At 55.8% G+C, this 115,343-nt stretch carries 108 protein-coding genes, 2 pseudogenes and 1 other annotated feature (2 of these 111 only partly in view); of the genes and pseudogenes, 46 read left to right on the forward strand and 64 right to left on the reverse strand.

Annotated features, from left to right (window positions below; genetic code table 11):
• On the reverse strand, nt 1-631 hold the 5' portion of the coding sequence (locus tag SK50_RS01135; protein ID WP_015570095.1) for an MDR family MFS transporter. Its footprint begins 869 nt before the window's first position; only the first 631 of its 1,500 coding nucleotides appear in the window; its start codon is at nt 629-631; its stop codon lies beyond the left edge, outside the window.
• 78 nt (nt 632-709) lie between these two features.
• On the opposite strand from SK50_RS01135, the gene SK50_RS01140 reads away from it, so the two are divergent.
• Nucleotides 710-1,357: a TetR/AcrR family transcriptional regulator gene (locus SK50_RS01140; RefSeq protein WP_032103773.1), complete on the forward strand. Its 648-nt coding sequence runs from the start codon at nt 710-712 to the stop codon at nt 1,355-1,357.
• On the opposite strand, the gene SK50_RS01145 is transcribed toward SK50_RS01140, so the two are convergent.
• The gene (locus tag SK50_RS01145; protein WP_017383664.1) at nt 1,354-1,773 is read right to left on the reverse strand and encodes a GNAT family N-acetyltransferase; all 420 of its coding nucleotides are present in this window, start codon (nt 1,771-1,773) and stop codon (nt 1,354-1,356) included. The genes SK50_RS01140 and SK50_RS01145 overlap by 4 nt on opposite strands.
• A gap of 185 nt (nt 1,774-1,958) precedes the next feature.
• Between SK50_RS01145 and SK50_RS01150 the strand changes: the two genes are divergently transcribed.
• From SK50_RS01150 to SK50_RS01175, 6 genes are all read left to right on the forward strand, one after another.
• A complete protein-coding gene (locus SK50_RS01150; protein ID WP_032620543.1) occupies nt 1,959-2,528 on the forward strand; it encodes a TetR/AcrR family transcriptional regulator in 570 nt (189 codons plus the stop codon).
• 147 nt (nt 2,529-2,675) lie between these two features.
• Entirely contained in the window at nt 2,676-3,797 is a 1,122-nt protein-coding gene (locus tag SK50_RS01155) for an efflux RND transporter periplasmic adaptor subunit (protein ID WP_048229013.1), read from the forward strand.
• Entirely contained in the window at nt 3,797-6,907 is a 3,111-nt protein-coding gene (locus SK50_RS01160) for an efflux RND transporter permease subunit (protein ID WP_045141766.1), read from the forward strand. Before SK50_RS01155 ends, SK50_RS01160 begins: the two co-directional genes overlap by 1 nt.
• Nucleotides 6,907-8,271 (forward strand): efflux transporter outer membrane subunit, encoded by a 1,365-nt coding sequence (locus SK50_RS01165; RefSeq protein WP_017694001.1) that lies wholly within the window; start codon nt 6,907-6,909, stop codon nt 8,269-8,271. The genes SK50_RS01160 and SK50_RS01165 overlap by 1 nt, the downstream gene beginning before the upstream one ends.
• Before the next feature lie 49 nt (nt 8,272-8,320).
• Nucleotides 8,321-9,478 carry a multidrug effflux MFS transporter gene (locus tag SK50_RS01170; protein ID WP_023302834.1) on the forward strand — a complete coding sequence of 386 codons (1,158 nt, stop codon included), beginning with the start codon at nt 8,321-8,323 and terminating at the stop codon, nt 9,476-9,478.
• Between the two features lie 82 nt (nt 9,479-9,560).
• Nucleotides 9,561-9,857, forward strand: a complete 297-nt coding sequence (locus SK50_RS01175) for a YicS family protein (protein ID WP_003861030.1) — start codon at nt 9,561-9,563, stop codon at nt 9,855-9,857.
• Between the two features lie 48 nt (nt 9,858-9,905).
• On the opposite strand, the gene SK50_RS01180 is transcribed toward SK50_RS01175, so the two are convergent.
• Nucleotides 9,906-10,856, reverse strand: coding sequence for a LacI family DNA-binding transcriptional regulator (locus SK50_RS01180; RefSeq protein ID WP_040117019.1), 951 nt, complete (start codon nt 10,854-10,856; stop codon nt 9,906-9,908).
• Between the two features lie 293 nt (nt 10,857-11,149).
• Between SK50_RS01180 and SK50_RS01185 the strand changes: the two genes are divergently transcribed.
• From SK50_RS01185 to SK50_RS01210, 6 genes are all read left to right on the forward strand, one after another.
• Nucleotides 11,150-11,464, forward strand: a complete 315-nt coding sequence (locus tag SK50_RS01185) for a PTS sugar transporter subunit IIB (protein ID WP_003861034.1) — start codon at nt 11,150-11,152, stop codon at nt 11,462-11,464.
• Between the two features lie 11 nt (nt 11,465-11,475).
• Nucleotides 11,476-12,801, forward strand: a complete 1,326-nt coding sequence (locus SK50_RS01190) for a PTS sugar transporter subunit IIC (RefSeq protein ID WP_023302832.1) — start codon at nt 11,476-11,478, stop codon at nt 12,799-12,801.
• A gap of 17 nt (nt 12,802-12,818) precedes the next feature.
• Entirely contained in the window at nt 12,819-14,195 is a 1,377-nt protein-coding gene (locus SK50_RS01195; protein WP_023302831.1) for a glycoside hydrolase family 1 protein, read from the forward strand.
• 5 nt (nt 14,196-14,200) lie between these two features.
• The gene (locus SK50_RS01200; protein WP_014168006.1) at nt 14,201-14,503 is read left to right on the forward strand and encodes a PTS lactose/cellobiose transporter subunit IIA; all 303 of its coding nucleotides are present in this window, start codon (nt 14,201-14,203) and stop codon (nt 14,501-14,503) included.
• A gap of 136 nt (nt 14,504-14,639) precedes the next feature.
• A complete protein-coding gene (locus SK50_RS01205; protein WP_040117018.1) occupies nt 14,640-16,019 on the forward strand; it encodes a carbohydrate porin in 1,380 nt (459 codons plus the stop codon).
• A gap of 134 nt (nt 16,020-16,153) precedes the next feature.
• A complete protein-coding gene (locus SK50_RS01210) occupies nt 16,154-17,059 on the forward strand; it encodes an EamA family transporter (RefSeq protein ID WP_017383673.1) in 906 nt (301 codons plus the stop codon).
• A 48-nt stretch (nt 17,060-17,107) separates the two neighbouring features.
• On the opposite strand, the gene nepI is transcribed toward SK50_RS01210, so the two are convergent.
• The 3 genes from nepI to SK50_RS01225 form a co-directional block, all read right to left on the reverse strand.
• Nucleotides 17,108-18,298, reverse strand: coding sequence for a purine ribonucleoside efflux pump NepI (gene nepI, locus SK50_RS01215; protein WP_023302830.1), 1,191 nt, complete (start codon nt 18,296-18,298; stop codon nt 17,108-17,110).
• A gap of 169 nt (nt 18,299-18,467) precedes the next feature.
• Nucleotides 18,468-18,986 (reverse strand): SRPBCC domain-containing protein, encoded by a 519-nt coding sequence (locus SK50_RS01220; protein WP_045343912.1) that lies wholly within the window; start codon nt 18,984-18,986, stop codon nt 18,468-18,470.
• 97 nt (nt 18,987-19,083) lie between these two features.
• On the reverse strand, nt 19,084-19,536 hold the full coding sequence (locus SK50_RS01225) for a DUF1198 domain-containing protein (protein WP_048229016.1): 453 nt from the start codon (nt 19,534-19,536) through the stop codon (nt 19,084-19,086).
• Between the two features lie 99 nt (nt 19,537-19,635).
• Between SK50_RS01225 and SK50_RS01230 the strand changes: the two genes are divergently transcribed.
• Nucleotides 19,636-20,538, forward strand: a complete 903-nt coding sequence (locus tag SK50_RS01230; RefSeq protein WP_048229018.1) for a LysR family transcriptional regulator — start codon at nt 19,636-19,638, stop codon at nt 20,536-20,538.
• On the opposite strand, the gene SK50_RS01235 is transcribed toward SK50_RS01230, so the two are convergent.
• From SK50_RS01235 to SK50_RS01280, 10 genes are all read right to left on the reverse strand, one after another.
• Entirely contained in the window at nt 20,526-21,530 is a 1,005-nt protein-coding gene (locus SK50_RS01235; protein ID WP_032667760.1) for an alpha/beta fold hydrolase, read from the reverse strand. The two genes, SK50_RS01230 and SK50_RS01235, sit on opposite strands and share 13 nt — an antisense overlap.
• A 170-nt stretch (nt 21,531-21,700) precedes the next feature.
• Nucleotides 21,701-23,092, reverse strand: coding sequence for a hexose-6-phosphate:phosphate antiporter (uhpT, locus tag SK50_RS01240; protein WP_006808805.1), 1,392 nt, complete (start codon nt 23,090-23,092; stop codon nt 21,701-21,703).
• A 132-nt stretch (nt 23,093-23,224) separates the two neighbouring features.
• Nucleotides 23,225-24,535 (reverse strand): MFS transporter, encoded by a 1,311-nt coding sequence (locus SK50_RS01245; protein WP_048229020.1) that lies wholly within the window; start codon nt 24,533-24,535, stop codon nt 23,225-23,227.
• The gene (gene uhpB / locus SK50_RS01250) at nt 24,528-26,033 is read right to left on the reverse strand and encodes a signal transduction histidine-protein kinase/phosphatase UhpB (RefSeq protein WP_045343917.1); all 1,506 of its coding nucleotides are present in this window, start codon (nt 26,031-26,033) and stop codon (nt 24,528-24,530) included. Before uhpB ends, SK50_RS01245 begins: the two co-directional genes overlap by 8 nt.
• Nucleotides 26,030-26,623: a transcriptional regulator UhpA gene (gene uhpA / locus SK50_RS01255; RefSeq protein ID WP_003861054.1), complete on the reverse strand. Its 594-nt coding sequence runs from the start codon at nt 26,621-26,623 to the stop codon at nt 26,030-26,032. Before uhpA ends, uhpB begins: the two co-directional genes overlap by 4 nt.
• 125 nt (nt 26,624-26,748) lie before the next feature.
• Nucleotides 26,749-27,036, reverse strand: coding sequence for an acetolactate synthase small subunit (gene ilvN / locus SK50_RS01260; protein WP_015570113.1), 288 nt, complete (start codon nt 27,034-27,036; stop codon nt 26,749-26,751).
• 3 nt (nt 27,037-27,039) lie between these two features.
• On the reverse strand, nt 27,040-28,728 hold the full coding sequence (gene ilvB, locus SK50_RS01265) for an acetolactate synthase large subunit (RefSeq protein WP_023302827.1): 1,689 nt from the start codon (nt 28,726-28,728) through the stop codon (nt 27,040-27,042).
• A gap of 106 nt (nt 28,729-28,834) precedes the next feature.
• Entirely contained in the window at nt 28,835-28,933 is a 99-nt protein-coding gene (gene ivbL / locus SK50_RS23770) for an ilvB operon leader peptide IvbL (protein WP_057979964.1), read from the reverse strand.
• Nucleotides 28,934-29,040: 107 nt separating this feature from the next.
• A complete protein-coding gene (locus SK50_RS01270; protein ID WP_032668901.1) occupies nt 29,041-29,520 on the reverse strand; it encodes an Hcp family type VI secretion system effector in 480 nt (159 codons plus the stop codon).
• 195 nt (nt 29,521-29,715) lie between these two features.
• The gene (locus SK50_RS01280; protein ID WP_045343919.1) at nt 29,716-30,429 is read right to left on the reverse strand and encodes a hypothetical protein; all 714 of its coding nucleotides are present in this window, start codon (nt 30,427-30,429) and stop codon (nt 29,716-29,718) included.
• A 726-nt stretch (nt 30,430-31,155) separates the two neighbouring features.
• Between SK50_RS01280 and tisB the strand changes: the two genes are divergently transcribed.
• The 4 genes and pseudogenes from tisB (at nt 31,156) to emrD (ending at nt 34,012) form a co-directional block, all read left to right on the forward strand.
• The gene (gene tisB / locus SK50_RS22950) at nt 31,156-31,245 is read left to right on the forward strand and encodes a type I toxin-antitoxin system toxin TisB (RefSeq protein ID WP_017383683.1); all 90 of its coding nucleotides are present in this window, start codon (nt 31,156-31,158) and stop codon (nt 31,243-31,245) included.
• A gap of 64 nt (nt 31,246-31,309) precedes the next feature.
• Nucleotides 31,310-31,756: a GNAT family N-acetyltransferase gene (locus SK50_RS01290; RefSeq protein WP_003861064.1), complete on the forward strand. Its 447-nt coding sequence runs from the start codon at nt 31,310-31,312 to the stop codon at nt 31,754-31,756.
• A 62-nt stretch (nt 31,757-31,818) separates the two neighbouring features.
• Nucleotides 31,819-32,652: pseudogene (locus tag SK50_RS01295) on the forward strand (EamA family transporter).
• 175 nt (nt 32,653-32,827) lie between these two features.
• Nucleotides 32,828-34,012 (forward strand): multidrug efflux MFS transporter EmrD, encoded by a 1,185-nt coding sequence (gene emrD, locus SK50_RS01300; RefSeq protein ID WP_015570118.1) that lies wholly within the window; start codon nt 32,828-32,830, stop codon nt 34,010-34,012.
• Here emrD and SK50_RS22955 read toward each other — a convergent pair.
• Both SK50_RS22955 and dsdC read right to left on the reverse strand, forming a co-directional pair.
• A pseudogene (locus tag SK50_RS22955) lies at nt 33,918-35,003 on the reverse strand (cellulase family glycosylhydrolase); the annotation flags it as partial. The gene emrD and the pseudogene SK50_RS22955 overlap by 95 nt on opposite strands.
• 84 nt (nt 35,004-35,087) lie before the next feature.
• Nucleotides 35,088-36,014, reverse strand: coding sequence for a DNA-binding transcriptional regulator DsdC (gene dsdC / locus SK50_RS01305; protein WP_048229941.1), 927 nt, complete (start codon nt 36,012-36,014; stop codon nt 35,088-35,090).
• A 204-nt stretch (nt 36,015-36,218) separates the two neighbouring features.
• Between dsdC and dsdX the strand changes: the two genes are divergently transcribed.
• Together dsdX and dsdA are read left to right on the forward strand one after the other, a co-directional pair.
• The gene (gene dsdX / locus SK50_RS01310) at nt 36,219-37,556 is read left to right on the forward strand and encodes a D-serine transporter DsdX (RefSeq protein WP_045343921.1); all 1,338 of its coding nucleotides are present in this window, start codon (nt 36,219-36,221) and stop codon (nt 37,554-37,556) included.
• Between the two features lie 17 nt (nt 37,557-37,573).
• Nucleotides 37,574-38,863, forward strand: coding sequence for a D-serine ammonia-lyase (gene dsdA, locus SK50_RS01315; protein WP_045343923.1), 1,290 nt, complete (start codon nt 37,574-37,576; stop codon nt 38,861-38,863).
• A gap of 3 nt (nt 38,864-38,866) precedes the next feature.
• Here the strand turns inward: dsdA and SK50_RS01320 are convergent, their stop codons facing one another.
• From SK50_RS01320 to SK50_RS01340, 5 genes are read right to left on the reverse strand one after another with little or no spacing between them, the layout of a single operon-like run.
• A complete protein-coding gene (locus tag SK50_RS01320) occupies nt 38,867-39,952 on the reverse strand; it encodes an anaerobic sulfatase maturase (RefSeq protein WP_045343924.1) in 1,086 nt (361 codons plus the stop codon).
• A gap of 17 nt (nt 39,953-39,969) precedes the next feature.
• Nucleotides 39,970-40,329, reverse strand: coding sequence for a DUF202 domain-containing protein (locus SK50_RS01325; protein ID WP_032668910.1), 360 nt, complete (start codon nt 40,327-40,329; stop codon nt 39,970-39,972).
• Nucleotides 40,319-40,666 carry a YidH family protein gene (locus SK50_RS01330; protein WP_032668912.1) on the reverse strand — a complete coding sequence of 116 codons (348 nt, stop codon included), beginning with the start codon at nt 40,664-40,666 and terminating at the stop codon, nt 40,319-40,321. Before SK50_RS01330 ends, SK50_RS01325 begins: the two co-directional genes overlap by 11 nt.
• Nucleotides 40,667-40,675: 9 nt before the next feature.
• On the reverse strand, nt 40,676-42,172 hold the full coding sequence (locus SK50_RS01335) for a sulfatase-like hydrolase/transferase (RefSeq protein WP_033487027.1): 1,497 nt from the start codon (nt 42,170-42,172) through the stop codon (nt 40,676-40,678).
• Nucleotides 42,169-43,884, reverse strand: a complete 1,716-nt coding sequence (locus SK50_RS01340) for a solute:sodium symporter family transporter (protein ID WP_033487028.1) — start codon at nt 43,882-43,884, stop codon at nt 42,169-42,171. Before SK50_RS01340 ends, SK50_RS01335 begins: the two co-directional genes overlap by 4 nt.
• Nucleotides 43,885-44,057: 173 nt before the next feature.
• Between SK50_RS01340 and SK50_RS01345 the strand changes: the two genes are divergently transcribed.
• Nucleotides 44,058-44,951, forward strand: coding sequence for a helix-turn-helix transcriptional regulator (locus tag SK50_RS01345; RefSeq protein WP_048229025.1), 894 nt, complete (start codon nt 44,058-44,060; stop codon nt 44,949-44,951).
• Here SK50_RS01345 and SK50_RS01350 read toward each other — a convergent pair.
• Together SK50_RS01350 and SK50_RS01355 are read right to left on the reverse strand one after the other, a co-directional pair.
• Nucleotides 44,948-46,270 (reverse strand): 6-phospho-alpha-glucosidase, encoded by a 1,323-nt coding sequence (locus tag SK50_RS01350; protein WP_015570123.1) that lies wholly within the window; start codon nt 46,268-46,270, stop codon nt 44,948-44,950. The genes SK50_RS01345 and SK50_RS01350 overlap by 4 nt on opposite strands.
• Nucleotides 46,267-47,889, reverse strand: a complete 1,623-nt coding sequence (locus SK50_RS01355) for an alpha-glucoside-specific PTS transporter subunit IIBC (RefSeq protein ID WP_015570124.1) — start codon at nt 47,887-47,889, stop codon at nt 46,267-46,269. Before SK50_RS01355 ends, SK50_RS01350 begins: the two co-directional genes overlap by 4 nt.
• Before the next feature lie 222 nt (nt 47,890-48,111).
• On the opposite strand from SK50_RS01355, the gene SK50_RS01360 reads away from it, so the two are divergent.
• Entirely contained in the window at nt 48,112-48,855 is a 744-nt protein-coding gene (locus tag SK50_RS01360; protein WP_048229027.1) for a GntR family transcriptional regulator, read from the forward strand.
• 34 nt (nt 48,856-48,889) lie between these two features.
• Here the strand turns inward: SK50_RS01360 and SK50_RS01365 are convergent, their stop codons facing one another.
• A complete protein-coding gene (locus SK50_RS01365; RefSeq protein ID WP_045343926.1) occupies nt 48,890-50,305 on the reverse strand; it encodes an aryl-sulfate sulfotransferase in 1,416 nt (471 codons plus the stop codon).
• A gap of 432 nt (nt 50,306-50,737) precedes the next feature.
• Here SK50_RS01365 and SK50_RS01370 point away from each other — a divergent pair, with 432 nt between their 5' ends.
• From SK50_RS01370 to SK50_RS01380, 3 genes are read left to right on the forward strand one after another with little or no spacing between them, the layout of a single operon-like run.
• Nucleotides 50,738-52,063, forward strand: coding sequence for a PTS sugar transporter subunit IIC (locus SK50_RS01370; RefSeq protein WP_033487032.1), 1,326 nt, complete (start codon nt 50,738-50,740; stop codon nt 52,061-52,063).
• 28 nt (nt 52,064-52,091) lie between these two features.
• Complete coding sequence (locus tag SK50_RS01375; RefSeq protein WP_033487033.1) at nt 52,092-52,415, forward strand: PTS sugar transporter subunit IIB; 324 nt, start codon at nt 52,092-52,094, stop codon at nt 52,413-52,415.
• Between the two features lie 9 nt (nt 52,416-52,424).
• Nucleotides 52,425-53,909, forward strand: a complete 1,485-nt coding sequence (locus tag SK50_RS01380; protein WP_047642270.1) for a sulfatase — start codon at nt 52,425-52,427, stop codon at nt 53,907-53,909.
• On the opposite strand, the gene SK50_RS01385 is transcribed toward SK50_RS01380, so the two are convergent.
• From SK50_RS01385 to ibpA, 3 genes are all read right to left on the reverse strand, one after another.
• Nucleotides 53,906-55,567, reverse strand: coding sequence for a putative transporter (locus SK50_RS01385; RefSeq protein ID WP_017694020.1), 1,662 nt, complete (start codon nt 55,565-55,567; stop codon nt 53,906-53,908). The genes SK50_RS01380 and SK50_RS01385 overlap by 4 nt on opposite strands.
• Nucleotides 55,568-55,758: 191 nt before the next feature.
• Nucleotides 55,759-56,187 (reverse strand): small heat shock chaperone IbpB, encoded by a 429-nt coding sequence (ibpB, locus tag SK50_RS01390; RefSeq protein ID WP_015570126.1) that lies wholly within the window; start codon nt 56,185-56,187, stop codon nt 55,759-55,761.
• Nucleotides 56,188-56,323: 136 nt separating this feature from the next.
• A complete protein-coding gene (ibpA, locus tag SK50_RS01395) occupies nt 56,324-56,734 on the reverse strand; it encodes a small heat shock chaperone IbpA (RefSeq protein ID WP_006177605.1) in 411 nt (136 codons plus the stop codon).
• Nucleotides 56,728-56,802, reverse strand: a sequence feature (ROSE (Repression Of Heat Shock gene Expression) occurs in the 5'-region of heat shock genes and acts as an RNA thermometer to modulate expression.). (Overlaps the previous gene by 7 nt.)
• A gap of 247 nt (nt 56,803-57,049) precedes the next feature.
• On the opposite strand from ibpA, the gene SK50_RS01400 reads away from it, so the two are divergent.
• Nucleotides 57,050-57,382: a YceK/YidQ family lipoprotein gene (locus SK50_RS01400; RefSeq protein WP_017383693.1), complete on the forward strand. Its 333-nt coding sequence runs from the start codon at nt 57,050-57,052 to the stop codon at nt 57,380-57,382.
• Here the strand turns inward: SK50_RS01400 and SK50_RS01405 are convergent.
• From SK50_RS01405 to SK50_RS01440, 8 genes are all read right to left on the reverse strand, one after another.
• Nucleotides 57,379-58,608: a DUF3748 domain-containing protein gene (locus tag SK50_RS01405; protein WP_074172745.1), complete on the reverse strand. Its 1,230-nt coding sequence runs from the start codon at nt 58,606-58,608 to the stop codon at nt 57,379-57,381. The genes SK50_RS01400 and SK50_RS01405 overlap by 4 nt on opposite strands.
• 51 nt (nt 58,609-58,659) lie before the next feature.
• Complete coding sequence (locus SK50_RS01410; protein ID WP_015570129.1) at nt 58,660-59,997, reverse strand: MFS transporter; 1,338 nt, start codon at nt 59,995-59,997, stop codon at nt 58,660-58,662.
• Between the two features lie 117 nt (nt 59,998-60,114).
• Nucleotides 60,115-61,263 carry a galactonate dehydratase gene (gene dgoD, locus SK50_RS01415; protein WP_003861103.1) on the reverse strand — a complete coding sequence of 383 codons (1,149 nt, stop codon included), beginning with the start codon at nt 61,261-61,263 and terminating at the stop codon, nt 60,115-60,117.
• Nucleotides 61,260-61,877, reverse strand: a complete 618-nt coding sequence (locus SK50_RS01420) for a 2-dehydro-3-deoxy-6-phosphogalactonate aldolase (protein WP_045343932.1) — start codon at nt 61,875-61,877, stop codon at nt 61,260-61,262. The genes dgoD and SK50_RS01420 overlap by 4 nt, the downstream gene beginning before the upstream one ends.
• Nucleotides 61,861-62,739 (reverse strand): 2-dehydro-3-deoxygalactonokinase, encoded by an 879-nt coding sequence (locus tag SK50_RS01425; protein WP_045343933.1) that lies wholly within the window; start codon nt 62,737-62,739, stop codon nt 61,861-61,863. Before SK50_RS01425 ends, SK50_RS01420 begins: the two co-directional genes overlap by 17 nt.
• Complete coding sequence (dgoR, locus tag SK50_RS01430) at nt 62,736-63,425, reverse strand: D-galactonate utilization transcriptional regulator DgoR (protein ID WP_003861109.1); 690 nt, start codon at nt 63,423-63,425, stop codon at nt 62,736-62,738. The genes SK50_RS01425 and dgoR overlap by 4 nt, the downstream gene beginning before the upstream one ends.
• A 226-nt stretch (nt 63,426-63,651) precedes the next feature.
• Nucleotides 63,652-64,464: a sugar-phosphatase gene (yidA, locus tag SK50_RS01435; RefSeq protein WP_017694026.1), complete on the reverse strand. Its 813-nt coding sequence runs from the start codon at nt 64,462-64,464 to the stop codon at nt 63,652-63,654.
• A gap of 113 nt (nt 64,465-64,577) precedes the next feature.
• Nucleotides 64,578-65,603 (reverse strand): zinc-dependent alcohol dehydrogenase family protein, encoded by a 1,026-nt coding sequence (locus SK50_RS01440; RefSeq protein ID WP_017694027.1) that lies wholly within the window; start codon nt 65,601-65,603, stop codon nt 64,578-64,580.
• Nucleotides 65,604-65,716: 113 nt separating this feature from the next.
• Between SK50_RS01440 and SK50_RS01445 the strand changes: the two genes are divergently transcribed.
• Nucleotides 65,717-66,652, forward strand: coding sequence for a LysR family transcriptional regulator (locus SK50_RS01445; protein WP_017694028.1), 936 nt, complete (start codon nt 65,717-65,719; stop codon nt 66,650-66,652).
• Between the two features lie 33 nt (nt 66,653-66,685).
• On the opposite strand, the gene gyrB is transcribed toward SK50_RS01445, so the two are convergent.
• Genes gyrB through dnaA form a run of 4 tightly spaced genes read right to left on the reverse strand, consistent with a single transcriptional unit; the run spans nt 66,686 to nt 72,698 of the window.
• Nucleotides 66,686-69,097 (reverse strand): DNA topoisomerase (ATP-hydrolyzing) subunit B, encoded by a 2,412-nt coding sequence (gene gyrB / locus SK50_RS01450; protein ID WP_006808766.1) that lies wholly within the window; start codon nt 69,095-69,097, stop codon nt 66,686-66,688.
• A 28-nt stretch (nt 69,098-69,125) separates the two neighbouring features.
• Nucleotides 69,126-70,199, reverse strand: coding sequence for a DNA replication/repair protein RecF (gene recF / locus SK50_RS01455; RefSeq protein ID WP_000060091.1), 1,074 nt, complete (start codon nt 70,197-70,199; stop codon nt 69,126-69,128).
• Complete coding sequence (dnaN, locus tag SK50_RS01460; protein WP_015570134.1) at nt 70,199-71,299, reverse strand: DNA polymerase III subunit beta; 1,101 nt, start codon at nt 71,297-71,299, stop codon at nt 70,199-70,201. Before dnaN ends, recF begins: the two co-directional genes overlap by 1 nt.
• 4 nt (nt 71,300-71,303) lie before the next feature.
• Nucleotides 71,304-72,698 carry a chromosomal replication initiator protein DnaA gene (gene dnaA / locus SK50_RS01465; RefSeq protein ID WP_003861124.1) on the reverse strand — a complete coding sequence of 465 codons (1,395 nt, stop codon included), beginning with the start codon at nt 72,696-72,698 and terminating at the stop codon, nt 71,304-71,306.
• 600 nt (nt 72,699-73,298) lie between these two features.
• Here dnaA and rpmH point away from each other — a divergent pair.
• The 10 genes from rpmH to SK50_RS01510 all read left to right on the forward strand — a co-directional run bounded on the left by rpmH (nt 73,299) and on the right by SK50_RS01510 (nt 81,456).
• Nucleotides 73,299-73,439 carry a 50S ribosomal protein L34 gene (rpmH, locus tag SK50_RS01470; protein WP_000831330.1) on the forward strand — a complete coding sequence of 47 codons (141 nt, stop codon included), beginning with the start codon at nt 73,299-73,301 and terminating at the stop codon, nt 73,437-73,439.
• A gap of 16 nt (nt 73,440-73,455) precedes the next feature.
• Nucleotides 73,456-73,815 carry a ribonuclease P protein component gene (rnpA, locus tag SK50_RS01475; protein WP_003861126.1) on the forward strand — a complete coding sequence of 120 codons (360 nt, stop codon included), beginning with the start codon at nt 73,456-73,458 and terminating at the stop codon, nt 73,813-73,815.
• Nucleotides 73,779-74,036: a membrane protein insertion efficiency factor YidD gene (gene yidD / locus SK50_RS22965; protein WP_001307474.1), complete on the forward strand. Its 258-nt coding sequence runs from the start codon at nt 73,779-73,781 to the stop codon at nt 74,034-74,036. The genes rnpA and yidD overlap by 37 nt, the downstream gene beginning before the upstream one ends.
• Nucleotides 74,037-74,038: 2 nt before the next feature.
• The gene (gene yidC, locus SK50_RS01480; RefSeq protein ID WP_003861138.1) at nt 74,039-75,682 is read left to right on the forward strand and encodes a membrane protein insertase YidC; all 1,644 of its coding nucleotides are present in this window, start codon (nt 74,039-74,041) and stop codon (nt 75,680-75,682) included.
• Between the two features lie 72 nt (nt 75,683-75,754).
• Entirely contained in the window at nt 75,755-77,119 is a 1,365-nt protein-coding gene (gene mnmE / locus SK50_RS01485; RefSeq protein WP_015570136.1) for a tRNA uridine-5-carboxymethylaminomethyl(34) synthesis GTPase MnmE, read from the forward strand.
• Nucleotides 77,120-77,278: 159 nt separating this feature from the next.
• Nucleotides 77,279-77,686, forward strand: a complete 408-nt coding sequence (locus SK50_RS01490; RefSeq protein WP_045343935.1) for a GNAT family N-acetyltransferase — start codon at nt 77,279-77,281, stop codon at nt 77,684-77,686.
• A gap of 182 nt (nt 77,687-77,868) precedes the next feature.
• The gene (locus SK50_RS01495; RefSeq protein WP_017694030.1) at nt 77,869-79,044 is read left to right on the forward strand and encodes an MFS transporter; all 1,176 of its coding nucleotides are present in this window, start codon (nt 77,869-77,871) and stop codon (nt 79,042-79,044) included.
• On the forward strand, nt 79,013-79,984 hold the full coding sequence (yidZ, locus tag SK50_RS01500) for an HTH-type transcriptional regulator YidZ (RefSeq protein WP_026094354.1): 972 nt from the start codon (nt 79,013-79,015) through the stop codon (nt 79,982-79,984). Before SK50_RS01495 ends, yidZ begins: the two co-directional genes overlap by 32 nt.
• Nucleotides 79,985-80,106: 122 nt before the next feature.
• On the forward strand, nt 80,107-80,853 hold the full coding sequence (locus SK50_RS01505; RefSeq protein WP_017694032.1) for a 4'-phosphopantetheinyl transferase family protein: 747 nt from the start codon (nt 80,107-80,109) through the stop codon (nt 80,851-80,853).
• A 36-nt stretch (nt 80,854-80,889) separates the two neighbouring features.
• Nucleotides 80,890-81,456 (forward strand): NADPH-dependent FMN reductase, encoded by a 567-nt coding sequence (locus tag SK50_RS01510; RefSeq protein ID WP_003861147.1) that lies wholly within the window; start codon nt 80,890-80,892, stop codon nt 81,454-81,456.
• An 88-nt stretch (nt 81,457-81,544) separates the two neighbouring features.
• Here SK50_RS01510 and adeP read toward each other — a convergent pair whose 3' ends face one another.
• Complete coding sequence (adeP, locus tag SK50_RS01515) at nt 81,545-82,882, reverse strand: adenine permease AdeP (protein ID WP_017383704.1); 1,338 nt, start codon at nt 82,880-82,882, stop codon at nt 81,545-81,547.
• Between the two features lie 165 nt (nt 82,883-83,047).
• On the opposite strand from adeP, the gene yieH reads away from it, so the two are divergent.
• Nucleotides 83,048-83,713, forward strand: a complete 666-nt coding sequence (gene yieH, locus SK50_RS01520) for a 6-phosphogluconate phosphatase (RefSeq protein WP_017383705.1) — start codon at nt 83,048-83,050, stop codon at nt 83,711-83,713.
• Nucleotides 83,714-83,757: 44 nt separating this feature from the next.
• Here yieH and phoU read toward each other — a convergent pair whose 3' ends face one another.
• From phoU to asnC, 20 genes are all read right to left on the reverse strand, one after another.
• A complete protein-coding gene (gene phoU, locus SK50_RS01525; protein WP_003861153.1) occupies nt 83,758-84,483 on the reverse strand; it encodes a phosphate signaling complex protein PhoU in 726 nt (241 codons plus the stop codon).
• Nucleotides 84,484-84,509: 26 nt separating this feature from the next.
• The gene (pstB, locus tag SK50_RS01530; protein WP_003861154.1) at nt 84,510-85,283 is read right to left on the reverse strand and encodes a phosphate ABC transporter ATP-binding protein PstB; all 774 of its coding nucleotides are present in this window, start codon (nt 85,281-85,283) and stop codon (nt 84,510-84,512) included.
• Between the two features lie 47 nt (nt 85,284-85,330).
• Nucleotides 85,331-86,221: a phosphate ABC transporter permease PstA gene (gene pstA, locus SK50_RS01535; protein WP_003861156.1), complete on the reverse strand. Its 891-nt coding sequence runs from the start codon at nt 86,219-86,221 to the stop codon at nt 85,331-85,333.
• On the reverse strand, nt 86,221-87,180 hold the full coding sequence (gene pstC / locus SK50_RS01540; RefSeq protein ID WP_015570141.1) for a phosphate ABC transporter permease PstC: 960 nt from the start codon (nt 87,178-87,180) through the stop codon (nt 86,221-86,223). Before pstC ends, pstA begins: the two co-directional genes overlap by 1 nt.
• A 127-nt stretch (nt 87,181-87,307) precedes the next feature.
• Nucleotides 87,308-88,348 (reverse strand): phosphate ABC transporter substrate-binding protein PstS, encoded by a 1,041-nt coding sequence (gene pstS, locus SK50_RS01545; protein WP_017383706.1) that lies wholly within the window; start codon nt 88,346-88,348, stop codon nt 87,308-87,310.
• 277 nt (nt 88,349-88,625) lie between these two features.
• On the reverse strand, nt 88,626-90,455 hold the full coding sequence (gene glmS / locus SK50_RS01550) for a glutamine--fructose-6-phosphate transaminase (isomerizing) (protein WP_023298944.1): 1,830 nt from the start codon (nt 90,453-90,455) through the stop codon (nt 88,626-88,628).
• A gap of 225 nt (nt 90,456-90,680) precedes the next feature.
• Nucleotides 90,681-92,051: a bifunctional UDP-N-acetylglucosamine diphosphorylase/glucosamine-1-phosphate N-acetyltransferase GlmU gene (glmU, locus tag SK50_RS01555; protein ID WP_045341231.1), complete on the reverse strand. Its 1,371-nt coding sequence runs from the start codon at nt 92,049-92,051 to the stop codon at nt 90,681-90,683.
• A gap of 139 nt (nt 92,052-92,190) precedes the next feature.
• A complete protein-coding gene (locus SK50_RS01560; RefSeq protein ID WP_006177560.1) occupies nt 92,191-92,610 on the reverse strand; it encodes a F0F1 ATP synthase subunit epsilon in 420 nt (139 codons plus the stop codon).
• Between the two features lie 20 nt (nt 92,611-92,630).
• Nucleotides 92,631-94,013 carry a F0F1 ATP synthase subunit beta gene (atpD, locus tag SK50_RS01565; protein ID WP_015570150.1) on the reverse strand — a complete coding sequence of 461 codons (1,383 nt, stop codon included), beginning with the start codon at nt 94,011-94,013 and terminating at the stop codon, nt 92,631-92,633.
• A gap of 31 nt (nt 94,014-94,044) precedes the next feature.
• Entirely contained in the window at nt 94,045-94,908 is an 864-nt protein-coding gene (gene atpG, locus SK50_RS01570) for a F0F1 ATP synthase subunit gamma (protein ID WP_003862364.1), read from the reverse strand.
• A 51-nt stretch (nt 94,909-94,959) separates the two neighbouring features.
• Nucleotides 94,960-96,501, reverse strand: coding sequence for a F0F1 ATP synthase subunit alpha (gene atpA, locus SK50_RS01575; RefSeq protein ID WP_003862367.1), 1,542 nt, complete (start codon nt 96,499-96,501; stop codon nt 94,960-94,962).
• A gap of 12 nt (nt 96,502-96,513) precedes the next feature.
• Complete coding sequence (atpH, locus tag SK50_RS01580; RefSeq protein WP_015570151.1) at nt 96,514-97,047, reverse strand: F0F1 ATP synthase subunit delta; 534 nt, start codon at nt 97,045-97,047, stop codon at nt 96,514-96,516.
• Between the two features lie 14 nt (nt 97,048-97,061).
• A complete protein-coding gene (gene atpF, locus SK50_RS01585; RefSeq protein WP_003862370.1) occupies nt 97,062-97,532 on the reverse strand; it encodes a F0F1 ATP synthase subunit B in 471 nt (156 codons plus the stop codon).
• Nucleotides 97,533-97,580: 48 nt separating this feature from the next.
• Nucleotides 97,581-97,820, reverse strand: coding sequence for a F0F1 ATP synthase subunit C (gene atpE / locus SK50_RS01590; RefSeq protein WP_000429386.1), 240 nt, complete (start codon nt 97,818-97,820; stop codon nt 97,581-97,583).
• A 49-nt stretch (nt 97,821-97,869) separates the two neighbouring features.
• The gene (gene atpB / locus SK50_RS01595) at nt 97,870-98,685 is read right to left on the reverse strand and encodes a F0F1 ATP synthase subunit A (RefSeq protein ID WP_003862373.1); all 816 of its coding nucleotides are present in this window, start codon (nt 98,683-98,685) and stop codon (nt 97,870-97,872) included.
• 8 nt (nt 98,686-98,693) lie between these two features.
• Nucleotides 98,694-99,074, reverse strand: coding sequence for a F0F1 ATP synthase subunit I (gene atpI, locus SK50_RS01600; protein ID WP_003862375.1), 381 nt, complete (start codon nt 99,072-99,074; stop codon nt 98,694-98,696).
• Nucleotides 99,075-99,689: 615 nt separating this feature from the next.
• Nucleotides 99,690-100,313, reverse strand: coding sequence for a 16S rRNA (guanine(527)-N(7))-methyltransferase RsmG (gene rsmG / locus SK50_RS01605; protein ID WP_017694037.1), 624 nt, complete (start codon nt 100,311-100,313; stop codon nt 99,690-99,692).
• 107 nt (nt 100,314-100,420) lie between these two features.
• Nucleotides 100,421-102,310, reverse strand: coding sequence for a tRNA uridine-5-carboxymethylaminomethyl(34) synthesis enzyme MnmG (gene mnmG, locus SK50_RS01610; protein WP_045343936.1), 1,890 nt, complete (start codon nt 102,308-102,310; stop codon nt 100,421-100,423).
• Nucleotides 102,311-102,684: 374 nt separating this feature from the next.
• Nucleotides 102,685-103,134, reverse strand: coding sequence for an FMN-binding protein MioC (gene mioC / locus SK50_RS01615; RefSeq protein WP_003862381.1), 450 nt, complete (start codon nt 103,132-103,134; stop codon nt 102,685-102,687).
• Nucleotides 103,135-103,224: 90 nt separating this feature from the next.
• On the reverse strand, nt 103,225-103,683 hold the full coding sequence (gene asnC / locus SK50_RS01620; protein WP_003862383.1) for a transcriptional regulator AsnC: 459 nt from the start codon (nt 103,681-103,683) through the stop codon (nt 103,225-103,227).
• A 151-nt stretch (nt 103,684-103,834) separates the two neighbouring features.
• Here asnC and asnA point away from each other — a divergent pair, with 151 nt between their 5' ends.
• Nucleotides 103,835-104,827 carry an aspartate--ammonia ligase gene (gene asnA / locus SK50_RS01625; RefSeq protein ID WP_003862385.1) on the forward strand — a complete coding sequence of 331 codons (993 nt, stop codon included), beginning with the start codon at nt 103,835-103,837 and terminating at the stop codon, nt 104,825-104,827.
• Here the strand turns inward: asnA and viaA are convergent, their stop codons facing one another.
• Complete coding sequence (gene viaA / locus SK50_RS01630; protein WP_015570153.1) at nt 104,828-106,279, reverse strand: ATPase RavA stimulator ViaA; 1,452 nt, start codon at nt 106,277-106,279, stop codon at nt 104,828-104,830. It abuts the gene before it with no gap.
• The gene (gene ravA / locus SK50_RS01635) at nt 106,273-107,769 is read right to left on the reverse strand and encodes an ATPase RavA (protein WP_003862389.1); all 1,497 of its coding nucleotides are present in this window, start codon (nt 107,767-107,769) and stop codon (nt 106,273-106,275) included. The genes viaA and ravA overlap by 7 nt, the downstream gene beginning before the upstream one ends.
• Nucleotides 107,770-107,991: 222 nt before the next feature.
• On the opposite strand from ravA, the gene kup reads away from it, so the two are divergent.
• The 7 genes from kup to rbsR all read left to right on the forward strand — a co-directional run.
• On the forward strand, nt 107,992-109,860 hold the full coding sequence (gene kup, locus SK50_RS01640; protein WP_048229032.1) for a low affinity potassium transporter Kup: 1,869 nt from the start codon (nt 107,992-107,994) through the stop codon (nt 109,858-109,860).
• 214 nt (nt 109,861-110,074) lie between these two features.
• On the forward strand, nt 110,075-110,494 hold the full coding sequence (gene rbsD, locus SK50_RS01645) for a D-ribose pyranase (protein ID WP_048229039.1): 420 nt from the start codon (nt 110,075-110,077) through the stop codon (nt 110,492-110,494).
• A 7-nt stretch (nt 110,495-110,501) separates the two neighbouring features.
• Nucleotides 110,502-112,007: a ribose ABC transporter ATP-binding protein RbsA gene (gene rbsA / locus SK50_RS01650; protein ID WP_015570154.1), complete on the forward strand. Its 1,506-nt coding sequence runs from the start codon at nt 110,502-110,504 to the stop codon at nt 112,005-112,007.
• 4 nt (nt 112,008-112,011) lie between these two features.
• Complete coding sequence (rbsC, locus tag SK50_RS01655) at nt 112,012-112,977, forward strand: ribose ABC transporter permease (RefSeq protein ID WP_003862395.1); 966 nt, start codon at nt 112,012-112,014, stop codon at nt 112,975-112,977.
• 27 nt (nt 112,978-113,004) lie between these two features.
• The gene (rbsB, locus tag SK50_RS01660) at nt 113,005-113,895 is read left to right on the forward strand and encodes a ribose ABC transporter substrate-binding protein RbsB (RefSeq protein WP_003862397.1); all 891 of its coding nucleotides are present in this window, start codon (nt 113,005-113,007) and stop codon (nt 113,893-113,895) included.
• A gap of 108 nt (nt 113,896-114,003) precedes the next feature.
• Entirely contained in the window at nt 114,004-114,933 is a 930-nt protein-coding gene (gene rbsK, locus SK50_RS01665) for a ribokinase (protein WP_045343944.1), read from the forward strand.
• A 3-nt stretch (nt 114,934-114,936) separates the two neighbouring features.
• Nucleotides 114,937-115,343, forward strand: the beginning of a protein-coding gene (gene rbsR, locus SK50_RS01670; protein WP_017694038.1) for a ribose operon transcriptional repressor RbsR. Its footprint extends 586 nt past the window's final position; 407 of the gene's 993 nt are visible here — the first part of the coding sequence; it begins with the start codon at nt 114,937-114,939; the stop codon falls past the right edge of the window.

The raw sequence follows: 115,343 nt of genomic DNA on the forward strand, positions 1-115,343 counted from the left end.
GGTAAATCGCCCCCAGGTAGTCAATCTCATGCTTGCTGCGCCGCGCGCTGCCGTGGAAAACCGCGCCAATCACCAGCAGGGCAAACAGCCCCAGCGGCAGGTTGATGTAGAAAATCCAGCGCCAGGATGCGTGCTGAACGATAAACCCGCCGATCAGCGGCCCTATCACCGTCGCCAGGCCAAACACGCCGCCAAACAACCCCTGATAGCGACCCCGATCTGCAGGCGGGATCACGTCCGCCACGGCAGCCATGCTGATCACCATCAGACCGCCGCCCCCCAGCCCTTGCAGGGCGCGCATCAGCACCAGCTGGGTCATGTTCTGCGCCAGACCGCACAGCGCGGACCCTACAAGAAACAGCACAATCGCGATTTGCAGAACGATTTTTCGGCCAAACAGATCGCCGAATTTGCCGTACAGCGGCACCACGATGGTCGAACTGAGGATATAGGCCGTTACCACCCACGAGAGCTTATCCAGCCCGCCCAGCTCACCGACGATGGTCGGCAGCGCGGTGGAGACAATGGTCTGATCCAGCGCCGAGAGCAGCATCACCAGCAGGAGTGCGCTGAACAGCAGCTTAATCGACGGCGCCTTTTTCGCAGGTTGAGTCATTACGTCGGACTCCATAAGACATCACTTGAAATTAATTAATCGTATAATTAATATTTGTGGAAGTGATGAATAAGATCAAGAGATACGGTGACCATGCCAGCACAAAAGGACAATTCTGAACCCCGCCGCCCCGGTCGGCCACGCGGCGGCAAGCGCGTTACCGCCAGCCGTGAACAGCTGCTGGACATCGCCCTGAACCTCTTTTCCCGCCAGGGGATCGCCAATACGTCGTTGAACGCCATCGCCCGCGAAGCAGGCGTGACGCCCGCCATGCTGCACTACTACTTCAACTCCAGAGAACAGTTACTGGATGCGATGATTGAGGAGCGCTTCCTGCCGTTACGCGAGCGGATCGGGGCGATTTTCGCCGACAACCGGGATTCGCCGGTGGATGCCCTGACGGAAATGGTCAGGGTGCTGGCCGAACTGGCGGAAAAGTATCGCTGGTTTGCCCCGCTGTGGATGCAGGAGGTGATTGGCGAGATGCCGGTACTGCGCACCCATTTGCAGGCACGCTTTGGCGATGAGAAATATCACACCACGCTGGCAACCATCAAAGGCTGGCAGCAGGAAGGAAAGCTGAATCCGGCGCTGGCCCCCGAACTGCTGTTCACTACGCTGCTGAGCCTGGTGCTGGTGCCGTTCTCCCGCATGCGCAATGACGAGAGGCTTAACGCCCTCTCGCCGGAGATCGTGGTGCGCCACGTGTTAGCCGTGATAGGCACCGGGATCGGCGGTTAAAGATTTTTGGACAGATAGTGTCTCTGCATTCCCTGATAAGGGTAATCCTGCAAGGACATCTGCACCTGATAACCCTGTTTTTCATAGAACGGACGCGCCTGGAAGCTGACCGTATCCACCAGCGCGTGACGACAGCCTTTGCGACGGGCCTCCTCTTCAGCCGTTTTGATAAGCTGGCTTCCCACGCCCGTTCCCCGCACGCTGTCGCTGACCCACAGATAGTCGATGTTCAGCCAGTCGCCTTTCCGTACGCCGATTAACCCGCCCAGCATGACGCCATTGTCGTCTCGCATATATACGCCAATATCGCCGCCAAATGTCGACAGATCTAAAAACTGCGCGTTATAGGCTCTTAGCCCCGTTAATAATTCTTCTTTTTCTTCGGCTGTGACATTATCTGTAATGCTCAGATGCATAATTCTCTCCTTATTTTCAGCGCAATCTGAATATCTCACAGCTTAACCTTCATAAAAACTCCTTATTTTCTCCATTGTTTATACCTGGAAATATTCATTCAATATGTAAATAAAAAAAGCCTTTCCAATAGTCTCCGAAAACGTATAATGAGAACGATCATTCTCACTTTTTACGGTAGCCGACAATGAGTACAAAGCTGGAAGAACGACAAAAACTGCGGCAGGACGAAATCATTACCGCCGCGCGCCGCTGCTTTCGCGCCAGTGGATTTCACGCTGCCAGCATGTCGCAGATCGCCAGCGAAGCCAGGCTCAGCGTCGGACAAATCTATCGCTATTTCAGTAACAAAGACGCGATTATTGAAGAGATGATCCGGCGCATTATCGACTCACGTATTGAAGAGATGCAGGGCAAAACCCTGGTTGAAGGGATGCCGCAGGCGCTTGCCTGGCGCCAGACGCTTAACGAAGACGATGACGCGCTGATGCTCGAAATGTCCGCAGAGGCCACGCGCAATCCGCTGGTGGCAAACATGCTGATCGAAGCCGAAGCCCGCATGTTCGCCAACGCCTGCGCGCATCTGAAAAAGCAGTTCCCTCACCTGAGCGATGAGCATATTCGCTGCTGCGTGGAGATTACCGCCGTGATGATCGAAGGCACGATTTACCGTCGACTCACGCCTTTAAAAGTACCATCAGAACAATTAGAGCCTATATACCAGAATATTTTAAATATGATTTTCTCTGCGAAGTAATCGCATGTGAATAATTAGCGGAAATAAGTAATTTCCCTTTTTTCATTTCTGGCTCAGCCAGAGATGCGGGATCGCTGTGCTTTTAATTAGCCCTCCTCCCTGTTAAGCGATTAACAGGGCAGGCTTCGTTCACCCTGGAAAAAGATTATGAAAACCATAACAACCTCCATCGCGGCATTACTCCTCCTGACAGGGTGCGATAATGCGCAAACATCTGCTCCTCAACGTCCTCTTCCGGAAGTGGGGATTGTCACCCTCATGAGCCAGCCGGTGTCCGTCGTCAGCGAGCTGACCGGCCGCACCGCCGCCGCAATGAGCGCCGAAGTGCGCCCCCAGGTAGGTGGCATTATCCAGAAGCGCCTGTTCACCGAAGGCGATACGGTCAAGGCCGGGCAAACGCTGTATCAGATCGATCCTTCCAGCTACCGCGCCGCGTATGATGAAGCCGCCGCCGCACTGAAACAGGCGCAGGCGCTGGTGCAGGCCGACTGCCAGAAAGCCCGGCGTTATGCGCAGCTGGTGAAGGACGACGGCGTATCACGTCAGGATGCGGAAGACGCGAAGTCCACCTGCGCGCAGGACAAGGCCAGCGTCGAGTCAAAGAAAGCCGCGCTGGAAAGCGCCCGCATTAACCTCAACTGGACCACCGTCACCGCGCCGATTGCCGGACGTATCGGCATCTCCTCTGTGACCCCCGGCGCGCTGGTGACCGCCCAGCAGGATACCGCGCTGGCCACCATTCGCGGGCTGGACAGTATGTACGTCGATTTAACCCGTTCCAGCGCCGATCTGCTGCGTTTACGCAAGCAAACCCTCGCCAGCAACAGCGATACGCTGAACGTGTCGTTGATTCTCGAAGACGGCAGCAGCTACAGCGAAAAAGGCCGCCTGGCGCTGACCGAAGTGGCGGTGGATGAGTCTACCGGCTCAGTCACCCTGCGCGCCGTCTTCCCGAACCCGCAGCATCAGCTTCTGCCGGGCATGTTCGTCCGCGCCAGAGTGGATGAAGGCATCATGAATGACGCGATCCTCGCCCCGCAGCAGGGCATCACCCGCGACGCCAAAGGCACCGCCACCGCGCTGGTGGTGAACGCCAGCAACAAGGTCGAACAGCGTCAGCTGGAGACGGGCGACACCTACGGCGACAAATGGCTGGTGCTGAGCGGCCTGAAGGCGGGCGATAAGCTGATTGTGGAAGGCACCGATAAAGTCACCGCCGGGCAGGAAGTGAAAGCTGAAGAGATGAAAACCAACGGAGGAAACGCCTGATGTTTTCCCGTTTCTTCGTGCGTCGCCCGGTCTTTGCCTGGGTTATCGCCATTCTCATCATGCTCGCCGGAATGCTGGCGATCCGCACGCTGCCCGTTGCGCAGTACCCGGACGTGGCTCCGCCGTCGATCAAAATCTCCGCCACCTATACCGGTGCCTCCGCACAGACGCTGGAAAACAGCGTGACGCAGGTGATCGAGCAGCAGCTCACCGGGCTGGATAACCTGCTCTACTTCACCTCCACCAGCAGCTCGGACGGGTCGGTGAGTATTAACGTCACGTTTGAACAGGGAACCGATCCGGACACCGCTCAGGTACAGGTGCAGAACAAAGTCCAGCAGGCGGAATCGCGCCTGCCGACCGAGGTGCAGCAGTCCGGGATCACCGTCGAAAAATCCCAGAGCAACTTCCTGCTGATCATGGGCGTATATGACAAAACCGACACCGCCAGCAGTTCGGATATCGCCGACTGGCTGGTGAGTAATATGCAGGATCCGCTGGCGCGCGTGGATGGCGTCGGTAGCCTACAGGTGTTCGGTGCAGAATACGCGATGCGCATCTGGCTCGACCCGGCGAAGCTGGCGTCGTACTCGCTGATGCCCTCCGACGTGCAGAGCGCGATTGAAGCGCAGAACGTGCAGGTTTCCGCCGGTAAAATCGGCGCGCTGCCCTCGTCGAACGCCCAACAGCTGACCGCCACCGTCCGCGCTCAGTCGCGTCTGCAAACGGTCGATGAGTTCAAAAAGATCATCGTCAAGAGCCAGTCCAACGGTGCGGTGGTGCGCATCAGCGACGTCGCGCGCGTGGAGATGGGCAGCGAAGATTACACCGCCACCGCGAAGCTGAACGGCCACCCGGCGGCGGGTATGGCGGTGATGCTCTCACCGGGCGCCAACGCGCTTAACACCGCCACGGCGGTAAAAGATAAGATCGCCGAGTTCAAAAAGTCGATGCCGGAAGGCTACGATGTGGCCTACCCGAAAGACAGCACCGAGTTCATCAAGATCTCCGTTGAGGACGTGATTCAGACGCTGTTCGAAGCCATTATCCTCGTGGTGGTGGTGATGTACCTGTTCCTGCAAAACATCCGCGCGACGCTGATCCCGGCGCTGGCGGTGCCGGTGGTGCTGCTGGGCACCTTCGGCGTGCTGGCGCTGTTCGGTTACTCCATCAACACCCTGACGCTGTTTGCGATGGTGCTGGCGATAGGGCTTTTGGTGGATGACGCCATCGTGGTGGTGGAAAACGTCGAGCGTATTATGCGCGACGAAGGGCTGCCCGCCCGGGAAGCGACCGAAAAATCGATGGGCGAAATTTCCGGCGCGCTGATCGCCATTGCGCTGGTGCTCTCTGCGGTATTCCTGCCGATGGCCTTCTTCGGCGGCTCTACCGGGGTCATTTACCGCCAGTTCTCGGTCACCATCATTTCGGCGATGTTCCTCTCCGTGGTGGTGGCGCTGACCCTGACGCCCGCGCTGTGCGGCTCGATCCTGAATCACACCGCTCCGCACAAAAAAGGTTTCTTCGGCGCGTTTAACCGCTTCTACAGTAAGACCGAGCACGGCTATCAGAACAAGGTGCTGCGCGCCCTGCGCCGTTCCGGTGGCATGCTGGTGATCTACGCCCTGCTCTGCGGCGCGATGGGGTTCGCCATGCTAAAACTGCCGGGCAGCTTCCTGCCAACCGAAGACCAGGGTGAAATCATGGTGCAGTACACCCTGCCTGCCGGCGCAACCGCGGTGCGTACCGCCGAGGTAAGCCGCCAGGTACGCGAGTGGTTCCTCACCAAAGAGAAAGCCAATACCGACGTGATCTTTACCGTTGAAGGCTTCAGCTTCAGTGGCAGCGGCCAGAACGCCGGGATGGCGTTCGTCTCCCTGAAAAACTGGTCAGAGCGCAAAGGCGAGGAAAACACCGCCCAGGCCATTGCCCTGCGCGCCACGCAGGAGCTGAGCACCATTCGGGATGCCACAATTTTCGCCATGACGCCCCCGGCGGTGGATGGTTTAGGCCAGAGCAACGGCTTTACCTTTGAGCTGATGGCCAGCGGCGGCACCGACCGCGACGCGCTGCTGAAACTGCGTAACCAGCTGATTGGCGAAGCCAACCAGGACAACTCGCTGCACGCCGTGCGCGCCAACGATCTGCCGCAGATGCCGCAGCTTCAGGTGGATATCGATAACAACAAAGCCGTGTCGCTGGGGCTCTCCCTGAGCGATGTTACCGACACCCTCTCCAGCGCCTGGGGCGGCACCTACGTGAACGACTTCATTGACCGTGGCCGTGTGAAAAAGGTCTACATCCAGGGCGACAGTGACTATCGCGCGGTGCCGTCGGATCTTAACAAATGGTATGTGCGCGGCAGCGACAGCACCATGACCCCGTTCTCCGCCTTCGCCACCACCCGCTGGGAGTATGGCCCGGAAAGCCTGGTGCGCTACAACGGCTCGGCGGCGTATGAGATTCAGGGCGAAAACGCCAGCGGCGCCAGCTCCGGTACGGCGATGAGCAAAATGGAGCAGCTGGCGAATAACCTGCCGTCCGGCAGCACCTGGGCATGGAGCGGTTTGTCGTTGCAGGAAAAACTGGCGAGCGGTCAGGCGATGAGCCTCTATGCCCTCTCCATCCTGGTGGTGTTCCTGTGCCTGGCGGCGCTGTATGAGAGCTGGTCGGTGCCCATTTCGGTGATCCTCGTGATCCCGCTTGGGGTGCTTGGCGCAGCGGTTGCCGCCTCCCTGCGCGGCCTGAACAACGACGTCTATTTCCAGGTGGCGCTGCTGACCACCATCGGTCTGTCGTCGAAGAACGCCATTCTGATTGTCGAGTTTGCCGAAGCCAAAGTGGCCGAAGGCTACTCCCTGACGCGCGCCGCCCTGCGGGCCGCCCAGACGCGTCTGCGTCCGATCATCATGACCTCGCTGGCGTTTATCGCAGGCGTGACGCCGCTGGCGATTGCCACCGGCGCCGGGGCCAACAGCCGCGTGGCGATCGGTACCGGTATTATCGGCGGGACGCTGGCCGCGACGCTGCTGGCCATCTTCTTTGTTCCTTTATTCTTTGTACTGGTGAAACGTCTGTTCTCCGGTAAGCACGCAAACCGGAGGTCATAATGTTTCGTGTAACCGTATTAACGTTAGCGCTGCTGAGCGCGGGCTGTGTGTCATTAGATCCCACGTATCAGCGCCCGGACGCCCCCGTCCCGGCGACGTTGCCGGGCGCCCATGGCGAAGCCAACGCCGTGGTGAGCCAGTGGCAGCAGGTGATGAATGATGCGCGGTTGAAAAGCGTGGTGACGATGGCGCTCAACAGCAACCGCGACGTGCAAAAAGCGATTGCGGATATCGACGCCGCCCGTGCCCAGTATGGCGAAACGCGCTCGTCCCTGTTCCCGACGGTGGACGCGGAACTGAGCCACACCCGCAGCCGCACGCTGGCGAGCGGCGTCGCGACAAGTGACGAAGCCAACGGCGCGGTCTCCAGCTTCGAACTGGATCTGTTTGGCCGCAACCAGAGCCTGTCGCGCGCCGCGCGTGAAACCTGGCTTGCCAGCGAATTCACCGCGCAGAACACGCGCCTGACGATGGTCAGCGAGCTGACCACGGCCTGGGTGACGCTGGCGGCGGATAACAGCAATCTGGCGCTGGCGAAGTCCACCCTGGAGAGCGCCGCAAACTCGCTCAAGATTGTGAAGCGCCAGCAGGAAGTGGGCGTGGCAGCGGCAACGGACGTCAGTGAAGCGATGGCGGTTTACCAGCAGGCGCGCGCCAGCGTGGCGAGCTACCAGACGCTGGTGATGCAGGACAAAAACGCTCTCAACCTGCTGGCGGGCGATACGGTGCCCGAGAACCTGCTGCCCGGCACGCTGGAGAGCCTGAGCGACAACGCCATCACGCTGATCCCGGCGGGCGTCAGCTCCAGCGCGCTGCTGCGTCGTCCGGACATTCAGGAGGCGGAACATAACCTGCTGAGCGCTAACGCCAACATCGGCGCGGCGCGCGCCAACTTCTTCCCGACCATCTCGCTCACCGCCAGCGCGGGCGTCGGCAGCGATTCGCTGTCGTCCTTGTTCAGCCACGGGATGAAGGTCTGGTCGTTTGCGCCGTCCATCACCCTGCCGCTGTTCAGCGGCGGCAACAATATGGCGCAGCTGCGCTATGCGGAAGCCGAGAAAAAAGGGTTAATTGCGACCTATGAGAAAACCATCCAGAGCGCGTTTAAGGACGTGGCCGACGCGCTGGCCCGGCGCGAAACGTTGAGTGAACAGCTTGATGCCCAGCGTGAATACGTGGCGGCGGAGCAAAAAACGCTGGATGTGGCGACGCGCAGTTACAAGGCTGGCGCAGGCGATTATCTGACGGTGCTCACCGCGCAGCGGTCGCTGTGGTCGGCGCAGGAATCACTGATTGCCTTGCAGCAAACCGACCTGGAAAACCGCATCACGCTGTGGCAGTCGCTGGGCGGCGGGATTCAGTAACATCACTGCCGGGCGGCGCAACGTTGCCCGGCCATCAGAGTAAATACCTATGGCAAAACTCTCTTTTTCTTTCGCGGCCATCCTTGGCCTGCTGACGGCGATCGGGCCGCTGTGTTCCGATTTTTATCTTCCGGCGCTGCCGGAGATCGCCACCCAGCTCAACACCTCCACAACGCTGACGCAGCTTTCTCTTACCTCGGCGCTGATTGGCCTGGGGCTGGGACAACTTTTTTTCGGCCCGCTAAGCGATCGCATCGGACGTAAAACGCCGCTGCTGTTCTCACTTTTGCTGTTTGTACTGGCTTCAGTGCTTTGTGCCAGCACGCAGAATATTTACGCCCTGATCGGCTGGCGATTTGTGCAGGGCGTTGCCGGGGCGGGCGGCTCCGTACTTGCCCGCTCCATCGCCCGTGATAACTATCATGGCACGATGCTAACGCAGTTTTTTGCCCTACTGATGACGGTCAACGGCATCGCGCCCGTGGTGTCCCCGGTACTCGGTGGCTATATCGCGTCGCATTTCGACTGGCGGATGCTGTTCTGGGTAATGGCAGGGGCGGGTCTGGCGCTGCTGATCGCCAGCCAGCTTTTTATCCGCGAGTCCCTCACAGAGAAACAGGGCGGGGGATCGCTGACGCAAACCGCCAGGACGGTACTTAAAAATCGTCGCTTTATGCGCTACTGCCTGATCCAGGCCTTCATGCTGGCGGGGCTGTTCGCCTATATCGGGGCATCCTCCTTTGTGATGCAAAACGAATATGGCCTGAGCGCCATGCAGTTCAGCCTGCTGTTCGGTGTGAACGGTATCGGCCTGATCGTCTCAGCGCTGATTTTCTCCCGTCTGGCACGCCGACACCCGGCGGAAGGGTTAATGCAAATAGGCCTGGTGTTGGCCGTAACCTGCGCGGGGCTGACGTTGCTCTTTGCGTGGATGCAGCTTTCCGTTCCGGCACTGATTGCACTCTTTTTCACCGTCGCATTTAACAGCGGGATCAGCACCATTGCGGGTTCAGAAGCGATGAGCGCAGTCGACGCGAAGGAGTCCGGCACAGCGTCAGCCATTCTGGGCATGCTGATGTTTTTATTCGGCGGGATCGCAGCGCCTCTTGCCGGTATCGGCGGAGAAACGATGCTGAAAATGAGTCTCGCGGTGTTAGTAAGCTATGGCATTGCACTGGCGTTCGGATCCCGCACGCAGAATGCGTAAATTCATACTTTTGGCTTGAATCGCGTTGATGAATGTAACGATATATTTCAGGGGAAGCATGTGACTTTCAAAGGAGGTTTCGATGAAATCTGCACACCTGGTTTGCCTGCTCGTTTGCCTGATTTTCGCTGCGTTTGTTCACGCGCAGGAGAAGAGCGCTCCGGAGAAAGAGGCCCAGATAAAACAGCAGGTCCTGAAAGATGTGAAGAAAACCTGTACCCCGCAGAAAAAGCAGAGCGATAAGGCCTGGCAGGCGATGATTTTGTCGTCTGAGGCCAATCAGCTGCTGATCAAAAACGCCATCACCGCCGTGAAGCGTGACAACCTGGACGCCTACTGGGATGCAGTAAGTCAGGTGGATTGTATGGAAGATTACTGAGGGTTGAGCGCCGGGTGGCGCTGCGCTTACCCGGCCTACATCACACGTTTAACGCTTCCGCACATCCGGAATAATCAAATCCCCGCGCAGAACGTAGGACCCGAGCATTTGTGTTTTCTCCGTCAGCCAGCTCACGATGCGCGCCGCCATGGCATCCATGGAATACTCAATGGCCGGGATCACCGGAACACCCGGCAGATGCAGCGAACCGCCGAGGCTAAAGACCATGATGTCTTCCGGTACCGATTTATTAAACGCCTGTAACTGCGGGATCACCCGCTGGGCTTCCTGCTCATCCGCCACCAGCAGCGCGTTGAAGTTCAGCGTGGACGCGTTGTTGAGTAATTCCTGAAGCGCAACGGACGATGAAGTCGCGTCCATAAACACGAGGTTGCGATTAAAGGGCAGGAAGTTTTTCTCCAGCGCGTGTTTGTAGCCCAGCAGCACCTGATCGGCAAAGCCGCTGCCTTGCGGGTGGATCAGCGCTATCTGGCGACGCCCCTGGCTGGTGAGATAGTTACAGGCCGTTTCAGCCGCGAACGCGTGATCGAACTGAATGCTATTGGCGTTATCGGCTTCCATACAGTCGACCAGAATCACGTTGTCCATGTCCACGTCCAGCGGAAAACGCGCGCCAATCACCAGAATGTCATCACATAAGCCGCAGGAGAGTTCTTCAAGGGCGTTCATCACTTCTGTTTTTGTGTGTGCGAAACGCAGCAGCAGATGTTTTTGATGCTGGCTGAGGTGTTTTTCCAGCGCGTACAGGTAACCGGTGGTCTGGTTAATGTTTTCCTGCGCGCAAATCACCCCAATGCAGCCCGTCGACTGGCTGAGCAGCGACTGGGCGATCACGTTGGGACGATAGTTCAGCTCGTCCACCGCTTTCAGAACAGCCTGGCGGCTGGCTTCCTTCACGCCACGCGACCCGCTCAACACCCGTGATACCGTGGCTTTGGACACCCCGGCCAGACGCGATACATCGTTGATTGTAGACATCTCTCTCCCCTGTCAGACGCAACTGGCGTCTGTAATTTCCATCACCGCTACGGCTCACATTATAGCCAGAACGGAGTATATCCGTTTCCGTTTTCCATGGAAACCGATTTTCCGTTTCCACTCAATTTGATGCCAAAACAGCCAAATTATGTGACCCACATCCGGTTAATTAGCCTCATAAGTATTGGATCTTGATGGTTATCACACTTCTGTCTTTTATAAATGGAAACCGGTTTCCGTATCATGTCCAATCATCCTCGCAATAACTTTTTACATTTTGAGGATGGTTGTCGATGTTCAAGATTATGCTGTGCTGCTCTGCCGGGATGTCCACCAGCCTGCTGGTCAGCAAAATGATCGATGTTGCAAAAGAACGGGGCTTGCCCGTGAAGATAGATGCGTATGGCGTATCCGAATTTGATACGCAGTTTCCGCACTATCAGGTGGTGCTTCTCGGACCGCAAGTGAAATACATGTTAAAGACGCTCTCAGACAAGGCAGCGACGCAAGGCATTCCGGTGCAGCCCATCGACATGATGGATTACGGCATGCAGCGTGGCGATAAAGTATTGGACTATGCTCTGTCGCTCATCGAAGCGGCACACTAAAAGGTGTTCACATGAGTTCGTTATATCAATCCATGGTCGCGGTGATTGAGCAGTCAATTACGCCGCTGGCCGCGAAGCTCGGTCAGCAAAAGTATGTGATTGCCATCCGCGACGGCTTTACCGCTGCGCTGCCGTTTATGATCATCGGCTCGTTTATGCTGGTGTTTATCTTCCCGCCGTTTTCGGCGGATACCACCAACAGCTTCGCCCGCGGCTGGCTGGATTTCTCCGAGACCTACCGCGAACAGCTGATGCTGCCGTTTAACCTCAGCATGGGCGTGATGACCTTCTTCATCTCGGTGGGGATTGGGGCGAGCCTGGGGCGTCAGTTTAACCTCGATCCGGTGATGTCCGGCCTGCTGGCCTTTATGGCCTTCCTGCTGGTCGCCGCGCCCTATGCCGATGGCAAAATTTCGACCCAGTATCTCTCCGGTCAGGGGATCTTCACTGCGCTTATCACCGCGATCTACTCCACTCGCGTCTATGCGTGGCTGAAACAGAACAACGTCACCATCCGCCTGCCGAAGGAAGTGCCGACCGGCGTGGCGCGTTCGTTTGAGATCCTGATCCCGGTGATGGTGGTGATCGGAACGCTGCACCCGCTGAACCTGTTCATTGAAGCGCAGACCGGGATGATCATCCCGCAGGCGATTATGCACCTGCTGGAGCCGCTGGTGTCGGCGTCTGACTCGCTGCCCGCCATTCTGCTCTCCGTGCTGCTGTGCCAGATCTTCTGGTTCGCTGGTATCCACGGGTCGCTGATTGTCACCGGCATCATGAACCCGTTCTGGATGGCGAACCTCTCTGCAAACCAGGCGGCGCTGGCGGCGGGCGCGGCGCTGCCGCACGTTTATCTGCAAGGTTTCTGGGATCACTACCTGCTGATTGGCGGCGTAGGCTCCACCCTGCCGCTGGCGTTCCTGCTGCTGCGTAGCCGCGTTACCCACCTGCGCACCATCGGCAAAATGGGCGTGGTGCCAAGCTTCTTTAACATCAACGAACCGATTCTGTTCGGCGCACCGATCATCATGAACCCGATGCTGTTTATCCCGTTCGTGTTTGTTCCGCTGGTCAACGCCTGCCTGGCGTACGGCGCAACCAAACTCGGCTGGCTGGCTCAGGTGGTTTCGTTAACCCCGTGGACCACCCCCGCGCCGATTGGCGCCTCGTGGGCGGCGAACTGGGCGCTCAGCCCGGTGGTGATGTGCCTGGTCTGCATGGTGATGTCCGCCCTGATGTACCTGCCGTTCCTGCGCGCCTATGAGCGTACGCTCATCAAAAATGAAGAGCAGAAAGCCCAGGCGACCGTCGGTAACGCTGAAGCCGCCAGCAATTAAGTCAAAGAGGAAGAGTCATGAAATACGCATTTCCCGATAACTTCTGGTGGGGCAGCGCAAGCTCCGCTCTCCAGACGGAAGGGACACGAGAGGGTGAAACCACGTGGGATTACTGGTTTGCCCGCGAGCCGAACCGTTTTCACAACGGCGTGGGGCCGCAGCACACCTCCACGTTTTATCAGCACTGGAAAACGGACATTCAGCTGTTAAAGCAGCTGAACCACAACAGCTTTCGCACCTCGATTAGCTGGGCGCGCCTGATCCCCGACGGTATCGGTGAAGTGAGCCCGGACGCGGTCGATTTTTACAATCAGGTCATTGATGAGCTAAACGAGCAGGGCATCACGCCGTTTATCACCCTGTTCCATTTCGACATGCCGATGGCGATGCAGGAGATTGGCGGCTGGGAAAACCGTGACGTGGTGGACGCGTACGCCCGCTATGCGCAGATTTGCTTCGAGCTGTTCGGCGATCGCGTGCTGCACTGGTTTACCTTCAATGAGCCGATTGTTCCGGTGGAAGGCGGTTATCTGTACGACTTCCACTACCCGAACGTGGTGGATTTTCGTCGGGCAGCCACCGTGGCGTATCACACCGTGCTGGCCCATGCGAAGGCCGTTCAGGCTTACCGCGCCGGACACTACGCGGGTGAGATCGGCATCGTGCTCAACCTGACGCCGTCGTACCCGCGCTCCCGGAACCCGGCGGACGTGAAGGCGGCGCACATAGCGGACCTGATGTTTAACCGCAGCTTCCTCGACCCGGTGCTGCGCGGGGAGTATCCGGCGGACCTGGTGGCATTGCTGAAATCTTACGATCAGCTGCCCGCCTGCAAGCCGGAAGACGGTTTCCTGATTGCGGAAGGGAAAATCGACCTGCTCGGCGTTAACTACTATCAGCCGCGTCGCGTGAAGTGTCGCGACAGCGCGGTGAACCCGCAGGCGCCGTTTATGCCGGAGTGGTTCTTTGATAATTACGAGATGCCGGGCCGTAAGATGAACCCGTACCGCGGCTGGGAAATCTACGCGCCGGGTATTTACGATATTCTGGTTAACCTGCGCGATAATTACGGCAACCCTCGCTGCTTTATTTCGGAAAACGGCATGGGCGTCGAAAACGAGCAGCGCTTTATTGAAAATGGCCAGATTAACGATCAATACCGCATTGATTTTATTTCTGAGCATTTATCGTGGCTGCACAAAGGTATTAGCGAAGGCTGCAATTGTCTTGGCTACCATATGTGGACATTTATTGATAACTGGTCGTGGTGTAATGCGTATAAAAACCGCTACGGTTTTATTCAACTCGATGTAGAGACGCAGCAGCGCACCATTAAAAAAAGCGGAGAGTGGTTTGCCGCCACCGCCTTAAATAATAGTTTTGATAAAGAGTAATGATGATGATCGCACTAGAAGAAGCCGTAATGGAAATTATCGTCAACGCCGGCCAGTCCCGCAGCCTGTGCTTTGAAGCCCTGCACGCGGCGCGTCAGGGCAACCTTGACGAGGCCAAAAGCCTGCTGCGCGAAGCCGACGGCTACGCGCGCCAGGCGCACAAGATGCAGACCAAACTGATCGAGCAGGATGCGGGCGAAGCCCGCCAGCCGATGACCTTAATTATGGTGCACGCCCAGGATCATTTAATGAATTCCTTATTAGCGCGCGAGTTATCCGAAGAAATTATTCATTTATATCAGAGATAGTCTATGGCGAAATAATTACTGTAATACCTCTGTACCCTAAATAGAGATCCACTTGTTCTGATGATAGCGACATACTCTGTCAGATCGGAGCGGGATGGTTATTGTCTGAATAAAATTAAACTATATTGAGATAACCATGAATACGATTAAAAAACTTCCATTAACCATGGCGGTTATCGCCGCGCTTTGCCCAATTTCCGTTCTCGCTCAGGAATTCACTCAGGAGCAAATCGACGCCATTGTGGCGAAAGCGGTGGATAAAGCCCTGGCCGAGCGTCAGGCCAAAATGGATGCTGCGGTCGCGAAAAAAGCGGACGTGGTGACCGAGCCGCAGAGCGCGGCGCAATCTCCGGATATGGCGATCCCGTTCGGGGTTAAATTTACCGGCTACGCCCGCTACGGCGCGCACTTCCAGGCCGCCGATCAGAAATACGTGGCGGTGGACGGCTCCTACAACGGCGCGTCCGCCATTGGTCGTCTGGGCAACGAAGGCAACGGCGGCGAGTTCCAGCTCTCTAAAGCCTTCAAGGGCGAAAACGGCGCCATCTGGGACATCAACGTGATGATCGACCACTGGGGCGACGAAGTTAACCTCAAGAAAGCCTACGCCGGCGTGACCAACATTATGGCCTCCAACCCGAACGCCTACTTCTGGGCGGGTCGCGACTTCCACCAGCGTCCGCAGCAGGGCATCAACGATTACTTCTGGATGAACCACGACGGTCAGGGCGCCGGGGTGAAGAACTTCGACATCGGCGGCGTGCAGTTTGACGTGGCCGCCGTGGCAGCGGTGGAATCCTGTAGCCCGGAAGTGATGGAAGACGAAGCGAACCCGTCGCGCATCACCTGTACCGGCGGGTCCGGCACGGGCGACAAAGGCAACTACGCCGCGACGTCTAAAATCCACGGTATGAAGCTCGGTCCGCTGGATCTGGAGCTGTACGCCAACTACGGCTTTGACTCGAAAGCGGTGGAGAGCGACGAACGTCTGAACGCCTGGCAGGGCGGCGTGGTGCTGAGCCACACCAACGACAGCGGCGTGAACAAGGTGATTGCCCGCTACTCCGATAACGCGGACAACAGCGTGTTCAACAAAACCGAGGATCTGACCACGGTCTACGCCAGCTTCGAAGGGCTGTACAAATTCACCCAGGCGACGCAGGTGGAGTACCTCCTCGCCTTCCATGACTACGACAACAGCCGCGATAAGACCGACAACCGCAAGAACTACAACGCCATCGTGCGCCCGATGCACTGGTGGAACGACGTTCACTCCACCTGGCTGGAAGCGGGCTGGCAGCACGTGGATTACGACAACGGCGGCGACAACAAGGGCTGGAAGCTGACCCTGTCGCAGAACATGTCTATCGCCATGGGGCCGGAGTTCCGTCCGATGCTGCGCTTCTACGTGACCGGCGGCAAGGTGGATAACGAACGTACCGCGCGCGTGAACAACACCAAAGATGAAACGCTGGACGACTTCAACGTCGGCGCGATGTGGGAGGCGTGGTTCTAGTACAGCGTCGTTTGTTTCGCCCGGCGGCGCTGCGCTTGCACGGGCCTACAAGGTTTTGTAGGCCGGGTAAGCGCAGCGCCACCCGGCAAGATCCCATGTTATGCTACAAAAAAACCAACATAACAGGGGAGAACATGGGTTCCACACGCAAAGGGATGCTCAACGTCCTGATCGCCGCCGTTTTATGGGGCAGTTCCGGGGTTTGCGCGCAGTACATCATGGAGAAAAGCCACATCTCTTCGCCTTACCTGACCATGGTTCGTCTGCTGTTTACCGGCGTGATCCTGCTGACGCTCTCCTTCGTTCACGGCGACAAGATTTTCTCGGTCGTCAAAAACCGCAAAGACGCCCTCAGCCTGCTGTTTTTCTCGCTGGCTGGCGCGCTTACCGTGCAGCTCACCTTCCTGCTGACAATTGAAAAATCCAACGCCGCGACGGCCACCGTGCTCCAGTTTCTGTCGCCGACCATTATCGTGGCATGGTTTGCGCTGGCGCGGAAAACGCGTCCCGGCATATTTGTCTTATCCGCGATTTTCACGTCGCTTGTGGGTACCTTCCTGCTGGTAACCCACGGCGACCCGACGTCGCTCTCCATCTCGCCGGCCGCGCTGTTCTTCGGTATCGCCTCGGCGTTTGCCGCGGCGTTTTATACGACGTACCCGTCGACGCTTATCGCCCGCTACGGCACGCTGCCGATTGTCGGCTGGAGTATGTTGATTGCGGGACTAATGCTGACGCCGTTCTACGCCGGACGCGGCACCACCTTCGTGATCGACGGCGGCCTGCTGCTGGCGTTTTTCTACCTGGTGGTGATTGGCACCGCGCTGACGTTCAGCCTGTATCTGAAAGGCGCACAGATGATCGGCGGGCCGAAGGCGAGCATTCTGAGCTGCGCCGAGCCGCTGAGCAGCGCGCTGCTGTCGGTGGTGTTGCTGGGGGTGGCATTCACCCTGCCGGACTGGCTGGGGACGCTGCTGATTGTGTCGTCGGTGGTGTTGATTTCGATGGATTCGAGAAGACGGGTTCAGACATCGGCGTAGCCTGATGCCCTCACCCCAACCCTCTCCCACGGGAGAGGGAGAAAAGCACTACTTCGCCTTAACCTTCCCCGCCACCAGCAGCGCGGTCAGCAGCATCAGCGTGCCGGAAATTACCAGCGGGGAGGTCAGCCCCAGGTGGTCGAGCGCTACGCCGCCCACCGCCGCGCCGCAGGTATTCGCCAGCTGGATCACCGCCACCTGAATCGACCCGGCTTTTTCCGCCTGATCGGCAAGCGAGCGGGTGATCCACGTCGACCAGCCCACCGGCACCAGCGCAAAGGCAAAGCCCCAGATAATCGCGATCGCCGAAGCCACCCACTTATCGCTGCCCCACAACACCAGCGCCGCGGCGCTGATCGCCAGCACCAGCGGGGCACCCGCCAGCGCCACCTTCAGGGAGCGCTTCAGGAACTGGGACGACAGCGAGGTGCCGACAAAACTGGCGATCCCGAAGCTCAGGAGCACCAGCGTCAGGCCGTCCACATCAAAGCCCGCCATGGTCATATACACCGGACGGATATAGGTGAAGAAGGCAAACTGCCCGGCAAAGGCCATGAAGATGGCGGTCATCCCCGCCAGCACGCCCGGGCGCTTCAGCAGCGCGAACATGTTCTGTTTGTGGTGCGCCGCTTCCCCCGGAAGGGACGGCAGCGCCTTCCACACCCAGATTATGCACAGCACGCCCATCACCGCCGCCGCGTTAAAGACGTTGCGCCAGCCGATAATTCCACCGAGGAAACTGCCCAGCGGCGCGGCAATCACCAGCGCGATCGAGACCGCGCCGAAGATAACGGACAAGGCTTTTGGCACCGTACGCGCGGGCACCAGGCGCATGGTCAGCGAGGCGGACATCGCCCAGAAGCCGCCTAATCCCAGCCCCAGGCAGGCACGGCCGAGCAGCAGCAGGGTGAAGCTTTCAGCGAAAGAGACCAGCAGGCAGGAGAGCGTCAGCAGCACGCTGAACAGAATAACCACCTTGCGACGGTCAATGGTGCCGATCGCCTGCGTGATAAACAGGCTGGCGAACATCGCCACAAACGCGGTGACGGTCACGGACTGCCCCGCCACGCCCTCGGAAATGCCCAGATCCTGCGCCATCGGCGTCAGCAGGCTGACCGGCAGGAACTCGACGGTGATCAGGCAGGCGACGCAAAATGCCACGGAGAAAACCGCCGACCAGTTGGGGCGTGAAACCTCTTTGGCCTGCGGTGTAGTCGTGGGCTGGGTATGTTCTGTCATGGCATCACCTGAAGATAAAAACGTGCGGAAAAGTCGCGCAGTTTATCATCAAAAGTGTGACGAATTTAACGTTTCGACAACTTTTGTCGTTTTTTAATGCCGGGCGGCGCTGCGCTTGCGCCGGCCTACGGGCTTGTAGGCCCGGTAAGCAAAGCGCCACCGGGCAAAATTACCCGCGAGCCTTAAGAGCGGCATTCGCTAATCCCACGATCCACTTCTGATGCCCGTTAATCATTGGGTTTGGCACCGTGCGCGCTAATTCCTGCGCCGGCACGCCTTTCTGCGACTCCTGAGTCAGAATGCGCACGCGGTTTCCCGGCAGGTCTTCAAACAGCCAGGCGTGGATCACGTCCAGACGCGAATTTGCATCCCCTTCTACCCAGCCGTGCCACGCGATACGCGCGGCTTCGCCCTCCACGGGCGGAACATACTCCGTCACCTGCGCCTCAACCGGGAAGCCAAAGGTGGTGAAGCGGAAGCGGGCGTTGGCGCTCAGCGCCGGGCCGCTGCCGTCGTGAAAACGGATATCTTCGGCGTTGCTGTAGTAGTTCGGCCACAGGGTGGTGTCGTTGAGCTGCGCCCAAATCTCTTTTGCGCTCAGCCCGGCGACGATGATTTCGTTGGAGGCAAAGTTATCGGTGGTGCCGGGCAGGTAGTCGTTCGGCCAGATAATGGCGGATTGTTTCATGGTTCACCTCATCGGTTAGTTGATAAGGTGATGGTGCGCCTGCGGGTGATATAAATCTAATGACGATGCTTTATACTCTTCATCACGTTTTGTGATATCAGTGCAGGTAAAACACGCCCTCTTCCGGCAGGAAAAGCTGGTTGTAGCGCAGCTGGAAGGCGTTAAGCTCCTGCGGGTCAGGCTCTATCTCGCGCATAAAGCCGAGCGCGAGGCGGATTTGCGCGTCGGTGATCGGCGCGGCCAGACGGGCTTTACGCAGCATGCGGTGCCAGGTATGCAGATTCTCTTCGCTGGCGTCGACGATGCAGACCTGCCAGATCAGCAGCACCTGGGCGGCATTTTGCAGATGCGCCTCGTCGGGGCGTTCAAGATAGCGGATAAACTCATTGCCCGGCGTTTTACCGAACTGGTCAATCATCGGCTCGACCGGCATCGGGGTGATCCCCAGCCGCTCGCTTAAACGTTTGATGGCGCGGCGGGAGTCTGAGGTCAGGACACGAAATCCAACCACAAACACCACGGCAAGCGTTGCCAGCATTATCCAGACCATGCGTTCTCCTTAGACTAGCCGCCCATCATAGCGGGAAACGCAGTGCGTCAACAGCGGGCAGCGCCATAATAGTAAACGGAAAAGAGGTGGAAAAACGTCATGAAAGCGGATCTGCGCACGCTGGATCTTAACCTGCTGAAAACGCTGGATGCCCTGCTGGACGAACGCAGCGTCACCCGCGCGGCGGCGCGTCTTGCCCTGACCCAACCAGCGGTAAGCGGCATGCTTAACCGCCTGCGGGATTACTTTGAAGACCCGCTGTTTATCCGCGCGCCGCACGGCATCGTGCCTACCACCCGGGCGGAAGCGATGGCGGCTCCCGTCAAACGCATTCTGGCAGATATCGACGAGCTGCTTCAGCCGATCGCCTTTGATCCGCTCACCGCAACGTTCACCTTCACGCTTGCCGCGACCGACTACGTCCTGCGCGCGGTCGTCGTGCCGTTTATCGCTGCGCTTAAGGTGCAGGCGCCGGGGATTCGCGTGCGCGTGGTACCTGTGGAATCCGACCGTCTGGTCAGCCAGCTCGAACAAGGCTCTGTCGACGTGGCGCTGATCACCCCGCACACCACGCCAGATGAGCTTCACAGCCGGGCGCTTTATGATGAACGGTACGTTTGCATGATGCGTGCCGACCATCCGGATGCCGGACAGCCCATGACGTTAGACCGGTTTTGCGCCCTGGAGCATGTGCTGGTCTCTTACGAGGGCGACGGTTTTCGCGGCGTAACGGATGGCGCGCTGGAGAAAACTGGCCGAACGCGGCATGTTGGCTTATCGGTGAGTAACTTTTTAGTCCTGCCGGACGTGCTGGCCCTCAGCGATATGATTGCCGTTGTGCCATCACGCATAGCGGAAAAGCAGACGGGGATGTTCGTCTGCGAGACGCCGGTTCCCGTGCCCGGTTTTACCAAAAGCATGGCCTGGCACGGCAGAACGCACCGCAACCTCGCGCAGGCGTGGCTGCGCGGGCTGTTGCTGGAGACCAGTCAGCGCGCCTGAAGCCCTTTCAGCAGCGCCTCGTGGAAGCGGGCAGGATCCTGCATCTGCGGCGCGTGGCCCATGTCGTTAAATTCAACCAGCGTCGCGTGCGGAATGCGCTTCGCCGTCTCTTTACCCAGCACCGCGTAATTGCCGAGCGTCTTGCGGATCTCCGGTGGGGCGAGATCTTTCCCGATGGCGGTGTTGTCCTTCGTGCCGATCATCAATAATACCGGCATCTTCAGCTCGTTAAATTCATAGACGACCGGCTGGGTATAAATCATGTCGTAGAGCAGCGCCGAGTTCCACGCCACGCGCGCTTTGCCCGGCCCGTTGTTCAGCCCGGCGAGCATGGTGACCCAGCGCTCGTACTCCGGCTTCCACTCCCCGGCGTAGTAGGTGTTTTTCTCGTACTGACGAATGCCGTCGGCGCTGACTTTCAACTCGCGCTGGTACCACTGGTCGACCGTAATATGCGGCACGCCGCGCGCTTTCCAGTCTTCAAGCCCTATTGGGTTCACCATCACCAGCTGCTCCACCTGCTGCGGCCACATCAGCGCGTAGCGGGTCGCCAGCATGCCGCCGGTCGAATGGCCGATGACCGTCACGCGATCGACGCCCAGCGTTTTCAGCAGCGCGTGGGTGTTATCCGCCAGCTGCTGGAAGGTGTACTGATAATGCTCCGGCTTGGTGGATTTGCAGAAGCCGATCTGGTCGGGTGCGATCACGCGATACCCGCTGGCTGAAAGCGCGCGGATCGTGCCGTCCCAGGTACCGGCGCAGAAGTTTTTGCCGTGCATCAGCACCACGGTGCGGCCGTTGGGTTTTTCCGGCTTCACGTCCAGGTAAGCCATATCCAGAGGCTGGTTCTGCGAGGTAAAGGTAAAGTGTTTTACCGGCCAGCCGTAGTCAAAACCTTCCAGCTTCTCGCCGTAGGTGGGGGCATTCGCGGCCATTGCGGGGGAGGCCAGCGCCATCAACAGCGCCAGGCAGGACAATCGTCGGGTCAACATGCAAGCTCTCCGTTAGCAAAAAGGGCTAAGGCTGCACGAAAAGCGGCAGCAAAAAAAACTGTAGAGCATACGGGGGAGCGGGTGTGTAAAGCGGGGTAAAGGTAAAAGGCAGGCCGTGAAAAATAAAAAAGCCCGGCATCACACACCGGGCAAAGAAGTTACCTGCACACTCAGGCTACTTTTAATTTCTGCGCACGATTCTCGCGGCGGATCTTACGCTCTTCCAGCACCGCAACCATCGCCATCAGGACGATACAGCCAATCGCTGCCGCATCCAGCGCGGCAAAGGTGCCCGCCCAGCCGGTGAGGCCGAAAATTGGCGTGCCGTCGGCGATCATGCCCAGACCGAGCTTGGCGAAGCTGTCGCCGATCAGGTAAGCGAAGGTGCCCTTAATCCCATCGGCTGCGCCGATCGCTTTTTTCGGCACAAAGCCAACCGCCGCCACGCCGATCAGCAGTTGCGGACCGAACACCAGGAAGCCGAGCGCAAACAGCGACGCCAGGTAAACGTACTGGTTGCTGGCGTGCTGGTAAACGCCGAGCGTGGCGATAATCAGCGCCAGCGCGACGCAGGCCACCAGCGCGCGACGGCCGTTGGCGAGGTCCGAGAGCCAGCCCCACAGCAGGGTACCGACCAGCGCGCCTACTTCGAACAGGGTGAAGCCCTGAATCGCCACCTCTTTCGAGAGCTTCAGCTCCTGGAAGGCATACACGGTGGACCACTGGTCGATACCGATACGCACCACGTACAGGAAGATGTTCGAGAAGCAGAGCAGCCAGATCACTTTGTTTTTCAGCACGTACTCAACAAAGATCTGCCATTTGGACATCTCGTTTTCTTCGGTCTCTTTGTCCTCCTCGCTGATCTCCTCCCCGAACAGCTCTTCAGCTTTGCCGAGGCCGTAGGATTCCGGGGAATCGCTGCCGTAGCGCAGGCCGATAAAGCCGACAATCAGGGCGATAATCGACGGGAAGATAAACATGCCAATCACGTGGCCGTCGAACAGGTAGTTCGCACCGAACAGCGCCACGCCGGCCGCGCCCGCTCCGCCGAGGTTGTGGGAGATGTTCCACATGCCGAGGTACGAACCCCGCTTGCGGCGCGGCGTCCATTTGGTGATGGTGGAGTAGCTGCACGACCCGCCGGTGCTCTGGAAGAAACCGCTCAGGGCGTAGAAGGCGATCATCAGGAACAGGCTGACGGAGCCCGCGCCCATGCTGGCGCTAAAGCCGAGCATACAGATGGCGGAGAGGATCAGCATAAACGGCAGGAACTGCTTGGTATTTTTGCCGTCCGCGTAGTAGGACACAACCGTTTTCCCCACGCCGTAGGTGATGGAGAAGCCCAGGCCAATCATCCCCAGCTGCGTCATGCTCAGCCCGTAGGTTGAGATCATGTCGTTCTGCGCGATGTTAAAGTTTTTGCGGATCAGGTACATGGTCAGGTAGCCGATGAAGACCACCAGATAGGACTGCATGAACGGTTTGAACCACATCTTGCGCCGCACGTCGAGCGGCAGATCCAGGGTCGGCTTGCGCACCTGATTTAAGAAGGCCAGCATGACTGAGTTACTCCTGAGCTGATTTTTGCAGCATTGTAAAAACCAGCCAGGAGAGATGCCTGAGACAGCGTCCAGGTGAAACCGGGAAAATTTCTTAGTTTTGCGCGTCTCGGCAGCAAAAGGTGAGGCGCGTCACGCTTCGCGCGGTGCCTGCGCGTGCAAAAACGGCAGCAACAGCAGGGCGGAGATGCCCGCCGCGATGGCGATCACCGCGAAGAACCCGCTCCAGTGCCAGACGTCGATCACCCGCACCAGCGGCCAGCCGGAGAGCGATGCGCCAAGGTAGGCAAACAGCCCGACAAAGCCCGTCGCCGCGCCTGCCGCCTCTTTGTGGGAACACTCCGCCGCCGCCATGCCGATCAGCATCTGCGGGCCAAAGACGAAAAAACCGATGGTGAAGAAGCACGCCGCCTGCATCACGTAGCTGGCGAACGGCATCAGCCACAGCGAGCCGACGGAGAGTAAGATCCCGGCAGCAAAAATCAGGTTCATCGGCCCGCGGTTACCGTTGAACAGCTTGTCCGAGCCCCAGCCCGCCACCAGCGCGCCGATAAACCCGCCCAGCTCGAACATCGTCACCGCCGAGTTGGCGGTCACCAGGTCCACGCCGAGAGTTTCGGACATGTACAGATTGCCCCAGTCGTTGATCGCCGCGCGCACCACGTAGACCAGCACGTAGCAGAGCGACAGCAGCCAGATGTACGGGTTTTTCAGCACGTATTTGGTGAGGATCTCCTGGCGGGACAGCCCGGCCCCTTCCTGCTGCTGGGCGATCTCCATCTCGTCGTGCCGCCAGTCGCCCACCGGTGGAAGGCCGACGGTTTGCGGCCTGTCGCGCAGGCGCCAGCAGAGGAACAGCCCGGCGACAATCGCGAGGCCACCGGCAATCATCATCCCCGCGCGCCAGCCGTAGTGCAGCGCCGCCGCGCCGACCACCATCGGGATCAGCGCCCCGCCGACGTTATGCGCGGTATTCCATATCGCCCACCAGCCGCCGCGCTCGTTGCGTGAGTACCAGGCGGTGAGCAGGCGGGCGCAGACCGGCGCGCCCCAGCCCTGGAAAAAGGCGTTCAGCGCCCACAGCAGGGCAAAGGCCCACAGCGAGGTGGAGAAGCCAAATAGGATGTTCACCACGCCGGTGGCGATCAGCCCGACGCCCATAAAATAGCGCGCGTTGGAACGGTCGCTGACGATGCCGGAGAAGAACTTCGACAGGCCGTAGGTGATGTAAAACAGCGTCGCCAGCAGGCCGATATCGGTGCGCGTCATCACGCCGCTGGCGAGGATTTCCGGCGCGGCGGCGTTGAAGCTTTTGCGGGTGAAATAGAACAGCGCGTAGCCGAGCCAGATGGTAATCAGGATATGGCGACGCCAGTAGCGGTAGCGGGCATCGATTTCCGCTTTGTTGCTTAGCGGGGCGGCGCTGGCGGGGGTTTTAAACATGGTGTGTCCTTAACGGCAAACTGACGCTGACGCGCGTTCCGTGGGTGCAGGAGATCGTCAGCGTGCCGCCCAGCGCCTTCACGCGCTCGCGCATGCCCGCCAGGCCAAACCCCTGCTGGCCGGAGCCCGGCGGCAGGCCGCAGCCGTCGTCTTCAATCACCAGCATCAGGCGCTCGTCCTGCTGCCAGCCCTGGATCGTTACCGCGCTGGCGCTGGCGTGCTTGACGATGTTGTTCAGCCCTTCCTGGCAGACGCGGAACAGCGTCACGCGCTGGCCTTCGCTCAGCGCAGGTTCGTTAATGCGCCAGTCGAGATGGCTGACAATTCCGCGGCTCTCCAGCTCCATCTCGCGCATCAGAGAGCGTATTGCCTGCTCGAGCGAGAGATCGTCAAGCTGGCGCGGGCGCAGCCGCCCTAACAGGCGACGAACGGAATCATAGACGCCCAGCGAAAGCTGTTCGATATGCGCCCCGCCCTGCTTCACGCCCGCGTTTTCTGCCGCCAGGCGCTGAACAATGCCCGCCTGGGTGCGGATGGCGGTGATGGTCTGGCCGATGTCATCGTGCAGCTCGCGAGCAACCTCCTGGCGCACGCTCTCTTCCGTCTCCAGCAGACGCTCCGCCAGACGGCGGTTGCGCGCCAGCTCGGCTTGCAGAGACTGGTTCAGCTCGCGCAGGCGCTGTATGCCCGCGCCGAGCAGCAGCCCGGTCAGGCTCTGGGCCAGCAGCGAGAGCAGCAGATCTACCGGGTGATCGTGCCAGGTCTGGCTGGCAATCAGCGCGATGGCGTTCATCAGCGTGGCGATCAATGCGCCCTGCCAGCCGTAATGCCAGGCAAGGGCGATGATCGGCAGCGCCAGACAAAACGGCGTGAAGCGTGATAATTCAGCGGGCAGACCAAGCTGCAACCACAGGCTCACCACAAACAGCAGCAGATACCAGATCAGGTGCCGGGCGCGCCAGTTCACCGGCTGGGAGACCAGCGCCGGGCCGAGCGGCTGCCAGACGGTGCTGGTAAGGTAATGCCAGAAAACCAGGCAGGTCGGGGCCAGCGTCAGGCCGCCGGTGAGGGTCAGCAGCAGGGCGTTGAGCCCCTCCTTTTCACCCACCCACGGCAGGGACTGCAACAGCGCGGCGGCAATCAGCACCGCACCCTGACGCAGCAGCGTGCGCCAGTCGCGCTGGTGACGGTAGCGGGAAATCAGGGCGACCGGGATAAGCGTGAGCAGGCTTCCGGTCATCAATAAAGGCAGATGCGCCAACGCCACTTCCTGCGCCAGCCAGATCAGCATCAGCCACTCTGCGCCCAGCAGCACCGGCCAGTAGCCGCGCGGGCATTGCAGCATTAGCCCCAGCCGCAGGCCAAAGGGGAACAGCAGCACCGCCAGCTCCGGGCGCTCGACAAGATGCAGGCTGATACTCCACAGACAGAACCACGCGGCGGAGAAGATGAAAAAGCTGGCAACAACGGCGATCAGCCGCGAAAACAGGGAGTTCATTGCCAGCTGTCAAACATACGGCGCGCCAGCTCGACATCGTTACTGACGTTGAGTTTTTCCATCAGGTTGGCGCGATGAACGTGAACGGTCTTTGGCGACAGCCCCAGCTCTACGGCAATCTCTTTCACCGACATGCCCTGGGCAAGTTTCTCTGCCACCTGGCGCTCGCGTCTGGTGAGCGGATCCTGCCGTCCCGCCGCCAGCTTGATGGCAATATCCGGCGTCAGGTAGCAGCCGCCGGTGGAGACGGTACGCACGGCGGCAATCAGCTCGTCCGGGCTACAGCGTTTAGAGAGAAACCCGCGCGCCCCCGCGTTGAGCGCCTGCTCGACCAGCGCCGGGCTGTCGTGGACTGAGAGCATGATCGTCGCCATCCCTTTCGGCAGCTGGCTTAACAGCTCCAGCCCGGAGAGGTCCGGCATTGAGATATCGCAGATACAGACCTGCACCCCGCGTCCCGGCAGACCCGCCAGCGCCTCGCGTCCTGAGCCAAACTCGGCCACGACCTGAAAATCCGGCTCGAGGTTTAAAAGCTGGGCAAAGCCGGAGCGAACGATAAGGTGGTCGTCGATAAGGGCGATGGTGGTCATGGTTTGATCCTGATGCGTGAACGCGCCGGATGGCGGCGCAAACGCCTTATCCGGCCTACGTGTAACGTCCTTGCAGGCCGGATAAGCGCAGCGCCATCCGGCAAAAGCCTCTTACCTTAAGTGATTTACTCAAAAAACACCGCAATTTTGTTAAACATGGTGGGATCGGACTGGTTGCGTGCCACTTTGGTGACGTCCTCCAGCTTGTCGATCTGCGCCATCATCTGCTCCAGACGCTGGTCGTCGTTCACCAGTAGCCAGATGCGGCTGTGCTCGCTGCCCTGAATCGGCAGGCACAGAATGCCTTCCACGTTAAACGCCCGACGGGCAAAGAGCCCACAGACGTGGGTCATGACGCCTGGGTGGTTGCGGACGGTGAGTTCCAGAATGACGTTATCACATTGTTTCTGCATGGCTTATTCCCCCACCATCTCAGTATTTGCCGCACCCGGCGGCACCATCGGATACACTTTTAGTTCAGGGTCGATACGCACGTGGATCAGCGCCGGGCCAGGGCGAGAAATCGCATCCTGCAACGCCGCGTGGGCATCTTCTTCGGCGTTCAGATCGCAGGTGTGCAGGCCAAAACCAGCGGCAATCTGCATGAAGTTGATCATCCCCGGATAGGTCGCCGCAAACACGCCCTGCTTGTAGAACAGGCTCTGCTGCTGGTGCACCAGGCCCAGCGCCTCGTTGTTCATCAGAATGATTTTAACGTCTAACTGGTTTTCGGCCGCCGTCGCCATCTCCTGAATATTCATCATCAGGCTGCCGTCACCGGAGAAGCAGATCACCTTGCGGTCCGGGTTGGCGAGCGCCGCGCCAACCGCTGCTGGCAGGCCGAAGCCCATGGTGCCAAGGCCGCCGGAGGTCAGCCACTGGCGCGGACGGTTCAGCGGATACGCCTGAGCGGTCCACATCTGATGCTGGCCGACGTCGGTGGTGATAATCGCGCTGTCATCCACGCAGGCGGCGACGGCGTTGATAAGACCATAGTGGCTCAGCGGGTCGCCCTCGGTTGGGATAGCGCCCGGGAACTCCCGTTGCAGATCGGCTACCAGCTGGCGCCAGTCGGCGCGGTCGGTTGCCTCCGTCTGCGGGATCAGCTGCGCCAGCACCTCGGCCACGTCGCCCTGGATCGCCACGTGCGGCTGCTTGATTTTACCCAGCTCGGCGCGGTCGATATCCACGTGAATGATTTTGGCGTTCGGGCAGAACTGCTCGGTTTTGCCAATCGCCCGGTCATCAAAACGCGCCCCCATAACTATCAGCAAATCCGCCTCTTGCAGGATGTAGTTGGTGCTGCGCGCGCCGTGCATGCCCAGCATGCCGAGAGAGAGCGGGTGCGCTTTTGGCAGCATACCCAGCGCCATCAGGGTCATAGTGGTGGGCAAATTAGCTTTTTCAGCGAACTGGCGGATTTCATCCGCGGCGTTGATCGTCCCGCCGCCCAGATAGAGCACCGGGCGTTTGGCGGCGTTGATCATCGCCGCCGCATCGCGCACGCTCTCAGCGCTGAATTCTGGCGCGGGGGCACGGTCACCCGGCTCCGGCAGAACGTCGATCTCAATTTCTGCGGTCTGGACATCCTTAGGAATGTCTATCCACACCGGGCCCGGGCGGCCAGACTGCGCAATGCGGAACGCATCGCTGATAACCTGAGGCAGCTCGCTAATATCGCGAACTAAATAGTTATGTTTGGTGATGGGGATAGAGATGCCGTAGGTGTCGACTTCCTGGAACGCATCGGTGCCGATCATCGAGGACGGCACCTGGCCGGTAATGCAGATCAGCGGAATGGAGTCGAGACGCGCGTCGGCGATGGCGGTCACCAGGTTAGTGGCGCCCGGCCCGCTACAGGCCATACAGACCGCCGGTTTACCCTGGGTACGCGCCATGCCCTGGGCGATAAAGCCTGCGCCCTGCTCGTGGCGCGCCAGCACGTGGCGGATCTGTGTGCTTTGGCTTAACGCATCATACAGCGGCAGTACGGTCCCACCCGGGATGCCCGCAACGGTGGTGATGCCCTGTCGTTCCAGTAAATGAACAATCAGCTGCGCGCCTGTAAAACGCGTCTTGGTGGATGTTGTGCCCGAACTTGCCATGCTCCAGTCCTTTTCTTCTGAGCCAGCCTTCCGGGGAGGGTCCTAAACGAAAAACCCCGCCCGGTTTGCGCCGGCGGGGTTTTGGATTCGTGTGTTGATCCAGTCCCTACGGCGCATTGCCGACGACCACCACCACACGCACGACGACCACTGCGGCAGGTTGCGCAGTTTTTAGTAGGGTCGAAGTGAAGATGGATGAAGTCATTGGGGACCTGTGTTTGGAATCATTGATTGAATTTATACAAACACAGGTTTTCGGATGTGACAATGGAAATATTTTCATCTGCGCAAAAATGCGTCAGGGATCACGTTTCAGTACGTTGCTCGCTCATTCCAGGTGTCACTATAGATGACATTGCCGTCGCAATGCTTCCAGGTGATTTTCTCGTAGCGTATGAGAACCGTTTCAAGGTGGGTTCCGGTGTTTGCGCCGGGATACAGGTCTGGTGTGATTGAGGTTATTTTCACATTCTCCAGGAAGATATTAAAATACTCCTGTTCAAAACCCGCCTCATTAATCTGATACATCTTAATAGTGGCTGACTTGAGCGTTCTTCCCGTACTCAATGCGCGAAAGAGAAGCGGGGTTACACGATCAAATTCTTTTTGAAACATGATGGGCATGTGTATACGCGTACCCGTCAATTTCCCGGTATTCCCGTCGACCGGGACGTTGACATTATGAGTGAACGTTTTAAGTTCAATTGCACCTTCACGCCCTGACACAAGGCAAGGGCCAACCATGGGAGAACCATTTTCATCTGTTAAAAACAAATAAGCTGGGTTTGACATAAAAATCCTTTTAATAACATTTAATCGTATTTATCAAAGTGGCCAAAAATCATCGGGTGAACAATAATAAACACAACGATAGCAATGAATGTTAGTAAGACCCAGTGGTCAGGTACCAACCACAGGAACAAAGAGGCGCACGCAAAAATATAAACAGGGAATAAAATATCCGTTAATAGAATTGATAACAGACTTTTAAACATGCTCCTTGCCCTTTAAGTCTTTATAAATTGCATCGAAATCCTTATAGAATCCCAACTGCACCTTCTTAATGAGTTCAGACAGGAAAGGCTCAAAAAAGTAGTAAAGCATCTCCAGTTGTGCAGCATAGAGGGTGGCGTAATACTTAGGGTCCAATGTTTTCAGGCGACGAGCAGCAAGAGCGCACTTCTGTTCCGTTCCAATCAATTGAAGCGCCATGACTACGTTAGGTACGCGGCGTGCAAGCCGTTCGACGACGATTTCAGACAGCAGGCCAGATTCGGAAAGGGATTTGGCCAGACCCCATGCTATCGCTAAACGCGCGGCCTTGCTGGTCGGTATGTTATTAACAAGCCCGGTTACTTTTGAATCCATCTTACGAACGCGATTGTTTTCATTTCCATTTTCAGAATCGGAAATAACACTTTCAAAATAAAGATATAGCATGTGTGCTATTACATCGCGATAACGGTAAAGCGAGAGAATTGAGAGGTACATTCTCTTTTCTTCTGAGAGAAGCTCGTCACACACATCGTGATAGATGGGGATTAAGCATGATGAGTACCAACTTACACGCTCAATTCCTGAGTAAATATCAGAGCCGATCCCCTGTAATGCTTTCCATGTCCCTGCTACGCCCTGCTGTCCATAAATAGCCAACTGCCTGTCGCTTTGGAACTTCATCTTTAAATAATCAGATGCCTGCATAATGTATCCATACTATGCGCGTGGTTATAGATAGTACAATGAAAAATCGAATAATTCAAATTAAGGAGGGTTAACCCCGCAAATATTTAAGAAAAATATAAATTAGTTCATTATTATTTACTGCAATTATAGTCGATACCATTTTTTCACTTTGAGAAGAGTATTGATGTCTGGAATGAGTTTATGTATTGAGAGACGTAAACTTGTATAAGTGGCCTAGAACCAGAACCACTGCTTATTAGAACTTATTAAATTAATCATTGAATCATACTGCATGCCAGCCGCACCCATTGCCAATAAGTCAACAAGCACCTTTTCTGGGCTGCCCTGAAAACAAAAAACCCCGCCTAAGCGAGGTTTTTATCAGGGTTTTGCGGTTGGTTGCCGCAGAACACACTGTGTTACGTCAACGCGAAAAGTATACGCGATCGAAGACGAACGCGCAATTCCGGCACGGATTTTGACGTTTTTGAGTATGGATCGCCTTCCAAATTTTGTCCATAAAATACTGTTCATGCATACAGTATTTATCTATACTGAGGGTGTTCGCAGTGAGCGAGGGGGCCGCAGTTTACCGGCGCAACGAAGTCCTGGCTGAAACGGGTGGTGCCGTCAGTGCCTTAACCCCTGAAGTGAGCACACTGTGTTACGTCAATCCAGGTGCTGGCCACAGGCGGCGGAAAGGTACGCCAGCATCGTGCTCCTTTTAACCAAAAGGAGACGCGTATGAGCGTCGTGGATATGGTCATACTTGTCCTCAAACTCATTGTTGCTGTATTGCAACTGCTTGATGCTGTCCTGAAATACGTTCGGTGATTCAGGTTCAAGTCGCACCTGAGAGGGGCGGGCAACCGCCCCTCTTTAATAACGAGGGAATGCTATGTCGCGTCTGTTAATTGAGCCTGTCACGCCCGATGAACCCGGGTATATCGCCCTGAAGGCGGAGAGTATCGCGTTGAATTTCAATATGCTGCGCAGGCTGGAAGAGAACTGGCAGCGGGGTGAAAACCGCTTTAACGCGCCGGGTGAAAAACTGCTGGGGGCGTTTCTTAACGGCAGGCTGGTGGGCGTGTGCGGCCTTAATCGCGATCCGTTCAGCCAGCAGCCGCGCGCCGGACGTATTCGTCATCTCTACGTCAGCGAGAAGTGCCGTGGGCAGGGCATAGGCAAACAGCTTTTGACCGTGGTGATGGCAGATGCCAGCATCTGGTTTGATTTTCTTAATACCCATGCGCCGGAAACCGCGTACGGATTTTACCATCGGGCGGGCTTCAGGCTGGTGTCAGACGAACCCCGGGTGACGCACCGCCTTTTTTGCGCAGTGTAAGCGGCTGGCAGCATCGACGGGTGAATGTTACAGTTGGATGACATTTCACCAACCGATACGCCATGACCATCACCGTTTTCTGCATTTTACTGTTCGCCGCACTGCTGCATGCCAGCTGGAACGCCATCGTTAAAGCCGGAACGGATAAACTCTACTCGGCGATCGGAGTCAGCGGTTCAGCCGCGCTTATTGCCCTGATTTTACTGCCCTTCTCTCCTCAGCCAACTGCCGCAAGCTGGCCATATTTGTTCGTCTCCTGTGCGTTACAGGTGGTGTACACCGTGCTGGTAGCGAAGACCTATCAGGTCTCCGACATGAGCCAGACCTACCCCCTTATGCGCGGGACGGCCCCTCTGCTGGTGGCGCTGATCAGCGTATTGGTGCTCGGGGATCATCTCTCCTGGCTTGCCTGATCCGGCATTGGGGTCATTTGTCTGTCGATTCTGGCCATGGCGATGAACGGCCGCATGCAGTCACGCAAGGGGATCTGGCTGGCGCTGCTGAACGCCTGTTTTATCGCCGGGTATACCCTGGTGGACGGCACCGGTGTGCGACTCTCGGACACTGCGCTGGGCTATACGCTCTGGACCTTCTTCATGAACGGTTTCTGCCTGCTGAGCTGGGCAATGGTGGCGCGGCGTCGCGAAGCGTCCAGCTACCTGCGTCTGCACTGGAAAAAAGGGCTGCTCGGCGGTGTCGGGACGATGGGATCTTACGGTCTGGCACTCTGGGCGATGACCCAGGCACCGCTGGCTGTGGTCGCGGCACTGCGTGAAACCTCTATTCTCTTCGGCGCATTAATCGCATTCGTGCTTTTAAAAGAGAAGGTTGCCGGCCTGCGCATCGCGGCGGCACTGGGTATTGCTGCCGGTGCGGTCCTGCTGCGCCTGGCGTAATTCGCTGGCAACATTAGTTGCCGATCTTGTTTACAAATCCTGCCTTCACGTCTTCTGTCATTCATCACAGTAATGCTTAAATTGTCATCTCTCTGTGGTAGATTCCTCGCGCATTTATGGGAATGCGTAGTCACTTATTCTTTATTTATCTCTTTTGGCAAAAGTATTCAGCGACATGAAAAAGCAACGGAACGTGAACTTATTGTTGATGCTGGTGTTACTGGTGGCCGTCGGGCAGATGGCACAAACCATCTACATTCCGGCGATTGCCGATATGGCAAAAGATCTGAGCGTCCGCGAAGGTGCAGTCCAGAGCGTGATGGCAGCCTATCTGCTGACCTATGGCGTTTCACAGCTGGTTTATGGTCCCCTGTCCGATCGCGTCGGGCGTCGTCCGGTCATTCTGGTGGGCATGAGCATTTTCATGGTAGCAACGGTGATTGCCATTACCACGCACAGCCTGACCGTCCTGATTGCCGCCAGCGCCCTCCAGGGCGTGGGCACCGGCGTTGGCGGGGTTATGGCGCGTACCCTGCCGCGTGATATGTACCAGGGCACACAGCTTCGTCACGCCAACAGTCTGTTAAATATGGGTATTCTGGTCAGCCCGCTGCTGGCCCCGCTGATTGGGGGTCTGCTGGACACCGTCTGGTCCTGGCGCGCCTGTTACGCCTTCCTGCTGGTGCTGTGCATTATTGTCACCTTCAGCATGGCGCGCTGGATGCCGGAAACCCGCCCAAAAGACGCGCCGCGCACGAAGCTCATCGCCAGCTACAAAACGCTGTTCGGTAATGGGTCCTTTACCTGTTATCTGTTGATGCTAATCGGCGGCCTGGCGGGCATTGCGGTGTTTGAAGCCTGTTCCGGCGTGCTGCTGGGCGCAGGCCTTGGCCTGAGCAGCATGGTGGTGAGTATTCTGTTTATTCTGCCGATCCCGGCGGCGTTCTTCGGCGCATGGTTCGCCGGACGTCCGAACAAGCGTTTCTCCACGCTGATGTGGCAGTCGGTGATCAGCTGTCTGCTGGCCGGGCTGATGATGTGGATCCCGGGGCTGTTTGACGTGATGTCGGTCTGGACGTTGCTCATCCCGGCGGCGCTGTTCTTCTTTGGCGCGGGCATGCTGTTTCCCCTCGCCACCAGCGGCGCGATGGAGCCGTTCCCGTTCCTCGCAGGCACGGCAGGCGCGCTGGTGGGCGGTTTGCAGAACATCGGTTCCGGCGCGCTGGCCTGGCTTTCGGCTATGATGCCGCAGACCGGGCAGGCGAGTTTAGGCTTGCTGATGACCCTGATGGGGCTGCTGATTTTGCTGTGCTGGCTGCCGCTGGCGTCGCGTGTCTCGCATCACGAACAGCCGGTTTAACCGCATGATGGCCCGGCTTCTCGCCGGGCTTTTCACAGACGGGCGCAATCATCGCCTGCAATAGCCGCTCTGGGGCAGGCCGCCACGCCCCCTCTTCCCCGTCATAAAACTGAACATCGGCGTTTATCGCATACGGGATGTTGGCCTGTTTCAGCTCGCACGCCATAAACGTGGCAAACGCCATCTGCGAGGCGGTTGGCGTCAGGCTTTTCGATTCGCCCACCCCCCAGCCGCCAACCCAGCTCACATGCCCGGTTTTTTGTTGCCAGTGCAGCGCGGCGTTGATTCGGTTACGGATAGCCGCTTTCTCAGCCGCAGTTCCGGACGTCCACGGGTATTTACCGTTCGTTTTCAGCGGGCCCCAGGGGAAAATATGCCACTCCGCCAGCAGGTAATTCTGGCTGTGCGCGGGCAGCTTCAGGCTGGATAAATCCTCCGGCGCGGCGCGCAGACGAGGGGCGATAAAAATCATGCGGCTGGCATCAATGGCGTGAATGTCTTTGATCGCTTTCTCATACACCCGGTTGAGCGAAGCAACGTTGTGGTTGAGCTTGTCCGCCGGTTCGTAGATCAGGTCAAAGCCCAGCAACGGCGAGCGCTGACCAAAATAGTGCGCCACGGCAATCCACCAGTTAATCACCTCTTTTTCGGTATCCGCTTTCGGGTCGTTTTTATATTCATCGGCCTGATAAGCGATGATGGGGATGACGCCGTATTGCTCGCAGGCCTCCACCAGCTTACGCAGGTGAATCAGCCGCGCTTCCGTCGGTTCGCCCGCCACCCGAATACGGACATGACGTATGCCTTTCGCCTGGAAATCACGGACCACCAGCGGGTCGAACTCACGGATACCGCGCTCGGTGCGGGCCCAGTCGACATCCATTCCGACGCCCAGCATCTGCGTGTAACGGGCAGCCGTCAGCGGCGGCTCAGCGGCAATCGCCCAGCCGGAAGAGAGTAAGATCGCAGTGGCAATAAAAGGCTTTAACACGGTTTACCCTGGATAAATCAAAAGCATTACCTGTATTTAGCACGCTTTTTCACATTTGGTGTAGAGCGAAAGCGTAATAATTCTTCAACCCGCCAGTTCTCTTAGCCAGCCGATAAAGGCGTCAATTTTCGGCCACTGACGGCCGGGAAGCGTTGAGACGTAATAATGCTGATGGCACTTGAGAGTTTTCCCATCAAAGGGTGCGATCAACTCCCCCCGTTCGAGACGTTTTTGCACCAGCCGCTTTCTCCCCATCGCTACCCCCACATTATTCATGGCCGCGATAATGGCTAAATCAGAGCGATCGAAGCCAATACCCGATGATAACGGCATATTCGCCGCGTAATGCTGCGCCCAGCTCAGCCACTCATCCGTACCGGAATCATTGCTCCAGGCCTGACGGTCGTGCAGTAACGTGCAGTGGCTGAGGTTATGGGGGTTTTTCAGCAGTTCATGCTCCCGGGCATACGCCGGCGAGCAGACGGGCAAAATCTCTTCATCCATCAAAAAGTGATGAGAAAGGTGGTTTGGCGGCGTATCGTCGAAATAGAGCGCCAGATCGATGCCGGTTCGCTGCATGTTGACGTAATCATTACCAGTCAGAATAGTAAGTGAAATCGACGGGTAGCGGCGGGTAAAATCCCCCAGCATCGGCACCAGCCAGCACTGGGCGATCGACGGCCGGGAGTACACCGTTAGCGTACCTGACAGCGCCTGGTTTTTAATATCCAGGATCTCCTGATTCAGGGTGTCGAGGGACGATTTCAGCGTCCAGTAAAAGCGCTTGCCTTCCTGCGTCAGCTCCACTTTACGGTGTGAGCGGACAAACAGCTGAATGCCCAGCTCCTCTTCCAGCAGATTTATGCGGTGGCTCACCGCGCTGGGGCTGAGCGACAGCTCCGCCGCCGCCAGCGCGAAGGACTCATGCCGGGCGGCCACTTCAAAGGTGTACATTTTCGACAGTTGCGAGCCGTTTAACAGCCGGTTTCTGCCTTCATTCGCATCGGTCATCACAATTCCCACACGTAATTTCTGCGTTCAGCATACCGCTCAAGAATGAATTTATGTGAACCTAATACGAGTTAAATGCGCTTTTTAGAACACAGTCACTCAGTTGATCCAATCTGGCTCATCTGAACGCCAATTTATATCGTTTGTCAGCCCACGCCGTTTTTTCGTCCAATACCCCCAGATGACATAAGGGTGAGGTGAGATATGGGATCTCAGGTCTGGGTTGTGGCAACGCTGCTTGTCAGCATCGTATTGATTGTTTTAACCATCGTAAAACTGAAGTTTCACCCGTTCCTCGCGCTGCTGCTGGCAAGCTTTTTCGTCGGCGCGATGATGGGGATGAGCCCGCTGGATATGGTGAACGCCATTGAGAGCGGGATTGGCGGTACGCTGGGCTTCCTGGCGGCGGTTATCGGTCTTGGCACTATTCTCGGCAAAATGATGGAAGTCTCCGGCGCGGCAGAGCGCATCGGGATTACGTTGCAGCGCTGCCGCTGGCTGTCGGCGGACGTGATTATGGTCCTGGTCGGCCTGATCTGCGGCATTACGCTGTTTGTGGAAGTGGGCGTGGTACTGCTGATCCCGCTGGCGTTTTCCATCGCCAAAAAGACCAACACGTCGCTGCTCAAGCTGGCCATTCCGCTCTGTACCGCACTAATGGCAGTGCACTGCGTGGTGCCTCCGCATCCGGCCGCGCTGTTTGTCACCAATAAATTAGGGGCGGACGTCGGGACAGTGATTGTCTACGGTCTGATGGTGGGCCTGATGGCGTCTCTGGTTGGCGGCCCGCTGTTCCTGAAGCTGCTCGGCGATCGTCTGCCCTATAAGCCGGTTCCGGCGGAATTTTCAGACCTGAAGGTGCGGGAAGAACACACGCTGCCGTCGCTGGGCGCCACGCTGTTCACCGTGCTGCTGCCGATTGCCCTGATGCTGGTGAAAACCATTGCCGAGCTGAACATGGCAAAAGAAGGCACGCTTTATACCCTGCTGGAGTTTATCGGCAACCCTATCACCGCGATGTTTATCGCCGTGTTTGTCGCCTACTACCTGCTGGGGATCCGCCAGCACATGGGCATGGGCGCAATGCTGACCCATACGGAGCACGGCTTTGGCTCTATCGCCAACATTTTGCTGATTATCGGCGCGGGCGGCGCGTTCAACGCCATCCTTAAAACCAGCGGTCTGGCGGAGACGCTGGCGCATATTCTCTCGAACCTGCATATGCACCCTATCCTTCTCGCCTGGCTGGTGGCACTGGTGCTGCACGCCGCCGTGGGTTCGGCAACGGTAGCGATGATGGGTGCCACGGCGATAGTGGCGCCGATGCTGCCGCTCTACCCGAACGTAAGCCCGGAGATCATCACCATTGCCATCGGGTCCGGCGCTATTGGCTGCACGATCGTGACCGATTCTCTCTTCTGGCTGGTGAAGCAGTATTGCGGCGCGACCCTGAATGAGACCTTCAAATACTATACGACGGCGACGTTTATCGCCTCGGTGCTTGCACTTGGCGGCACATTCCTGCTTTCTTTCATTATCTGAGCGCGAAGAGACGTATTATGGAAAACGCAACTATCACTACTTTAACCGCACAGTTTCCTCTGATTGAGGATCTGATTGCCCTGAAAGAAACCACCTGGCTTAACCCGCGCACCACGACGCTGGCGGAAGGATTGCCGTATGTCGGGCTGACCAAAGCCGACGTGGACGACGCGCACGCGCGCCTGAAACGCTTCGCGCCGTATCTGGCGAAAGCGTTCCCGGAAACGGCGGCAACGGGCGGGATTATCGAATCCGACCTGGTCGCGATCCCGGCGATGCAGGCGCGGCTGGAGAAAGAGTCCGGTAAGGCCATTCCAGGCACGCTGCTGCTGAAAAAAGACAGCCATCTGCCGATTTCCGGCTCGATCAAAGCGCGCGGCGGCATCTATGAGGTGCTGACCCATGCGGAGAAACTGGCGCTGGACGCCGGGTTGCTGAGCCTTGAAGACGACTACAGCGTTCTGCTGGAGCCGCGCTTTAAGAACTTCTTCAGCCAGTACAGCATCGCGGTGGGCTCAACCGGCAACCTGGGGATGTCCATCGGCATTATGAGCGCCCGCATTGGCTTTAAGGTGACGGTGCATATGTCCGCCGACGCCCGCGAGTGGAAGAAAGCCAAACTGCGCAGCCACGGCGTGATCGTCGTGGAATATGAGCAGGATTACGGCGTGGCGGTGGAGCAGGGACGCAAAGCGGCGGAAAGCGATCCGAACTGTTTCTTCATTGACGATGAAAACTCCCGTACGCTGTTCCTGGGCTATGCGGTTGCTGGCGAGCGCCTGAAGGCGCAGTTTGCCGAGCAGGGCCGCGTGGTGGATGCCGATCATCCCCTGTACGTCTACCTGCCGTGCGGCGTTGGCGGTGGCCCCGGCGGCGTGGCGTTTGGCCTGAAGCTGGCCTTTGGCGATAACGTCCACTGCTTCTTCGCGGAGCCAACGCACTCACCGTGCATGCTGCTGGGCGTTTACACCGGGCTGCACGATGAGATTGCGGTGCAGGATCTGGGCATTGATAACGTGACGGCGGCGGACGGTCTGGCGGTAGGACGTGCCTCCGGCTTCGTGGGCCGCGCGATGGAACGCCTGCTTGACGGGTTCTACACCCTTTCCGACCAGAGCATGTACGACATGCTCGGCTGGCTGGCGCAGGAGGAAGGGATTCGCCTGGAGCCGTCGGCGCTGGCGGGGATGGCCGGGCCGCTGCGCGTCGATGCCGATGAGAACGTTACCCACCTGGTGTGGGCGACCGGCGGCGGCATGGTGCCGGAGGATGAGATGGCGAAGTACCTGGCGAAGGGAAACGCCTGATCGTCAGCCGCTCTGCCGCAGCTGTTTCATCAGTTCAGCGGGCGAACGTTGATGCCTGATGAGGTCGCGCATGGCCCGCATGTACGGCGCGCTGTGAAAAAAGAAATCACGGTAGCCCTCGCATAGCACGCTTTTACCGTTCAGGCGATGGCGGGGGCAGTCGCCATTGCACAGGGGAAGAACAGAACACTGCCTACACTCATCCGTGAGCGAATCGTGCTTAATTTCGCCAAATGCACGCGCCGCGGCGGTTTGGTTAAGAACAGATATCGGCATTTGATGAATATTTCCCAGACAGTATTCAGGATAAACATAGTGGTCACATTGATAGAGATCGCCATTGGCCTCTAGTGCAAAGGCATGCCCGCAGCGTTCGGCCAGTGAGCACATCTGTGCGGGATAGCCACTCCAGACGCCCAGCATTGAGTCAAAGAGCTGCACAAAAACGCGCCCCACATCTTCTCTTACCCAGAGGTCGAAGATTGCCTTCAGGAATGTCCCCCACTCCCTGTCACTCACTGATGACGGATTACCCTGCTCTACCAACGGAATAAACTGCAAAAATGGGGTGCCGAGCGCGCGAAGAAAACGGTACACCCGCTCCGGCTGTTGGCTGTTTTGTTGATTGACCACCGTCAGAAGATTGAAAGAAACCTGATGAATACATAGCTTTTCAATGGCTGCGAGAACTTTTTGGTGAGTCGAATTGCCGCGACGGTTAACGCGATAGGCATCGTGCAATTCGGCAGGACCATCGACAGAGACACCTACCAGCCAGTCGTTTTCGCGAAAAAAACGGCACCATTCATCGTTGAGCAGTACGCCGTTAGTCTGAAAAGCGTTCATGATGCGCTTTCCTTTCCCGTGGCGTTGCTGCAACGCCACCACGTTACGAAAAAAATTGATGCCGCACAGCGTGGGTTCACCTCCCTGCCAGGCAAAGTGAACGTCATCATCCGGCTGGGCAGCAATCTGTTGGCAAATAAACGCCTCCAGAGTGGCCTCGCTCATTTGGGGTTGTTCGGGTTTATCGATATAAAAACAGTAACGGCAGTTCAGGTTACAGCGAGAGCTGGCCGGTTTGGCCATCACATGACATCCTGTCATTATTTTTCCTCTATAAAAGAGATAATCTGATGTAAGTGCGTAATAGCAAACAATATAGAGAGGGAGAGAACAGCGACAGCGATCAAAAATTTGTCACGTACGGCTTTAGGTTGTGCGAAATCACCATGCTCAACGTCCATCAGATTACGACTGCGCGTGTAGCGCCAGAGGATAACCGCCACCAGCGCAAGTACCACAAGTGAAATCCAGAATGGAAGCCCCGTGTGGTGCCAGTTGTGTTTAATCGCCAGCGCGATAAGCGCACCGTAGCCCAGTAACGTGCGCAGCCAGGCCAGCGACGTTCGCTCCGGCTGTAGACCTGGGTCGGCCTCACGGCGCGCTTTGCGGCTACCCGACATAGAGCACCAACCCCATCACCACTACGGCTACCACCAGTAGTATAGTGCTAATCACAAGCAGGCCGCGGGTGTAGGGTAAATCCTCTTTAAGTCGCATCGCTTTTTCGTTTCGCAGCCAGCGCAGGTAGCCGTAAACCGCCAGCACCCCTGCGAAAAGGCACAGCAGTAATGCCAGCAATTCACGGATCAGTGGCGTAGCGAAATCGGGTGCAAGCTGATCAAGACCCACGCCTGCGGCCAGAAAACCTAGCGCGGTGCGGATCCACGCCAGATATGTGCGTTCATTGGCCAGCGAGAAGCGGTAATCCGGCGCTTCACCGACGCGGGAAATTTTCATCTTGTCTCCTTAAAACTTCTGCTTTTTCTCTTCCACTTTTACCCCCTGCGTGGGCAGTCCGGTGTCGTAATCACGCACCACCGGAGAATAGCCATCTCCCGGCCGCGGACGGAAAGCCCCCATCCAACGAGGGATAGCGTCCGCTCTCCACGGTCGACACGCCCATTGATAGGTACGGAACGGGTCGCGGATTTTATCCATATAATCCAGCAGCGCATCATGCAGCTGATTGCGCTGCTCAGCATAGCGCGGCGAGTCAATCAGATTATGCATCTCGTTTGGATCGTTGCGGCGGTCGTAGAGTTCATCAGTTGTGAACAAGTTCAGCACCAACTTGAATGCATCCGTTACCCAACAGCGTACCGGAATAAATCCGCCAAAGCTGTCATGTTCTATCTCGTAGCGGTTAAATTCCACCATCACTCCGCGCTCTGGCTCTGTCGCCAGAATATTGTCACCCGGCAGGATGTCAGGTTTAGGTATCCCCGCCAGCGCCATCATGGTCGGCAGTAAATCGATATGGCTGACCGGCGTGTCGACTTGCTTCGGTGCGCCCTGTGGGGGGCGTATAATCAACGGGATGCGGGTAATATCGTCGTACATAGCCGCACCTTTGCTGATAAGCCGATGTGCTCCCATCATCTCGCCATGGTCAGAGGTATATATGACCCATGTGTTCTCGCATTGTTCGGGGGTGAGTGCGTTAACCACACGACCAATCTGATCGTCCACAAAGTCATTACAGGCGAAATAAAGCGGGTGATGGTAATACCGGCTGCCATCTTCAACTGGTGACGGCATGGCCTGCGACCAGAGGCGATGATGTACGGGCTTATCCACCAGCGTATCCTGAGCCTTTTCCCCTAAATCGTAGTAAAAGTCCTGATATTTCTCGAGATACTGAACCGGGCATGTGAAGGGATGGTGAGGTTCGTCGTAAGAGACCACCATCAAAAAGGGTTCGTCCTCCGGGTGAGGGCGCTGTAAAAAATCGATCGCGCGATTGCTGATGCGGTACGCCCAGGTAAAGGTCTCATCGATATTATTAGCCTGCAATTCCTCTACGCTATTAAGGCCGTTGCGCCACAGATTAATCTGCTCTTCGGTAAGTTCTGCCAGATAGTTAGCGCCGTCAAACCAAAACTCGTCATTCCATTCGGGAGGACAAACGCCGGTGCCAAAATAGTCATGACCATCAAGATGCCATTTGCCGATGTAGCAGGTTTGATAGCCCGCATCCTTGAAGTAGCGCCCCATCGTTGAGATGTTCTTGCCTGGTGCAACATTGTTGGTCCACGGTCCGGACTGATTAGCGTAGATCCCGGTGAACAGCCCCGCACGCGCGGGGGTGCAAACAGGAGAGCAGGTATAAGCAGCATTGAAGCGAATCCCCTCTTCCGCAAGCTGATCAATATGGTGGGTGTTCAGGGGTTTACCACTATAACAGCCCACCATATTCGTGGCCTGAGTGTCGGTCATGATGAACAGAAAATTCGGGCGTTTCATGGCTTTTCCTTAACGTCGGAAACATAAACAAGCGAAGGGTTACGGCGCTGACGGATGGCATCGATAATGAGATAAATCACGACCCCTGCGGTGATGGAGTAGCTGACGATGGCAAGCCATTGAGTGGAATACCCCCCAAATTGGGCCAGCCCGGCGTAGACGCCAATCATGGCGAAGAGAATACCCACCGAGGCAATTTTCGCGTTACGCCAGGGTGACATGTCCACGGCAAACGCGTCATGGAAGGTAAACGGCGTGTCGCGCGGTTTAAGCCAGCCGATAATCAACATTACCGCCACGTTGATGCAGAACGTGCAGGCCAGAACATAGAGAAAGTGAAAATCGAATTTCACCAGATAATTAATTACGATGTAGCTGCAAATGCCGATAAACAGCGCCACTTTCGCGGCGAGGGCTGGAATGCGCGGGAAGAAAAAGCCCATAATGATGATAGTCACCAGTGGAACGTTATAGATGCCGTTTAGCTGTTTCATCCATGAATAAAGCCCCTCCGGCGCATTGGCAATCCACGGCGCAACTATTACAGATACCACTGCGATAAACAGGCCAAACCGGCGTCCTACCTGCACCAGTCCGTCCGGCGTCGCATCAGGCTTCAGGATGCGACGATAAATTCCCATACTAAAGAGCGTACTGGCACTATTCAGGAACCCGTTGAACGTACTGATAACTGCACCAAATAAAACGGCACCAAAAAAACCCACCAACGGTGTCGGCAGGACTTTGTTGACCAGAGCAGGATAGGCCATGTCCGCACTCGGCAGATCGCTGTACAGGTGGAACGCAATCAGGCCAGGAAGCACCAGAATTAGCGGGTCGAGCATTTTTAACACGGCGGTTAACAAGGCCCCTTTTTGTCCCTCAGCGAGACTTTTCGAGGCCAGCGTTCGCTGCACAATTCCCTGATTCGTACACCAGTAAAAGGTATTCACCAGGATCAGGCCCGTAAACGCCGCGCCGATAGGCAACGGATCGGTGCTTACGCCAATGGAATTTAACTTCTCGGCGTGTACGGTGGTCAGACGCTCAACTCCCTGTAAAAAACTGCCATCCCCCATCACAATCAGACCAAACACGGGTACCAGCAGACCACCGATCACCAGACCAATGCCGTTAATGGAGTCCGCAATCGCCATGGCGCGCATTCCGCCTATAACGGCATACACAATTCCGGCCAGCCCCAGCAGAATGACCAGCAACCAGATGGCTGCGGCCTGCGAAAGTCCAAGCGCATCGCCGACGTGAAACAGGCTATTCAACGCCAGCGCGCCGGAGTAGAGCACAATCGGCAGGAAGCAGACGCCCGTCGCGATAAGAAAACAGAAATCAATAATGATGCGTGTCGTTTTGTCGTAACGCTCTTCCAGAAAATCGGGAATAGTGGCAATACCGCGTTGCAGATACTTCGGCAGGAAGATCAGCGCCAGAAAAATCAACGTAACCGCTGACGTGACCTCCCAGCCCATCACCGACATGCCGCTTTTATAGGCCTGGCCAGACAGACCCACCAGTTGCTCTGTGGACAGGTTGGTCAGCATCAGTGAAGCAGCAATCACTGGCGCTTTCAGCGACCGGCCCGCCAGAAAGTATCCCTGCTGCGAAGCGGTATCCACTTTACGTATCTTCCACCAGGTGATAAACGCCACCAGCAGCGTAAAGGCAATAAAGCTCACAATTTGCTGAATATTCATCTTGTTGCCCTTAATTATGATTATGACCCGGTAGTTCGCTGTACAGAGGAATTTAACGCACCGGACCCAGGCTATTCGATATCTTAAAATACAAGACTGGTTTCCCCATCACGGTAATTTTCTGATAAATTCCGCTACAGGTTGTGGGCATAATTTGCTGACGGGAAATTAAAATGAATGGAAAAATTCAAATTTCGCATGTAAAAAACGAAACAACGTACAATATTCCCTTAGTTCTTGATGAAAGTGTGATCTCAAGCGGAATTTCACTGATCTCACTCTGGCATACGCTAGCCGACGAGAGCTACCGCGTTATCTGGCCTCAGGATAAGAAAAAACCGCTGATTGCTAACTCCTGGGTGGCGGTTTATACCGTGCAAGGGTGCGGGAAAATCAGGCTCAAAGATAATTCTGAAATTATGCTCAATGGAAATAACGTTATATTCTTAAAACCTACCGATATAACGTCGTACTACTGCGACGGTCTTATCTGGGAACAATACTGGATGGAATTCATCCCCACAAACATGATGGAAATCCCTATATTACAAACTGGCATAATTTATAATGGCGACGAGTTTAATAAAGAATTTTCAGAAGTTGCTGAATTACTCGCTTTGCGGTCCCCCATAAAAAATAATTTAGCCGTCGCGTTTCTCACAAAAATTATCTATCAGTGGATTTGTCTTATTTCCGAAAATGGTAGGAAAGATCGGGAACTGCTGCGTCTGGAAAATCTGTTGGCCGAGTTGCACGCCAGTGTGCAAAAGCGCTGGAGCGTCACAGAAATGGCACAGCGGATGCAGTGCAGCGAGCCCTGGCTGCGGCGGATCTTTTTACGATACACGGGTAAAACGCCGAAAGAATATTATCTTGACGCACGCCTCGAACTGGCGCAATCGCTGCTGCGCCAGGAGGGAAATACGGTAAACAAGGTGGCTGACATGCTCAACTTTTTTGATTCGTTTCACTTCAGCAAAGCGTTTAAGAATAAGTTTGGCTATGCGCCGTCGGCGGTCAGCAAGTTTAAGGACCGGCACCTCAATGATGCCGGTCAGGAAAATTAATGCAGTTCCGGCCAGTACTCTTTGTTGGCTTCAATCAGATCGTCCAGAATCGCCTTCGCCACCGACGCGCTCGGTACGGTTTTCGACAGGGTAATCGCCTGCCAGAGTTTCTGATACGAGCGCTGCTCCCAGGCGTCCACCACCAGTTTTTCCACTGCCACCTGCTGGCTCATGAGCCCTTTCTGGAAGTGCGGAATATCACCAACGGTCAGCGGCTCCGGTCCGTTGTGGCCGACCAGACAAGGGATTTCTACCATCGCGTCGGCGTCAAAATTATGGATAGCCCCATTGTTAGGCACAATCAGCAGCATGCGTTCCTGGGTATTAAAGGCGATCGCGGTCGCCAGATCGACGATGTACGACGCATGTTCGTCGATTTCCAGTTCACCGGCAGAAGAATGACCGGCTTCGATAATCGCCCGGCATGAACTGAATACATGCTTCTCACGGTGATCCATCACTTCATTGGCGCGGGTACGCTCCGGGTTGGAATGGGCGACCACATAGTCCGGGAACAGGTAATACTTCAGGTAGGTGTTCGGCATGGTGTCCGGATCCAGCGCCTGTACGTCTTTAGCCTTGGCGAAAGTATCATTCCAGCTCGCTTCAGTATGCGCATCTTCCGAAGGCGGAACATAACCGTTTTTCGCCACGTATTCGCGCAGTTTCGGCATCAGATCGTTGCCGTTCAGATCTTCAATCGACGTCCACCAGCCGAAGTGGTTCAGACCGTAGTAGCGCACGCGCATCTCTTTGCGGTCTTTCAGACCGACGATTTGCGCCATACGTCCTTCAATGCCGATCGGCATGTCGCAGATGTTGAGAATTTTCGCGTTCGGACGCAGGCGGCGCGTGGCTTCCGCGACAATCGCCGCCGGGTTGGAGTAGTTCAGCATCCACGCGTTCGGGGAGTACTGCTCCATGTAATCCACCAACTCCAGCACGCCGCCGATGGAGCGCATGCCGTAGGAGATGCCGCCCGGCCCGCACGTTTCCTGGCCCAGCACGCCGTGGCGCAGCGGGATTTTTTCATCTTTTTCACGCATGGGGTATTTGCCCACGCGAATATGCGCCATCACGAAATCCACATCGGTAAAGGCCGCTTCAGGATCGGTGGTGTAACTAAATTCAATCTCCGGCGCCTGCTCCTTAAGGATGATTTTGCACGCCTCGGCGATGATCTCCTGACGTGCTCCGTCATTGTCATAGAACTTCAGCGCACGCAGCGGGAAACGGTCACGGTTGGCTAACAGCATCAGGACGATACCAGGCGTGAATGTACTGCCGCCGCCTGCAATAACAACTGAGAATTTTTTCATGATATAGCCTCTGTCAGAGTGGTTTGTTCGTTTGTTAAAGGGGTTTTCATCAGCGATTCCAGCTGGTCGCGCACCTGAGGAACGTGCAGACCGACAATCACCTGTATGCCGTTGCCGCGCCGCACCACACCGTGTGCGCCCAGGGCTTTGAAGACGTCGTCGCTTTGGGTTTTCGTCATATCCACCAGGGCGATACGCAAGCGGGTGGCGCAGTTATTGATACTTTCGATATTTGCTGCGCCGCCGAGCGCCTGTAAGAACCCAGCAGCCTGCCCGACCTGCTGGCTGGCTGCCGCCGGGGCGGTGGTTTGCCCGCGCGCGGCCTTATAGTCGGCTTTGTTGTAGAGTTTGATTTCGCTCTCTTCCCGGCCCGGCGTTTTGAGATTCAGACGTTCGATAAGCGTTCTGAAGACCACGAAATAGAGAGCGGTGAAGCAGAGGCCGATGCCAATCTGGGTGAATACCGTCGAGGCGTGGTTATGGAACATCGGGATCCAGTTTTGCGGCAGGAACTGGTCCAGCAGACCGCCCCCCATGTTCCCCACCACCCCGAAGGTATACATCACCGTCGCCATCGTTGCGGCCAGCACGGCGTGGATGGCAAACAGCAACGGCGAGATAAACAGGAAGGTGAACTCCAGCGGTTCGGTAATGCCCACCAGCACGGCGGTAAGCGTGGCCGGGATCAGCAGACCTGCCACTTTGACGCGGTTCTCCGGCGACGCGGTATACCAGATAGCCAGCGCAATACCGACTGAGCCAAACACCTTAGAGTTGCCGTGCAGCGCGAATCCGCCCTCCGGGAACAGCGTTTTCAACGGCACAGTGCTCTGGCTGAATTCCTGAAGGTGCTGTGCCCAGTAGACCTGAATGCCGCCTTCTACCGCAGCCGGGCCGAAGATAAACGGACCGTAGACAAAGTGGTGTAATCCGGTTGGGATCAGAATGCGTTCCAGGAAGGTATAAACCCATACGCCCAGCGCGCCAGCGGTACGGAGAAAGGCCTGCAACGACTCAATGCCCATCTGCACTTTCGGCCACCCCAGCAGCGTCAGCCAAGCGCAGGGGATCATGACGAAGAACGCGAGGATAACGACAAACGAGGTGCCCTGGAAAATCCCCAGAAAGACCGGCAACGGCTTGTCGAAAAATCGATTGTGGATGGCGGTGACGAGCCCGGAAATGATAATCGCCCCGATGATGCTGGTATCAAGCGTTTTGATTCCGGCAATCATCGCCAGCCCGCTGCCGGCAGTGGGTTCAGCAGAGAAGTCGACGCCAAAGAAGTGACCCCAGGTCATCCCCATCGCGTTGATAAAGTAGTTCCAGGTCAGGAAGCTAATCAGCACCGCCAGACAGGCGCGGCCCTGCGCCTGCTTTGCCAGGCCAATCGGTAAGCCGACAGCAAAAATCAGCGGCATATTTCGGAACACCGCCCAGCCGCCCTCTTCGATGATGTGAACAATTTGCGCGAACAGATTATCCGGCGCGGTTAAGGCCTCACCGACAAACAGCGGATTGCGAAGCATGATGGCGATCCCAACCACGATCCCGGCAAAGGGAAACAGCAAAACCGGGGTGAACATGGCGCCGCCAAAACGTTGTATTTGACTGAGCATTTTTAAATCCTCATGAAACAACCTGTAGGGGATAGAGGCCTTTATGGTTTTTTACTGGCCTGAGGTGAGCATAAGAACTTACTGATGCAGCAACATGGTATGCCGCTGCGATTCGTGATCGCATTCATGGTTTTAATTTGACCAATCAGGTCTACTTTTTAAACTAAACATAGACAAGTTAAGACGTAATCCACGCCATGATGTGCGCAGAGAGGTCTACTGGTGATCTACAAATCAATTGCCGATCGGCTACGGATGCGGCTGAATTCCTCGGACTACAACATTGGCAGTCCGTTACCCGGAGAAAAAGCGCTGGCAAAGGAGTTTGGCGTAGCCCGGATGACCATCCGCAAGGCGCTGGATCTGCTGGTAAGCTGGGGGCTGGTTGAACGTCGACACGGCAGCGGGACGTTCGTGGCGCGCAAAGACGTTCATCATGAAACGACTAACCTGACCGGGCTGGTGGAAGTGCTGCGCCAGCAGGGGAAAGAAGTGCAGAGCAAGGTGTTGCAGTTTGAAGTGATGCCCGCGCCGCCCGCCATCGCCAGCCAGCTGCGGATTCAGGTTGATGAGCGGATCTATTTTTCAAGGCGGGTGCGTTACGTGGACGGAAAACCGCTGATGCTGGAGGACAGCTTTATGCCGGTGAAGCTGTTCCGCAATCTTTCCCTGGCGCATCTCGAAGGATCTAAGTTTGATTACATCGAGAAGGAATGCGGGATCACCATCAGCGGCAACTACGAGAGCCTGACGCCGGTGCTGGCAGATAAACAGCTGGCCGGTTATATGAATGTGCCGGAACAGACGCCGCTGCTGCGCATCACCTCCCTTTCCTACAGCGACAGCGGCGAGTTCCTCAATTATTCCGTGATGTTCCGGAACACCAGCGATTACCAGGTGGACTACCATCTGCGGCGCATCCACCCGGAAGACTTGTTAGCCCATCCCCCAGAACAGCACCGATAAAGACTGACAGCAACGGGAACGCGCCAGAGCAGATTTATATCAGCGTGCGCAGTTCATCGAAGGAAAAAATACGGCCACGATAGCCCAACCCGGAATCAATATTGTATATCGACACCCCAATATTATTGTTGGTATCGAAGACGAAGAAGGACTGCTCGGCGCCAAAATAGACGTTGAAATTATCATCTCCCACGTCAAATACCGATGAAGTAAGCTCGCTTCGCTGACCAGGAATGTGGAACTGATCCAGCCGCTGAACCGTCCTGGCGGTTAAATCAACGGCCAGCACGGTGGGTAAAGAATCCAGTGCCGCCGCAGTATAAGCGACTGGCGGCGATTCAATAACACGCACCAGTTCATTCCCCTTTTCATCGGCACAGGAATTGTTGTTAAACAGAGAAATGACGATTTTATTATCACCTCGCCAGGCATCATATTGACTATTTTTGGTAATAAACACGGCGTGCTCACCGTTGGGATAGGTGAAATTATCGGCATCGACCACGCTCAGATTGAGCGCGCTATTGAGGGTGGGGAAAGCGGGATTATCAATAATCCACTCCGGATCGCCCGAGTCAATATTGAGGCCAATAATGGTACAGCTTGAGCGGGAATTGATCATGAGCTGATTGGTTTCCGCTATATACTCCAGGCTGTTGAAATGCACGTCATTGGTATCGGTATTATCCAGCACCGTGGCCCCCATAAACTCGGCGGTGTAGTCACGCTGCCAGAGCAGGGTTCCGCTGGCGATATCGTACCGGTAAAGCATGCACTCCAGCTTCTGCTGGTCGCTCCAGCCGTCCAGCAGCGAGCCTAATACCCACACGTTGCCCTTGCCGTCGGTTGTCAGGTCGTGGTGAAAGCCATAGCCCGCCGGTGCGGCGAGGGTTTGCGTTACCTTTCCGGCAAGGTTGAAGCGGTAGAACGTGGGGGCAAAGGCATGTTTATCGGGATCGTAGGTTTCACTGGCCAGTGCTGACCACAGCGAATTGTCGATAATTTTTAAATTACCGTACATCCACGGGAACAGACCCGTAATGCGTAAATCGCCGTTAATATCGTAGCCATTCCACTCGCTGGTCACAAACCAGCCCTGACCCAGCGTATTATCCGCCATGTCCCGATCGTCAATATTGATGGCTAACGTTAAGGCCACATCGCCATAATCCTGGCCCTCAGTGGAGATCGTAAAAATAGAGGTTTGTACCTCTCCTTGTTCCGTGTAAAGCGTCAGCGTCACGGTATTGGCATAATTCGCATAGAGGCCGACAATGGTGACTTCGGGATTAACAGCGTAACGATCGTTGGCATAATAAAAATCCACATTATTAGACTTACCATGAACGGTATAATTAAATCTTACCGGCTGATAATAATCTATTTTAATAAGCGCACTGAGCTTATTCTTATCATAAGGGTTAACAATTACCGTAGAGGTTGCTTTCATTACAGAGTCCTTAGTTTGTGCTTAACATCGCTGGTGTATTGACGCTTTCACCCACAAACCTATACCTCGTTTTAATTGTATTTTGTGGAATAGCACACAAATAAACCGATTTTTGCAAATTCATACTAATTAATCAGCAGTGAAAACACCAAAATAAATCATTACACATCAATATATTCATCAATGAAATATAACCCTGGTAAATACACATTGCGCCTGTCATTCACATCCATAGATTATATATAAATAATTAATTAAAAAATCACAAAAATCACTGGGATTTATAGCTTGCTATTTTTGCAAAGACACTCACAAAAAATCATTTTTAATCTTCTAATGACTAATTTTGATTACTAGTATTCATCCCGTCATCAACAGCAGTGAACGGGATGTAATTATCTGGATAAAAATATCACGGAGGTTAAGTCAAACATGTTTTCTGAATTTATCGCCATAATACAGTCTTTTTTGACCGAGCCTGCAATCTTAATAGGCTTGCTGGTCGGTCTGGGGTACGCACTCGATAAAAAATCACCGATAAAAATTATTACCGGCATGGTAAGCGCCATGGTGGGATTAATGATGGTGTTATTCGGTGGTTTTCAATTCTCGGCAACGTTTAAACCTGTGGCTGATGCTGTTAGCCAGTCTTACGGTATTCATGGCTACCTGATGGATTCCTATGCCATGAAAGCGGCGACCCAAATTGCGCTCGGCGATAATTTCGGTTTTGTCGGCTATGTGTTTGTACTGGCCTTTTTTACCAACCTGCTGCTGGTGCTGTTGGGCCGCTATACGCGGGTCAAAGGCATCTTCCTGACCGGTAATACCGGCGTATCCCACTCTCAGGCTGTGCTGTGGCTAATCGTCTTCTGGCTGGGCTTAGGCTGGGTCCCCTCAATTATTATCGCCGGGATATTAACCGGGTTGTTCTGGGCTTTCGCCACGACGCTGATCGCGAAACCCGTCGCCAAAATTACCAATAATGCGGGCTTTACCATCGCCCATAATCAGATGCTGGGGATCTGGTTTTTTTCTAAATTCGCCCATTTGTTTGGCGATGCGGAAAAACAGGATGCCGAGAATATGAAACTGCCCGGATGGCTGGCAATTTTTAACCATAACGTCACCTCTATCGCAATCGTGATGACGCTGTTTGTCGGCGGTTTTTTACTGACAACCGGGATTGATAACGTCCAGGCGATGGCGAAAGGAAAGCCCTGGTATATCTATATTATTAACCTCGGACTGCAATTCTCCATGTATATGGTGATTTTGCTTCAGGGCGTGCGCATGATGGTCGGCGAAATTAATGCCTCTTTTAAAGGCTGGCAAGACCGTCTTATTCCTGACGCCATTCCGGCTGTTGACGTCGCGGCGCTGCTCCCCTTCTCACCAAATGCCGCTACGCTGGGATTTATCTTCTGTACCTTCGGCACCATATTTTCGATGGGTATTCTGCTTATCACCAAAAGTCCCATTATGGTGTTGCCGGGTTTTGTGCCGCTCTTTTTTTCCGGCGGTCCTATTGGCGTATTAGCCAACCGATTAGGCGGTTACCGCTCCGTTATTATTTGCACCTTTCTGCTGGGAATGATTCAAACCTTCGGCACGATCTGGGCCATTCCGCTTACCGGCCTTGCTGCCGAGGGAGTGGGCTGGACCGGTATTTTTGACTGGGCGACATTATGGCCCGCCATTTGTGAAATCCTTAAGTTTATTGCAGCCACATTCCACCTTGGGCCTTACACGGGCTAAATCCCTTCACCTTTAAAAGGAACGTGTGATGAAAGAAAAAATTAATATTCTGTTTGTTTGCGGCTATGGCGTTGGTAGTAGCGTAATGTTACAGACGGTCGTGAAAAAAGCGTTAGCAAAATACAATATTGCTTTTGAGATGGAGCATACCGCCGCGGGCGAGGTGGGCGGGTTTACCGACTGGGCCGATATCTATGCAATTTCTAAAAAACTGATTGATGTGGTCAGTCTCGATCCGCGTCACGGGCAATATCTCATCCCGATCGAAAATATTATGGACGGCGAAACGATCGGCAAACAGATCTACGCGGTGGTAGAAGAACATTTTCCGCATCTGATCCCGTCTCGCTAAGGAGCGCAGATGAAAGCCATTATTCTGCTCTTTGATAGTCTGAATAAACATTATCTGCCGCCCTACGGAGACGTTATTACCCAGGCGCCAAATTTCCAGCGTCTGGCGGCGCACGCGGTAACGTTTAATAACAGCTATGTCGGCAGTATGCCGTGTATGCCCGCCCGCCGTGAATTACACACCGGGCGGTACAACTTCCTCCATCGCGAATGGGGGCCGCTGGAGCCGTTTGACGACTCCATGCCGGAGTTGCTGAAAAAAGCGGGCGTGTATACGCACCTTATCAGCGATCATCTGCATTACTGGGAGGATGGCGGAGGTAATTACCATAATCGTTACAACTCGTGGGAGATCGTGCGCGGTCAGGAGGGCGATAGCTGGAAAGGGAGCGTTGCCGATCCGGTTATCCCGGAGGTGCTGCGCGTACCGCAGAAACAGACCGGCGGCGGCGTGTCCGGGCTCTGGCGCCAGGACTGGGTAAATCGTGATTATATCCGCGAAGAGGCCGATTTTCCGCAAACTCGCGTCTTTGCTGCCGGCTGCGAGTTTATCGAAAAAAACCATTCGCAAGATAACTGGCTGTTGCAGGTCGAAACCTTCGATCCGCATGAACCGTTTTACACCACCGAAGAATACCTCTCGCTGTATGAAGATCCGTGGGACGGGCCTCACTACGACTGGCCGCGCGGCAAGGTGGAGGAGAGCGCGGAGGCGGTAGAACATATTCGCTGCCGCTATCGTGCCCTGGTGTCCATGTGCGATCGCAATCTGGGCCGCATCCTTGACCTGATGGACAGTCACGATCTCTGGCGCGATACGATGCTGATCGTCGGTACCGACCATGGTTTTCTGCTGGGAGAACATGGCTGGTGGGCGAAAAATCAAATGCCGTACTACAACGAAGTGGCGAATAACCCGTTATTTATCTGGGATCCGCGCCACGCCAGGCGCGCAGAGCAGCGTGATTCGCTAGTGCAGATGATTGACTGGGCGCCGACTCTGCTGGAGTTCTTCAGGCAGCCCATTCCCGCAGACGTACAGGGGCAACCGCTAACGCCGGTTCTGCAAGATGACACGCCGGTGCGTGACGCCGCGCTGTTCGGCGTTTTCAGCGGCCACGTCAACGTCACGGACGGTCGCTACGTCTATATGCGCGCCGCGCTTCCCGGGCGTGAAAATGACATCGCGAATTACACCCTGATGCCGATTAAGATGAACACCCGCTTTGATGTGGCCGAGCTGCACGCCTTAACGCTGGCGCCTCCCTTCCGTTTTACTAAGGGCGTCAGTACATTGCGCATTCCGGCCACAGAGAAATATCAGGGGATTAATCGCACTGGCCATCTGCTGTTTGATTTATACACCGATCCGCAGCAGCTGAGCCCGATAAAGGATGACGCGATCGAAGCGCGTATGATTGCCCTGCTGGTGCGCCTGTTGCACGAGAGTGACGCGCCGGCAGAGCAGTTTGTCAGGCTGGGCTTAACCGGCTAGCCCATCCCCCAGAACAGCACCGCCAGTAGCTGCGGGGTGATGATGCGCAGAAACATCACCAGCGGATAAACCGTGGCGTAGGACAATGCCGCCGCGCCGCTGGTGGCGTGCAGGTTGTTGGCGAACGCCAGCGCGGGCGGATCGGTCATGGAACCGGCCAGCATGCCGCACAGCGTGAGATAGTTCATTTTAGCGAAGATACGTGCCAGTAATCCGACCGTTATCAGTGGGATAGCGGTAATAAATATGCCGTATCCTACCCAGCTCATCCCTTCGCCGTTGACCAGAGTATCGACAAAATCGCCGCCGGATTTCAGCCCCACCACTGCCAGAAACAGCACGATGCCTAACTCCCGCAGCGCCAGGTTAGCACTCGGCGGCATAAACCAGTAGAGCTTACCGATGGAGCCGATACGCCCGAGGATCAGCGCCATAATGAGCGGCCCGCCTGCCAGACCCAGCTTCAGTGCTACCGGGAAGCCGGGCACGTACAGGGGGATGGAGCCAAGCATGACGCCAAGCCCGACGCCGATAAAGACCGGCAGCATCTGCACCTGCTGGAGTTTTTGCTGGGCGTTGCCTACCATGTCCGCTACGGCATCAATGGATGAGGGACGCCCGACGAGGTTGAGAATATCACCGAATTGCAGGCTGGCATCCTGGCTGGCCACCAGTTCGACACCGGCGCGGTTAAGCCGGGAGATCACCACGTCATAACGCTCTTTAACCTGCAAATCGCGTATTTTCTTGCCCAAAACCTTCTCATTGGTCACGACCACCCGCTCCACGCGCATGTCCGTTCCACGGGTTGAGAGTGAGGTATCCACCTCCTGACCAATCACCAGCCGGGCATTGTTTAAATCCGCCGGTTGCCCAACCAGATGCAGGAGATCGCCGTGCTGAATGAGGGTGTCCGGTGAAGGCACCATCAGCGTTTCATCACGTTTCAGGCGGGAACAGATAATGGTCGCGCTGTTCAGAATGGGAACATCCTGTATCGCCATATTGTTCAGGTTGGGGTTTTCGACGCGAATGTTGATGGTTTTAATGAGCGCATGGCCGTTGGTCAGCGTGCTTTCATGCTCTTTTGCCTCCTGCTCGACGTTAACGCGGAACAGCACGCGCACCAGCCACATCGAGAGCAAAATACCGCAAATGCCAAACGGATAGGCCATGGCGTAGCTCATCCCCATCTGATCGACGACATCAGCAGGGATACCCAGATCGCGCAGAATTTGCTGGCCCGCCCCGAGCGCGGGCGTATTCGTGACGGCGCCGGAGAAGATGCCCAGCACGACGGGCAGCGGAATCGCGAAGAGTTTATGCAGAATGGCGGTAACCAGCCCACCCATCACGACGATGCCGAAGGCAAAGAGATTAAGGCGTAAACCGGAGACGCGCAGGGAAGCGAAGAAGCCCGGCCCCACCTGAATACCGATGGTATACACAAAGAGGATCAGGCCGAACTCCTGGATGAAATGCAGCATATCGGCGCTGAGCACCCACCCAAGCTGGTCGGCAAAATGGCCGACAAAAATCCCGCCGAACAGCACCCCGCCGATGCCAAATCCGACGCCGCGGATTTTGATATTCCCCAGCCATAGCCCCACTACCGCGACAAGGGCCAACACGCTAACGGTTAACGCGATATCACTCATGATCCACATCCTGTGTATAACCATAGTTATGCTAAGGATTCTCTCAGAGCTGACGGCGGTTGTATGGGCGATGGCGCACAAAAAAGCCCTGCCGGGGCAGGGCTTCATGGCATCTGTGAGCGAGTCGGGTGGCGGCTGCGCCTTACCCGACCTACAGGATCGGCAGGTTTGCCACCCGGCAAAAACGTGTATTAGCTGTTCAACGCCGGGCGTTCGCTAATGGCGATGCGCTGAGGCGCAATGGCTTCCGGCACGTTACGGGTGAGGTCAATGTTCAGCAGCCCGTTAGTGAACGTCGCGCCAGAAACTTCCATATGGTCTGCCAGGGTAAAGCTCAGGCTAAACGGCTGAGTGACAAGCCCCTGATGCAGCCATTTGGTCTCGGTGTCTGGTTTTTCCGGTGACCCTTTCACGGTCAGGCGCGTACCCTCCAGCTGGATGTCGAGATCTTCCTGGCGGAACCCGGCCAGCGCAAGCGTGATGCGGTAGTGGTTATCATCGCTTTTTTCGATGTTGTACGGTGGAAAGGTCTGCTGTTCGGTTGCGCTTTGCAGTGCGTTAGCCAGTTTGTCAAAACCTATCCACTGACGCAGCAGGGGGGATAAATCGTAGTTACGCATACTAAATCTCCTTCTGAGAAGCGAGTGCGGCACAGTTTAATTTTGTGCACAGTTGTACCTGCAAACCCTTGCGGATTCGCATATGCTCCCGTTACGGCAAGCAAGTTCGTGTGGGCCGCTCACGCGACCCGCGTAATTAGTTGATTTCGATACGACGCGGTTTTTTCTCTTCCGGAATCACACGTTCCAGTTCGATAAACAGCAGGCCGTTCACCAGGTTCGCGCCCTTGACGTGGATGTTCTCAGCCAGCTGGAACTTGCGCTCAAAGTTGCGCTCTGCGATGCCCTGGTAGAGGTAGGTTCGTTCTTTCTGCTCGGCCGTATGGGAGCCTTTCACCACCAGCAGATTGTCCTGCGCGGTGATCTCCAGTTCGCTCTCTGCGAAACCGGCAACAGCAATCGCAATGCGATAGTGGTTTTCGTCAACCAGTTCAACGTTGTAAGGAGGATAGCCGTTGCTCTGGCTCTGGTTGTTTTCTAAGTGGTTGAACAGACGATCGAAACCAATGGCAGAACGGTATAGCGGAGAGAGATCGAAATTACGCATGGATAAATGCTCCTGAAATCAGCGAGAAAATGTAGCCTTCCACCATGGACAGGCTTCTGCTTCCCCGAACACCCATCAGGCGTGTCCGTTATCGGGTTACATTCTTAAAATGGGTCTGGATACGGCCTTTTCAAGACTGTTGATGTGAGATTTTTTTGCACTTTGCTGGTTGTCGCATAGACTCAGGGGCACAGCACAAAGGGTTAAATTGCGATGACGACCACAGTGCGGGAGTTTTGAGCTATCCATTTTGGACGCGCCTCGCTATAACCCTGAGTTGCAGGTCAATGCCGTGCTACTAAAGATGACTGAGTGATGATGAGAAATGTTCTGATTAAGCTGGCGTCGTTCAGCGGGGTTGTTTTACTTTGCGGGTGTTCGAGCGTGATGTCGCACACCGGCGGTAAAGAAGGAACATATCCGGGGACGCGCGCCAGTGCCGCAATGATCTCTGATGATGAGACAAACTGGGGTACCAAATCTCTGGCGATTCTTGATATGCCGTTTACGGCGGTTGCCGATACGCTTCTGCTGCCGTGGGATATGTTCCGCACCGACAGCTCAGTGCGTTCGCGCGTTGAGAAAAGCGAGCAGGAAAAGCTGGCGACCAATTCCGTCATCCCGCCCGCAGAGATGCCTCCACGCTAATTCTGTGCGGTTTCCGTTAGCCACAGCTGGCGGAAACCGTCCTTCTCTTCCATCCATGCAATAAATCGTCCGTCCGGGGAAAACACCACAGCGTCAGCAGACGGCGGATTGCCGTGATCGGACGTCAAAAACGTCACCTCTCCGGTCTGCGCATCGCAGCAGGCAATACGGCCTGCAAGCACAAATCCCAGCCCGTTGCCGGAAGGATGCCAGTTAAAGGCCGACTGAATATCACGCTCAGTGTGGGTTAGCTGACGCGGCTCGCCGCCCTCAGGGGAGATAAGCCACAGCTGCACAACGGCGTTATCGTCCCGCATTAAAAACGCAATCTGCGTCCCCTGCGGATTGCTGCGCACCCAGTGGCGCGGTACGTTCACCAGCCCCGGATACGCCTTCTGATGGGTGAAGGTTAAGCGACGTTGCGTTACGCCCGCAGGCGGCGCGGGCATTGTATCAGGCGTTCCCTGCAACGGCGCATCGCCCGCCCGTTTCCAGCCCTGCTCGTCTTTGGGGAGATCGACAATAAACAGTTCGGGCACTTTCTCGCCTTTCGCAGACACCGTATCGCCGATAAACGCCAGCCTGTCGTTGCCCACCCAGCCCTCTTCATAGGCGCGGTTTACCTCATCGCTGCCCGGTTTCGGGTTCGGCGTTGTACGGCTTACCAGTACGCTCCAGAAGGTGCCGGCATATTCCCGCGGATGGTTCCCCTGTGGGTTTACTGGGCCAAAAGGCGCCGCCACCCCGACGTTACGCAAATCCAGCTGCGGATCGCGCGCGTGCAGCACATGGTCGTTGTAGGTAAAGCTGACGAACTGCCCGTTCGGGCTAAAAACGTGGACGTGGCTGCCGCCACGCAGCGCGCCTGCGGTGTAAGGCGCGGTGATATCCATCGCATCAAGATTGCTCACCTGACCATTGTGCGCAATCACCCCCTGACGATGGTGAAAATCATACTGCCAGTCTGCATCCGGGTTTTTCGGGCCGTGGATAAAAACATATTTTTCCTGCGCCGGATGAACGGTTACCACGCCGACATGCGCGCCGTCAGTCGCACGGTAGATCGCCTCAACCTCGCCCGTACTAACATTGACCCGCTCAATGGTTTCACCGGTAAACGACGCGCCGGACGGGCGGACATCATAGACAAGCCACTGGCTGTCTGGCGTCCAGGTGTTGATGTTGGTGAGCTGGTGGTTGCGGGAAGCGAAGGTGATTTGTTTCATGAAAATACCCTGATGCGCGGTTATCGCATCAGGGTAAAACATCCGAAGGGATTAGCCTACTCGTTTAACGTCGCCGACCAGCAGGATGTAGGAGAGCGCCCCGATCAGCGCCACGGCAGAGATATACACCAGAGCCGGACCAAAGCCGTAGTCCTGCGCCAGGTAACCGATGACCAGCGGTACGGTGATCCCGCCCAGGCCGCCAACGAAGTTAAACACGCCACCAGTCAGGCCGATCAGACGCATCGGCGCCAGGGACGACACCAGCGACCAGGTGATGGAGGCAAAACCGTTTCCGAAGAACGCTACCGCCATCAGGGTCATGATCCACACCGGATCGTTGGTGTAGTTCGCTCCCATGATGCAGGTAGAGATCAGCAGTCCGCAGATAATCGGCGTTTTACGCGCAACGCCCAGCGAGAAACCTTTTTTCACCAGCTTATCCGCCAGCCAGCCCGAGAGCAGGACGCCGAAAAACGCCGCAAGGAAGGGTACGGTGGTCATAAAGCCCGCCTTCAGCGCGGTAATACCTTTTTCCTGGGTCAGATAGTTCGGGAACCAGGTGAGGAAGAACCACAGCGTGGAGGTCACCGCGAACTGTCCCAGATACACGCCCACCAGCTTACGGTGGAAGACCAGCTTCCAGTCCGCTCTGGTCAGCGGCTGGCGCGCCTCTTTTTTCACGGGCGCATCGCCATCCACCAGGCCACCGCCGTCGCGGATGTAGTCCAGTTCGGCTTTGGTGATGCTTTTGGTCAGGCGCGGCGGCTGATAAACCTTAAACCAGATGAGCGACCAGATAATGCCGATCCCGCCGGTGACGATAAACACCCAGTGCCAGCTCAGCAGCTCCTGGATCCAGATTAACAGCGGCGTCAGAAACGCCAGACCAACAAACTGCCCGGAGGTGTAAAAACCAACAGCGGAAGCGCGTTCGTGTTCAGGGAACCAGCTGGTCACCATGCGGTTGTTGGTCGGAAACGCCGGCGCTTCAAACACCCCGGTGATGGCGCGCAGGCCAATCAGCGACATCAGCCCGGTCGCGAAGCCCTGGAACAGGGTCGCCACGGACCAGCCAAAAATAGCAATAAAGTAGGTCAGACGTGAACCCACGCGGTCAAGGAACCAGCCACCGGGGATCTGACAGAGCGTATACAGCCAGGCAAACGCCGAGAAGACGTAGCCCATTTCCGCTTTGGTGATGCCAAACTCTTCCTGAATATGAGCCGATGCCACGGCAAGGTTGGCGCGGTCGACATAACAGATGACCACGGTAATAAAGATCATGATCAGCGTCAGGTAACGACGACGCCCGGTTTTTGCAGCAGTAACTGGAATATCCATCGCAATCTGTCTCCAGATTTTGGGCATAGCGAAGCCGCTCACCATGCCCTGTAATTTACAGAGGGTTATATTTTTTCTATGTACGTTTTTTTTGCCCGGTGGCGCTTCGCTTACCGGGCCTACGAGAGAGTAGGCCGGATAAGCGTAGCGCCATCCGGCGATTTACCACTCGGCTACGGAACCGTCTTCATGACGCCACAGTGGGTTACGCCAGTCCGGCGCACTTTTACTCAGCTCAATGACTTTAGCTTCGTCGATCTCCACGCCAAGGCCCGGCTTCGTTAACGGTTTAAAGAAACCACCTTCCATGCTGAAGTCTTCTTTGTTTTTCACAAAGTCGAGCAGCTCCGCGCCCTTGTTATAGTGAATGCCCATGCTTTGTTCCTGGAACACCGCATTGCGGGAGACGAAGTCGACGTGCAGGCAGGCCGCCAGCGCAATCGGCCCAAGCGGACAGTGCGGCGCCAGCGCCACATCGTAGGCTTCTGCCATTCCGGCAATTTTGTAGCATTCGGTGATGCCGCCCGCGTGGGAGAGGTCCGGTTGCAGGATCGCAATGCCGCCCGCTTCCAGCACGCGTTTAAACTCGAAGCGCGAGAACATGCGTTCCCCCGCCGCGATGGGAATGTGCGTCTGTTCAGCCAGTTTCGGATAGTATTCCGCCTGCTCGGCCAGCACCGGCTCTTCGATAAACAGCGGGCGATACGGCTCCAGCTCTTTAATCAGCACTTTGGCCATTGGCGCGCTGACGCGGCCGTGGAAATCCAGACCAAACTCAATCTCGTTGCCGAAGGCTTCACGGATTTGCGCCACGGTATTCACCGCCCGGTCTACCGCGCGCGAGTTGTCGATAACGCCCATCTCTTCGCAGCCGTTGAGTTTGAAGGTGTCAAAACCGATGTTGCGCAGTTGCCGGATACCGTCGATCACTTCCGCAGGGCGGTCACCGCCCACCCAGCTGTAGGCTTTGATTTTGTCGCGCACCAGGCCGCCCATTAATTGCCAGACCGGGGCATTGAGCACTTTGCCTTTGATATCCCACAGCGCCTGATCAATACCGGCGATGGCGCTCATCAGAATCGGCCCCCCGCGGTAGAAGCCCGCGCGGTACATCACCTGCCACAGGTCGTTGATGCGTGCCGGATCCTGGCCAATCAGGTATTCGCCCAGCTCGTGCACCGCGGCTTCAACGGTGCGCGCACGGCCTTCAATCACCGGCTCGCCCCAGCCAACCACGCCTTCGTCGGTTTCGATTTTCAGGAACATCCAACGCGGGGGTAAACGGTACGTGGTGAGTTTGGTTATTTTCATTGCACTGCCTCTCGATACGCTTTCACAAATGCTGCCGCCTGCTGTGCGGTACGCTCAACGGGCTGACCGGCATGATAGAGATCGCTGCCCAGCCCCGCGCCCACACAGCCCGCGCTCATCCACTGGCCCAGGTTTTCCGGCGTGACGCCGCCCACGGCAAAGACCGGCACGCTGGCGGGTAAGACCGCTTTCAGCGCTTTGATGTAATCCGGACCAAAGGCCGACGACGGGAAAATTTTGAGAGACTGTGCGCCCGCATCGAGGGCGGCAAAGGCTTCTGTGGCCGTGGCGCAACCCGGGCAGACGGTCATGCCGTAATCCACCGCCCGGCGGATCACCTCGGGGTTGATATTTGGTGTGACGATAAGCTTGCAGCCCATCTTCGCCAGTTCATCCACCTGCTCCGGCTGTAATACGGTGCCAGCGCCAATCAGCGCCTTATCACCAAACGCCTTCACAATTGCCGGAATGCTTTTTTCCCACTCCGGGGAGTTGAGCGGGATTTCCACCGCGTCGAACCCGGCGTCGATCACCGCGCCAACGTGCGCTAAGGCCTCACCGGGCGTGATACCGCGCAAAATCGCGATCAGGGGAAGTTCAGTTTGCCACTGCATGAGCGATGCTCCTTATGCCTGCCTGAAATGCCGTGTCGCCTTCCACCGCAGCAACATCCCGTCCGATAGCGTGGAACGCCTGGCGGTAACGAGACGTCAGCGATGAACCCGCGACGAGCGTGATGGCCTGCTGCCCGGCGAACGCGTCGCTCAGAGTGGCGACTTCTGCGCCAATCAGCAGGCCGGACAGAAATTCGCTGACCTGTTCGCGCGGAAGATTTCCCAGCACGTGCGAGGCGCGAACCTCAAAAAGTTGCGGCAAAACGGCAGGGGATGCGATCCCGCGCTCAAGCCCGGCGGCAAACGCTTCCGGCGAAGGGGTCTGCTCCGGCAAACCGGCCCCCACCAGCGAATGCTTAAGCAGCAAGTGGTGCAGTTCGCCGGTCATCACGGTGCGGAAATCATGAATTTGCTCAGCATCCGCCTGGACCCATTTGCAGTGCGTCCCGGGCATGACGTAGACAGAAGAAGGAGAAAGGGTGCGCGCCCCGAGCAGCTGCGTCTCTTCGCCGCGCATCACATTATGGTTATCGTCGCGAGAGACGCATAAACCGGGAATAATCCAGACATTGTCGCAAACGGACGTTAACTGCTCGCCAACGGCGGTGAAATGCACCGGAACTGACAGGTAAGGCGCGACCTTCCACCCCACGTTACTGCCGACCATTCCGGCCATCACCACTGGCGTAGTACCGTCGCGCCAGTTTTGTGTCACTTCTGCTAACACCGCTGCGGGGGATTTACCGTTCAGGCGCGTCACACCTGCTTCTGATTGCCTGCTTTCCAGGCACTGCTCACCCTGGTAGAGCCAGGCGCGCAGATTGGTCGATCCCCAGTCAATTGCGATGTAGCGTGATGTCATGTGATTTCCTTCAGCCTTCGTGTCGAGCTGGCGATCATGGTCAGCGCCGCCTGCTCTGCCGCATCGCCGTCCTGATGCCGTATCGCATCGAACAGCGCTTTATGTTCCTGAAGCGTTTTCGGCATGTTGGCCTCATCGCCCATCCAGGTACGTTCAAATACTGCTCGCTGTAGCGAGCTGATCGCCACGCTAAGCTGCTGTAAAACCGGGTTATGCACCGACTGCAATACCGCTTCGTGGTAACGAATGTCCGCTTCGTTGAACGCCTCCCGATTCTGGTTATTGGCGATCATGTCGTTTAAAGCCGACTCAATCTGTGCCAGGTCACCTGACGTTGCGCGCTCTGCCGCCCAGCGGGCGATGGCCGGTTCCACCAGATTTCGGACTTCGCTCATCGCGCCGATGAGCCGTGGGTCGTAGTCGTTTTCCAGCACCCATTGCAGAACATCGGTATCGAGGTAGTTCCACTGGTTACGCGGCGCCACAAACGCGCCGCGATAGCGCTTCATTTCAATCAGCCGCTTCGCCATCAGCGAGCGGAACACTTCCCGAATGATGTTGCGCGAGGTTTCAAACTCCTCGCACAGTTCCGCCTCTGCTGGCAGCGGCGAACCGGGAACGTATTTGCCACCCACAATCTGAGTGCCCAGCGTGATGACAATGCGATCGGTTTTATTGAGTGTCATGGAGAGTCCTTGTGCTCTGTAAGTCCATCACTACTTTACCGCGACCGCTGAATTTCGCCTCACTTTTGCAGTACAAACGTGAGGCCTTTCGTCTTTGCCGTGGTGACAATGTAGTACAATCAGTTAATGTTGTACTACAATCCAGATCACAAAAAGAACAATTTGATAAATTCAGGGCCAAAAAAAGCCCCGGTTAATAACCGGGGCTAATCTTTCAAAGCACTTGTTACGACAGAACGAATTTCTCGATCGCCCAGGCAACGCCGTCTTCCAGGTTAGATTTGGTCACGAAGTTCGCCACTTCTTTTACCGACGGGATGGCGTTATCCATCGCCACGCCCATGCCCGCATATTCGATCATCGCAATATCGTTTTCCTGGTCGCCCAGCGCCATGATCTCCTCAGGCTTGATGCCCAGCGCATCGGCAAGCGATTTGACGCCCGTGCCTTTATTGACGCGTTTATCAAGGATTTCGAGGAAGTACGGCGCACTTTTCAGCACGGTGTATTTCTCTTTTACCTCAGCCGGAATGCGTGAAATGGCTTTGTCGAGGATCGCGGGTTCGTCGATCATCATTACTTTCAGGAACTGGGTTGCCGGGTCCATGTTTTCCGCTTCGCAGAACACCAGTGGAATGGTTGCAACGTAGGACTCGTGCACCGTGTAGTAGCTGATATCGCGGTTGGCGGTGTAAAGCGTATTGCGATCGAGCGCGTGGAAGTGAGAGCCCACGTCGCGGGAGAGTTTTTCCAGGAAAAGGTAGTCATCATAGCTCAGTGCAGTTTGCGCCACCGTGCTGCCATCGGCTGCCTTTTGCACCAGCGCGCCGTTATAGGTGATGCAGTAATCGCCAGGCTGGTTCATGTGCAGCTCTTTCAGGTAACTGTGCACCCCGGCATACGGGCGTCCGGTGGTGAGCACCACGTTCACGCCTTTTTCGCGTGCGGCGGCGATCGCATTTTTAACGGCAGGAGAGATAGTGTGGTCCGGCAGCAGCAGCGTGCCGTCCATATCGATTGCAATGAGTTTGATGGCCATGGGGTCCCCGGGATAAATGAGTGCTACCTCATGCTAACGCGATTAAGCACACAAAAATAGAGCTACCTTGCGCAACAAAAAGCCCCTTTTACGTTTATCCCGGGAACGGGAACTCACTCGCGGGTGAGAACGATTTTGCCAAACGCACCGCGATCCAGATGTTCAAGCGCCTGTTCCAGCTCGTCAAAGCGGTAGCGATGCTCAATCACCGGTTTTAACTCCGTGACATCAACAGCACGGACAAAATCTTCCAGCGCCCGGCGGTGTCCAACCCCAATCCCCTGAATGACGGGAGATTTCAGCAACAGCTCGCTTGCAGGCAGAGAAATTTCTGTCCCGGCCAGCACGCCAATGACCGATATCCGCCCATGAACGGCAACGGCGCGCAGGGAATGTCTCAGGTTCTCCCCACCCACCGTTTCGATAATATGGTCGATGCCGCGATCCTGCGTCAGTGCCAGCGTATTTTCAGCCCAGTCGCCTTTCAGTCGGTTGATGCCCTGGCTGGCCCCCAGCTTTTTGGCCCGCGCCAGTTTTTCATCACTCCCCGACGTAACAATAACTTCTGCGCCGTGCGCTTTTGCTATCTGCAAAGCGAATAGCGCCACACCGCCCGTCCCTTGTACCAGCACCGATTGCCCGGCGCGTAAATGACCGCGCTCCACCAGCGCGAACCATGCGGTAAGCCCCGCGCAAGGAAGCGTGCTGGCCTCAGCGTCATCCAGGCTTTCCGGGGACGCCACCAGCGCGTTTTCACTCACAATCACATATTCGGCCAGCATGCCCTGGAAGTATCCACCGGACGTTTTATAGGGCAAATCGCGCGCGTCTGCCTGCGGCTTGCCGTCGATCCATTCCGGGAAGAAGGTTGAGATGACGCGTGCGCCGGGCTTGAAACGCGTAACGCCTTCGCCGATGCTGTCCACCACGCCTGCCATGTCAGATGCTGGGGTAAACGGGAAGGAAAGCGGAATCGGCATCGTGCCTTCAATCACCATTTTATCCCGGTAGTTGAGCGCAACGGCATTAACCCTTACGCGAACCTCCCCCGGGCCTGGCTGTGGAACAGGCTCCTGAACGAGCCTGAGGCTTTCACGACCAAGGGCATCCATTGACCAGCGTTGCATTGTTTCAGTCATTTTTTTCTCCTGTCATCAGATGATTTTCAGTTCTGACAGTCTACCGTTGACTCAGCGTCGCCAGTGGCGATAAGTTTTCCCTTCATTGATGACCAAATTGACACAATCCGTCCATGACCGATACGCTGAAAGATATTCCCGTTTTCGTTGCCTCCGTTGAGGCAGGAAGTTTTGCCCAGGCCGCCGTCCGTCTGCATTTGTCGCGCTCGGCGGTAGGAAAAAGTATTGCTCGTCTTGAAGAGAGGCTGGGGGTTCGTCTGTTTCATCGGACCACCCGCAGTCAGAGGCTGACCGATAACGGCGCGCTTTTTTATGAACGCTGCCTGCGCGCGCTGGAGGAGATCCGTGGCGCTGAATCGCAGCTTGAAACCGGAAAACATCAGGTCAGCGGTCGGCTGCGTGTTGCCGTGCCGGTGCTGTTTGGTCGCCAGTGTATCGCCCCGCTGCTAATAGAGCTGGCGCAGGAGCATCCCGGGCTTGAGCTTGAAATGTCCTTCAGCGACCGCGTCGTGGATCTCGTGGAAGAAGGGTTTGATATGGCGGTGCGCAATGGCGCTCTGGCTGACAGCAGCGTGCTGGTCGCCAGAAGGCTGGGGGAGCACCGGATGGTGCTGTGCGCCGCGCCGGATTATCTGCTTAAGAATGGCCAGCCGCAAACCGTTGATGATTTACGCCAGCATACGGCCATTAACTACACGCGTGCGGGCAGAGTCCTACCCTGGCAGCTGATGGATTACGATGGCACGTCGCGCACGTTTATTCCCCGCTCATCGCTCAATATGGATGATTTGCAGGCGATCTGCGACGCGGCGCTGGCCGGCCACGGCCTTGCATGGTTACCCTGCTGGATGGTCATTAAAGAAATTCAGCAGGGAGATCTTGTCCCGCTCTTAAAGCAGGCCCCGGATGTACGCTTCGACGTTCATGCCGTCTGGCAGCAGACGCCACACCTGCCGCTAAGGGTAAGAATTGCCATAGATATGCTGGTCAAACGTTTACCGGCAGTGATGTCGCTGGAGTTTCCTGCGTCCATAAAAAAGCCGCGCTGAAGCGCGGCCAGTTATGCTGTCGTAAAGCGACGATTAAATATCGATATTCGCCGCCTTCAGGGCGTTCTCTTCGATGAAGGCGCGACGTGGTTCAACCGCATCGCCCATCAGGGTCGTGAACAGCTGATCCGCTGCGATTGCGTCTTTAACGGTGACGCGCAACATGCGACGGCTTTCCGGATCCATGGTGGTTTCCCACAGCTGATCCGGGTTCATTTCGCCCAGGCCTTTATAACGCTGAATAGAGAGACCACGACGGGACTCTTTTACCAGCCACTCCAGCGCCTGTTCGAAGCTGGCTACCGGCTGACGACGTTCGCCACGTTCGATAAACGCATCGTCTTCGATCAGACCGCGCAGCTTCTCGCCGAGGGTGCAGATACGGCGGTATTCCGGACCGGTCACAAATTCGTGCTCCAGCGGGTAGTCGGTATCGACGCCGTGGGTACGCACGCGGACGATCGGCTCGAACTGCTGCTCAGCGTTCTGCTGGACGTCGAACTTCCACTGGCTGCCATGCTGCTCTTTCTCGTTCAGCTCGCTCACCAGGGTGTTCACCCAGCGGGTGACGGTCTGCTCGTTGCTCAGATCGGCTTCGGTCAGGGTCGGCTGGTAAATCAGCTCTTTCAGCAGCGCTTTCGGATAGCGACGCTCCATACGGCCAATCATTTTCTGCGTGGCGTTGAACTCGGAGACCAGACGCTCCAGCGGCTCACCGGCCAGCGCTGGCGCGCTGGAATTTGCGTGCAGGGTCGCACCATCAAGGGCGATCGCGATTTGGTACTGATCCATCGCGTCGTCATCTTTAATGTACTGTTCCTGCTTGCCTTTCTTCACTTTGTACAGCGGCGGCTGGGCAATGTAGACGTGGCCGCGCTCAACGATTTCCGGCATCTGACGATAGAAGAAGGTCAACAGCAGCGTACGAATGTGCGAGCCGTCGACGTCCGCATCGGTCATGATGATGATGCTGTGATAGCGCAGTTTGTCCGGGTTGTACTCGTCGCGACCAATGCCGCAGCCGAGCGCGGTGATGAGCGTCGCCACTTCCTGAGAAGAGAGCATCTTGTCGAAGCGCGCTTTCTCAACGTTAAGGATTTTACCCTTCAGCGGCAGAATCGCCTGGTTCTTGCGGTTACGGCCCTGCTTCGCAGAACCGCCCGCGGAGTCCCCTTCCACAAGGTACAGTTCAGACAGCGCCGGGTCGCGTTCCTGACAGTCAGCCAGTTTGCCCGGCAGGCCTGCCAGGTCCAGCGCGCCTTTACGACGGGTCATTTCACGCGCTTTACGCGCCGCTTCACGGGCACGCGCCGCATCGATAATTTTACCCACCACGATTTTCGCGTCGGACGGGTTTTCCAGCAGGTATTCGCTCAGCAGTTCGTTCATCTGCTGTTCAACCGCCGATTTCACCTCAGAAGAGACCAGCTTGTCTTTGGTCTGTGAGGAGAACTTCGGATCCGGCACCTTCACGGAGACCACGGCAATCAGGCCTTCACGTGCATCGTCACCGGTGGCGCTGACTTTCGCTTTTTTGCTGTAGCCTTCTTTGTCCATGTAGGCGTTCAGGGTTCGGGTCATCGCCGCGCGGAAGCCCGCCAGGTGCGTACCGCCATCGCGTTGTGGAATGTTGTTGGTGAAGCAGTAGATGTTTTCCTGGAAACCGTCGTTCCACTGCAAGGCCACTTCCACGCCGATACCGTCTTTTTCAGTAGAGAAGTAGAAGATATTCGGGTGAATTGGCGTTTTGTTCTTGTTCAGATACTCAACGAACGCCTTGATACCACCTTCGTAATGGAAGTGGTCTTCTTTGTTGTCGCGTTTGTCGCGCAGACGAATCGACACGCCGGAGTTCAGGAACGACAGTTCACGCAGGCGTTTCGCCAGAATGTCGTACTCGAATTCGGTGACGTTGGTGAAGGTTTCGAGGCTCGGCCAGAAACGCACCATGGTACCGGTTTTATCGGTATCACCCGTGACGGCCAGCGGAGCGTCAGGCACGCCGTGCTGATAGATCTGACGGTGAATTTTGCCTTCGCGCTGGATAACCAGCTCCAGCTTCTGCGACAGGGCGTTAACCACGGAGACGCCTACGCCGTGCAGACCGCCGGAAACTTTATAGGAGTTATCATCGAACTTACCGCCTGCGTGCAGAACGGTCATGATGACTTCCGCAGCAGATACGCCCTCTTCCGGGTGAATACCGGTTGGGATACCACGACCGTCATCGGTAACGGACACGGAGTTGTCCGCATGGATCGTGACCACGATGTCTTTACAGTGACCCGCGAGCGCTTCGTCGATAGCGTTATCTACCACCTCGAATACCATGTGGTGCAGACCGGTGCCGTCATCCGTGTCGCCGATATACATACCCGGGCGCTTACGCACCGCATCCAGCCCTTTCAGGACTTTGATACTGGAGGAGTCATAAGAATTCGACATCAACGTTTCTCGCTCATTTCAACTTGGGTTAATCCGTTATTTTACCCTTTTCCACGGTAAACATCTTCGAATTTTCGTCCGACATGTCTATAACGTGTTCAGCGCTAATGGCGCTGACGAAAACCTGCGACTGCGTGGCTTTTAAGCGGCTGGCAAGCAGCCCGCGCCGCGCGTCGTCAAGTTCCGAGGCAAAATCATCTATCAGGTACAGGCAGCGTCGCCCGCTCTCTCGAGTGAGGAACTCCCCCTGCGCCAGGCGCAGCGCGCACATCAGGAGCTTCAGCTGCCCGCGCGACAGCGTGTCTTCCACCGGCGCACCGTCGGCACGAATGCGGAAATCCGCCTTGTGCGGGCCGTGCGCGGTGTAGGTCAACATGCGATCGCGCTCGAAGCTTCTCTCTAACACCTCGGCATAATCCGTCTCTTTTTCCCAGCCACGCTGAAAAGAGAAGGTGAGAGAGAACTCGGGTAAAAACTGTTTGCAGGTGTCGGCCATGTCTTCGGCGATACCTGCGCTGTATTCGGCACGCCAGCGGCTGATTTGTTCCGCAAGAGGGATGAGTTCCATGTCCCACGGACGCAGCTGAGCGTAGCGCGTGACCTGGCGCAATGCGGCGTTACGCTGTTTAAGCAGACGCTTCAGGTTGCTCCAGGCGTTAAAGAAACCGGCTTCATTGTGAAAGCATCCCCAGTCGAGGAACGCTCTTCTGTATTTGGGGCCGCCGTTGAGTAAAGTAAACCCCTCGGGCGTAATCAGCTGCATCGGCATCAGCAGCGCCAGCTCCGCCACTTTGTGGCCATCGGTGCCGTCGATGCGCACCTTGCTGTCGCCCTGCTTGTCTTTGGTCAGGCCGATGGCGGTTTCCCGCTCTGCGCCCTGCAAACGCCCGTGCAGAACAAAAGATTCCTGCTCGTGGCGAATCACGCGACCAATCTGCAAACTGCGAAACGCCCGGCCGTGGCCGAGCGTATAGATGGCTTCCAGCACGCTGGTTTTGCCGCTGCCGTTCGCGCCAACCAGGAAGTTAAAGCCAGGGGATAAAGCGAGATCCGCGCTTTCAATATTGCGAAAGTCGCGGATCAACAGACGGGTGAGCGACATTACAGTCTCATTGGCATGACAACATAAGCAGCCGACTGTGATGCGGCATCTTCAATCTGTACGCTCGAAACGGAGTCAGTCAGCAGGATGCGAACGTTCTCGCATTTCAGTGCATTCAGCACATCCAGCACATAGCTGACGTTGAAGCCGATTTCCATCTCAGCCCCGGCGTAGGTGACGTCCAGAATCTCTTCTGCCTCTTCCTGCTCCGGGTTGTTGGCGGTGATTTTGATCTGGTTTTCACTCACGTACAGACGTACGCCGCGGAATTTCTCGTTGGAGAGAATAGCGGCACGCGCGAACGCCTGCTTGAGGATGTCGCAACCCGCCTCCAGCGTTTTATCCGGGTTCTTCGGCAATACGCGGCGATAATCCGGGAAACGACCGTCTACCAGCTTCGATGTGAAGACAAAATCGCCCACGTGGGCACGAATATTGTTGCTGCCGATCTGCACGCGCAGCGGCGTTTCACCGCCGTCGAGCATACGCATCAGTTCAATTACGCCTTTACGCGGTACGATCACCGAATGGTTTGGCAGTGAATCGCCAATCGGCATGGAACAAACCGCCAGACGGTGACCGTCGGTCGCCACGGTACGCAGCTCTTCACCTTCGGTTTCGAACAGCATGCCGTTTAAGTAGTAACGAACGTCCTGATGCGCCATGGAGAACTGCGTGGCTTCAATCAGACGCTTCATCGTCGCCTGCGGCAGGGTAAATTCAACTTCGCTCTGCCAGTCATCCAGGTTCGGGAAGTCCGCAGCGGGCAGCGTGGAGAGGGAGAAACGGCTACGGCCAGAGCGCACCAGCATGCGGTCGCCCTCCAGCTGCACGGCGATTTCAGCGCCTTCCGGCAGCCCACGGCAAATATCAAAGAATTTACGTGCCGGAACCGTGGTCGCGCCCGCGTCGTGCGGCTGAGTCAGCGTAACGCGCGCGATCATTTCCATTTCCAGATCTGTGCCGGTCAGCGACAGCGTACCGTCCGCGACCTGAAGCAGCAGGTTTCCAAGAATAGGCAGCGTAGGGCGGCCGCCTAATGGGCCACTCACCTGTTGCAGCGGTTTTAATAAATGTTCACGTTCAACGGTAAATTTCATAGCGTCACGATGATAATGTTCTGATTAAATTGGAAAAATCTTCTTTTATGTCGTGGCTTTCTTCGCGTAACTGCTCGATCTTGCGACAGGCGTGCAGCACGGTCGTATGGTCACGGCCACCAAACGCATCACCGATTTCCGGCAGGCTGTGGTTGGTTAGCTCTTTTGCCAGCGCCATCGCCATCTGACGCGGACGCGCCACCGAGCGGGAACGACGTTTAGACAGTAAATCTGCCACTTTGATCTTGTAGTACTCAGCCACCGTCTTCTGAATATTGTCGATAGTGACCAGTTTTTCCTGCAAAGCCAATAAATCGCGCAGCGCTTCACGCACAAAATCGATGGTGATCGCCCGACCGGTGAAGTTGGCGTTGGCGATAACGCGGTTCAGCGCCCCTTCCAGCTCACGCACGTTGGAACGCAGGCGCTTGGCAATGAAGAACGCCACTTCACCCGGCAGGCGAATGTCGTTCTCGTCGGCTTTTTTCATCAGGATCGCGACGCGGGTTTCCAGCTCCGGCGGCTCGATCGCCACGGTCAGGCCCCAGCCGAAGCGGGATTTGAGACGATCTTCAACGCCGTTGATCTCTTTTGGATAACGATCCGAGGTCAGAATGATCTGCTGATTGCCTTCCAGCAGGGCGTTAAAGGTATGGAAAAACTCTTCCTGCGATCGTTCTTTATTGGCAAAGAACTGAATGTCATCGATCAGCAGCGCATCAACGGAACGGTAGTAGCGTTTAAACTCTTCGATCGCATTGTTTTGCAGGGCTTTTACCATGTCCTGAACGAAGCGTTCGGAGTGCATATACACCACTTTGGCATTGGGCTTACGCGCCATAATGCCGTTGCCCACCGCATGCAGCAGGTGCGTTTTACCGAGACCCGTGCCGCCATACAGAAACAGCGGGTTGTAAGCGCCACCGGGGTTATCGGCTACCTGGCGAGCCGCCGCGCGCGCCAGCTGGTTCGACTTACCTTCAACGAAGTTATCGAACGTGTGTTTCACGTTAACGTTAGAGCGGTAGGTAGGCTCAGCGGGGGCCGGAACGTTATCCCAGCCCTGACGAGCCGGTGCAACGCGAGGCGCTGGCGCGGGCGCCGCCTGTGCAGGGGCTGCCACATTGACAACTTCACGAACGGTTTGGGTGACCGGCTTTGTGCCCACTTCAAAACGCAACTGTGGGGCATCTGACCCGCAGAAATCGTTCAGCAGTCCATTGATGTTATTAAGGTATTTATCCCTTACCCAATCGAGCACGAAACGGTTTGGCGCATACAAAGCCAGCGTGTTATCGCTCAGTTCCGCCTGCAACGGGCGGATCCACATACTGAATTCTGTGGCTGGTAACTCATCCTGCAATCGGGCAAGACACTGCTGCCAAAGCGAAAGTGACACGGCGGACTCCACTCGAACAATAAAAGAAAACTATTGAATATTCATGATTGTTGGCGCACATCGACATGACCCTGTGCAAAAGGGTGATGTGCGAACCGCTATCTGCGGTTATACCCGGCCTGGATCGCTGGATCCCGATCGGGACCGCGGATCATAGCCTAAACTGAGCCAGAGATCTTCTGTTTCTCACAGATTCTTCCCGATTTATCCACAGGAAGATCCGGAATCGGGTAAGTGTAAACGATCCTGACGCGAGTGCCTCGCGATTTAGGCCGCATATTGGAAAATTTAATGAGTACAGACAATTTTTGGCTTAAATGATCTAACGAAGATCCGGGACGATCCTTGCGCTTTGTTGGCGAGCCCGTATAATCCTCGACCCGGCGCGTGATGCTCATCTTCCTGCGTCGTCCGTTGCTCATTTTCCACGCGAAATCGTGCGGAAATACGCGGGAAATAAGGAAAGAGAATTGACTCCGGAGTGTACAATTATTACAATCCGGCCTCTTTAATCACCCACGGCTTCGGCGTCCGTCATTCGAAACTCGGTCGGGCATCCGCAAAAGTCATGAATTTTTTCAAGTTTAGGTAGAAATCGCCATGAAACGCACTTTTCAACCGTCTGTACTGAAGCGCAACCGTTCTCACGGCTTCCGTGCTCGTATGGCTACTAAAAATGGTCGTCAGGTTCTGGCACGTCGTCGTGCTAAAGGCCGCGCTCGTCTGACCGTTTCCAAGTAATAAAGCTAACCCCTGAGTGGTTAAGCTCGCATTTCCCAGGGAGTTACGTTTGTTAACTCCCACTCATTTCACTTTCGTCTTCCAGCAGCCACAACGGGCTGGCACGCCGCAAATCACCATCCTCGGCCGCCAAAATTCGCTGGGGCATCCCCGCATCGGTCTCACAGTCGCCAAGAAAAACGTTAAGCGTGCGCATGAACGCAACCGGATTAAACGTCTGACGCGCGAAAGCTTCCGTTTACGTCAGCACGAACTGCCTTCAATGGATTTCGTGGTGGTGGCTAAAAAAGGGGTTGCCGACCTCGATAACCGTGCTCTCTCGGAAGCGTTGGAAAAATTATGGCGCCGCCACTGTCGCCTGGCTCGCGGGTCCTGATAGCCCTCATTCGGGTCTATCAACGCCTGATTAGTCCGCTACTCGGGCCACACTGTCGTTTCACGCCAACATGCTCAAGCTACGGAATTGAGGCATTGCGCAGGTTTGGAGTGATAAAAGGCAGTTGGTTGACGGTGAAACGCGTATTAAAATGCCACCCTTTACACCCAGGTGGAGACGACCCCGTCCCTCCAGGACCTTTTGATACCAGAGAACACTAACGATGGATTCGCAACGCAATCTTCTTATCATCGCTTTGTTGTTCGTGTCTTTCATGATCTGGCAGGCATGGGAGCAGGATAAAAATCCTCAACCCCAGCAGCAGACCACGCAGACCACGACCACCGCAGCGGGTAGCGCCGCCGACCAGGGCGTACCGGCCAGTGGCCAGGGGAAACAGATTACGGTTAAGACCGATGTGCTTGAGCTGACTATCAACACCCGTGGTGGTGATGTTGAGCAGGCGCTGCTGTTGACCTACCCGAAAGAGCTGAAGTCTACCGAACCGTTCCAGTTACTGGAAACCACGCCTGAATTTATCTACCAGGCGCAGAGCGGCCTGACCGGTCGTGATGGCCCGGATAACCCGGCTAACGGTGCGCGTCCACTGTATAACGTCGAGAATGACACGTTTGTGCTGGCTGATGGTCAGAACGAACTGGTTATCCCGATGACCTACACCGACGCGGCAGGCAACACCTTCACCAAAACCTTCACCCTGAAACGCGGTGAGTATGCGGTGAACGTGGGCTACAGCGTACAGAACGCCGGTGCGAAACCGCTGGAAATCTCTACCTTTGGTCAGCTGAAGCAGTCCATCAATCTGCCGTCTCACCGTGATACCGGAAGCAGCAACTTTGCGCTGCATACCTTCCGTGGCGCGGCTTACTCCACGCCAGATACCAAGTACGAGAAATACAAATTCGACACCATTGCCGATAACGAAAACCTGAACGTCAGCTCTAAAGGCGGTTGGGTCGCAATGCTGCAACAGTATTTCGCGACGGCGTGGGTACCGAATAACGACGGTACGAACAACTTCTACACCGCGAACCTCGGCAACGGTATTGCAGCCATCGGCTACAAATCTCAGCCAGTTCTGGTGCAGCCGGGTCAAACCGGTAAACTGGCAAGCACCCTGTGGGTCGGCCCGGAAATCCAGGACAAAATGGCTGCCGTTGCGCCGCACCTGGATCTGACCGTCGATTACGGTTGGTTGTGGTTCATCTCTCAGCCGCTGTTTAAGCTGCTGAAGTTCATCCACAGCTTCCTGGGTAACTGGGGCTTCTCCATCATCGTTATCACCTTTATCGTTCGTGGCATCATGTACCCGCTGACTAAAGCGCAGTACACCTCCATGGCGAAGATGCGTATGCTACAGCCGAAGATTCAGGCTATGCGTGAGCGTCTGGGCGATGACAAACAGCGTCAGAGCCAGGAGATGATGGCCCTGTATAAAGCAGAGAAAGTAAACCCACTGGGTGGTTGCTTCCCGCTGCTGATTCAGATGCCAATCTTCCTTGCGCTGTACTACATGCTGATGGGTTCCGTTGAGCTGCGCCACGCGCCGTTCGCCCTGTGGATCCATGACCTGTCCGCACAGGACCCGTACTACATCCTGCCGATCCTGATGGGCGTGACGATGTTCTTCATTCAGAAGATGTCGCCGACCACCGTGACCGACCCGATGCAGCAGAAGATCATGACCTTTATGCCGGTCATCTTCACCGTGTTCTTCCTGTGGTTCCCGTCAGGTCTGGTGCTGTACTATATCGTCAGCAACCTGGTGACCATCATCCAGCAGCAGCTGATTTACCGTGGTCTGGAAAAACGTGGCCTGCATAGCCGCGAAAAGAAAAAGTCCTGATTCGGTAAGTTAACGTTAAAATAAGGGCGGTCGATTGACCGCCTTTTTTATTTGTATTGAACGAGAGCAACCATGAGCCATAACGACACTATCGTCGCCCAGGCAACCCCACCGGGACGCGGTGGTGTAGGCATTCTGCGCATCTCCGGCCTGAAGGCGCGTGAGGTGGCCGAAGCGGTGCTGGGTAAACTGCCAAAGCCGCGCTACGCTGATTATCTGCCGTTTAAGGATGCCGACGGCACACCGCTGGACCAGGGCATCGCGCTGTGGTTCCCCGGCCCAAACTCCTTCACCGGCGAAGACGTGCTGGAGCTTCAGGGTCACGGCGGCCCGGTGATCCTCGACCTGCTGTTAAAACGTATTCTGACCCTGCCTGGCCTGCGCATTGCGAAGCCGGGTGAGTTCTCCGAGCGTGCTTTCCTCAACGATAAGCTCGACCTGGCGCAGGCCGAGGCGATTGCCGACCTGATCGACGCCAGTTCCGAACAGGCAGCCCGCTCCGCGCTGAACTCGTTGCAGGGGGCATTTTCCGCACGCGTGAATCACCTTGTGGAAGCACTTACTCACCTGCGAATCTATGTCGAAGCGGCTATCGACTTCCCGGACGAGGAGATCGACTTCCTCTCAGACGGTAAAATTGAAGCTCAGCTCAACCAGGTGATGAACGATCTCGATGCCGTTCGCGCCGAAGCGCGCCAGGGCAGCCTGCTGCGTGAAGGGATGAAGGTGGTGATTGCTGGTCGCCCTAATGCCGGAAAATCGAGCCTGCTGAACGCCCTGGCGGGCCGTGAAGCGGCGATCGTGACCGACATAGCCGGTACCACCCGCGATGTCCTGCGCGAGCATATCCATATCGACGGCATGCCGCTGCACATCATTGATACCGCTGGCCTGCGCGATGCGAGCGATGAAGTCGAGCGTATCGGTATCGAACGCGCCTGGCAGGAGATCGAGCAGGCCGACCGTGTGCTGTTTATGGTGGACGGCACCACAACCGACGCCGTTGACCCGGCTGAAATCTGGCCAGACTTTATCGCCCGTCTCCCGGCAAAACTGCCGATCACCGTGGTGCGCAATAAGGCCGACGTGACCGGCGAAACGCTGGGCATCAGCGATGTGAATGGTCACTCACTGATTCGCCTGTCAGCCCGTACCGGAGAAGGCGTGGAAGCCCTGCGTAGCCATCTCAAACAGAGCATGGGCTTCGACACCAGCATGGAGGGCGGCTTCCTGGCGCGTCGTCGTCACTTGCAGGCGCTGGAAGAGGCGGCTCGCCACCTTGAGCAGGGTAAAGCCCAGCTGATCGGCGCGTGGGCCGGTGAACTGCTGGCGGAAGAGCTGCGTCTGGCGCAGCAGAATTTGAGCGAGATCACCGGGGAGTTTACGTCGGACGATCTGCTGGGCCGGATATTCTCGAGCTTCTGTATTGGTAAATGACGCCGGGTTCATAAACGCCCACTAACCTGCATTAACTTCCTGTTAATGCAGGTTTTTATTATCCTCTTATCATTCTCTGGCCGACACCCGAGTCGTTTCAGGCATTGCCATTACCCCCCCAGACTGCTAAAAGTTAATTTTTTGTTAATGGTAATAATCATGACTGCCGAATACACCGTCGTTGAATCTGTTCCTTCAGTCGAAGATTTTTGTCGCTTACGTAGCATATCGGGCTTGTCAGCACGACCGCCAGAGGCAGCCAAAGTGGGTTTGCCACGAAGCTGTTATGGCGTACACATTCTCTGGCAGGGAGTGCCTGTCGGTATGGGACGTATTGTTGGCGACGGAGCATTAAACTTCGAGATAGTCGATATTGCCGTCGATCCCGCTCATCAGGGGCGTGGCCTTGGCCGGCTCATTATGGAAAGCATTATTCACTGGCTGGACCGTCATGCTTACAAAGGCGCTTATGTCTCTCTGGTGGCTGATGTACCGGCACTCTACGCAAAGTTCGGTTTTGAATTAGTCCGGCCGGAAAGTGAGGGAATGGCGAGAGTCTGGGGGTAGTTGCAAGCCTCCTTGTTTAGCAACCCATAGCCGTGTTCAGACGACAGATCATCGAATACAGTAGCTCACTTATTCAGCTCCGTTATAGTGATGTCCTGCCAGGAAATCACCATTATCCAAATGGCAACTCGCGTAATCGCCCCATGCCCCCTATCCTGCTTGCCTGCATCTATGGGGGATTTATGGCTCGTTTTCTGTTTTGTAGTTTTGCGCTGGTTCTGCTGTATCCGTCCGGCATTGATATGTATCTGGTGGGGCTACCGCATATTGCCCGCGATCTGGGTGCCAGCGAGGCGCAACTGCACATCGCGTTTTCGGCCTACCTCGCGGGAATGGCGTCGTCGATGGTATTTGCCGGGAAAATCGCGGATAAAGCAGGCCGCCAGCCCGTCGCGATTACGGGTGCAGTTATCTTTGCGCTGGCATCAGTACTCTGTTCAGTGGCGCAGGAAAGCACAATGTTCCTGTCAGGACGTTTTATCCAGGGCATTGGCGCAGGCGGCTGTTACGTGGTGGCCTTTGCCATTCTGCGCGATACCTTGAGCGCCCAGCGCCGCGCTAAAGTGCTGTCGATGCTGAACGGCATTACCTGCATCATCCCGGTGCTGGCACCGGTTGTTGGCTACCTGATTATGCTTAAATTTCCGTGGCAGAGCCTTTTCTGGACCATGGCCGCAATGGGCGCCATCGTCTTTATCCTGTCCGTGTTGGTGCTGAAAGAGACCCATCCCGGTTCGCAACAGCCATATCACACCGCAACCCTCCATCCGGCTGAAAAGCTGATGAATCGCTTTTTCCTGAGTCGGCTGACAATCACCACGCTTAGCGTGGCGGTGATCCTTACCTATGTAAACGTTTCCCCGGTGTTGTTGATGGAGACGATGGGCTTCGATCGCGGTGAGTATTCGACGGTGATGGCGCTAACCGCGATGGTCAGCATGGCGGTCTCATTCTCCACGCCCTTTGCGCTCAACATCTTCCGCCAGCGCACGCTGATGCTCGCCTCACAGACGTTGTTTCTCGCCGCAGGCGTGATCCTCGCGACTGCCACCTCACATGCTGTAATGCTGGTGGGCATTACTCTGATCTGCGCCGGATTCTCCGTCGGCTTTGGTGTGGCGATGAGTCAGGCGCTTGGCCCGTTTTCGCTGCGGGCTGGCGTGGCAAGCTCGGTGCTGGGCATTGCGCAGGTCTGCGGTTCGTCACTGTGGATTTGGCTGGCGGCGGTGATCGGCCTTAACGCGCTGAATATGCTGATCGGGGTTCTGATTGGCTGTAGCATACTCTGCATTACCTTACTTATGGTCATCCAGCCCGCGGCGCACTATGAAGAAGCCCATCAGCAGTCTCGATCTTAATCTTTTACTTTGCCTGCAACTTTTGTTGCAGGAGCGCAGCGTCACCAAAGCCGCGAAGCGGATGAACGTGACGCCGTCCGCGGTGAGTAAATCGCTGGCGAAGCTGCGCGACTGGTTCGACGATCCGCTGTTTGTAAAAACGCCTTTAGGGCTACTGCCCACGCCGCTGACGGTGAGTCTGGAACAGGATTTGGCCGACTGGATGCAGATTGGCAACCAGATCCTCGATAAATTCCACCATAGCTCTCCTGGCGGGCTTAAGTTTGTGCTCGCCGCCGAAACACCGCTGATGCTGATCCGCTTTAATACCCTGCTGGAGCAGGTGAATGAACGCTACCCACAGGCGACGGTGAAGCTGCGCCAATGGGATTACGATTCGCTGGACGCCATTACGCGCGGAGAAGTGGATCTGGGCTTCACCGGGCGTGAAACGCACCCTCGCTCGCGCGAACTGCTAAAGCTGATGCCGTGGTTTATCGACTACGAAATCCTGTTCAGTGACCGTCCGTGTGTGTATTTGCGCGAGGATCATCCCGCGCTCCATGAAGCGTGGGATCTGGAGACGTTTCTGCGCTACCCGCATATCAGCATCTTCTGGGAACGCAGCGACACCTGGGCGCTCGACGAGGTGCTAAGAGAGATGGGTCGGGAGCGTAACATCGCCATGAGTTTGCCCGGTTTTGAACAGTCGATGTTTATGGCGGCCCAGCCGGATCACAACTACATTGCCACTGCGCCGCACTACTGCCATCACTACAATCAACTCCACCAGCGTAATCTGGTCTGTCTGCCCATTCCCATCGATGAGGCGCAGGCAGAAAAGCTCACCGTCCCCTTCACGCTGATCTGGCATAAACGGAACAGCCATAATCCGAAAATCCTCTGGCTGCGCGAGACGATCAAAGCGCTGTATACCGCACCAGGTCAGGTTTTTGCCTAAGATAATGTAAAGTTCGGTGCTCAGGCTTCTCTTATTTCCATTTACTGATTAAAACAGAAGCTGAGTTAAGCGATAATCATGTAACCGTTTAACCGACTACGACCATTATCAAGGAGCGAAAAATGGCTACGCACTTTGCACGAGGAACATTAACGGAAGGGCATCTCGTATCGGCCAGACTTTCTTCAGCCTGTCACAGTGAGGCGCTCAAACTACCTGAACACCGCAGGACGCGGTTTTTAGCTTCCAGAGCGCTCCTCGCAGAACTGCTTTTTATGCTCTACGGCACCAGCGAATTACCGGACATACTCACCCAGCCAGAAGGTCGCCCGGTTTTTGCGGACCCGGCACTCCCCCATTTTTCCATTGCGTACACCGGCAACATTGTTGGCGTCGCGCTGACGACGGAAGGTGATTGCGGCCTGGATATGGAGCTACAACGCGTCACGCGCAGCTTCCATGGTGCTAATGCGCTCGATGAATACCCGCTCTCCAGCAATGAGAAGCTGTGGATACGTAACCAGAACGATCCCGTTGAAGCCAGAGCGCAGCTCATCACCCTTCGCCAGAGCATCCGCAAACTGAGCGGCGCGGCGTCAGACGACGCCAGCCTGTTGCAGCTGCTCCCCGGCTCCGGACGCCTGCGCGCGACAAAAGCCTCGCTGGTAGAGGCACTCTGCGACGCTGAGGACGTACTGATCTGGTCCGTTGCGGTGACCCCCGCCATCGAACGGCTGAAAATCTGGGAGTTTGACAGCACTCGCGGTTGGCGTAGTCTTCCGGATGTACCTGAGCGCGCGAACGAGCCCGCCGCGCGCCTGATGCGATTAACCAGTTTACCGGCAGAAAAAGCATACACCCATAGCTGATCCGTCCAGGATCATCATGATGAAACAGGAGTAATCATGTCTGATACGTTGAAAGTTGTTACGTTACTGGGAAGCCTGCGCAAAGGTTCTTTTAACGGGATGGTTGCCCGTACGCTGCCGCAGCTGGCGCCTGCGGGAATGGAGATCAGTGCCCTGCCGTCCATTGGCGACATCCCGCTTTATGATGCTGACGTTCAGCAGGAAGAAGGGTTCCCGCAGAGTGTGGAAGCGATAGCCGAGCAAATCCGTCAGGCTGACGGCGTGGTGATTGTGACGCCTGAGTATAACTACTCGGTGCCGGGTGGTTTGAAGAACGCCATTGACTGGCTGTCCCGTTTACCGGAGCAGCCGCTGTCTGGTAAACCTGTGCTGATCCAGACCAGCTCAATGGGCGCCATCGGCGGCGCGCGCTGCCAGTATCACCTGCGTCAGATCCTGGTGTTCCTGGATGCGATGGTGATGAACAAGCCGGAATTTATGGGCGGCGTGATTCAGAACAAGGTCGACCCGCAGACGGGTGAAGTGGTGGATCAGAGTACGCGTGACCATCTCTCTGGCCAGCTGACCGCGTTTGGGGATTATATTAAGCGGGTGAAGGCCTGATAAAAAAGCCCGGTGGCGCTAGCGCTTACCGGGCCTACACTCGTCAGTAGGTCAGGTAAGCGAAGCGCCACCTGACACCACCAGCATCTTAGTGTGCATCAATAAACACAATCTTCAGCACAAACAGCAGCGCCACAATAATCACGCACGGGCTAAGTTCGCGGAAGCGGCCGGTACCGATCTTCATCACGCAGTAAGAGATAAAGCCCAGCGCGATACCTTCGGTGATCGAGAAGCTGAACGGCATCATCACCGCGGTAATAAATGCCGGAACGGCTTCCGTCAGATCTTCCCACTTCACGCGCGCCAGGCTTGAGGTCATCAGCACGCCGACGTAGATCAGCGCGCCGGCTGCCGCGTATGGTGGCACCATCCCCGCCAGCGGAGAGAGGAAGATCACCAGCAGGAACAGCAGACCCACAACTACCGCCGTCAGGCCGGTACGACCGCCCACGGACACACCGGAAGAGGATTCAATGTAAGCGGTAACAGACGAGGTACCGATGAAAGAGCCTGCAACGGAAGAGATGCTATCCACATACAGCGCCTGCTTCATGCGCGGGAATTTGCCTTTTTCATCTGCCAGACCCGCTTTGTCGGTCACGCCAATCAGCGTACCGGAGGAGTCAAACAGGTTGACCAGCATGAAGGAGAAAATCACCCCGGCCAGTCCCAGGTTCAGCGAGCCCGCCAGATCAACGTGGCCAATCACGGTAGAGACGCTCGGTGGCGCAGAGACAATACCGTTGTAATGCACGTCACCCAGCATCCAGCCCAGCAGCGTGGTCACAATGATAGAGACCAGCACCGCAGCATGGATGTTGCGCGATGCCAGGATCGCGATGATAAAGAAGCCCAGCACGCCCAGCAGCACGCTGTGAGAGGTCAGGTTACCAATGCTCACCAGCGTTTCCGGGTTCGCCACGATAACGCCAGCGTTTTTCAGCCCCATCATGCCGATGAACAGACCGATACCGCTGGTGATGCCCACGCGCAGGCTCACGGGAATGTTCGCAATCATCCAGTAGCGCACGCGGAAGATGGTCAGCAGCAGCAGGCCGACCGCGCCCCAGAAAATAGCGCCCATCCCAACCTGCCACGGCAGGCCCATCGCCTGAACCACCACGAACGCAAAGAACGCATTCAGACCCATTGCCGGGGCCAGCGCCACGGGCAGATTAGCGAAAACGCCCATCAGGATGCTGCCAAGGGCCGCGATCAGACAGGTGGTTACAAAGACGGCGCTGGTGTCCATGCCAGCCACGCCCAGAATTTGCGGGTTAACGAAAACGATATAGACCATCGTCAGGAAGGTAGTAAAACCGGCGATCACTTCGGTGCGTGCCGTTGTGCCGTGCTCGCGCAGTTTGAACACGCGCTCAAGCAGCCCCTGACCAGATGTCTGGGTAGTGTGTTGTTGACTCATCATCAATTTCCGAACAAGGAGGGAAAATTCGTCGCTATCCTATACCAAAATGCGACAATAGTGGCGGTTACGGGATACTTTTTTCATTGATTTTGCTTATACGGCAACGATTGCGTCCCGGTGAACTGCCGTACGAAAACGTTAAACTTGTTAAAAGGGAAAGGCATGTCCGGAATTGAAGCGGTATTTTTCGACTGTGACGGTACGCTGGTCGACAGTGAGGTCATTTGTTCCCGCGCGTATGTCGCCATGTTCCAGGAATTTGGTATTACGCTCGATCTCGAAGAGGTGTTTAAACGCTTTAAGGGCGTGAAGCTGTACGAGATCATTGACATCATTAACGAAGAGCACGGGGTGGATCTGGTGAAAGCGGATCTGGAACCGGTGTACCGCGCCGAGGTCGCACGCCTCTTCGACGCCGAGCTGGAAGTTATCGCCGGCGCTAACGCGCTGCTGGATGCGATGACGGTGCCGATCTGCGTAGTCTCTAACGGACCGGTCAGCAAAATGCAGCACTCGCTCGGCAAGCTGGAGATGTTGCACCACTTCCCGGAAAAACTGTTCAGCGGCTACGATATCCAGCGCTGGAAGCCCGATCCGGCGCTGATGTTCCACGCGGCGAAGGCGATGAACGTCAACGTGGAGAACTGCATTCTGGTGGATGACTCATCTGCCGGCGCGCAGTCAGGGATTGATGCGGGGATGGAGGTGTTTTACTTCTGCGCCGATCCGCACAACAAGCCGATCGACCATCCAAAAGTGACAACCTTTACCGATCTGGCGCAACTGCCAGCGTTGTGGAAGGCGCGCGGGTGGGATATTACGCGTTGAATTAACGTAGGGCGGGTAAGCGTTAGCGCCACCCGCCACACATATCACTCTTTCGGATCTTTACCCGCCAGCAGCTTGTCCAGCTCGTCGCCGCCCACGTGTCGGAAATCCTGCCCCTTCACGAAATAGAAGATGTATTCGCAAATGTTCTGGCAACGGTCACCGATACGCTCGATGGAGCGCGCACAGAACAGCGCGGTCAGTACGCTTGGAATGGTACGAGAATCTTCCATCATGTAGGTCATCAGCTGACGCACAATGCCTTCGTATTCCTGGTCAACTTTCTTGTCTTCACGGTAGATACGGACCGCTTCGTCCAGATCCATGCGCGCGAAAGCGTCCAGCACGTCGTGCAGCATCTGCACGGTGTGGCGCCCGAGAGACTCCAGGCTCACCAGCAGCGGCTGGTGCTGCTGGGAGAATTTCTCCAGCGCGGTACGGCAGATTTTATCCGCCACGTCACCGATACGCTCCAGCTCGGCGATGGTTTTGATGATCGCCATCACCAGACGCAGGTCGCTCGCCGTCGGCTGACGCTTCGCAATGATGCGCACGCAGGCTTCGTCGATGGCGACTTCCATCATATTGACGTTGTGGTCGCCTTCAATAACGCGCTTCGCCAGCTCGCTGTCCTGGTTGTGCATCGCCGTGATCGCATCAGAAAGCTGCTGCTCGACCATGCCGCCCATGGTCATCACCTGGGTGCGAATGCTTTCCAGCTCTGCGTTAAACTGGCCGGAAATGTGTTTATTAAGATTGAGGTTGTCCATGGTTTCTCCACATGCACTAAGGCAAATCAACCGTAGCGGCCAGTAATATAATCTTCAGTTTGTTTCTTCGCCGGACGGGTGAACAGCGCGTCCGTATCGCTGAACTCAATCAACTCGCCCAGGTACATAAACGCCGTGTGGTCAGAACAACGTGCAGCCTGCTGCATGTTGTGGGTCACGATCACCACGGTGTAATCCTGCTTCAGCTCGGTGATCAGCTCTTCGATACGCCCGGTTGAGATCGGGTCCAGGGCTGAGCACGGCTCATCCAGCAGCAAGACTTCCGGGCGAATGGCGATACCGCGCGCAATGCACAGACGCTGCTGCTGACCACCGGAGAGAGAGTACCCGCTCTGGTGAAGTTTATCTTTGGTTTCGTTCCATAATGCGGCCTTGGTCAATGCCCACTGCACGCGCTCGTCCATATCCGCACGGGAGAGCTTCTCAAACAGACGCACACCAAAGGCGATGTTGTCATAGATCGACATCGGGAACGGCGTGGGTTTCTGGAAGACCATCCCCACTTTCGCACGCAGCAGGGCGATATCCTGGGTATTGGTCAGGATGTTGTCACCGTCCAGCAGAATTTCACCTTCTGCGCGCTGCTCCGGATAGAGCGAATACATTTTGTTAAAGGTGCGCAGCAGCGTGGATTTGCCACAGCCGGACGGACCGATGAATGCCGTTACCTGGTTCTTCGCGATATCCAGATTGATATTCTTCAGGGCATGGAATTTGCCGTAGTAGAAGTTCAAATCACGAACCTGAATCTTACCCGGGGCAGTATCAACCATACTCATTGACTCATTTCCTCATTCGGCGCCGCGAGCTGCCGCGCCGTAAAAATTTAACCGTGTTTCTTCTTCGCGAAAATGACGCGCGCCAGAATGTTCAGCAACAGTACGCAAAGGGTGATGATCAGCACCCCGGCCCAGGCCAGCTGCTGCCATTCCGCGAATGGGCTCATCGCAAATTTAAAGATCGTCACCGGCAGGTTGGCGATCGGCTGCATCATGTCCGTGCTCCAGAACTGGTTGGAGAGGGCGGTAAACAGCAGCGGTGCGGTTTCACCGGCGATACGGGCGATAGCCAGCAGGATACCGGTCATGATCCCCGAGACGGACGCTTTCAGGGTGATCGCCGAAATCATCTTCCATTTCGGCGTGCCCAGCGCGTAAGCCGCCTCACGCAGGCTGTCCGGTACCAGTTTCAGCATGTTTTCAGTGGTACGAATAACGATAGGCACCTGCAACAGCGCCAGCGCAATCACACCCGCCCAGCCGGAGAAGTGTTCCATTTGCGCCACCACGATGGTGTAAACAAACAGACCTACCACAATCGACGGGGCAGAAAGCAGAATGTCGTTAATGAAGCGGATGACTTCAGCGATCCAGGACTTGCGGCCATACTCCGCCAGATAGATACCCGCCATGATGCCCAACGGCGTACCGAAAACGGTCGCCCACAAGATCAGCAGGCCGCTGCCCGCAAGGGCGTTTGCCAGACCACCACCCGCCGTGTTCGGCGGCGGCGTCATCTCGGTGAACAGCGCCAGGGACATTCCATCAATACCCCGGGTGATGGTGGACATCAGGATCCAGATCAGCCAGAACAGGCCGAACGCCATCGTCGCCATGGAAAGCGTCAGCGCAATACGGTTTTTAATCCGGCGCTTTGACTGCATTTTGCGACGGGATTCCGCAAGCTGAGCGGTGTTTTGCATGTCGAGAGTCGCCATTAGCGTGCCCCCTCGTTTTTAGCCAGACGCATAATCATCAGCTTGGAGATAGCCAGCACAATAAAGGTGATAACAAACAGGATCAGGCCCAGTTCCATCAGCGCCGCGACGTGCAGCCCGGATTCCGCTTCGGCAAATTCGTTCGCCAGCGCAGAGGTAATACTGTTCCCCGGCATATAGAGCGAGGCGCTGTCGAGCTGGTAGGTGTTGCCGATGATAAAGGTGACCGCCATGGTTTCACCCAGCGCGCGGCCTAAGCCCAGCATAATGCCGCCAATCACCCCATTTTTGGTGAACGGAAGGACGATGCGCCAGATAACTTCCCAGGTGGTGCAGCCGATGCCGTAGGCCGACTCTTTCATCATCACCGGGGTTTGTTCGAAGACATCGCGCATGACCGCCGCAATGTACGGAATAATCATGATGGCGAGGATCACACCTGCCGCCAGAATACCGATACCGAATGCCGGGCCGGAGAACAGCGCTCCCACAAACGGAATGGCAGAGAGAACGTTACCGACCGGCTCCTGGAAGTACGTCGCAAACAGCGGCGCGAAGATAAACAGGCCCCACATGCCGTAAACGATACTTGGGATGGCCGCCAGCAGTTCAATGGCGATACCCAGCGGACGTCGCAGCCAGCCTGGCGCCAGTTCCGTCAGGAACAGGGCAATACCAAAGCTCACCGGAACCGCAATCAGCAGGGCGATAAAAGAGGTCACCAGCGTGCCGTAAATCGGCACCAGCGCACCGTAAATATCGTTCGGCGCATCCCACTCTTTGGTCCACAGGAAGGCGAAACCAAATTTTTGAATGCTCGGCCAGGAGGAGAAAATCAGGGACACGATAATGCCGCCCAGCAGCAATAGCACAATCAGCGCAGCCAGTTTCACCAGCGCGCTGAAAATCATGTCACCTTTTTTACCCGGAGGGTTAAATGCAGGCTTGGTTGCAGCCATAAATTACTCTTCTTTATGAGACGTCTTACGAATATGCCCGGTGGCGCTGACGCTTACCGGGCCTACAGGATGAACCGTAGGGCGGGATCGCTGCGCGCCACCCGCCATCTTCGTTAAATATATCCTGTTAGTACAGCGCTTTACCGCTGCTGTCTTTCACGTTGGTTTTCCATGCAGCACGGATCTGCTCAACCACGCTGTCTGGCAGGCTGGCGTAATCCAGATCGTTAGCCTGTTTGCCGCCATTTTTGTATGCCCAGTCGAAGAACTTCAGCACTTCAGCACCCTGCTCAGGCTTCTTCTGCTCTTTGTGGACCAGAATGAAGGTGGTAGACGTGATAGGCCATGCATCGTCGCCTTTCTGGTTGGTCAGGTCCTGCGCGAAGGATTTGCTCCAGTCAGCGCCTTTCGCGGCGTTGGCGAAGTTCTCTTCGGTCGGGCTAACCGGTTTGCCGTCGGCAGAAACCAGTTTGGTGTAAGCCAGGTTGTTCTGCTTAGCGTAAGCGTATTCTACGTAACCGATGGAGCCTGGCAGACGCTGTACGAAGGCTGCGATACCGTCGTTGCCTTTACCGCCCAGACCGGTTGGCCAGTTAACGGTAGAGCCGGAACCGACTTTAGATTTCCACTCTTCGTTCACTTTCGCCAGGTAGCTGGTGAACACGAAAGAGGTACCAGAGCCGTCAGCACGACGAACCACCGCGATATTCTGCGAAGGCAGCTTAACGCCCGGGTTCAGCTTAGTGATGGCTTCGTCATCCCATTTTTTGATTTTGCCCAGGTAGATGTCACCCAGGGTTTTGCCGTCCAGCACCAGCTCGCCTGATTTCAGGCCAGGGATGTTAACAGCCAGCACAACGCCGCCGATCACGGTCGGGAACTGGAACAGGCCTTCCTGATTCAGTTTCTCATCAGACAGCGGAGCGTCGGATGCGCCGAAATCAACGGTATTCGCGGTAATTTGTTTTACGCCACCGGAGGAGCCGATACCCTGATAGTTGACCTTGTTACCGGTCTCTTTCTGGTAGGTATCCGCCCATTTGGCATACACCGGCGCAGGGAAGGTTGCACCAGCGCCAGTCAGGCTTGCTGCTGCAAAGGCAGAGAAAGCGCTCATCGATAAGGTCGCGGCGACAACAGTTGCGACAGTGGTACGCATAACTTTCATAATGTCTCCTGCAAGGATTTCGTAAATCATTGTTTAAGTGGCTACGATGAGCAAAATAGGACAAACAGGTGACAGATAAATGTACGAAATATGACAGTTTTATGACAAAGAAAGTTTCACTTAAAGAAAACCAAAAAGATCTTTAATTCTCATCCACTTAAATGGGAACGTGACGGCAGGATTTCAGTAATATTTTCTTTATGTGACACTGAAAAAATAGCTGAAAATGACAGGTTGTCATAAAAAAAACTCCACCCGAAGGTGGAGTCTGAAGGAGTTATTCTACGGTAACAGACTTCGCCAGATTTCGCGGCTGATCAACGTCGGTGCCTTTGATCAGCGCGACGTGATAAGCCAGCAGTTGCAGCGGAACGGTATAGAAGATCGGCGCAATCACCTCTTCCACATGCGGCATCTCGATGATGTGCATGTTGTCGCTGCTGGCGAAACCGGCATCTTTATCCGCAAAGACGTACAGAACACCACCACGGGCGCGCACTTCTTCGATGTTAGATTTCAGTTTTTCCAGCAGTTCGTTGTTCGGTGCCACCACGATAACCGGCATATCCGCGTCGATCAGCGCCAGCGGGCCATGTTTCAGTTCACCTGCCGCGTAAGCTTCAGCGTGAATGTAAGAGATCTCTTTCAGCTTCAGTGCGCCTTCCAGCGCAATCGGATACTGATCGCCACGCCCCAGGAACAGGGAGTGATGTTTGTCAGAGAAATCTTCCGCCAGCGCCTCAATGCGTTTGTCCTGAGACAGCATTTGCTCGATACGGCTCGGCAGCGCCTGAAGGCCATGCACAATGTCGTGTTCAACGGAGGCATCCAGACCTTTCAGACGCGCCAGTTTCGCCACCAGCATCAGCAGAACGGTTAACTGAGTGGTAAACGCCTTGGTGGAAGCCACGCCAATTTCAGTACCGGCTTTGGTCATCAGCGCCAGATCGGATTCACGTACCAGCGAAGAGCCCGGCACGTTACAGATGGCCAGCGAGCCCAGGTAACCCAACTCTTTAGACAGACGCAGCGCCGCCAGGGTATCAGCCGTTTCGCCAGACTGAGAAAGGGTGATCATCAGGCTGTTACGACGCACCGCAGATTTGCGGTAGCGGAACTCAGACGCGATTTCCACATCACACGGCACGCCCGCCAGGGATTCAAACCAGTAGCGCGAGACCATACCGGAGTTATAAGAGGTACCGCAGGCCACGATCTGAATGTGCTCGACTTTGCTCAGCAGTTCGTTGGCATTGGCGCCCAGCTCGCTCAGATCCACTTCACCATGGCTGATGCGACCGGTCAGGGTGTTTTTAATGGCGTTTGGCTGTTCGTAGATCTCTTTCTGCATGTAGTGACGGTAAGCGCCTTTGTCGCCCGCGTCGTATTGCAGGTTTGATTCGATCTCCTGACGCTTAACCTGCTCGCCTTTCGTGTCGAATACGGTCACGCTGCGACGTGTCACCTCGGCAATGTCTCCCTCTTCCAGGAAGATAAAGCGACGGGTAACCGGCAACAGCGCCAGCTGGTCGGAAGCGATAAAGTTTTCACCCATGCCCAGACCAATCACCATCGGACTACCGGAACGCGCGGCCAGCAGCGTGGACGGGTCGCGGGAATCCATGATCACCGTACCGTAAGCACCACGCAGCTGAGGGATAGCGCGCAGCACCGCATCACGCAGTGTACCGCCCTTTGCCAGCTCCCAGTGCACCAGGTGAGCAATCACTTCGGTGTCGGTTTCAGAGACGAAGGTATAGCCGCGCGCTTTCAGTTCTTCACGCAGCGGTTCGTGGTTTTCGATAATGCCGTTATGCACCACCACGATGTGTTCAGACACATGCGGGTGTGCGTTGCCTTCAGATGGCTCACCGTGGGTCGCCCAGCGGGTATGTGCAATACCGGTGCCACCGTGCAGCGGATGTTCTTCCGCAGCCTGGGCCAGCATCTGCACTTTACCGAGACGACGCAGACGGGTCATATGACCTTCTGCATCGACCACAGCCAGACCGGCTGAGTCGTAACCACGATATTCCAGACGACGTAAACCTTCGAGAAGGATTTCAGCAATATCACGCTGCGCAACTGCGCCAACAATTCCACACATAGTTAGATTTCCTGATTATGGCGTTATGCCATGCGTTGTCGCTGACCTGTATTTGCCCTTTCCGGGCGCCCCGAGCCTTGTAGAGAGTGGGGTTATTTTTATGGGTACTGCTTGTGGGGGGAGATATATATTTATCTCCTCTCCCGGGTTTGCCTGATGTCGGCTACGCCTTATCAGGCCTACTCAATCGTAGGGCGGGTTAGCATAGCGCCACCCGCCTTGTTGTTACTTCTTCTTCACCGGGCGTTTCCAGCCCTGCTTGCTGACCTGCGGCACACGGCTTAACACCAGCTCGTTCTCGGCCACATCGCGCGTAACGGTTGTCCCGGCGGCAATGGTCACGCCTTTGCCCACGGTGACAGGCGCCACCAGCTGGGTATCGGAGCCTACAAACACATCATCACCGATGATGGTTTTAAACTTATTGGCACCGTCATAGTTACAGGTGATGGTTCCAGCACCGATGTTTACGTTGTCGCCAATTTCCGCATCGCCCAGATAGGTCAAATGACCGGCTTTCGAGCCCTTACCCAGACGCGCTTTTTTCATTTCCACAAAGTTACCTACGTGAGCGCCTTCCAGCAGCTCAGCGCCCGGGCGCAGACGCGCAAACGGGCCGATGGTACATGCCGCCTCAAGATGGGCATCTTCCACCACGCTGTACGGGCTGATTTCGCAGTCGTCACCGATCACGCTGTTTTTAATCACGCAGCCAGAGCCGATTTTGATGCGGTTGCCCAGCGTGACGTTACCTTCCAGGATAACGTTAGTATCTATTTCAACGTCGCGCCCATGGGTCAGCGTGCCACGCAGATCGAAACGCGCCGGATCGCGCAGCATAACGCCCGCGAGCAACAGCTTTTCTGCCTGCTCGGACTGATAAATACGCTCCAGGCGAGAAAGCTGGAGACGGTTGTTTACCCCGTCCGTTTCGCTGATGCGAGCCGGGTGAACGGCGGCAATCTCACGCCCTTCCTGGTAAGCCATCGCAATGATGTCGGTGATGTAGTATTCACCCTGCGCGTTGTTATTGTTGAGTCTGGACAGCCAGCGCTTCATATCCGCACCGTTCGCAATCAGGATGCCGGTGTTGATCTCCTGAATCTGGCGCTGTTCGTCAGTGGCATCTTTATGCTCAACAATCCCGGTTACCTTGCCGTTTTCACGCGTAATGCGGCCATAGCCGGTTGGATCGTCCAGCACGACGGTCAACAAACCGATGCCGCCCTGCGGTTTGGCTTCACGCAGGCGAGTGAGGGTTTCAACGGAGATCAGCGGGACGTCGCCGTAGAGCATCAGGATATCTTCATCATCAGAGAAGAAGGGTGCAGCCTGCTGCATCGCATGGCCTGTACCCAACTGTTCTGCCTGTAGCACCCAGTTGAGATTGTCATCACGCAGCGTTTTTTTCAGCAGGTCGCCGCCATGTCCATAAACCAGATGCACCTGGCTGGCGCCCAATTCATTCGCTGCATCAATAACATGCTGAACCATTGGCTTTCCTGCCAGCGTGTGGAGCACCTTAGGCAGATCGGAATACATGCGGGTACCTTTGCCTGCGGCAAGGATCACCACGCTCATCGCACTGTTTAACATACGCATCCTGACGGTAGTTTGTGTGAGAAGTAAAAACGTTTGATGCTTAAAATTCTACATCTTTTTCATCATGAATTAAGGCCGAAAAAAAAAGCCAGCCTGGGATCCAGACTGGCTTTTTGTGCTTTTCAAGCCGGTGTTACATCGCTTTTTTGGTCAACTCGATAACGCGCAGTTTCGCGATCGCTTTGGCCAGCTCCGCAGACGCCTGAGCGTAATCCACGTCACCATGAGAGCTGCTAATGTGCTCTTCAGCCTTACGCTTCGATTCCAGGGCTCGCGCTTCGTCGAGATCCTGGCCACGTATAGCGGTATCGGCCAGAACGGTCACACTGCCTGGCTGCACTTCAAGAATGCCGCCGGACAGATAGATAAACTCTTCATGACCGAACTGTTTAACGATGCGGATCATACCAGGCTTAATGGCGGTGAGCAGCGGTGCGTGACCCGGGAAAATACCCAGTTCACCTTCACTACCCGTTACCTGGATTTTCTCGACCAGACCAGAGAACATTTGTTGCTCTGCGCTGACGACGTCCAGGTGGTAAGTCATTGCCATATCACCCTCCGATTAAGGCGTTAAAGTTTTTTGGCTTTTTCCACGGCTTCTTCGATGGAACCAACCATGTAGAACGCCTGCTCTGGCAGGTGATCGTATTCGCCTTCCATGATGCCTTTAAAGCCACGGATGGTGTCTTTCAGGGAAACGTATTTACCAGGTGCACCGGTGAATACTTCCGCAACGAAGAACGGCTGGGACAGGAAGCGCTGGATCTTACGCGCACGTGCTACCACCAGTTTGTCTTCTTCAGACAGTTCATCCATACCCAGGATGGCGATGATGTCTTTCAGTTCCTGATAACGTTGCAGCAGGGACTGTACGCCACGCGCGGTGTCGTAGTGCTCCTGGCCAACAACCAGTGGATCCAGCTGACGGCTGGTGGAGTCCAGCGGGTCAACGGCCGGGTAGATACCCAGAGACGCGATCTGACGGCTCAGTACCACGGTTGCATCTAAGTGAGCAAAGGTGGTGGCTGGGGATGGGTCAGTCAAGTCATCCGCAGGTACGTATACCGCCTGAACGGAGGTGATAGAACCGGTTTTGGTAGAGGTGATACGTTCCTGAAGAACACCCATCTCTTCCGCAAGCGTAGGCTGATAACCTACCGCTGAAGGCATACGACCCAGCAGTGCAGATACTTCAGTACCGGCCAGGGTGTAACGGTAGATGTTATCAACGAACAGCAGAACGTCACGACCTTCGTCACGGAACTTCTCAGCCATGGTCAGGCCGGTCAGCGCAACGCGCAGACGGTTTCCTGGTGGCTCGTTCATCTGGCCGTAAACCAAGGATACTTTATCCAGAACGTTGGAGTCGGTCATTTCGTGGTAGAAGTCGTTACCCTCACGAGTACGTTCACCCACGCCCGCAAACACGGAGTAACCGGAGTGCTCGATCGCGATGTTACGGATCAGCTCCATCATGTTTACGGTTTTACCTACACCCGCACCACCGAACAGACCGACTTTACCGCCCTTCGCGAACGGACACATCAGGTCGATAACTTTGATGCCGGTTTCCAGCAGTTCCTGAGAGCTGGACAGCTCTTCGTAGGAAGGTGCCGCGCGGTGGATAGCCCAACGCTCTTCTTCACCGATGTCGCCTTTCATGTCGATTGGCTGACCCAATACGTTCATGATACGACCCAGTGTTGCTTTACCTACCGGGACTTCGATCGGGTGCTCAAGGTCTTTTACTTCCAGACCACGACGCAGACCGTCGGAAGAACCCATGGCGATGGTACGCACGATACCGCCGCCGAGCTGCTGCTGAACTTCCAGCACCAGGCTCTCGTTACCATTCTGTACCTCAAGCGCGTCGTACACGCGTGGTACGGCGTCCTGAGGGAACTCGACGTCCACCACGGCGCCGATTACCTGGACAATCTTTCCAGTAGCCATCTTGAATCCTCTACGTAATTCGTAAACCTGGTTAAACCGCGGCGGCCCCCGAGACGATCTCGGTGAGTTCCTGAGTAATGCTGGCCTGACGAGCTTTGTTGTAAACCAACTGCAGCTCTTTAATCAGGCTGCCGCCATTATCGGTCGCGGCTTTCATCGCCACCATTCGTGCGGCCTGCTCGCTGGCCAGGTTTTCTACAACGCCCTGATAAACCTGAGATTCAACGTAACGACGCAGCAGGGTATCCAGCAGCGGTTTCGGATCGGGTTCATACAGGTAATCCCAGGCTTTCTGTTTCAGCTCGTCATCTTCTGATGCCGGTAACGGCAGCATCTGAGTGAGCGTAGGCACCTGAGACATGGTGTTAATAAATTTGTTGCTGACAACGTACAGTCTGTCCAGACGGCCTTCATCGTAGGCCTGCAACATCACTTTAACCGGGCCGATCAGTTCGGACAGGGACGGGTTATCACCCATACCGGTCACCTGAGCGACAATGTTGCCGCCAACGGAGTTAAAGAAAGAGACGCCTTTAGAGCCAATCAGTGCCAGATCGCACTGAACGCCTTTATCGGACCAGCCTTTCATATCCGCCAGCAGTTTTTTGAACAGGTTAATGTTCAAGCCGCCACACAGACCACGGTCAGTCGACACCACCAGGTAGCCCACGCGCTTAACGTCGCGTTCTTCCAGGTAAGGGTGCTTATATTCCAGATTACCGTTCGCAAGGTGACCAATCACTTTGCGCATGGTCTCTGCATAAGGACGGCTGGCCGCCATGCGATCCTGCGATTTACGCATTTTGGAAGCGGCGACCATCTCCATCGCTTTAGTGATCTTTTGCGTGTTCTGGACGCTTGCGATCTTACTACGTATCTCTTTTGCGCCGGCCATGAGCTTCTCCTCAATGCCAGACGGCTTGTCCTGAGACAAGCCGCCGGACGATTACCAGGATTGGGTTGCTTTGAAGGAATCGAGGATAGCTTTCAGCTTGCCTTCGATTTCGTCGTTATAGCCACCGGTCTGGTTGATCTCTTGCATCAGCGGAGCGTGATCACGGTCGACGTAAGCCAGCAGAGCGGCTTCGAAGCTACCGATTTTCGCCAGTTCCACATCTTCGAGGTAACCGCGTTCAGCCGCGAACAGTACCAGGCCCTGCTGAGCAACAGACATTGGCGCGTACTGTTTCTGCTTCAGCAGCTCGGTCACTTTCTGACCGTGGCTCAGCTGTTTACGGGTTGCTTCGTCCAGATCGGATGCGAACTGAGAGAACGCAGCCAGTTCACGATACTGTGCCAGCGCGGTACGGATACCACCGGACAGTTTCTTGATGATCTTGGTCTGAGCAGCACCACCCACACGGGATACGGAGATACCCGGGTTAACCGCCGGACGAATACCGGAGTTAAACAGGTTGGTTTCCAGGAAGATCTGACCATCGGTAATGGAGATTACGTTGGTCGGAACGAACGCAGAAACGTCACCCGCCTGGGTTTCAATGATCGGCAGAGCGGTCAGAGAACCTGTTTTACCCTTCACTTCACCTTTGGTGAAGTTCTCGACGTATTCCGCGTTAACGCGGGAAGCACGCTCCAGCAGACGAGAGTGGAGGTAAAATACGTCGCCCGGGAATGCTTCACGTCCTGGTGGACGACGGAGCAGCAGGGAAACCTGACGATAAGCAACGGCCTGTTTAGACAGGTCATCGTATACGATCAGCGCATCTTCACCGCGGTCACGGAAGTATTCGCCCATTGCGCAACCGGCGTATGGCGCCAGGTATTGCAGTGCAGCAGATTCAGACGCGGTTGCTACCACAACGATGGTGTTAGACAGTGCGCCGTGCTCTTCCAGTTTACGAACCACGTTGGAAATGGTGGACGCTTTCTGGCCGATAGCCACGTATACACATTTGATGCCGGAATCACGCTGGTTGATGATGGCGTCGATTGCCATCGCGGTTTTACCGGTCTGACGGTCACCGATGATCAGTTCACGCTGACCACGCCCGATTGGGATCATGGCGTCAACGGACTTATAACCCGTCTGCACTGGCTGATCAACGGACTGACGGTCGATAACGCCTGGTGCGATAACTTCGATTGGGGAGAAGCCATCGTGCTCAACCGGACCTTTACCGTCGATTGGCGCACCCAGGGTGTTAACAACGCGACCCAGCAGGCCACGGCCAACCGGTACTTCCAGAATACGGCCAGTACACTTAACCTTCATGCCTTCGGCAAGGTCAGCGTATGGACCCATCACAACGGCACCTACGGAGTCGCGCTCCAGGTTCAGTGCGATAGCGTAACGGTTACCCGGCAGGGAAATCATCTCACCCTGCATACAATCGGCCAGGCCGTGGATGCGGATAACACCGTCACTTACAGAAACAATAGTACCTTCGTTGTGAGCTTCACTCACAACATTGAACTGAGCAATGCGCTGCTTGATCAGTTCGCTGATTTCGGTGGAATTCAGTTGCATGCTCCAGTCCCCTTAAGACTGCAAGACGTCTGCAAGGCGCTCAAGACGGCCGCGTACGCTGCCATCAATGACCATATCACCCGAGCGGATGATTACGCCTGCCATTACAGACTTATCGATTTTGCAATTCAGCTTAACTTTGCGTGACAGACGTTTTTCCATCGCGGCGGTGATTTTCGCAAGCTGTTCGTTACTCAGTTCAGTCGCAGAAGTTACTTCAACTTCAGCGGTAGCTTCACTAAGGGCACGTAAGTGCTCAAACTGCTCGAGAACATCCGGGAGCACACGGAGACGACCATTTTCCGCCATCACCTTAATCAGGTTCTGGCCGTTGGCATCCAGTTGCTCTCCGCACACGGCGATAAACGACGCGGCGAGGGTTTCAGGCGCTAACGCACCAGAAAGCAACTCGGCCATTTGTTCGTTTTTCGTCACCTCAGCGGCAAACGCCAGCATATTCTGCCAGCGATCGACATTTTGGTGTTCGACAGCAAAGTCAAAAGCTGCTTTGGCGTAGGGGCGAGCTACCGTAACAAATTCAGACATCAGCCCCTCCCTCCTTACAGTTCAGCGACAAGTTTGTCCACGATGTCGCTGTTAGCAGCTTCATCCACGGAACGTTCGATGATCTTCTCGGCGCCAGCAACAGCCAGAATCGCAACCTGCTTACGCAGTTCTTCACGAGCACGTTTACGCTCAGCTTCAATTTCAGCCTGAGCCTGTGTCACGATCTTAGTACGTTCCTGTTCTGCTTCAGCTTTGGCTTCGTCCAGGATCTGAGAACGGCGTTTGTTAGCCTGTTCAATGATTACCTGAGCTTCAGCTTTCGCTTTTTTCAGCTGGTCTGTCGCGTTGGCCTGTGCAAGGTCCAAATCTTTCTTAGCGCGTTCTGCGGAAGCCAGACCGTCAGCAATTTCTTTCTGACGTTTTTCGATGGCAGCCATTAAAGGCGGCCATACATACTTCATGCAGAACCAGACAAAGAGAATAAACGCGATGGCCTGGCCGAGGATTGTTGCGTTCATGTTCACAGCACAATACCTCTTAAATTTCTGTGGCTTGGGGTTTTAAAACAACTACTACGCGACAGCAAACATCACGTACAGACCCAGACCTACAGCGATCATTGGGATTGCATCCACCAGACCCATAACGATAAAGAACTGAGTACGCAGCAGAGGAATCAGATCAGGTTGACGCGCTGCGCCTTCCAGGAATTTGCCCCCGAGGATGCCGATACCGATCGCAGCACCGATAGCCGCCAGACCCATCATCACAGCGGCAGCCATGTACAGCAGATCCATATTCAGGTTTTCCATGACAGTCTCCAGTTTGTTTCAATTAAAACGTAGTAGTGTTGGTAAAAAATCAGTGCTCTTCAGACGCCATCGACAGATAGACGATCGTCAGAACCATGAAGATAAAGGCTTGCAGCGTAATGATCAGGATGTGGAAAATGGCCCATGGCACATTCAGAATCCACTGTGACCACCACGGCAGAAGACCCGCGATCAGAATGAAAATCAGCTCACCCGCATACATGTTGCCGAACAGTCGCAGACCCAGTGAAACAGGTTTGGACAGCAGGCTAACGCCTTCCAGGATCAGGTTGACCGGAATAAACGCCCAGTGGTTGAACGGCTGCAAGGTAAGCTCTTTCACAAAGCCGCTTACGCCTTTCATTTTGATGCTGTAGAACAGAATGAGGATAAATACGCCCAGCGCCATAGACAGGGTGATGTTCACGTCGGCAGACGGAACCACGCGCAGTGCAGGCAGGCCGAGTACGTGCTCACCGATCCAAGGTAAGAAATCGATAGGCAGGAGGTCCATCAGGTTCATCAGGAAGACCCAAACGAACACGGTCAGGGCCAGCGGAGCAATCAGTTTGCTCTTACCATGGTACATGTCTTTCACGCTGCCATGGACGAAGCCGATGATCATCTCGATGAACGTCTGGAATTTCCCTGGAACACCGCTGGTCGCCTTTTTAGCAACGCTGCGGAACATGGCCAGGAACAGAAGACCCAAAACCACCGAGAAGAACATGGAGTCGATGTTGATCGTCCAGAAGGTGGCCGGGGGGTTATGTGGATCCACCAGCGAGAATGTACGCAGGTCCAGCTGAAGGTTATTCAGATGGTGACCTATGTAATCCTGCGGCGTCATATTTTCTGAAGCCATGATGCCTTTTACCCTTTGTTATTGATTACAGCTGGAGCCAGAACTTGTACCACCAGCACCAAAACCCACGTTGCTATCAGCGGCATGAATACCACTTTCAAAACCGCCAGCGCCATCACCAGTAGAGCAAAGGTCAGCAACACCTTACACACTTCGCCGAGAGCGAAGGACCAGGCCACGCGGCCTTTGGCGGGTGTATGCGCCTGATGACGCCAGGCAAAAATCATAAACAACACGTTTGGCAGAACCACCGCCAAACCTCCGCACGCGGCGGAGATGCCCCAGAAGGGGTCTTTGAGGCTAAACAGCAGTCCACTTGCTATCACAGCCAGAAACTGAATGAACAGAAGCTTACGAGCAACGTTTCTACTCAAGAGCGACACAGACATCACGTTTTTACTCCTGCTCCCTTCGAGGTATGCCGCGTGTCGTATAAAACGTCCTTTAAGGCTCAGAGTCAAGCATCAAAAAGCGGTCAAATTATACGGTGCGTACCCGTGATTTCAAACATTAAGTAGCGAAAAGGTGAATAAATGTTTAAATATTTTTCCCCAGTCCTATTTTTCAACTTTTGACCTAAGTGCCGACCTTCAGGCAAAACTGCAAACAGCGCGGAAACGTTGGTGATAAAGCGTGCACGAGATCACAAAATACACATTTGCGATAAAGTGGTATTTATCAAAGACGTAAAACGATTTATTTCATCTGTATGAAATTAAAGCAAAAAAATCGCAACTATTTTTAAAACAGAGCCGTATACAACAAAAACCTTTTATTGACATTCTTAATAAATATTTAACATTCCATTCTTGTTGCCTTTACCCACTTTTAGCAGGCTGATATTTTCATGGTTGATTATCCTCAGAGTGAACAACTCACTTCAGGTTAACCATAAGAAAACCCATGGTAACAACAAGGTTAAATTAACAACGGCCAAAACAGACGGGATGTGCTGCTTTTTAACACGATCAGAACAGCACAAATTCCACATTTTTTATTAATTTTTAAAAAGTGTTTGGCTTAATTATCACCAGATGACGCTCACCTTCGAGCTGAGGGATCTGAAGTTTCTCAATGGATTCGACAGCAAAACCGTCCGGAAGCTGCTCGATTTCGTCCCCCGGAAGTTGCCCTTTCAGCGCATAAAAACGCCCCTTCTCCGCCGGCAGGTGTTTGCACCAGCTCACCATGTCATTGAGTGACGCAAATGCGCGGCTGATAACGCCGTCAAACGGTGGCTCAGCCGGGAACTCCTCTACCCTGCTCTGCACGGGCGTGATGTTTTCCAGCTTCAGCTCATGCTGGACCTGGCGTAAAAAGCGTACGCGCTTACCCAGGCTGTCCAGCAGCGTGAATTGACTCTCCGGTCGAACAATAGACAACGGAACGCCCGGCAAGCCCGGGCCGGTGCCCACGTCGATAAAACGTTCCCCGTTCAGATATGGCGCCACGACGATGCTATCGAGAATATGACGAATCAGCATCTCGTTGGGATCGCGTACGGAGGTGAGGTTGTACGCTTTATTCCATTTGTTCAGCATATCGACATAGGCCACCAGCTGATTTTTCTGGTGATCGGTGAGCGAAATACCTGCCTGTTCCAGCAGACGAGAGAGTTTATTGAGCACGGTGGATACCTGTTGAGAAACTTAAGTGGCGGGTGGCGCTTCGCTAACCCGCCCTACGGGTTCAGTAGGCCCGGTAAGCGCAGCGCCACCGGGCAATTTTCAGAGCATTACGCGCTGCGGCGCAGCATACCCTGCTTTTTCAGCCACACCAGCAGAATCGAAATCGCGGCAGGTGTGACGCCGGAGATACGTGAGGCCTGGCCAATCGACACAGGTTTGTGATCGTTTAGCTTAGTGATCACTTCGTTGGAAAGGCCCGTCACCTGACGATAGTCCAGCATTTCCGGCAGCAGCGTGTTTTCGTTGCGCTGCTGTTTTTCGATCTCATCCTGCTGACGCGCGATGTAGCCTTCGTATTTCACCTGGATCTCGACCTGTTCAGCCGCTTCCGCGTCTTCAAGGCCCGGCGCGAACGCGGTCAGTTTGACCAGATTCTCGTAAGTGACTTCAGGACGACGCAGCAGATCTTCCCCGCTGGCTTCGCGCGACAGCGGTGCTGTTAAGTGAGCGTTTACTTCGGCAGCGGTTTCCGCCTGCGGATTCACCCAGGTGGTTTTCAGGCGCTGACGTTCCTGTTCGATACGCTCCAGCTTCTCGTTGAAGCGCGCCCAGCGTTCGTCATCCACCAGACCCAATTCACGGCCCACCTCAGTCAGACGCAGATCGGCATTGTCTTCGCGCAGCATCAGGCGATATTCCGCACGAGAAGTAAACATGCGGTACGGTTCTTTGGTCCCCAGCGTGCAGAGATCGTCGACCAGAACGCCCAGGTAAGCCTGAGAACGCGCCGGTGCCCAGCCCTCTTTCTCGGCAGAGAAGCGAGCGGCGTTCAGACCGGCCAGCAACCCTTGTGCGGCAGCTTCTTCGTACCCGGTGGTACCGTTAATCTGGCCTGCGAAGAACAGACCCTGGATGAATTTGCTTTCCAGCGTCGGCTTCAGGTCGCGCGGATCGAAGAAATCGTACTCAATAGCGTAGCCAGGACGAACGATCTTCGCGTTTTCCATGCCCTGCATTGAACGCACAATCTGCATCTGCACGTCGAACGGCAGGCTGGTGGAGATGCCGTTTGGATAAATTTCATTTGAGGTCAGCCCTTCCGGCTCCAGGAAGATCTGGTGCTGGTTACGATCGGCAAAGCGCATCACCTTGTCTTCGATCGACGGGCAGTAGCGCGGGCCGATCCCTTCGATCACACCGGCATACATTGGGCTGCGATCGAGGTTATTGCGGATCACGTCATGGGTTTTCTCGTTGGTATGCGTGATGTAGCACGGTACCTGCTGCGGATGCTGAGCCGCATTGCCCATGAACGAGAACACCGGCATCGGGTTATCGCCGTGCTGCTGTGCCAGCACGCTGAAATCAATGGTGCGCGCGTCAATACGCGGCGGTGTACCGGTTTTCAGGCGGCTGACGCGCAGCGGCAGTTCACGCAGACGACGTGAAAGTGGGATAGACGGCGGATCGCCAGCACGGCCACCGCTGTAGTTATCCAGGCCAATATGAATTTTTCCGTCCAGGAATGTCCCGACGGTCAGCACAACCGCTTTTGCGCGGAACTTGAGCCCCATCTGGGTTACGGCACCCACGACGCGATCGTTCTCGACGATAAGATCTTCAACTGCCTGCTGGAAGATCATCAGGTTCGGCTGGTTCTCCAGCGCGGTGCGCACAGCCTGACGGTAAAGCACGCGGTCTGCCTGTGCACGGGTGGCGCGAACAGCCGGACCTTTACTCGCGTTTAGTATCCTAAACTGAATGCCCGCATGATCGATCGCTTTCGCCATCAGGCCGCCAAGTGCATCCACTTCTTTTACCAGGTGTCCTTTCCCAATGCCGCCAATCGCCGGATTACAGGACATTTGTCCCAGCGTGTCGATATTGTGTGTCAAAAGCAGGGTCTGCTGACCCATTCGCGCTGCGGCCATTGCGGCCTCAGTGCCTGCGTGACCCCCGCCAATGATGATGACGTCAAAAGGATCCTGATAAAACATGGTGGTCTGCCTCGCGTAAAGCGGTATGAAAATGGATTGAAGCCCGGGCCGTGGATTCTACTCAACTTTAGTCTTTCGAGAAAGCATTGGGATCCTGGGCTATTAAAAAGAAGATCTTTTTATTTAGAGATCTGTTCTATTGTGATCTCTTATTAGGATCGCAGACCTTTGTGGATAAGTCCGATCCCATAAATAAGATCATGCAGTTAGGAAGGATCGTTTGCTGTGAATGATCGGTGATCCTGGACCGTATAAGCTGGGATCAGATCGCCACTTTATACACAGGTCAAAAACTAAACCAACGTTGTTCTTTGGATAACTACGGCTTAATACGAGCTTTTAACCAGAGTTATCCACATCTGATCGCGCAATCTTTAATCGTTTTTGAGTAAATTTTTCCATTCCGCGAGCCAGATCTCGGCTGGATCTTCGGGAATGTCATGATCGAGGATGTTGATCTTCAGCGTTTCACCCAGCTGTTTTGCTCCGCAGGCGGTCACCGCAGCTTCTACTTTCTCTATGGCGCCACAGAAAGTGTCATATTCACGGCTGCCGATCCCCACAGCGCCAAACCGGACGTTTGACAGATCGGGCTGTTGTTCCAGCAGTTCGTCATATAAAGGTTGCAGGTTATCCGGCAGATCGCCCGCGCCGTGCGTGGAGGTGATCAGCAGCCAGACCCCGTCAGTCGGGAGATCTTCCAGCAGCGGTCCGTGCAGCGTTTGTGTAGAAAAGCCCGCATCTTCCAGCTTCTCAGCCAGATGTTCCGCTACATATTCCGCACCGCCCAGGGTGCTGCCGCTGATAAGAGTAATGTCCGCCATTGATCGCTCGCTCAGATAAAGAGGCGGCCATTGTACGCTGTGAACGAGCTGGGATCTACCTGTGGAAAATGTGGGAATGAAATTGCCCGATCACGGGCGGATAGTACGCATGATCGGGTTTTGCAGGGAGATCAGGGTTTCAGTGGACTGAATTTCATCGATTGTTTGGATCTTGTTGATAAGTACCTGCTGGAGGGCGTCAATGGATCGGCACATCACCTTTATAAAGATGCTGTAGTGCCCGGTGGTGTAGTACGCCTCGGTGACTTCATCCAGCGCGTTCAGTTTCTCCAGCGCGGAGGGGTAATCTTTGGCGCTTTTCAGAATAATGCCAATGAAGCAGCAGACGTCGTAGCCAAGTTGCTTCGGGCTGACATCAATGCGTGCGCCGGTGATGATCCCGGCCTGCTTCATTTTCTCGACGCGAACGTGAATGGTCCCCGGGCTGACGCCAAATTGTTTCGCCAGTTCGGCATACGCGGTGCGTGCGTTGGCCATTAGCGCTTCCAGAATGCCGCGGTCCAGATTGTCGATCTGATAATTTTCCATAGTTTTTTCTTATGAAGATTAATGATTCCCTCTATTCTAGCGTCTTATTTTAACGAATCAAAAGTGAAGGCGGCTTTTTGTTGATGGGTTATTGAATTAAGCGCCTGTTCTGTTGCTTAATCAGTATCAACAGGACGCAGGAGTATAAATAATGAAAACCGCTTACATCGCAAAACAACGCCAGATCAGTTTCGTAAAATCCCATTTTTCCCGCCAGCTGGAAGAGAAGCTTGGCCTTATTGAAGTTCAGGCGCCGATTCTGAGCCGCGTGGGTGACGGGACGCAGGATAACTTGTCTGGTTGCGAAAAAGCGGTACAGGTAAAAGTGAAAACACTGCCAGACGCCCAGTTCGAAGTGGTTCACTCCCTGGCGAAGTGGAAGCGTCAAACCCTGGGACAACACGACTTCAGCGCGGGCGAAGGGCTTTACACGCACATGAAAGCCCTTCGCCCCGATGAAGACCGCCTTTCCCCGATTCACTCTGTCTACGTTGACCAGTGGGACTGGGAGCGCGTAATGGGAGATGGCGAGCGTCACGTCGGTACGCTGAAATCCACTGTTGAGGCGATCTACGCCGGGATCAAAGCAACCGAAGCGGCCGTGAGCAAAGAGTTTGGTCTGGCACCGTTCCTGCCGGAAACGATCCACTTTGTTCACAGTCAGGAATTGCTGAGCCGTTTCCCGGATCTGGATGCCAAAGGCCGTGAACGCGCGATCGCCAAAGAGCTGGGCGCGGTATTCCTTATCGGCATTGGCGGGAAATTGTCTGATGGTAAACGTCACGACGTCCGTGCGCCGGATTACGATGACTGGAGCACCGTGGGCGAAAGCGAATATGCCGGTCTGAACGGCGATATTCTGGTCTGGAACCCGGTTCTGGAAGATGCGTTTGAACTCTCTTCGATGGGGATCCGCGTGGATGCTGAAGCACTGAAGCGTCAGCTGGCCGTGACCGGTGATGAAGATCGTCTGCAACTGGAGTGGCACCAGGCACTGCTGCGCGGTGAAATGCCGCAGACCATCGGCGGTGGTATTGGCCAGTCTCGTCTGACCATGCTGCTGCTGCAACTCTCTCACATTGGTCAGGTACAGTGTGGGGTCTGGCCGCAGCAGGTACGTGAGAGCGTCGGTTCTCTTCTTTAATTAACGTCGCCAGCGTCTGAGCAGGCGGCTACGCAACCCGGTATCAAAGCGCCAGATATGATCGAAGATGCGCATGATGCCGGGTTTTCCATGTGCAGACATCGCCACGGCATGGAAACGGTGCTGGTGCACGCGCTGCATCTCCTTCACTTTATTCACGACGTCGTCCGGCAGCCGCTGGGCGATAAAATCGGAAATCACCACCGCATCCGCGTCGTACCAGTCACCGCCCTGCATGCGCTCAATGATGCTGCGAAAACAGCTGGCCAGATCGGTGCCGCCGCGAAAGCGCTGGCTTAAAAAGCGGATCGCCTGCTCCAGCCCCTGTGGGCTGGTCAGTTCATACCCAACAACTTCGCTGGAAAAGAGCATGATGTAGCAGCGACGACGATCGGCAAGCGCCACGCGCATCAGAGCCAGGCAGAACGCTTTTGCACACTGTTCATTAAAGCCCCCCATCGATCCAGACGTATCGACGCAAACAATGAATGGGCCGCGCGGTTGCTCATCAAAATCCTGGTGTACCACCGGACGCTGGCTGATCTTCTCGCGCCAGGCTTCGCCATGCAGTCGATAGGTAATGAGCTGTTTTTCCACCAGCCGACGATAAAACTCATACTCCAGTTCGGTCATGCCCAGCGTGCTGAGTTCCGTAGGCAGCAGGCGCAGGATGTCATCGCTTTGCTGTAGCCCGTCCACCTGCTCCGGTACGGTGGAGGGTTCACGTACCAGCGTACGGAAGGTTTCCATCGGCGCATCTTTCTTTGGGACCGACCGGGCCTCCCGGGAACGGCCGAGCTGTTCTGCGAGCTTCATCAGCTCCGGCTGTTGTGCCAGAAAGTCGCCGTACTTCACGATCAGCTGATAATCGCCCCGCTTTAACTGGCCGGCACTCATATCCCAGAGTCGACCGGCGGCGTTTTCATTCTCCACCAGCACCTGTTCTAACTGGCCGCTCAGGGTCATTCGCTCCTGGACTTCACTGAGCAACTGTTCGCGCTCTTCGTCCAGCAACTGCTGATTAAGGGCCGTGGCCTGGACCACAAGGCTCAGACGCCAGCGCTGTAAAAACAGCGTATGCAGGGCGGGAGTAAAGCTGGGGTTGTCAGTGACCAGCGCTCTGGCCTGGCTGGCAAACGGGGAGTGAACGTTATCAAGCAGCGTCAGGGTTTGCTGTAGCTGGGCAATAAACTGCGGTGTTGAAAGCCGCTGGCACTGCTGGTAACCAGCCACTTCCTCTGTCAGTTCCGGCGGGACTTCCGTCTCCTTAAACCGCTGTCGCAGGTTATCGCGCCAGCGGGGCAGATCGTCCGTCATTGCTTTTCGGAGCTTCGGGAATTTTTCAAAGAAGGCCGCCAGCTGCGGTGAAGCGAGCAGGGTAATGACGACCTCTTCGATCAACCCTTCCTCGCTAACCGCCAGCATGACGTTAAGCGTGTCCAGCGTTAGCATTGACGCGCCTGTTTGATCTGCGCGCTGACATCCTGCAAGCTGGCTTCAATGCGACCTAACCAGTCGCTATGGATAAAGAGGCATTTCTGCTGCTCGCTGAAGCGCGTGTGCTGCTGATGCCATTCGTTATCCAGCGCGTCGAGCTGCTGTTTGATCTCCTCCGGAACAGTATCGGAGGCCGTGCCCGGCAGCGCCAGGCGCGATCCCTGAAGGCTGACGTCGCGGATCACAAGGTGCTGGCTGCTGTCGACTTCCATCGACAGCGGCTGTGCAAAGCCGATACCGTTGAGTTTACCGCGGATCTCACCGCCTTTATCCAGCCACTGAACCAGCGCAACGCGTTCGATCGTCACGTGCACAACCTGCATATCATGAAGCTTCAGCGGTTGCTGAAGAAGAAGCGTGAGCGAGGCGTCAGTCAGCCCGGCGGGCAGTTCATAGTGCGGTTTACGGGCAAACATCCCGCCAAGACGGTTCACCTTCAGCGCGGTTTTGTCACTTTGCTGCTGCTGGAGCTGAAGGCGACGTTGGGCAATCGCGCCTAGTTGATTAAGCATCGACTGTTGACCCCACGCGTGTCCGGTCATCAAAACGTCCAGCTGCTGTTGCATCAGATTCATCCCTTCTGCGTCGTGCCACAGGCAGTCTTTCAGCAGGATCAGATCGATTGGGGCGACAGCATCGCGGCCGCTAAACAGCGCGCTTGCCTGGAGCAGGCGAATGGCTTTTTTCCAGCGACGATCGGAGACGTACGGCGCGGAAGGCAGCAAATCAAGCTGCTGGCGCAGCATGAAGATCAGCTCAAAAACGGGATCGGGCAGTTTTATCTTGCCGATCTCCTCCTGCCACTGGTGGTATTCCTCGTCCGTGACCTGCAATGACGCTGCCACCGGGTTTTCGTTTTCATCCTGCTGGCTTACCAGCATAGAACGGAAGTTTGATTTATCCTGGACTTTATCCAGCCACAGGCGGATCAGCATACGGTCATACAGCGCTTCCAGGCTGCTGTCGGCTTCGGGCAATTCGTTAGACGCGGCCACCAGCAGGCGCATGGGGATCTTCTCTTCGCTGGCGCCGTTGCGGAAGCGGCGTTCGTTAATTGCCGTCAACAGGGTATTCAGTATGGCCGGGCCGGCTTTCCAGATCTCATCAAGAAAGACGATTTCCGCTTCCGGAAGATAGCCCGCCGTCAGACGTTCATAGCGTCCCTCATCTTTTAACGCCTGAATGGAGAGTGGGCCGAAAACTTCTTCCGGCGTGGAGAAGCGCGTCATCAAATACTCGAATGCGCGCGCGTTCTGGAAAGCGAATTTGAGGCGGCGTGCGATCAGACTTTTGGCAATGCCCGGCGGGCCCAGCAGAAATACGCTTTCCCCACTCAGCGCCGCCAGTAAACAGAGGCGAATGGCGTGGCTACGCTCGTAAAGGCCTTTCTCCAGCGCACTGCTGAGGCGGGAAATTCTTTCTGCTAATAAATGTGAGTGAGCCATAATAGTTTTGCATCCTTTCGCCGTCGTGGCGGCTAATTGAAGCGAGTATAGACGTTTCGGTCTGGCCTGGTAATAGGCTGAAGTGCGGCGCTATTTTCTTTGCGCTACATTAATGCGGCTGCATTTAGGGGTACGATTTTGCATTGAATCGTGCATACTGTGCGCTTTTTGTGGGCCAAGGGACTAAGCACACATTTGTTATTCAAACGAAAAGACTAGTCTATGAGCACTGATAATAAGCAATCATTACCCGCTGTAACGCTTGCGGCGATCGGGGTTGTCTACGGTGATATCGGCACCAGCCCGCTTTATACGCTTCGTGAATGTCTGTCCGGTCAGTTTGGTTTTGGTGTAGAGCGTGACGCCGTATTTGGTTTCCTCTCGCTCATCTTCTGGCTGCTGATCCTGGTGGTCTCCCTTAAGTATCTCTCTTTCGTAATGCGGGCTGATAACGCGGGCGAGGGCGGTATTCTGACCCTGATGTCCCTTGCCGGGCGCAATACGTCCGCAAGAATGACCTCCGTGCTGGTCATCATCGGCCTGATTGGCGGCAGCTTCTTCTATGGAGAAGTCGTGATTACGCCGGCGATTTCTGTAATGTCGGCCATAGAGGGGCTGGAGATTGTCGCGCCACAGCTTGATACGTGGGTGGTGCCACTCGCTATTATCGTGCTGACGTTGCTGTTTGCCATACAAAAACACGGTACCGGGCTGGTGGGTAAGCTGTTCGCGCCTATTATGCTGGCCTGGTTCCTGATCCTGGCGGCGCTGGGCTTACGCAGTATTATCGCCAACCCGGATGTCCTGCACGCGCTGAACCCAATGTGGGCGGTGCATTTCTTCCTTGAATATAAAGTGGTGTCGTTTGTGGCGCTGGGCGCGGTGGTGCTGTCCATTACCGGTGTTGAAGCGCTGTATGCGGATATGGGCCACTTCGGGAAACTCCCTATTCGCGTCGCCTGGTTTAGCGTGGTCTTGCCTTCACTGGTGCTGAATTACTTCGGTCAGGGCGCTCTGCTGCTTGCACACCCTGAAGCGATTAAAAACCCGTTCTTCCTGCTGGCGCCGGACTGGGCGCTGGTTCCGATGCTGATCCTGGCGACGCTGGCGACGGTCATTGCCTCTCAGGCTGTCATTTCCGGCGTATTCTCCCTGACGCGTCAGGCCGTGCGTTTGGGTTATCTCTCCCCAATGCGCATTATCCATACCTCGGAGATGGAGTCTGGCCAGATCTACATTCCGTTCGTCAACTGGCTGCTCTATTTCGCGGTGGTGATTGTTATCGTCAGCTTTGAGCACTCCAGTAATCTGGCGGCGGCGTACGGTATCGCGGTAACCGGAACGATGGTGTTGACCTCTATTCTCTCCACCACCGTGGCGTACCGTAACTGGCACTGGAATAAGTTCCTCGTGGGGCTGATCCTGGTTGGCTTCCTCTGCATCGACGTGCCGCTGTTCTCTGCGAACCTCGACAAGATTGTCTCCGGCGGCTGGCTGCCGCTGACGCTGGGTCTGGTGATGTTTATTGTGATGACGACGTGGAAGAGCGAACGTTTCCGCCTGCTGCGTCGTATGCACGAGCACGGTAACTCTCTTGAGGCGATGATCGCCTCGCTGGAGAAGTCCCCACCGGTGCGCGTGCCGGGCACGGCGGTGTATATGTCTCGCGCGCTGAACGTGATCCCGTTTGCGCTGATGCATAACCTCAAGCACAACAAAGTGCTGCACGAGCGCGTGATCCTGCTGACGCTGCGTACCGAAGATGCGCCGTACGTTCACAACGTGCGTCGCGTACAGATTGAACAGCTGTCGCCAACCTTCTGGCGCGTGGTGGCAAGCTACGGCTGGCGCGAAACGCCGAACGTGGAAGAGGTGTTCCACCGCTGCGGTCTGGAAGGCCTGAGTTGCCGCATGATGGAGACGTCGTTCTTTATGTCCCAGGAGTCGCTGATCATCGGCAAGCGCCCATGGTATCTGCGCCTGCGCGGCAAGCTGTATCTCATTCTGCAACGTAACGCCCTGCGTGCGCCTGACCAGTTTGAGATCCCGCCTAACCGCGTGATTGAGCTGGGGACGCAGGTCGAGATTTAACCCTTCTGAATATGCCGGGTGGCGCTGCGCTTACCCGGCCTACCAGACCCGTAGGCCCGTGCAAGCGTAGCGCCGCCGGGCAATTTTCCTCTATTGCATTTCACTTAGCGAAACGTTTCGACGTTGATCACAAATCCGTTACGTCATGATGGTTTTCTGAACACTTCTGCGGCTACACTGTTTTTAGCGAAACGTTTCGCTAGTGGAGCAAAAAATGAAGAAAGGCACAGTACTCAACTCAGAAATCTCATCGGTGATTTCCCGTCTTGGGCATACCGATACGCTGGTGGTTTGCGATGCAGGCTTACCGGTTCCGCGCAGCACAACCCGTATCGATATGGCGTTAACGCAGGGCGTACCCTCGTTCATGCAGGTACTGGAAGTGGTCACCGCGGAGATGCAGGTTGAGGCGGCCATTCTCGCGGCGGAAATCAAACAACATAATCCGCAACTCCACGAAACGTTGCTCAGCCACATTGAGCAACTGCAACAGCACCAGGGAAACACCATAGAAATTCTTTACACAACGCACGAGCAGTTCAAACAACAAACCGCAGACAGTCAGGCGGTGATTCGCAGCGGGGAGTGCTCCCCGTATGCGAATATCATTCTCTGTGCTGGCGTCACCTTCTGAGGCCATCATGGACGCATTACTGCAACTCAAAGGGATCGATAAGTCGTTCCCGGGCGTAAAAGCCCTCTCCGGCGCGGCGCTGAACGTCTATTCCGGGCGCGTCATGGCGCTGGTGGGCGAAAACGGCGCCGGCAAATCCACCATGATGAAAGTGCTGACCGGTATCTACCAACGCGATGCCGGTTCGCTGCTGTGGCTGGGTAAAGAGACCACCTTTAACGGCCCGAAATCCTCTCAGGAAGCGGGCATCGGCATCATCCACCAGGAGTTGAACCTGATCCCGCAGCTCACCATTGCGGAGAACATCTTCCTCGGCCGTGAATTCGTGAACCGGTTTGGCAAAATCGACTGGAAAACCATGTATGCCGAAGCGGACAAACTGCTGGCGAAGCTGAATCTGCGCTTTAAGAGCGACCGACTGGTGGGCGACCTTTCCATCGGCGATCAGCAGATGGTGGAAATCGCGAAGGTGCTGAGCTTCGAGTCGAAGGTCATCATTATGGATGAACCGACCGACGCCCTGACCGATACCGAAACCGAATCCCTGTTCCGCGTGATCCGTGAGCTGAAATCCCAGGGCCGCGGCATTGTCTATATCTCACACCGCATGAAAGAGATCTTCGAGATCTGCGACGACGTCACCGTCTTTCGCGACGGGCAGTTTATTGCCGAGCGCGAAGTGGCAACCCTGACCGAAGATACCCTGATTGAAATGATGGTGGGACGTAAGCTCGAAGATCAGTATCCGCATCTGGAGAAAGCGCCGGGAGAAATCCGCCTGAAGGTGGATAATCTCTGCGGGCCGGGCGTGAATGACGTCTCCTTTACCCTGCGCAAGGGCGAGATCCTTGGCGTCGCGGGCCTGATGGGCGCGGGGCGCACCGAACTGATGAAAGTGCTCTATGGCGCACTGCCGCGCACCAGCGGCTACGTTACCCTCGACGGCCATGAGGTGGTCACCCGCTCGCCGCAGGATGGCCTGGCGAACGGCATTGTCTATATTTCCGAAGACCGTAAGCGCGACGGCTTAGTGCTGGGCATGTCGGTGAAAGAGAACATGTCCCTGACGGCGCTAGGCTATTTCAGCCGCAGCGGCGGCAGCCTGAAACACAAAGATGAGCAGCAGGCGGTCAGCGATTTTATCCGTCTCTTTAACGTTAAAACCCCATCGATGGAGCAGGCGATTGGCCTGTTGTCCGGCGGGAATCAGCAGAAAGTGGCGATTGCCCGCGGGCTGATGACGCGCCCAAAAGTGTTGATCCTTGATGAACCTACCCGCGGCGTGGACGTGGGCGCGAAGAAAGAGATATATCAGCTGATTAACCAGTTCAAGGCCGACGGTCTGAGCATCATTCTGGTCTCTTCCGAGATGCCAGAGGTATTAGGCATGAGCGATCGCATTATCGTCATGCATGAAGGGCATCTCGGCGGTGAATTCACTCGCGAGCAGGCCACCCAGGAAGTTCTGATGGCTGCCGCTGTGGGCAAGCTTAATCGCGTGAATCAGGAGTAAGAAGATGACTACCCAGGCTGTTTCTGGTCGCCGCTATTTCACAAAGGCATGGCTGATGGAACAAAAATCGCTGATTGCCCTGCTGGTGCTGATCGCGATTGTCTCGACCATGAGCCCGAACTTTTTTACCGTCAATAACCTGTTCAACATTCTTCAGCAGACCTCCGTCAACGCCATTATGGCGGTGGGGATGACGCTGGTGATTTTGACCTCGGGTATCGATCTGTCCGTCGGTTCCCTGCTGGCCCTCACCGGCGCGATCGCCGCGTCGATTGTTGGTATTGAGGTCAACGCGCTGGTGGCCGTTGCCGCTGCCCTGGCGGCAGGTGCGGCAATTGGCGCCGTAACCGGCGTGATTGTGGCGAAAGGTCGCGTTCAGGCGTTCATCGCCACGCTGGTGATGATGCTGCTGCTGCGCGGTGTGACCATGGTGTACACCAACGGCAGCCCGATTAATACCGGTTTTACCGATAACGCCGATCTGTTTGGCTGGTTCGGTATCGGTCGCCCGCTGGGTGTCCCGACCCCGGTCTGGATCATGGCTATCGTCTTCCTGGCGGCATGGTACATGCTGCACCATACCCGTCTGGGTCGTTATATCTATGCGCTGGGCGGTAACGAAGCGGCAACGCGCCTGTCCGGTATCAGCGTTAATAAAGTCAAAATTATCGTTTACTCCCTGTGCGGCCTGCTGGCGTCTCTGGCGGGCATCATCGAAGTGGCGCGCCTCTCTTCCGCGCAGCCAACGGCGGGTACGGGCTATGAGCTGGATGCCATCGCGGCAGTGGTTCTGGGCGGTACGAGCCTTGCGGGTGGTAAAGGTCGCATTGTTGGGACATTGATCGGCGCACTGATCCTCGGTTTCCTGAATAATGGTTTGAATTTGTTAGGTGTTTCCTCCTATTACCAGATGATCGTTAAGGCAGTGGTGATTTTGCTGGCGGTACTGGTAGACAACAAAAAACAGTAACTGACGACACTACAGGACATCTTAGATATGAACATGAAAAAACTGGCTACCCTGGTTTCTGCTGTCGCGCTGAGCGCAACCGTAAGTGCTAACGCCATGGCGAAGGACACCATCGCGCTGGTTGTCTCTACCCTGAACAACCCGTTCTTCGTCTCCCTGAAGGATGGCGCGCAGAAAGAAGCAGATAAACTGGGCTACAACCTGGTGGTGCTGGATTCTCAGAACAACCCGGCGAAAGAGCTGGCTAACGTTCAGGACTTAACCGTTCGTGGTACCAAAATCCTGCTGATCAACCCAACCGATTCCGACGCGGTCGGTAACGCCGTGAAGATGGCAAACCAGGCGAAGATCCCGGTCATCACCCTTGACCGTCAGGCAACGAAAGGGGATGTGGTCAGCCACATTGCGTCTGATAACGTACTGGGCGGTAAAATCGCTGGCGACTACATCGCGAAGAAAGCAGGTGAAGGCGCGAAAGTGATCGAGTTGCAGGGGATCGCCGGGACTTCCGCGGCCCGTGAACGTGGTGAAGGTTTCCAGCAGGCTGTAGCGGCGCACAAATTCAACGTGCTGGCGAGCCAGCCGGCAGACTTCGACCGTACAAAGGGCCTGAACGTCATGCAGAACCTGCTGACCGCGCATCCTGATGTGCAGGCGGTATTCGCACAGAACGACGAAATGGCGCTCGGTGCGCTGCGTGCGCTCCAGACTGCGGGTAAATCAGATGTGATGGTTGTCGGATTTGACGGCACGCCGGATGGTGAAAAAGCAGTAAATGATGGCAAACTGGCTGCGACCATCGCTCAGCTGCCTGAGCAAATTGGCGCGACTGGCGTGCAAACTGCCGATAAAGTGCTGAAGGGCGAAAAAGTTCAGGCCAAATATCCTGTTGACCTGAAACTGGTCATTAAGCAGTAAAGGCGATTCAGGCAGTCGCTGGCTGCCTGAGGGACACCAAATAAAAGAAAAGTGTGGCATACGCCACCGGGTAATACCGGTGGCGCTCTCAGATGGACACCTCAATACATGAAAACCGCAGGCAACCTCGTCGTCCTTGGCAGTATCAATGCCGATCACATTCTTAACCTTGAAACGTTCCCCACTCCGGGCGAAACCGTCACTGGCAATCAGTATCAGGTGGCGTTCGGCGGTAAGGGCGCAAACCAGGCGGTTGCCGCCGGACGCAGCGGGGCGAATATCGCGTTTATCGCCTGTACGGGTGATGACGATACCGGCGAGCGCGTACGCAAACAGCTGGCAAGCGACAACATCGACATTGCACCCGTCAGCGTGGTTGCAGGGGAATCTACCGGCGTGGCGCTGATTTTCGTCAATGCGGAAGGTGAGAATGTCATCGGTATTCATGCGGGGGCTAATGCCGCGTTAACGACTGAACGCGTCGAAGCGCAGCGTGGAATCATCGCCGGAGCGGAAGCCCTGCTGATGCAGCTGGAGTCACCGGTTGAAAGCGTGCTGGCCGCCGCGAAAATTGCGCATGAAAATCATACGTCTGTCCTACTTAACCCTGCGCCTGCCCGTGTATTATCAGACGAGCTGCTGGCGCTGGTGGATATCATCACCCCGAACGAAACCGAAGCGGAAAAGCTGACGGGTATCCGTGTCGAAAATGATGACGATGCCGCGCGTGCCGCGCTTGCACTGCATGAAAAAGGCATCGGCACCGTAATCATCACCCTCGGCAGCCGTGGGGTGTGGGCTAGCGTCAATGGCGAAGGCCGTCGCGTACCGGGCTTTAAGGTCAAAGCCATTGATACCATCGCCGCAGGAGACACCTTCAACGGTGCACTGGTAACGGCGCTGCTGGAAGGAAAAGCAATGGATGACGCGATCCGCTTCGCGCATGCCGCCGCTGCGATTGCGGTGACGCGTAAAGGCGCTCAGCCTTCTGTTCCATGGCGTAAAGAGATTGATGAATTCTTAAGTCAGCAGGGGTAACGCTTGGCCACAATGAAAGATGTCGCCCGTATGGCGGGCGTTTCTACCTCGACTGTCTCCCACGTAATCAATAACGATCGCTTCGTCAGCGAGGCGATTCGGGAGAAAGTTGACGCTGCAATTAAAGAACTCAACTATGCGCCGTCTGCGCTGGCCCGCAGCCTGAAGCTCAACCAGACGCGCACCATCGGCATGCTGATCACGGCCAGTACCAACCCTTTTTATTCTGAACTGGTGCGCGGCGTGGAGCGCAGCTGCTTCGAGCGCGGCTACAGCCTGGTGCTGTGCAATACCGAAGGCGATGAGCAGCGCATGAACCGTAACCTGGAAACGCTGATGCAAAAACGCGTCGACGGGCTGCTGCTGCTCTGTACCGAAACGCATCAACCCTCGAAAGAGATCATCCAGCG

Source organism: Enterobacter sp. BWH64, from assembly GCF_001037645.1.
Taxonomy (GTDB): Bacteria; Pseudomonadota; Gammaproteobacteria; order Enterobacterales; family Enterobacteriaceae; genus Enterobacter; species Enterobacter hormaechei_C.

Coding starts and splice junctions, on each gene's coding strand:
- SK50_RS01140 (WP_032103773.1), top strand. CDS start 710: ATGCCAGCACAAAAGGACAATTCTGAACCCCGCCGCCCCGGTCGGCCA.
- SK50_RS01145 (WP_017383664.1), bottom strand. CDS start 1,773: ATGCATCTGAGCATTACAGATAATGTCACAGCCGAAGAAAAAGAAGAA.
- SK50_RS01150 (WP_032620543.1), top strand. CDS start 1,959: ATGAGTACAAAGCTGGAAGAACGACAAAAACTGCGGCAGGACGAAATC.
- SK50_RS01155 (WP_048229013.1), top strand. CDS start 2,676: ATGAAAACCATAACAACCTCCATCGCGGCATTACTCCTCCTGACAGGG.
- SK50_RS01160 (WP_045141766.1), top strand. CDS start 3,797: ATGTTTTCCCGTTTCTTCGTGCGTCGCCCGGTCTTTGCCTGGGTTATC.
- SK50_RS01165 (WP_017694001.1), top strand. CDS start 6,907: ATGTTTCGTGTAACCGTATTAACGTTAGCGCTGCTGAGCGCGGGCTGT.
- SK50_RS01170 (WP_023302834.1), top strand. CDS start 8,321: ATGGCAAAACTCTCTTTTTCTTTCGCGGCCATCCTTGGCCTGCTGACG.
- SK50_RS01175 (WP_003861030.1), top strand. CDS start 9,561: ATGAAATCTGCACACCTGGTTTGCCTGCTCGTTTGCCTGATTTTCGCT.
- SK50_RS01180 (WP_040117019.1), bottom strand. CDS start 10,856: ATGTCTACAATCAACGATGTATCGCGTCTGGCCGGGGTGTCCAAAGCC.
- SK50_RS01185 (WP_003861034.1), top strand. CDS start 11,150: ATGTTCAAGATTATGCTGTGCTGCTCTGCCGGGATGTCCACCAGCCTG.
- SK50_RS01190 (WP_023302832.1), top strand. CDS start 11,476: ATGAGTTCGTTATATCAATCCATGGTCGCGGTGATTGAGCAGTCAATT.
- SK50_RS01195 (WP_023302831.1), top strand. CDS start 12,819: ATGAAATACGCATTTCCCGATAACTTCTGGTGGGGCAGCGCAAGCTCC.
- SK50_RS01200 (WP_014168006.1), top strand. CDS start 14,201: ATGATCGCACTAGAAGAAGCCGTAATGGAAATTATCGTCAACGCCGGC.
- SK50_RS01205 (WP_040117018.1), top strand. CDS start 14,640: ATGAATACGATTAAAAAACTTCCATTAACCATGGCGGTTATCGCCGCG.
- SK50_RS01210 (WP_017383673.1), top strand. CDS start 16,154: ATGGGTTCCACACGCAAAGGGATGCTCAACGTCCTGATCGCCGCCGTT.
- nepI (WP_023302830.1), bottom strand. CDS start 18,298: ATGACAGAACATACCCAGCCCACGACTACACCGCAGGCCAAAGAGGTT.
- SK50_RS01220 (WP_045343912.1), bottom strand. CDS start 18,986: ATGAAACAATCCGCCATTATCTGGCCGAACGACTACCTGCCCGGCACC.
- SK50_RS01225 (WP_048229016.1), bottom strand. CDS start 19,536: ATGGTCTGGATAATGCTGGCAACGCTTGCCGTGGTGTTTGTGGTTGGA.
- SK50_RS01230 (WP_048229018.1), top strand. CDS start 19,636: ATGAAAGCGGATCTGCGCACGCTGGATCTTAACCTGCTGAAAACGCTG.
- SK50_RS01235 (WP_032667760.1), bottom strand. CDS start 21,530: ATGTTGACCCGACGATTGTCCTGCCTGGCGCTGTTGATGGCGCTGGCC.
- uhpT (WP_006808805.1), bottom strand. CDS start 23,092: ATGCTGGCCTTCTTAAATCAGGTGCGCAAGCCGACCCTGGATCTGCCG.
- SK50_RS01245 (WP_048229020.1), bottom strand. CDS start 24,535: ATGTTTAAAACCCCCGCCAGCGCCGCCCCGCTAAGCAACAAAGCGGAA.
- uhpB (WP_045343917.1), bottom strand. CDS start 26,033: ATGAACTCCCTGTTTTCGCGGCTGATCGCCGTTGTTGCCAGCTTTTTC.
- uhpA (WP_003861054.1), bottom strand. CDS start 26,623: ATGACCACCATCGCCCTTATCGACGACCACCTTATCGTTCGCTCCGGC.
- ilvN (WP_015570113.1), bottom strand. CDS start 27,036: ATGCAGAAACAATGTGATAACGTCATTCTGGAACTCACCGTCCGCAAC.
- ilvB (WP_023302827.1), bottom strand. CDS start 28,728: ATGGCAAGTTCGGGCACAACATCCACCAAGACGCGTTTTACAGGCGCG.
- ivbL (WP_057979964.1), bottom strand. CDS start 28,933: ATGACTTCATCCATCTTCACTTCGACCCTACTAAAAACTGCGCAACCT.
- SK50_RS01270 (WP_032668901.1), bottom strand. CDS start 29,520: ATGTCAAACCCAGCTTATTTGTTTTTAACAGATGAAAATGGTTCTCCC.
- SK50_RS01280 (WP_045343919.1), bottom strand. CDS start 30,429: ATGCAGGCATCTGATTATTTAAAGATGAAGTTCCAAAGCGACAGGCAG.
- tisB (WP_017383683.1), top strand. CDS start 31,156: ATGAGCGTCGTGGATATGGTCATACTTGTCCTCAAACTCATTGTTGCT.
- SK50_RS01290 (WP_003861064.1), top strand. CDS start 31,310: ATGTCGCGTCTGTTAATTGAGCCTGTCACGCCCGATGAACCCGGGTAT.
- emrD (WP_015570118.1), top strand. CDS start 32,828: ATGAAAAAGCAACGGAACGTGAACTTATTGTTGATGCTGGTGTTACTG.
- dsdC (WP_048229941.1), bottom strand. CDS start 36,014: ATGACCGATGCGAATGAAGGCAGAAACCGGCTGTTAAACGGCTCGCAA.
- dsdX (WP_045343921.1), top strand. CDS start 36,219: ATGGGATCTCAGGTCTGGGTTGTGGCAACGCTGCTTGTCAGCATCGTA.
- dsdA (WP_045343923.1), top strand. CDS start 37,574: ATGGAAAACGCAACTATCACTACTTTAACCGCACAGTTTCCTCTGATT.
- SK50_RS01320 (WP_045343924.1), bottom strand. CDS start 39,952: ATGGCCAAACCGGCCAGCTCTCGCTGTAACCTGAACTGCCGTTACTGT.
- SK50_RS01325 (WP_032668910.1), bottom strand. CDS start 40,329: ATGTCGGGTAGCCGCAAAGCGCGCCGTGAGGCCGACCCAGGTCTACAG.
- SK50_RS01330 (WP_032668912.1), bottom strand. CDS start 40,666: ATGAAAATTTCCCGCGTCGGTGAAGCGCCGGATTACCGCTTCTCGCTG.
- SK50_RS01335 (WP_033487027.1), bottom strand. CDS start 42,172: ATGAAACGCCCGAATTTTCTGTTCATCATGACCGACACTCAGGCCACG.
- SK50_RS01340 (WP_033487028.1), bottom strand. CDS start 43,884: ATGAATATTCAGCAAATTGTGAGCTTTATTGCCTTTACGCTGCTGGTG.
- SK50_RS01345 (WP_048229025.1), top strand. CDS start 44,058: ATGAATGGAAAAATTCAAATTTCGCATGTAAAAAACGAAACAACGTAC.
- SK50_RS01350 (WP_015570123.1), bottom strand. CDS start 46,270: ATGAAAAAATTCTCAGTTGTTATTGCAGGCGGCGGCAGTACATTCACG.
- SK50_RS01355 (WP_015570124.1), bottom strand. CDS start 47,889: ATGCTCAGTCAAATACAACGTTTTGGCGGCGCCATGTTCACCCCGGTT.
- SK50_RS01365 (WP_045343926.1), bottom strand. CDS start 50,305: ATGAAAGCAACCTCTACGGTAATTGTTAACCCTTATGATAAGAATAAG.
- SK50_RS01370 (WP_033487032.1), top strand. CDS start 50,738: ATGTTTTCTGAATTTATCGCCATAATACAGTCTTTTTTGACCGAGCCT.
- SK50_RS01375 (WP_033487033.1), top strand. CDS start 52,092: ATGAAAGAAAAAATTAATATTCTGTTTGTTTGCGGCTATGGCGTTGGT.
- SK50_RS01380 (WP_047642270.1), top strand. CDS start 52,425: ATGAAAGCCATTATTCTGCTCTTTGATAGTCTGAATAAACATTATCTG.
- SK50_RS01385 (WP_017694020.1), bottom strand. CDS start 55,567: ATGAGTGATATCGCGTTAACCGTTAGCGTGTTGGCCCTTGTCGCGGTA.
- ibpB (WP_015570126.1), bottom strand. CDS start 56,187: ATGCGTAACTACGATTTATCCCCCCTGCTGCGTCAGTGGATAGGTTTT.
- ibpA (WP_006177605.1), bottom strand. CDS start 56,734: ATGCGTAATTTCGATCTCTCTCCGCTATACCGTTCTGCCATTGGTTTC.
- SK50_RS01400 (WP_017383693.1), top strand. CDS start 57,050: ATGATGAGAAATGTTCTGATTAAGCTGGCGTCGTTCAGCGGGGTTGTT.
- SK50_RS01405 (WP_074172745.1), bottom strand. CDS start 58,608: ATGAAACAAATCACCTTCGCTTCCCGCAACCACCAGCTCACCAACATC.
- SK50_RS01410 (WP_015570129.1), bottom strand. CDS start 59,997: ATGGTGAGCGGCTTCGCTATGCCCAAAATCTGGAGACAGATTGCGATG.
- dgoD (WP_003861103.1), bottom strand. CDS start 61,263: ATGAAAATAACCAAACTCACCACGTACCGTTTACCCCCGCGTTGGATG.
- SK50_RS01420 (WP_045343932.1), bottom strand. CDS start 61,877: ATGCAGTGGCAAACTGAACTTCCCCTGATCGCGATTTTGCGCGGTATC.
- SK50_RS01425 (WP_045343933.1), bottom strand. CDS start 62,739: ATGACATCACGCTACATCGCAATTGACTGGGGATCGACCAATCTGCGC.
- dgoR (WP_003861109.1), bottom strand. CDS start 63,425: ATGACACTCAATAAAACCGATCGCATTGTCATCACGCTGGGCACTCAG.
- yidA (WP_017694026.1), bottom strand. CDS start 64,464: ATGGCCATCAAACTCATTGCAATCGATATGGACGGCACGCTGCTGCTG.
- SK50_RS01440 (WP_017694027.1), bottom strand. CDS start 65,603: ATGACTGAAACAATGCAACGCTGGTCAATGGATGCCCTTGGTCGTGAA.
- SK50_RS01445 (WP_017694028.1), top strand. CDS start 65,717: ATGACCGATACGCTGAAAGATATTCCCGTTTTCGTTGCCTCCGTTGAG.
- gyrB (WP_006808766.1), bottom strand. CDS start 69,097: ATGTCGAATTCTTATGACTCCTCCAGTATCAAAGTCCTGAAAGGGCTG.
- recF (WP_000060091.1), bottom strand. CDS start 70,199: ATGTCGCTCACCCGTCTGTTGATCCGCGACTTTCGCAATATTGAAAGC.
- dnaN (WP_015570134.1), bottom strand. CDS start 71,299: ATGAAATTTACCGTTGAACGTGAACATTTATTAAAACCGCTGCAACAG.
- rpmH (WP_000831330.1), top strand. CDS start 73,299: ATGAAACGCACTTTTCAACCGTCTGTACTGAAGCGCAACCGTTCTCAC.
- yidD (WP_001307474.1), top strand. CDS start 73,779: ATGGCGCCGCCACTGTCGCCTGGCTCGCGGGTCCTGATAGCCCTCATT.
- yidC (WP_003861138.1), top strand. CDS start 74,039: ATGGATTCGCAACGCAATCTTCTTATCATCGCTTTGTTGTTCGTGTCT.
- mnmE (WP_015570136.1), top strand. CDS start 75,755: ATGAGCCATAACGACACTATCGTCGCCCAGGCAACCCCACCGGGACGC.
- SK50_RS01490 (WP_045343935.1), top strand. CDS start 77,279: ATGACTGCCGAATACACCGTCGTTGAATCTGTTCCTTCAGTCGAAGAT.
- SK50_RS01495 (WP_017694030.1), top strand. CDS start 77,869: ATGGCTCGTTTTCTGTTTTGTAGTTTTGCGCTGGTTCTGCTGTATCCG.
- yidZ (WP_026094354.1), top strand. CDS start 79,013: ATGAAGAAGCCCATCAGCAGTCTCGATCTTAATCTTTTACTTTGCCTG.
- SK50_RS01505 (WP_017694032.1), top strand. CDS start 80,107: ATGGCTACGCACTTTGCACGAGGAACATTAACGGAAGGGCATCTCGTA.
- SK50_RS01510 (WP_003861147.1), top strand. CDS start 80,890: ATGTCTGATACGTTGAAAGTTGTTACGTTACTGGGAAGCCTGCGCAAA.
- adeP (WP_017383704.1), bottom strand. CDS start 82,882: ATGAGTCAACAACACACTACCCAGACATCTGGTCAGGGGCTGCTTGAG.
- yieH (WP_017383705.1), top strand. CDS start 83,048: ATGTCCGGAATTGAAGCGGTATTTTTCGACTGTGACGGTACGCTGGTC.
- phoU (WP_003861153.1), bottom strand. CDS start 84,483: ATGGACAACCTCAATCTTAATAAACACATTTCCGGCCAGTTTAACGCA.
- pstB (WP_003861154.1), bottom strand. CDS start 85,283: ATGAGTATGGTTGATACTGCCCCGGGTAAGATTCAGGTTCGTGATTTG.
- pstA (WP_003861156.1), bottom strand. CDS start 86,221: ATGGCGACTCTCGACATGCAAAACACCGCTCAGCTTGCGGAATCCCGT.
- pstC (WP_015570141.1), bottom strand. CDS start 87,180: ATGGCTGCAACCAAGCCTGCATTTAACCCTCCGGGTAAAAAAGGTGAC.
- pstS (WP_017383706.1), bottom strand. CDS start 88,348: ATGAAAGTTATGCGTACCACTGTCGCAACTGTTGTCGCCGCGACCTTA.
- glmS (WP_023298944.1), bottom strand. CDS start 90,455: ATGTGTGGAATTGTTGGCGCAGTTGCGCAGCGTGATATTGCTGAAATC.
- glmU (WP_045341231.1), bottom strand. CDS start 92,051: ATGTTAAACAGTGCGATGAGCGTGGTGATCCTTGCCGCAGGCAAAGGT.
- SK50_RS01560 (WP_006177560.1), bottom strand. CDS start 92,610: ATGGCAATGACTTACCACCTGGACGTCGTCAGCGCAGAGCAACAAATG.
- atpD (WP_015570150.1), bottom strand. CDS start 94,013: ATGGCTACTGGAAAGATTGTCCAGGTAATCGGCGCCGTGGTGGACGTC.
- atpG (WP_003862364.1), bottom strand. CDS start 94,908: ATGGCCGGCGCAAAAGAGATACGTAGTAAGATCGCAAGCGTCCAGAAC.
- atpA (WP_003862367.1), bottom strand. CDS start 96,501: ATGCAACTGAATTCCACCGAAATCAGCGAACTGATCAAGCAGCGCATT.
- atpH (WP_015570151.1), bottom strand. CDS start 97,047: ATGTCTGAATTTGTTACGGTAGCTCGCCCCTACGCCAAAGCAGCTTTT.
- atpE (WP_000429386.1), bottom strand. CDS start 97,820: ATGGAAAACCTGAATATGGATCTGCTGTACATGGCTGCCGCTGTGATG.
- atpB (WP_003862373.1), bottom strand. CDS start 98,685: ATGGCTTCAGAAAATATGACGCCGCAGGATTACATAGGTCACCATCTG.
- atpI (WP_003862375.1), bottom strand. CDS start 99,074: ATGTCTGTGTCGCTCTTGAGTAGAAACGTTGCTCGTAAGCTTCTGTTC.
- mnmG (WP_045343936.1), bottom strand. CDS start 102,310: ATGTTTTATCAGGATCCTTTTGACGTCATCATCATTGGCGGGGGTCAC.
- mioC (WP_003862381.1), bottom strand. CDS start 103,134: ATGGCGGACATTACTCTTATCAGCGGCAGCACCCTGGGCGGTGCGGAA.
- asnC (WP_003862383.1), bottom strand. CDS start 103,683: ATGGAAAATTATCAGATCGACAATCTGGACCGCGGCATTCTGGAAGCG.
- asnA (WP_003862385.1), top strand. CDS start 103,835: ATGAAAACCGCTTACATCGCAAAACAACGCCAGATCAGTTTCGTAAAA.
- viaA (WP_015570153.1), bottom strand. CDS start 106,279: ATGCTAACGCTGGACACGCTTAACGTCATGCTGGCGGTTAGCGAGGAA.
- ravA (WP_003862389.1), bottom strand. CDS start 107,769: ATGGCTCACTCACATTTATTAGCAGAAAGAATTTCCCGCCTCAGCAGT.
- kup (WP_048229032.1), top strand. CDS start 107,992: ATGAGCACTGATAATAAGCAATCATTACCCGCTGTAACGCTTGCGGCG.
- rbsD (WP_048229039.1), top strand. CDS start 110,075: ATGAAGAAAGGCACAGTACTCAACTCAGAAATCTCATCGGTGATTTCC.
- rbsA (WP_015570154.1), top strand. CDS start 110,502: ATGGACGCATTACTGCAACTCAAAGGGATCGATAAGTCGTTCCCGGGC.
- rbsC (WP_003862395.1), top strand. CDS start 112,012: ATGACTACCCAGGCTGTTTCTGGTCGCCGCTATTTCACAAAGGCATGG.
- rbsB (WP_003862397.1), top strand. CDS start 113,005: ATGAACATGAAAAAACTGGCTACCCTGGTTTCTGCTGTCGCGCTGAGC.
- rbsK (WP_045343944.1), top strand. CDS start 114,004: ATGAAAACCGCAGGCAACCTCGTCGTCCTTGGCAGTATCAATGCCGAT.